The 111,154-nt window shown below is 71.0% G+C and carries 114 protein-coding genes (2 of these 114 cut by a window edge); 53 read left to right on the plus strand and 61 right to left on the minus strand.

The window, feature by feature from the left end; genetic code table 11:
• The 4 genes in view from EIY87_RS16365 to EIY87_RS16380 are tightly spaced (at most 1 nt apart) and all read right to left on the minus strand, a layout consistent with a single transcriptional unit that may run on beyond the window.
• Window positions 1–644, minus strand: the start of a protein-coding gene (locus EIY87_RS16365; protein WP_225439899.1) for an alpha-galactosidase. It extends 1,366 nt beyond the left edge of the window; 644 of the gene's 2,010 nt are visible here — the first part of the coding sequence; it begins with the start codon at window positions 642–644; its stop codon lies off the left edge, out of view.
• Entirely contained in the window at window positions 641–1,459 is an 819-nt protein-coding gene (locus tag EIY87_RS16370) for a carbohydrate ABC transporter permease (RefSeq protein WP_125308815.1), read from the minus strand. Before EIY87_RS16370 ends, EIY87_RS16365 begins: the two co-directional genes overlap by 4 nt.
• A complete protein-coding gene (locus EIY87_RS16375) occupies window positions 1,456–2,373 on the minus strand; it encodes a carbohydrate ABC transporter permease (protein WP_125308818.1) in 918 nt (305 codons plus the stop codon). The genes EIY87_RS16370 and EIY87_RS16375 overlap by 4 nt, the downstream gene beginning before the upstream one ends.
• A 1-nt stretch (window position 2,374) precedes the next feature.
• Entirely contained in the window at window positions 2,375–3,673 is a 1,299-nt protein-coding gene (locus tag EIY87_RS16380; RefSeq protein WP_125308819.1) for an ABC transporter substrate-binding protein, read from the minus strand.
• Window positions 3,674–3,819: 146 nt separating this feature from the next.
• Here EIY87_RS16380 and EIY87_RS16385 point away from each other — a divergent pair, with 146 nt between their 5' ends.
• Complete coding sequence (locus EIY87_RS16385; RefSeq protein WP_125308822.1) at window positions 3,820–4,521, plus strand: FadR/GntR family transcriptional regulator; 702 nt, start codon at window positions 3,820–3,822, stop codon at window positions 4,519–4,521.
• A 4-nt stretch (window positions 4,522–4,525) separates the two neighbouring features.
• On the opposite strand, the gene EIY87_RS16390 is transcribed toward EIY87_RS16385, so the two are convergent.
• Genes EIY87_RS16390 through EIY87_RS16400 form a run of 3 tightly spaced genes read right to left on the minus strand, consistent with a single transcriptional unit; the run spans window position 4,526 to window position 6,369 of the window.
• Window positions 4,526–5,116 (minus strand): TetR/AcrR family transcriptional regulator, encoded by a 591-nt coding sequence (locus EIY87_RS16390; RefSeq protein WP_125308824.1) that lies wholly within the window; start codon window positions 5,114–5,116, stop codon window positions 4,526–4,528.
• Window positions 5,117–5,150: 34 nt separating this feature from the next.
• Window positions 5,151–5,867, minus strand: coding sequence for a hypothetical protein (locus EIY87_RS16395; protein ID WP_125308826.1), 717 nt, complete (start codon window positions 5,865–5,867; stop codon window positions 5,151–5,153).
• The gene (locus tag EIY87_RS16400; protein WP_125308828.1) at window positions 5,860–6,369 is read right to left on the minus strand and encodes a SigE family RNA polymerase sigma factor; all 510 of its coding nucleotides are present in this window, start codon (window positions 6,367–6,369) and stop codon (window positions 5,860–5,862) included. The genes EIY87_RS16395 and EIY87_RS16400 overlap by 8 nt, the downstream gene beginning before the upstream one ends.
• Window positions 6,370–6,506: 137 nt before the next feature.
• Between EIY87_RS16400 and EIY87_RS16405 the strand changes: the two genes are divergently transcribed.
• The 3 genes from EIY87_RS16405 (at window position 6,507) to EIY87_RS16415 (ending at window position 9,033) form a co-directional block, all read left to right on the plus strand.
• Window positions 6,507–7,529 (plus strand): threonine aldolase family protein, encoded by a 1,023-nt coding sequence (locus tag EIY87_RS16405; protein ID WP_125308830.1) that lies wholly within the window; start codon window positions 6,507–6,509, stop codon window positions 7,527–7,529.
• A 15-nt stretch (window positions 7,530–7,544) separates the two neighbouring features.
• Window positions 7,545–8,123 (plus strand): HAD family hydrolase, encoded by a 579-nt coding sequence (locus tag EIY87_RS16410; RefSeq protein ID WP_125308832.1) that lies wholly within the window; start codon window positions 7,545–7,547, stop codon window positions 8,121–8,123.
• A 94-nt stretch (window positions 8,124–8,217) separates the two neighbouring features.
• Complete coding sequence (locus tag EIY87_RS16415) at window positions 8,218–9,033, plus strand: SAM-dependent methyltransferase (RefSeq protein ID WP_125308834.1); 816 nt, start codon at window positions 8,218–8,220, stop codon at window positions 9,031–9,033.
• A gap of 99 nt (window positions 9,034–9,132) precedes the next feature.
• Here the strand turns inward: EIY87_RS16415 and EIY87_RS16420 are convergent, their stop codons facing one another.
• The 9 genes from EIY87_RS16420 to purD all read right to left on the minus strand — a co-directional run bounded on the left by EIY87_RS16420 (window position 9,133) and on the right by purD (window position 16,923).
• The gene (locus EIY87_RS16420) at window positions 9,133–9,321 is read right to left on the minus strand and encodes a hypothetical protein (RefSeq protein WP_086856441.1); all 189 of its coding nucleotides are present in this window, start codon (window positions 9,319–9,321) and stop codon (window positions 9,133–9,135) included.
• 101 nt (window positions 9,322–9,422) lie between these two features.
• Window positions 9,423–10,601 carry a pyridoxal phosphate-dependent aminotransferase gene (locus tag EIY87_RS16425; protein WP_125308836.1) on the minus strand — a complete coding sequence of 393 codons (1,179 nt, stop codon included), beginning with the start codon at window positions 10,599–10,601 and terminating at the stop codon, window positions 9,423–9,425.
• A 15-nt stretch (window positions 10,602–10,616) separates the two neighbouring features.
• Entirely contained in the window at window positions 10,617–11,747 is a 1,131-nt protein-coding gene (locus tag EIY87_RS16430) for a transglycosylase SLT domain-containing protein (RefSeq protein ID WP_125308838.1), read from the minus strand.
• A gap of 20 nt (window positions 11,748–11,767) precedes the next feature.
• Complete coding sequence (locus EIY87_RS16435) at window positions 11,768–12,079, minus strand: hypothetical protein (RefSeq protein ID WP_125308840.1); 312 nt, start codon at window positions 12,077–12,079, stop codon at window positions 11,768–11,770.
• A gap of 134 nt (window positions 12,080–12,213) precedes the next feature.
• On the minus strand, window positions 12,214–12,972 hold the full coding sequence (locus EIY87_RS16440; protein ID WP_125308842.1) for an ESX secretion-associated protein EspG: 759 nt from the start codon (window positions 12,970–12,972) through the stop codon (window positions 12,214–12,216).
• A 2-nt stretch (window positions 12,973–12,974) separates the two neighbouring features.
• Entirely contained in the window at window positions 12,975–14,549 is a 1,575-nt protein-coding gene (locus EIY87_RS16445; protein ID WP_125308844.1) for a hypothetical protein, read from the minus strand.
• A gap of 9 nt (window positions 14,550–14,558) precedes the next feature.
• Window positions 14,559–15,176, minus strand: coding sequence for a DUF3558 domain-containing protein (locus EIY87_RS16450; protein ID WP_225439900.1), 618 nt, complete (start codon window positions 15,174–15,176; stop codon window positions 14,559–14,561).
• Complete coding sequence (locus EIY87_RS16455; protein WP_191984121.1) at window positions 15,151–15,531, minus strand: hypothetical protein; 381 nt, start codon at window positions 15,529–15,531, stop codon at window positions 15,151–15,153. The genes EIY87_RS16450 and EIY87_RS16455 overlap by 26 nt, the downstream gene beginning before the upstream one ends.
• 117 nt (window positions 15,532–15,648) lie before the next feature.
• Entirely contained in the window at window positions 15,649–16,923 is a 1,275-nt protein-coding gene (gene purD, locus EIY87_RS16460; protein ID WP_125308846.1) for a phosphoribosylamine--glycine ligase, read from the minus strand.
• 397 nt (window positions 16,924–17,320) lie between these two features.
• Between purD and EIY87_RS16465 the strand changes: the two genes are divergently transcribed.
• The 3 genes from EIY87_RS16465 (at window position 17,321) to EIY87_RS16475 (ending at window position 21,027) form a co-directional block, all read left to right on the plus strand.
• Complete coding sequence (locus EIY87_RS16465; RefSeq protein ID WP_125308848.1) at window positions 17,321–18,457, plus strand: glycerophosphodiester phosphodiesterase; 1,137 nt, start codon at window positions 17,321–17,323, stop codon at window positions 18,455–18,457.
• 40 nt (window positions 18,458–18,497) lie between these two features.
• A complete protein-coding gene (locus tag EIY87_RS16470) occupies window positions 18,498–19,412 on the plus strand; it encodes a serine hydrolase domain-containing protein (RefSeq protein ID WP_125308850.1) in 915 nt (304 codons plus the stop codon).
• Between the two features lie 70 nt (window positions 19,413–19,482).
• Window positions 19,483–21,027 (plus strand): amino acid permease, encoded by a 1,545-nt coding sequence (locus EIY87_RS16475; protein WP_125308852.1) that lies wholly within the window; start codon window positions 19,483–19,485, stop codon window positions 21,025–21,027.
• 60 nt (window positions 21,028–21,087) lie between these two features.
• Here EIY87_RS16475 and EIY87_RS16480 read toward each other — a convergent pair whose 3' ends face one another.
• Window positions 21,088–22,335, minus strand: coding sequence for an MFS transporter (locus tag EIY87_RS16480; protein WP_125308854.1), 1,248 nt, complete (start codon window positions 22,333–22,335; stop codon window positions 21,088–21,090).
• Between the two features lie 149 nt (window positions 22,336–22,484).
• On the opposite strand from EIY87_RS16480, the gene EIY87_RS16485 reads away from it, so the two are divergent.
• Window positions 22,485–24,119 (plus strand): Na+/H+ antiporter, encoded by a 1,635-nt coding sequence (locus tag EIY87_RS16485; protein ID WP_125308856.1) that lies wholly within the window; start codon window positions 22,485–22,487, stop codon window positions 24,117–24,119.
• Here EIY87_RS16485 and EIY87_RS16490 read toward each other — a convergent pair.
• The gene (locus EIY87_RS16490) at window positions 24,100–25,002 is read right to left on the minus strand and encodes a TIGR03564 family F420-dependent LLM class oxidoreductase (RefSeq protein WP_125308858.1); all 903 of its coding nucleotides are present in this window, start codon (window positions 25,000–25,002) and stop codon (window positions 24,100–24,102) included. The two genes, EIY87_RS16485 and EIY87_RS16490, sit on opposite strands and share 20 nt — an antisense overlap.
• A gap of 119 nt (window positions 25,003–25,121) precedes the next feature.
• Between EIY87_RS16490 and EIY87_RS16495 the strand changes: the two genes are divergently transcribed.
• Window positions 25,122–25,619, plus strand: coding sequence for an OsmC family protein (locus tag EIY87_RS16495; RefSeq protein ID WP_125308860.1), 498 nt, complete (start codon window positions 25,122–25,124; stop codon window positions 25,617–25,619).
• Here the strand turns inward: EIY87_RS16495 and EIY87_RS16500 are convergent.
• Window positions 25,616–26,902, minus strand: coding sequence for an adenylosuccinate synthase (locus EIY87_RS16500; protein WP_086860266.1), 1,287 nt, complete (start codon window positions 26,900–26,902; stop codon window positions 25,616–25,618). The genes EIY87_RS16495 and EIY87_RS16500 overlap by 4 nt on opposite strands.
• A gap of 76 nt (window positions 26,903–26,978) precedes the next feature.
• Here EIY87_RS16500 and EIY87_RS16505 point away from each other — a divergent pair, with 76 nt between their 5' ends.
• The 6 genes from EIY87_RS16505 (at window position 26,979) to EIY87_RS16530 (ending at window position 33,501) form a co-directional block, all read left to right on the plus strand.
• Window positions 26,979–27,659, plus strand: coding sequence for a hypothetical protein (locus tag EIY87_RS16505; RefSeq protein WP_404800046.1), 681 nt, complete (start codon window positions 26,979–26,981; stop codon window positions 27,657–27,659).
• Between the two features lie 140 nt (window positions 27,660–27,799).
• Entirely contained in the window at window positions 27,800–28,438 is a 639-nt protein-coding gene (locus EIY87_RS16510) for an HNH endonuclease family protein (protein WP_191984122.1), read from the plus strand.
• A 126-nt stretch (window positions 28,439–28,564) separates the two neighbouring features.
• Window positions 28,565–30,172, plus strand: a complete 1,608-nt coding sequence (locus tag EIY87_RS16515) for an ABC transporter substrate-binding protein (RefSeq protein ID WP_125308862.1) — start codon at window positions 28,565–28,567, stop codon at window positions 30,170–30,172.
• Complete coding sequence (locus EIY87_RS16520; protein WP_125309862.1) at window positions 30,169–31,122, plus strand: ABC transporter permease; 954 nt, start codon at window positions 30,169–30,171, stop codon at window positions 31,120–31,122. Before EIY87_RS16515 ends, EIY87_RS16520 begins: the two co-directional genes overlap by 4 nt.
• A complete protein-coding gene (locus EIY87_RS16525) occupies window positions 31,115–31,954 on the plus strand; it encodes an ABC transporter permease (RefSeq protein ID WP_225439901.1) in 840 nt (279 codons plus the stop codon). Before EIY87_RS16520 ends, EIY87_RS16525 begins: the two co-directional genes overlap by 8 nt.
• Window positions 31,951–33,501 (plus strand): dipeptide ABC transporter ATP-binding protein, encoded by a 1,551-nt coding sequence (locus tag EIY87_RS16530; protein WP_125308864.1) that lies wholly within the window; start codon window positions 31,951–31,953, stop codon window positions 33,499–33,501. The genes EIY87_RS16525 and EIY87_RS16530 overlap by 4 nt, the downstream gene beginning before the upstream one ends.
• 32 nt (window positions 33,502–33,533) lie before the next feature.
• Here EIY87_RS16530 and EIY87_RS16535 read toward each other — a convergent pair whose 3' ends face one another.
• Entirely contained in the window at window positions 33,534–35,414 is a 1,881-nt protein-coding gene (locus EIY87_RS16535; protein ID WP_125308866.1) for an FAD/NAD(P)-binding protein, read from the minus strand.
• Between the two features lie 169 nt (window positions 35,415–35,583).
• Between EIY87_RS16535 and EIY87_RS16540 the strand changes: the two genes are divergently transcribed.
• The 4 genes from EIY87_RS16540 (at window position 35,584) to EIY87_RS16555 (ending at window position 40,162) form a co-directional block, all read left to right on the plus strand.
• Entirely contained in the window at window positions 35,584–35,865 is a 282-nt protein-coding gene (locus EIY87_RS16540; RefSeq protein ID WP_125308868.1) for a hypothetical protein, read from the plus strand.
• 84 nt (window positions 35,866–35,949) lie between these two features.
• Window positions 35,950–37,095 carry an LLM class flavin-dependent oxidoreductase gene (locus tag EIY87_RS16545; protein WP_125308870.1) on the plus strand — a complete coding sequence of 382 codons (1,146 nt, stop codon included), beginning with the start codon at window positions 35,950–35,952 and terminating at the stop codon, window positions 37,093–37,095.
• Window positions 37,096–37,414: 319 nt separating this feature from the next.
• Window positions 37,415–38,674 (plus strand): MFS transporter, encoded by a 1,260-nt coding sequence (locus EIY87_RS16550; RefSeq protein ID WP_125308872.1) that lies wholly within the window; start codon window positions 37,415–37,417, stop codon window positions 38,672–38,674.
• A gap of 318 nt (window positions 38,675–38,992) precedes the next feature.
• Window positions 38,993–40,162, plus strand: a complete 1,170-nt coding sequence (locus EIY87_RS16555) for a GGDEF domain-containing protein (RefSeq protein ID WP_404800047.1) — start codon at window positions 38,993–38,995, stop codon at window positions 40,160–40,162.
• A 12-nt stretch (window positions 40,163–40,174) separates the two neighbouring features.
• Here the strand turns inward: EIY87_RS16555 and EIY87_RS16560 are convergent, their stop codons facing one another.
• On the minus strand, window positions 40,175–40,819 hold the full coding sequence (locus EIY87_RS16560; RefSeq protein WP_125308874.1) for a TetR/AcrR family transcriptional regulator: 645 nt from the start codon (window positions 40,817–40,819) through the stop codon (window positions 40,175–40,177).
• An 88-nt stretch (window positions 40,820–40,907) separates the two neighbouring features.
• Between EIY87_RS16560 and EIY87_RS16565 the strand changes: the two genes are divergently transcribed.
• Window positions 40,908–42,122, plus strand: coding sequence for an alpha/beta fold hydrolase (locus EIY87_RS16565; protein ID WP_125308877.1), 1,215 nt, complete (start codon window positions 40,908–40,910; stop codon window positions 42,120–42,122).
• Window positions 42,123–42,184: 62 nt separating this feature from the next.
• Here EIY87_RS16565 and EIY87_RS16570 read toward each other — a convergent pair whose 3' ends face one another.
• Window positions 42,185–42,595 (minus strand): DUF3151 domain-containing protein, encoded by a 411-nt coding sequence (locus EIY87_RS16570; RefSeq protein WP_125308879.1) that lies wholly within the window; start codon window positions 42,593–42,595, stop codon window positions 42,185–42,187.
• Between the two features lie 220 nt (window positions 42,596–42,815).
• On the opposite strand from EIY87_RS16570, the gene EIY87_RS16575 reads away from it, so the two are divergent.
• From EIY87_RS16575 to EIY87_RS16585, 3 genes are read left to right on the plus strand one after another with little or no spacing between them, the layout of a single operon-like run.
• Window positions 42,816–43,988 (plus strand): hypothetical protein, encoded by a 1,173-nt coding sequence (locus EIY87_RS16575; protein ID WP_191984123.1) that lies wholly within the window; start codon window positions 42,816–42,818, stop codon window positions 43,986–43,988.
• 22 nt (window positions 43,989–44,010) lie between these two features.
• Entirely contained in the window at window positions 44,011–44,286 is a 276-nt protein-coding gene (locus EIY87_RS16580) for a type II toxin-antitoxin system Phd/YefM family antitoxin (protein WP_125308883.1), read from the plus strand.
• Window positions 44,279–44,683, plus strand: a complete 405-nt coding sequence (locus EIY87_RS16585) for a type II toxin-antitoxin system VapC family toxin (RefSeq protein WP_191984124.1) — start codon at window positions 44,279–44,281, stop codon at window positions 44,681–44,683. Before EIY87_RS16580 ends, EIY87_RS16585 begins: the two co-directional genes overlap by 8 nt.
• 57 nt (window positions 44,684–44,740) lie before the next feature.
• On the opposite strand, the gene fbaA is transcribed toward EIY87_RS16585, so the two are convergent.
• Together fbaA and EIY87_RS16595 are read right to left on the minus strand one after the other, a co-directional pair.
• Window positions 44,741–45,772, minus strand: a complete 1,032-nt coding sequence (gene fbaA / locus EIY87_RS16590; RefSeq protein WP_125308885.1) for a class II fructose-bisphosphate aldolase — start codon at window positions 45,770–45,772, stop codon at window positions 44,741–44,743.
• 154 nt (window positions 45,773–45,926) lie between these two features.
• Window positions 45,927–46,748 (minus strand): LLM class F420-dependent oxidoreductase, encoded by an 822-nt coding sequence (locus EIY87_RS16595; protein ID WP_125308887.1) that lies wholly within the window; start codon window positions 46,746–46,748, stop codon window positions 45,927–45,929.
• Window positions 46,749–46,810: 62 nt separating this feature from the next.
• Between EIY87_RS16595 and EIY87_RS16600 the strand changes: the two genes are divergently transcribed.
• The 6 genes from EIY87_RS16600 (at window position 46,811) to EIY87_RS16625 (ending at window position 52,690) form a co-directional block, all read left to right on the plus strand.
• On the plus strand, window positions 46,811–47,716 hold the full coding sequence (locus tag EIY87_RS16600; RefSeq protein WP_125308889.1) for an aldo/keto reductase: 906 nt from the start codon (window positions 46,811–46,813) through the stop codon (window positions 47,714–47,716).
• 120 nt (window positions 47,717–47,836) lie between these two features.
• Complete coding sequence (locus EIY87_RS16605; RefSeq protein WP_125308891.1) at window positions 47,837–48,748, plus strand: SDR family oxidoreductase; 912 nt, start codon at window positions 47,837–47,839, stop codon at window positions 48,746–48,748.
• A 2-nt stretch (window positions 48,749–48,750) separates the two neighbouring features.
• A complete protein-coding gene (locus EIY87_RS16610; RefSeq protein ID WP_125308893.1) occupies window positions 48,751–49,224 on the plus strand; it encodes a pyridoxamine 5'-phosphate oxidase family protein in 474 nt (157 codons plus the stop codon).
• An 81-nt stretch (window positions 49,225–49,305) separates the two neighbouring features.
• Window positions 49,306–50,778, plus strand: a complete 1,473-nt coding sequence (locus EIY87_RS16615; RefSeq protein WP_125308895.1) for a flavin-containing monooxygenase — start codon at window positions 49,306–49,308, stop codon at window positions 50,776–50,778.
• Window positions 50,775–51,632 carry a metal-dependent hydrolase gene (locus EIY87_RS16620; protein ID WP_125308897.1) on the plus strand — a complete coding sequence of 286 codons (858 nt, stop codon included), beginning with the start codon at window positions 50,775–50,777 and terminating at the stop codon, window positions 51,630–51,632. The genes EIY87_RS16615 and EIY87_RS16620 overlap by 4 nt, the downstream gene beginning before the upstream one ends.
• On the plus strand, window positions 51,629–52,690 hold the full coding sequence (locus EIY87_RS16625; RefSeq protein ID WP_404800048.1) for a PDR/VanB family oxidoreductase: 1,062 nt from the start codon (window positions 51,629–51,631) through the stop codon (window positions 52,688–52,690). Before EIY87_RS16620 ends, EIY87_RS16625 begins: the two co-directional genes overlap by 4 nt.
• Here the strand turns inward: EIY87_RS16625 and EIY87_RS16630 are convergent.
• The gene (locus EIY87_RS16630) at window positions 52,685–52,969 is read right to left on the minus strand and encodes a YciI family protein (RefSeq protein WP_125309874.1); all 285 of its coding nucleotides are present in this window, start codon (window positions 52,967–52,969) and stop codon (window positions 52,685–52,687) included. The two genes, EIY87_RS16625 and EIY87_RS16630, sit on opposite strands and share 6 nt — an antisense overlap.
• Before the next feature lie 201 nt (window positions 52,970–53,170).
• Between EIY87_RS16630 and EIY87_RS16635 the strand changes: the two genes are divergently transcribed.
• From EIY87_RS16635 to EIY87_RS16650, 4 genes are all read left to right on the plus strand, one after another.
• Window positions 53,171–53,743, plus strand: coding sequence for an RNA polymerase sigma factor (locus tag EIY87_RS16635; RefSeq protein WP_163046624.1), 573 nt, complete (start codon window positions 53,171–53,173; stop codon window positions 53,741–53,743).
• 91 nt (window positions 53,744–53,834) lie between these two features.
• Window positions 53,835–54,986: an N-acetylglucosamine-6-phosphate deacetylase gene (gene nagA, locus EIY87_RS16640; protein ID WP_125309876.1), complete on the plus strand. Its 1,152-nt coding sequence runs from the start codon at window positions 53,835–53,837 to the stop codon at window positions 54,984–54,986.
• Between the two features lie 26 nt (window positions 54,987–55,012).
• Window positions 55,013–55,363 (plus strand): hypothetical protein, encoded by a 351-nt coding sequence (locus EIY87_RS16645; RefSeq protein ID WP_125308901.1) that lies wholly within the window; start codon window positions 55,013–55,015, stop codon window positions 55,361–55,363.
• Between the two features lie 44 nt (window positions 55,364–55,407).
• Window positions 55,408–56,112: a DedA family protein gene (locus EIY87_RS16650; protein ID WP_086862411.1), complete on the plus strand. Its 705-nt coding sequence runs from the start codon at window positions 55,408–55,410 to the stop codon at window positions 56,110–56,112.
• A 75-nt stretch (window positions 56,113–56,187) separates the two neighbouring features.
• On the opposite strand, the gene EIY87_RS16655 is transcribed toward EIY87_RS16650, so the two are convergent.
• Window positions 56,188–57,579: an FAD-binding oxidoreductase gene (locus tag EIY87_RS16655; RefSeq protein ID WP_191984125.1), complete on the minus strand. Its 1,392-nt coding sequence runs from the start codon at window positions 57,577–57,579 to the stop codon at window positions 56,188–56,190.
• Between the two features lie 71 nt (window positions 57,580–57,650).
• On the minus strand, window positions 57,651–58,076 hold the full coding sequence (locus EIY87_RS16660; protein WP_125308905.1) for a PPOX class F420-dependent oxidoreductase: 426 nt from the start codon (window positions 58,074–58,076) through the stop codon (window positions 57,651–57,653).
• Between the two features lie 188 nt (window positions 58,077–58,264).
• Between EIY87_RS16660 and EIY87_RS16665 the strand changes: the two genes are divergently transcribed.
• The 4 genes from EIY87_RS16665 (at window position 58,265) to EIY87_RS16680 (ending at window position 63,036) form a co-directional block, all read left to right on the plus strand.
• Complete coding sequence (locus EIY87_RS16665; RefSeq protein ID WP_125308907.1) at window positions 58,265–58,795, plus strand: MarR family winged helix-turn-helix transcriptional regulator; 531 nt, start codon at window positions 58,265–58,267, stop codon at window positions 58,793–58,795.
• A complete protein-coding gene (locus EIY87_RS16670) occupies window positions 58,792–61,383 on the plus strand; it encodes an MFS transporter (RefSeq protein ID WP_125308909.1) in 2,592 nt (863 codons plus the stop codon). Before EIY87_RS16665 ends, EIY87_RS16670 begins: the two co-directional genes overlap by 4 nt.
• Window positions 61,380–62,201 (plus strand): YceI family protein, encoded by an 822-nt coding sequence (locus tag EIY87_RS16675; protein ID WP_125308911.1) that lies wholly within the window; start codon window positions 61,380–61,382, stop codon window positions 62,199–62,201. Before EIY87_RS16670 ends, EIY87_RS16675 begins: the two co-directional genes overlap by 4 nt.
• A 166-nt stretch (window positions 62,202–62,367) precedes the next feature.
• A complete protein-coding gene (locus tag EIY87_RS16680) occupies window positions 62,368–63,036 on the plus strand; it encodes a DedA family protein (protein ID WP_125308912.1) in 669 nt (222 codons plus the stop codon).
• Window positions 63,037–63,142: 106 nt separating this feature from the next.
• Here EIY87_RS16680 and EIY87_RS16685 read toward each other — a convergent pair whose 3' ends face one another.
• The 7 genes from EIY87_RS16685 to EIY87_RS16715 form a co-directional block, all read right to left on the minus strand.
• Entirely contained in the window at window positions 63,143–63,556 is a 414-nt protein-coding gene (locus EIY87_RS16685) for a VOC family protein (RefSeq protein ID WP_125308915.1), read from the minus strand.
• Window positions 63,557–63,731: 175 nt separating this feature from the next.
• The gene (locus EIY87_RS16690; RefSeq protein ID WP_125308917.1) at window positions 63,732–64,472 is read right to left on the minus strand and encodes an SDR family oxidoreductase; all 741 of its coding nucleotides are present in this window, start codon (window positions 64,470–64,472) and stop codon (window positions 63,732–63,734) included.
• Entirely contained in the window at window positions 64,469–65,104 is a 636-nt protein-coding gene (locus EIY87_RS16695; RefSeq protein WP_125308919.1) for a nucleoside/nucleotide kinase family protein, read from the minus strand. Before EIY87_RS16695 ends, EIY87_RS16690 begins: the two co-directional genes overlap by 4 nt.
• A complete protein-coding gene (locus EIY87_RS16700) occupies window positions 65,101–65,946 on the minus strand; it encodes a PfkB family carbohydrate kinase (RefSeq protein WP_125309878.1) in 846 nt (281 codons plus the stop codon). Before EIY87_RS16700 ends, EIY87_RS16695 begins: the two co-directional genes overlap by 4 nt.
• Before the next feature lie 2 nt (window positions 65,947–65,948).
• On the minus strand, window positions 65,949–66,758 hold the full coding sequence (locus EIY87_RS16705; RefSeq protein ID WP_125308922.1) for an ATP-binding cassette domain-containing protein: 810 nt from the start codon (window positions 66,756–66,758) through the stop codon (window positions 65,949–65,951).
• Window positions 66,755–67,750 carry an ABC transporter permease gene (locus EIY87_RS16710; RefSeq protein ID WP_125308924.1) on the minus strand — a complete coding sequence of 332 codons (996 nt, stop codon included), beginning with the start codon at window positions 67,748–67,750 and terminating at the stop codon, window positions 66,755–66,757. Before EIY87_RS16710 ends, EIY87_RS16705 begins: the two co-directional genes overlap by 4 nt.
• Complete coding sequence (locus tag EIY87_RS16715) at window positions 67,747–68,763, minus strand: substrate-binding domain-containing protein (protein ID WP_125308926.1); 1,017 nt, start codon at window positions 68,761–68,763, stop codon at window positions 67,747–67,749. Before EIY87_RS16715 ends, EIY87_RS16710 begins: the two co-directional genes overlap by 4 nt.
• A gap of 109 nt (window positions 68,764–68,872) precedes the next feature.
• On the opposite strand from EIY87_RS16715, the gene EIY87_RS16720 reads away from it, so the two are divergent.
• Together EIY87_RS16720 and EIY87_RS16725 are read left to right on the plus strand one after the other, a co-directional pair.
• Window positions 68,873–69,910, plus strand: coding sequence for a LacI family DNA-binding transcriptional regulator (locus EIY87_RS16720; protein ID WP_125308928.1), 1,038 nt, complete (start codon window positions 68,873–68,875; stop codon window positions 69,908–69,910).
• A gap of 69 nt (window positions 69,911–69,979) precedes the next feature.
• The gene (locus tag EIY87_RS16725) at window positions 69,980–70,846 is read left to right on the plus strand and encodes a LacI family DNA-binding transcriptional regulator (RefSeq protein WP_125308931.1); all 867 of its coding nucleotides are present in this window, start codon (window positions 69,980–69,982) and stop codon (window positions 70,844–70,846) included.
• A gap of 6 nt (window positions 70,847–70,852) precedes the next feature.
• Here EIY87_RS16725 and EIY87_RS16730 read toward each other — a convergent pair whose 3' ends face one another.
• Complete coding sequence (locus tag EIY87_RS16730; protein WP_125308933.1) at window positions 70,853–71,839, minus strand: glycoside hydrolase family 76 protein; 987 nt, start codon at window positions 71,837–71,839, stop codon at window positions 70,853–70,855.
• Between the two features lie 51 nt (window positions 71,840–71,890).
• Here EIY87_RS16730 and EIY87_RS16735 point away from each other — a divergent pair, with 51 nt between their 5' ends.
• Complete coding sequence (locus EIY87_RS16735; protein ID WP_191984126.1) at window positions 71,891–74,029, plus strand: molybdopterin-dependent oxidoreductase; 2,139 nt, start codon at window positions 71,891–71,893, stop codon at window positions 74,027–74,029.
• 68 nt (window positions 74,030–74,097) lie between these two features.
• On the plus strand, window positions 74,098–75,066 hold the full coding sequence (locus tag EIY87_RS16740) for a cellulase family glycosylhydrolase (RefSeq protein WP_125308937.1): 969 nt from the start codon (window positions 74,098–74,100) through the stop codon (window positions 75,064–75,066).
• Here EIY87_RS16740 and EIY87_RS16745 read toward each other — a convergent pair whose 3' ends face one another.
• From EIY87_RS16745 to EIY87_RS16795, 11 genes are all read right to left on the minus strand, one after another.
• On the minus strand, window positions 75,067–75,723 hold the full coding sequence (locus tag EIY87_RS16745; RefSeq protein WP_125308940.1) for a TrmH family RNA methyltransferase: 657 nt from the start codon (window positions 75,721–75,723) through the stop codon (window positions 75,067–75,069).
• A gap of 14 nt (window positions 75,724–75,737) precedes the next feature.
• On the minus strand, window positions 75,738–76,130 hold the full coding sequence (locus EIY87_RS16750) for a DUF2784 domain-containing protein (RefSeq protein ID WP_125308942.1): 393 nt from the start codon (window positions 76,128–76,130) through the stop codon (window positions 75,738–75,740).
• Window positions 76,131–76,406: 276 nt separating this feature from the next.
• Complete coding sequence (locus EIY87_RS16755; protein ID WP_125308944.1) at window positions 76,407–76,964, minus strand: alkaline shock response membrane anchor protein AmaP; 558 nt, start codon at window positions 76,962–76,964, stop codon at window positions 76,407–76,409.
• A gap of 142 nt (window positions 76,965–77,106) precedes the next feature.
• On the minus strand, window positions 77,107–77,601 hold the full coding sequence (locus EIY87_RS16760; protein WP_225439903.1) for a DUF6286 domain-containing protein: 495 nt from the start codon (window positions 77,599–77,601) through the stop codon (window positions 77,107–77,109).
• Between the two features lie 26 nt (window positions 77,602–77,627).
• Window positions 77,628–77,927, minus strand: coding sequence for an Asp23/Gls24 family envelope stress response protein (locus tag EIY87_RS16765; protein WP_225439904.1), 300 nt, complete (start codon window positions 77,925–77,927; stop codon window positions 77,628–77,630).
• A gap of 2 nt (window positions 77,928–77,929) precedes the next feature.
• Window positions 77,930–78,112 carry a hypothetical protein gene (locus tag EIY87_RS16770; RefSeq protein ID WP_086856482.1) on the minus strand — a complete coding sequence of 61 codons (183 nt, stop codon included), beginning with the start codon at window positions 78,110–78,112 and terminating at the stop codon, window positions 77,930–77,932.
• 2 nt (window positions 78,113–78,114) lie between these two features.
• Window positions 78,115–78,558 (minus strand): Asp23/Gls24 family envelope stress response protein, encoded by a 444-nt coding sequence (locus EIY87_RS16775; protein WP_125308948.1) that lies wholly within the window; start codon window positions 78,556–78,558, stop codon window positions 78,115–78,117.
• An 80-nt stretch (window positions 78,559–78,638) separates the two neighbouring features.
• Window positions 78,639–78,959 (minus strand): hypothetical protein, encoded by a 321-nt coding sequence (locus tag EIY87_RS16780; protein WP_125308950.1) that lies wholly within the window; start codon window positions 78,957–78,959, stop codon window positions 78,639–78,641.
• Complete coding sequence (locus EIY87_RS16785) at window positions 78,956–79,318, minus strand: Asp23/Gls24 family envelope stress response protein (RefSeq protein WP_125308952.1); 363 nt, start codon at window positions 79,316–79,318, stop codon at window positions 78,956–78,958. Before EIY87_RS16785 ends, EIY87_RS16780 begins: the two co-directional genes overlap by 4 nt.
• Window positions 79,315–79,887, minus strand: a complete 573-nt coding sequence (locus EIY87_RS16790; protein WP_125308954.1) for an Asp23/Gls24 family envelope stress response protein — start codon at window positions 79,885–79,887, stop codon at window positions 79,315–79,317. Before EIY87_RS16790 ends, EIY87_RS16785 begins: the two co-directional genes overlap by 4 nt.
• Window positions 79,878–80,432 (minus strand): RNA polymerase sigma factor, encoded by a 555-nt coding sequence (locus EIY87_RS16795; protein WP_125308956.1) that lies wholly within the window; start codon window positions 80,430–80,432, stop codon window positions 79,878–79,880. The genes EIY87_RS16790 and EIY87_RS16795 overlap by 10 nt, the downstream gene beginning before the upstream one ends.
• A 161-nt stretch (window positions 80,433–80,593) precedes the next feature.
• Here EIY87_RS16795 and EIY87_RS16800 point away from each other — a divergent pair, with 161 nt between their 5' ends.
• Window positions 80,594–80,779 (plus strand): CsbD family protein, encoded by a 186-nt coding sequence (locus tag EIY87_RS16800; protein ID WP_125308958.1) that lies wholly within the window; start codon window positions 80,594–80,596, stop codon window positions 80,777–80,779.
• A 37-nt stretch (window positions 80,780–80,816) separates the two neighbouring features.
• Here the strand turns inward: EIY87_RS16800 and pyrE are convergent, their stop codons facing one another.
• From pyrE to EIY87_RS16820, 4 genes are all read right to left on the minus strand, one after another.
• Complete coding sequence (gene pyrE, locus EIY87_RS16805) at window positions 80,817–81,380, minus strand: orotate phosphoribosyltransferase (RefSeq protein WP_086856475.1); 564 nt, start codon at window positions 81,378–81,380, stop codon at window positions 80,817–80,819.
• Window positions 81,381–81,407: 27 nt separating this feature from the next.
• Complete coding sequence (locus EIY87_RS16810; RefSeq protein ID WP_125309884.1) at window positions 81,408–83,855, minus strand: FtsX-like permease family protein; 2,448 nt, start codon at window positions 83,853–83,855, stop codon at window positions 81,408–81,410.
• Window positions 83,855–84,589: an ABC transporter ATP-binding protein gene (locus EIY87_RS16815; protein WP_191984127.1), complete on the minus strand. Its 735-nt coding sequence runs from the start codon at window positions 84,587–84,589 to the stop codon at window positions 83,855–83,857. The genes EIY87_RS16810 and EIY87_RS16815 overlap by 1 nt, the downstream gene beginning before the upstream one ends.
• Before the next feature lie 100 nt (window positions 84,590–84,689).
• Entirely contained in the window at window positions 84,690–85,448 is a 759-nt protein-coding gene (locus EIY87_RS16820; protein WP_125308960.1) for an SDR family NAD(P)-dependent oxidoreductase, read from the minus strand.
• 70 nt (window positions 85,449–85,518) lie between these two features.
• Here EIY87_RS16820 and EIY87_RS16825 point away from each other — a divergent pair, with 70 nt between their 5' ends.
• A complete protein-coding gene (locus EIY87_RS16825; protein WP_125308963.1) occupies window positions 85,519–86,346 on the plus strand; it encodes a hypothetical protein in 828 nt (275 codons plus the stop codon).
• Here the strand turns inward: EIY87_RS16825 and EIY87_RS16830 are convergent.
• The 4 genes from EIY87_RS16830 to EIY87_RS16845 form a co-directional block, all read right to left on the minus strand.
• On the minus strand, window positions 86,343–87,101 hold the full coding sequence (locus tag EIY87_RS16830; protein WP_125308965.1) for a type III secretion system chaperone family protein: 759 nt from the start codon (window positions 87,099–87,101) through the stop codon (window positions 86,343–86,345). The two genes, EIY87_RS16825 and EIY87_RS16830, sit on opposite strands and share 4 nt — an antisense overlap.
• Window positions 87,102–87,278: 177 nt before the next feature.
• Window positions 87,279–89,873, minus strand: a complete 2,595-nt coding sequence (gene clpB / locus EIY87_RS16835) for an ATP-dependent chaperone ClpB (protein WP_125308967.1) — start codon at window positions 89,871–89,873, stop codon at window positions 87,279–87,281.
• A gap of 96 nt (window positions 89,874–89,969) precedes the next feature.
• Window positions 89,970–91,157, minus strand: coding sequence for an MFS transporter (locus EIY87_RS16840; protein WP_125308969.1), 1,188 nt, complete (start codon window positions 91,155–91,157; stop codon window positions 89,970–89,972).
• 100 nt (window positions 91,158–91,257) lie between these two features.
• Complete coding sequence (locus EIY87_RS16845) at window positions 91,258–91,743, minus strand: MarR family winged helix-turn-helix transcriptional regulator (protein WP_125308971.1); 486 nt, start codon at window positions 91,741–91,743, stop codon at window positions 91,258–91,260.
• A 254-nt stretch (window positions 91,744–91,997) separates the two neighbouring features.
• Here EIY87_RS16845 and EIY87_RS16850 point away from each other — a divergent pair, with 254 nt between their 5' ends.
• The 6 genes from EIY87_RS16850 (at window position 91,998) to EIY87_RS16875 (ending at window position 98,527) form a co-directional block, all read left to right on the plus strand.
• A complete protein-coding gene (locus EIY87_RS16850) occupies window positions 91,998–93,173 on the plus strand; it encodes a globin domain-containing protein (protein ID WP_191984128.1) in 1,176 nt (391 codons plus the stop codon).
• Window positions 93,174–93,365: 192 nt separating this feature from the next.
• The gene (locus EIY87_RS16855) at window positions 93,366–94,541 is read left to right on the plus strand and encodes a globin domain-containing protein (protein ID WP_225439905.1); all 1,176 of its coding nucleotides are present in this window, start codon (window positions 93,366–93,368) and stop codon (window positions 94,539–94,541) included.
• Window positions 94,542–94,560: 19 nt separating this feature from the next.
• Window positions 94,561–95,277, plus strand: a complete 717-nt coding sequence (locus tag EIY87_RS16860; RefSeq protein ID WP_125308976.1) for a dienelactone hydrolase family protein — start codon at window positions 94,561–94,563, stop codon at window positions 95,275–95,277.
• 145 nt (window positions 95,278–95,422) lie between these two features.
• Complete coding sequence (locus EIY87_RS16865) at window positions 95,423–96,181, plus strand: lytic polysaccharide monooxygenase (RefSeq protein ID WP_125308978.1); 759 nt, start codon at window positions 95,423–95,425, stop codon at window positions 96,179–96,181.
• The gene (locus EIY87_RS16870; RefSeq protein ID WP_225439906.1) at window positions 96,178–96,717 is read left to right on the plus strand and encodes a DUF305 domain-containing protein; all 540 of its coding nucleotides are present in this window, start codon (window positions 96,178–96,180) and stop codon (window positions 96,715–96,717) included. Before EIY87_RS16865 ends, EIY87_RS16870 begins: the two co-directional genes overlap by 4 nt.
• A 235-nt stretch (window positions 96,718–96,952) precedes the next feature.
• A complete protein-coding gene (locus EIY87_RS16875; protein ID WP_125308980.1) occupies window positions 96,953–98,527 on the plus strand; it encodes an ABC-F family ATP-binding cassette domain-containing protein in 1,575 nt (524 codons plus the stop codon).
• A 42-nt stretch (window positions 98,528–98,569) separates the two neighbouring features.
• Here EIY87_RS16875 and EIY87_RS16880 read toward each other — a convergent pair whose 3' ends face one another.
• From EIY87_RS16880 to EIY87_RS16910, 7 genes are all read right to left on the minus strand, one after another.
• Window positions 98,570–98,995: a heat shock protein transcriptional repressor HspR gene (locus tag EIY87_RS16880; RefSeq protein WP_125308982.1), complete on the minus strand. Its 426-nt coding sequence runs from the start codon at window positions 98,993–98,995 to the stop codon at window positions 98,570–98,572.
• Window positions 98,996–99,000: 5 nt separating this feature from the next.
• Window positions 99,001–100,173: a molecular chaperone DnaJ gene (gene dnaJ, locus EIY87_RS16885; protein WP_125308984.1), complete on the minus strand. Its 1,173-nt coding sequence runs from the start codon at window positions 100,171–100,173 to the stop codon at window positions 99,001–99,003.
• 30 nt (window positions 100,174–100,203) lie between these two features.
• The gene (gene grpE / locus EIY87_RS16890) at window positions 100,204–100,911 is read right to left on the minus strand and encodes a nucleotide exchange factor GrpE (protein ID WP_125308986.1); all 708 of its coding nucleotides are present in this window, start codon (window positions 100,909–100,911) and stop codon (window positions 100,204–100,206) included.
• The gene (dnaK, locus tag EIY87_RS16895) at window positions 100,908–102,773 is read right to left on the minus strand and encodes a molecular chaperone DnaK (RefSeq protein ID WP_125308988.1); all 1,866 of its coding nucleotides are present in this window, start codon (window positions 102,771–102,773) and stop codon (window positions 100,908–100,910) included. Before dnaK ends, grpE begins: the two co-directional genes overlap by 4 nt.
• A gap of 179 nt (window positions 102,774–102,952) precedes the next feature.
• On the minus strand, window positions 102,953–104,392 hold the full coding sequence (locus EIY87_RS16900; protein WP_125308991.1) for an alpha/beta hydrolase: 1,440 nt from the start codon (window positions 104,390–104,392) through the stop codon (window positions 102,953–102,955).
• Window positions 104,393–104,460: 68 nt separating this feature from the next.
• Entirely contained in the window at window positions 104,461–104,694 is a 234-nt protein-coding gene (locus EIY87_RS16905; RefSeq protein ID WP_125308994.1) for a hypothetical protein, read from the minus strand.
• A 29-nt stretch (window positions 104,695–104,723) separates the two neighbouring features.
• Window positions 104,724–105,494: a DUF4097 family beta strand repeat-containing protein gene (locus EIY87_RS16910; protein ID WP_125308996.1), complete on the minus strand. Its 771-nt coding sequence runs from the start codon at window positions 105,492–105,494 to the stop codon at window positions 104,724–104,726.
• Between the two features lie 173 nt (window positions 105,495–105,667).
• On the opposite strand from EIY87_RS16910, the gene EIY87_RS16915 reads away from it, so the two are divergent.
• From EIY87_RS16915 to EIY87_RS16930, 4 genes are all read left to right on the plus strand, one after another.
• Window positions 105,668–106,201: a YbhB/YbcL family Raf kinase inhibitor-like protein gene (locus EIY87_RS16915; RefSeq protein WP_125308998.1), complete on the plus strand. Its 534-nt coding sequence runs from the start codon at window positions 105,668–105,670 to the stop codon at window positions 106,199–106,201.
• A gap of 153 nt (window positions 106,202–106,354) precedes the next feature.
• Entirely contained in the window at window positions 106,355–106,957 is a 603-nt protein-coding gene (locus EIY87_RS16920) for a hypothetical protein (RefSeq protein ID WP_125309000.1), read from the plus strand.
• 6 nt (window positions 106,958–106,963) lie between these two features.
• Window positions 106,964–108,973 carry a flotillin family protein gene (locus EIY87_RS16925; RefSeq protein WP_125309002.1) on the plus strand — a complete coding sequence of 670 codons (2,010 nt, stop codon included), beginning with the start codon at window positions 106,964–106,966 and terminating at the stop codon, window positions 108,971–108,973.
• On the plus strand, window positions 108,970–111,154 hold the start of the coding sequence (locus EIY87_RS16930) for a DNA repair ATPase (protein WP_125309004.1). The gene runs 2,690 nt beyond the window's last position; only the first 2,185 of its 4,875 coding nucleotides appear in the window; it begins with the start codon at window positions 108,970–108,972; the stop codon falls past the right edge of the window. The genes EIY87_RS16925 and EIY87_RS16930 overlap by 4 nt, the downstream gene beginning before the upstream one ends.

The raw sequence follows: 111,154 nt of genomic DNA on the forward strand, positions 1-111,154 counted from the left end.
TCGATGGACCACGAACCCGGCCACTCCAGGGAGACGCCGTAAGCAGCGCCACCGGAAGCGTCCTGCACCGCCAGCCACGGCACGTGCGCGTGCCCGGGGACGCCGAAACGGCTCTCCATCCGGAAGCCGCCCGCGGGCAGGTCCAGCGACCGGCGGGTGAACTCCTGCGACCACTGGCCGGTCAGGTACGTCAACCGGGCGCCGGACACCGTCGGCACGCAGACGCCCGCCGAGCCGAGCCGGTCGAACTCCACAGTGGACGATCCGGTGTTCTCGAACTCGACCCAGCGCTTCAGGACATCGGTCTCCGGAACCGAGCGGTAGCAGAGCACCGCACGCAGTCCGGAAACGTCGTCCACAAAGGTCAAGCGCAGGTCAGCACCCGAGGACGCCGAATCGAACCGCCACCAGGAACCCCCGCGCACGGCGACGTCCGCGCCGGAGAACGGGCGCAGGCCCAGCGGGGCGTATTCGACCGGGGCCGCGTCGGCTTCGGTCATGAAGTGGACGTCGCCGCGGTTGGCGAACACCGACGGCCCGTCCTCGACGCCCGAAGGCCCCCACGCGACGAGTTCGGCCCATCGCGAAGAAGGATCGAGCGCCACGGTGTAGGAGGTCGACGCCATCGGCACGGTCCACGTCACTTGATCGCCCCGATCGCGAGCCCGGAAATGAAGTGCTTCTGGAACCGCAGGAACACGGCCACGGTCGGGACGGCCGCGAGGACCGACCCCGCCGCGATCACGTTCCAGTTGGACACGTACTGCCCCTGCAGGCCGAGCAGCGCCGGCGTCACCGGCATCACCGAACCGGTGCGCAGCACGGTGATCGACCACAGCAGGTCGTTGAACGTCCAGGTGAACGCCAGCGCGCCGAGCGCCGCCAGCGCCGGGCGGGTCATCGGCAGGATGATCCGCCAGAAGATCTGGCCGACGCCGGCGCCGTCGATCAGCGCGGCCTGCTGGACCTCGTCCGGGATGGACCGCATGAAGCCCTGCAGCACGAACGTGTAGAACCCCAGCCCGAAGCCGACCTGGACGACGATCAGCGCGGTCAGCGTGTCGTAGATGCCGAGCAGTTCGGCCAGCTTCGCCACCGGTACCAGCAGGATCTGCGGTGGCAGCAGGTTGCCGGACAGCATCACCAGGATCAGCGTGCGGCGGAACGGGATCGCGTACCGGCTCAGCGCGAACGCCGCCGCCGAGCTGAGAAGCAACGCCAGGAACACGGTCGGGACGGTGACCAGCAGGCTGTTCAGCATCGCGTGCCCGCCGCCACCCTCGCCCCACGCCTGCCCGAAGCCGTCCAAGGTGAACGACGCGGGCAGCGCGCCGAGGCCGTTCGCCGCGATGTCCGGAAAGGACCGGACGCTCGTGGTCAGCACGAGCAGGATCGGCAGCAGCCACAGCACCGCGAGCCCGCCCGCGACCAGGTGGAACCCGATGGTCCGCGGCTTCACGAGTCCTCCCGGAACGCGCGCACGAGGTAGGTCACGATGACGCCGAACGCCAGCAGGAAGATCACCACGGCCAGCGCGGACGCGTAGCCGAGCCGCAGCGACTGGAACGCCGTCGCGTACATGTACGTGCTGAGCAGCTCCGACGAGTGGTACGGCCCGCCCTTCGTCATCGACCACACGACGTCGAAGGAGCGCAGCGAGTCGATGATGATCACCGACAGGACCACCGAGTTGACGCTGCGCAGCTGCGGCCAGGTGACGTTGCGGAACTGCTGCCACGCGGTGGCACCGTCCAGTTTGGCCGCCTCGTACAGCGCGGGGTCGATGCCCTTGAGCCCGGCCAGGTACAGCACCATCACGTACCCGACCTGGCGCCACAGCGCCGGGACGAGCACCGCGTACAGCGCGGTTTTCGGGTCGGCCAGCCAGGAATGCTGCCAGGACTCCAGCCCGAGCGCGCCGAGCACCTGGTTGAAGACGCCGTCCGGCTGGTAGATCACCTGCCAGATCAGCGAGGTCGCGACCAGCGAGAACACCACCGGCGTGAACAGCGCGGCCCGGTAGAACCCGACGCCGCGGCGTTCCCGCTGCAGCAACGTCGCCAGCGCGAGACCGCCGGCCGCCGAAAGCCCGCCGAAGAGCACCAGCCAGATCACCGTGTCGAGCGCGGCGGTCCGGAAGATGTCGTCGGAGAGCATCTCGGCGAAGTTCCCTAAGCCGACGAACGTCGGCGCCGAGACGCCGTCCCAGTTCGTCAGCGCCAGGTAGAAGCCCTGCAAGGCGGGCCAGAACACCCAGAACCCCTCGACGAGCAGGGGCACCAGGACGAACGCCAGCAATACGGGCGAGATTCGGCGGCGGCGTTTCACATCCCGCGCCGCGGTCTTCGGCCGTTCGGCGATCAGCACCGCCATGTCAGGACTGCCAGACCTTCTGCGCGGCGATCTGCCAGTCGGCCAGGATCGAGTCCAGCTCGTTGGGCTTCTGGATGAACCGGATCAGCGCGGCGTCGGCGGTCGGCTGCAGCGCGTCGGAGGAGTCGCGGTTGAAGAACTGCGTGATCTCCTTGGCGTCCGCGAGCATCTTCCGTCCCTTTTGGACCAGCGGCGTGCCGGTGTCCTTCGCCGACGGGTTGGTCGGCAGCACGGTGCCGGAGGAGTTCTTGATGTAGAGCTCCTGGGCTTCGGCCGTGGCGACGTACTTGAACCACTCCTTGACCTCGGCGACGTGCGGTGTGCGCGCGCTGGCGAAGAGGCCGTCGGTCGGGCCCTCTTCGGCGACCGGCACCGCGGGGTCGAGGATCGGGAACTGGAAGAAGTCGAGGTCGCCGAGCGCGTCCTTCGGGGCGGCGTCGGCGAAGAACGTGCCGGTCAGCACCATGCCGGTGCGGCCCTGCAGCAGCACGGTGGTGGCATCCTGGAACGCGATCGCGGTGCCGTTCGGGTCGAAGTACGGCAGGGCCTGGCGCCACGGGTCGAAGATCTTCTTGACGCGCGGGTCGTCGAAGCGCTGCTTGCCGGATAGGAGTTCGCGGTGGAAGGGGGCGCCGTTGATCCGGATGTTCAGGTAGTCGAACCAGGCGGACGCGGTCCACGGTGTGTTGCCGCCCGCGCCGAGCCCGATCGGCGCGATCCCCTTGCCCTTCAGGGTTTCGCACAGCGCGAGGAACTCGGTCCAGTTGGTGGGCGGCTGGACGCCCCACTTGGCGAAGTTCGACTTCCGGTAGAAGAAGCCCCACCAGTAGTAGGACGTCGGGACGAAGACCTGGTGGCCGGCGCCGTCGCCGGAGAGCGCACGGAAGGCGGCGCTGTAGTCGCCCATGGTCTGCCAGACGTCGCCGACGTCGAGGAGCAGGCCCTTGCGGGCGTAGCCGGACAGCAGCGAGCCCGGGTACCACGTGTAGGTGTCGGGCGGGTTGGCCGCGGTGAGGTAGCTGGGCAGCTGGGTGCGGAAGGTCTCCGACGCCACCGTGTTCACGGTCGCCGTCGCCCCGCCCTTCTCGCCGAACGCCTTGGCCAGCGCCTCGATCGCCTTCTTCGCCTCGGGCGAGGACAGGTTCGACTGGACGGTGACCGCGCCGGCGGCCTGCTTGACCGGGCCGCTGGAGGCGGAAGTGGCGCAGGCGGCCAGGAAGCTGCCCGAACCGACGGCCCCCAGCCCGGCGAGGCTCGCGGTGCGCAGGAAACGACGGCGGGACAGGCCGGCACTCGTCATGTCGTGACCCCTTTGTCTTGGCGCGTGACTGCTGCCAAAGAGTGCAACCGGGCGTCCCCGCTGTCAAGATGTATTCATAATTTATGACGACTTCGCGGGCAGCGTAGGATGTCCTTCCGCCAGTCCGCGAGCTGAGAGGCCCTCCATTGACCGAACACCGGCCACGCGGGTTGCACGGCCAGACCGTGGAGGCACTGGCCAGCCGGATCCTCTCCGACGAGTGGGGCGAGGGCACCGTCCTCGATCTGCCGGCACTGCGCGAAGAGCTCGACATCAGCCTGACCGCCCTGCGCGAGGCGCTCAAAGTGCTGGCCGCGAAGGGCATGATCGACGCCCGGCAGAAGCGCGGCACGTTCGTCCAGCCGCGCGAGAAGTGGAACATGCTCGACGCCGACGTCATGCGCTGGCAGACCGCGGCCGCCGACGACCCGGGCCTGCTCGACGAGCTCACCGAAGTCCGTGCGGTCGTCGAACCGGCCGCGGCGCGCATCGCGGCCGGGCGCGCGTCGGCTGAGGACATCGAGGGGCTGCGGGAAGCGCTCGCCGACATGGCCGCGGCGGCCGGCGACGCGGAGGCGAGCGTCCAGGCCGACCTCGCCTTCCACCGGCGGCTGATGGCCGCCACCCACAACAACTTCCTGATGCGGATGGAACGGGTGATCGCGATCGGGCTGGCCGAGCGCGACAAACTGGTGCACGGGGCGTCGTCGGCGGAGGACCCGGTGCCGAGCCACCGCAAGGTGTTCGACGCGATCGTTTCCGGCGACCCCGCGGCCGCCGAACAGGCGATGCTGGCCCTGGTCACCAAGTCCCGCGACGACCTGGAGCGGGCTCAGCGCGAGTCGTGAGCCCTCAGGCCAGCGCGGCCTGGAGCATCCGGGCCGCGGCCGCGCGGGGTTCGGGGTCGATCTCGATCAGCGCGTTGACGACGGCGCCGTCGACCAGCGCGATCAGGCGCTCGAGCTCGACGGCGGAGACCGGCGTGCCGGAGCGGGCGAAGATCTCCGCCAGCAGCTCGTTGAGCTGGGCCGACAGCGTCCGCATCAACGGCCGCAGGTACGGGCGGCGGCCGGTCGCGACCAGGCGCTCGTAGCGCAGGAGGACCGCTTCGGCGTCGGCCTCCGGGTCACCGCTCTCCGGACCGAGCAGCATCTCCAGCACCAGCTCGACCGTCGCCTGCACGCCGCGGTTGCGGGTGGCGAGCTCCTCGAGCCGACGCCGTCCGGTCTCCAGCTCGGCGTTCGAGTGGTGCTCGACGGCCGCCGTGACCAGGTCTTCGAGCGAGTCGAAGTAGTACGTCGTCGACGCGAGCGGCAGGCCGGCCCGTTCGGCGACCGCCCGGTGCCGGACGGCGTCGAACCCGCCCTCGACGAGCAGCTTCGCGGCGGCCTCGACGAGCGCGGCGCGGCGTCGCTCCCCCTTCGGGGTGGTCGCTCCGGTCATGGCCGGTCATTCTGCCAACCGGGCGAACCCGGGCTCAGAAGCGGGGCGCGAGTGCGTGCGCGAACTGGTCAAGCTGCCCCGCGTACGGCGCCGTCGCCCCGCTCGCGGGCACGCTGATCAGCAGCAACGAGCCACCGGACGCCGTCGTGACCCGGGCCGTGGCCGTGCCGGCGGGCTGGGACTTGAAGACCACCGGGATGCCCTTCGGGTACGCCGCCGCGGCCACTTCACCACCCGGCACCCGGAACCCGGCGGAACGCGACGCCGTCGAACAGGCGCCGCCCGGGGACGCCTCGGAAACGGCGACGGGGACAGGGAGCTCGCCAGCGAGGGCGATGGCGAGCTCCCTGTCCACCTGTTCGCACCCGGAGGCGCCTTCGGCCAGGTGGCCGGTCTTCCCGTCCCCGTCACCCCCCTGCTGAGGTGGCTGGGCCGGGAAGTTCGGTGACTCCCCACCGACTTGAGGACGCATCGAGCCGTCCCCGGGTTGCGCCGAGCCGGCTTCCGATTGCGCCGAAACGGCGTTGTCCTTGGCCGCGGTCAACAACCCGGGGGTACCCCCGGAGAGCAGTCCGTACGCACCGAATCCGACGACGACCAGCGCGGCGGCGCTCACGCCCGCGGTGATCCGGTTGCGGCGGCGCACGGTCTGGCGGCGGGATTCGCGGACGACGTCGTCCTGGGAGAACGTGGGTTCGGGGGCCTCCGGCGGCGCGGCGGAGAACAACGCGCGCAGCTCCTGCTCATCCATTGGTCTCCACCTCCCGTTCCAGCACCTGCTTGAGGTTCGCCAGCCCGCGCGCGGTCTGGCTCTTCACGTTGCCTTCGCTGCAGCCCAGCGCCTTCGCCGCACTGGTCACGTCGAGCCCCTCGAAGTACCGCATGACCAGCACCGCCCGCTGCCTGGGCGGCACTTCCTTCAGCGCCGCGAGCAGGTCTTCCCTGGTCGCGACCAGGTCGTCGAGACCGGGCGAGTCGTCGGCGGGCTCGGGCAGCGTCTCGGTCTGCCACTCACGCCGCCACGGACGCCGCGATTCGTCGATCGACGCCCGGACGAGCGTCGTGCGGACGTACGCGTCCGTCGCCGCGCGATCCCTGATCTTCTTCCACCTCCGGTGCAGTGCGACGAACGCCGTCTGCGCGAGGTCGTCCGCCCGGTGCCAGTCACCGCAGAGCATGTACGCGGTCCGGCGCACGGCGTCCCGCCTGGCGGCGAAGTACTCCGCGAACTCCTCCTCGTCGCGCTGGTCCACGCGCAGTCGTGCTCCGCTCTGGTTGTCGTTCGCCCATGAGGACGGAATCAGGGGCGTCCACGGTTGCACGGACCGAGTGGGTTCGACCACTCAAGGGCTGATTGATCCTCACGAGGCGGGTGTGATGTGATCGGTCTGTGACCTTCACGCTGCCGCCGCTGGACTTCCGCTCCGACACCGTCACCCGTCCGGATGAAACGATGCGCGCGGCGATGGCGTCGGCCGAGGTCGGTGACAACGTCCTCGAGCACGACCCGACGGTCGCCGCCCTGGAGGAACGCGCCGCGCACGTCCTGGGCATGGCGGCCGCGCTCTGGGTGCCGAGCGGGACGATGGCCAACCTGATCGCGCTGAGCCTGCACCTGCAGCGCGGCGACCGGTTCCTGGCCACCCGCGGCGCGCACGTGCTGGCCAACGAGCTGGGCTCGGCCGCGTGGCTGGCCGGCGGCATGCCGGACATCCTCGAGCACGATGGCGGCCCGGGCCGCCCGTCTCCCGACGCCCTCGCGGCCGCGATCGGACAACCCGGGCCGTACTTCACATTACGGACATCGCTGCTCTGCCTGGAGAACACCCACAACGCGGCCGGCGGCGCCGTGACCCCGCCCGACGAGCACGCCCAGCTGCTGTCGGTCGCGAAGGAAGCCGGCCTGACCGTGCACCTCGACGGCGCCCGGCTCTGGCAAGCCGCGGTGGCGCTGCAGGTCCCGCCCGCCGCGCTGACCGTCGGCGTCGACACCGTCTCGGCCTGCTTCAGCAAGGGCCTCGGCGCGCCGGTCGGGTCGGTCGTCGCGGGCAGCAGGACGTTCGTCGAGCGCGCCCGCCGGATGCGCCAGATGCTCGGCGGCGGCGTCCGCCAGGGCGGCGTGCTGGCCGCGGCCTGCCTGGTCGCCCTGGACCGCGTCCCGGACCTGGCCGACTCGCACGAGAACGCCGCGCGCCTCGCCGACGGTCTGCGCGAGTACGGCTGGCCGACGAACGTGCCGGACACCAACATCGTGCTCGCCGAGGTGCCCGACATCCCGACCGCGCTGAGCTGGCTCGACTCGCTCGGGATCCGCGCGGTGCCGATGGCGGGCAAGGTCCGGTTCGTCACCCACCGGGACCTCAGCGCGACCGACGTCGAAGAAGCCCTGCGCCGGATCAAGACCGGCGCCTGACGCACTGGGGGACCCGTGAACTGGATCGTGTTCGACTACGGCGACGTGCTGAGCAAGCCGAGCGCCGCCCGCCCCGACCTGGCCGCGGCCATGGGCGCCCCGCTGCCGGAGTTCGAAAAGGCGTACTGGGACCTGCGGCTCCCGTACGACGCCGGCAGCACGCCGCTGGAGTACTGGCAGGCCGTGGGCCAGGCGCTCGGCGTACCGGTCGACGAGGCGCTGTCGGCCGAGCTGACCCGCATTGACATCGAGGGCTGGGGCTACCTCGAGCCGTCGTCGGAAGCCCTGCTCGAGACGCTCGCCGAAGCCGGCGCGCCGCTCGCGCTGCTGTCGAACGCGCCCGCGGTGTTCGGCGAATGGGCCCGCGCGCAGGACTGGGCGCGGCACTTCCGCGTGACGCTGTTCTCGGGCGACGTCCGGTGCGTCAAACCGGACGCGAAGATCTTCCGCCTGCTGCTCGACGAGCTCGGCGCGGAGCCGTCGGACTGCCTGTTCTTCGACGACCGGCAGTCCAATGTGGACGGCGCGCGGGCGGCCGGGCTGAAGGCCGAGCTGTGGAACGGCGCCGACGCGGCCCGCGCCTGGCTGGACTGAACGACTCACCCACCCCGCACGGCCGCCTACCCGCCGTGATCCGCGTGTCCTAGGCTGGGCACGTCCCCCCGCCGACTTCCCCGGTAGGTAGCCCATGGCGACGAGCGAACGACCGTCGGCCCGCGTCGACTTCGACCGGCCGAGCTTCGCTCGCGTCTCGGACGCGTTGCTGGGCGGCCAGAACAACTACGAGGCCGACCGCGCCGTGCTGCGGCAGATCCTGGACATCGCGCCGGAAGCCCCGGCGATGGCGCGGGAGATGCGGCAATGGCTCGTCCGGGCCGTCCGCTACCTGACCGAGCGGCTCGGCGTCGACCAGTTCGTCGACCTCGGCTCGGGCTTCCCGACGGTGGAGAACACCCACCAGGTGGCGCAGAAGTACAACCCGGAGGCGCACGTCGTCTACGTCGACGACGACCCGGTGGTGGAAGCGCACGGCCGGGCCCTGCTCGTCGACAACGACTTCACGCACATCTGCGGCACCGACCCGCTGAACCCCGGCGAGACCCTCACCGGGGTGGCGCGGTACATCGACCTCGACCGCCCGGCCGGGCTCGTGCTGTGCGGGGTCGTCGACCACATCGCCGACCTCCAGCAGGCGCAGCAGGTGGTCAAGTCCTACGCGGGCGCGCTGGCCCCGGGCTCGTACCTGCTCCTGCTGCACCGCCACAACCCGCTCGACGCCACCGAGGCGGCGACCGTCGCGGCAGCGCTCGAGGACCGGTTCGGCCGCACCGGGCTCGAGACGCGCTACCGCGCGGAGGCCGAGATCGCGTCCTTCTTCGACGGCCTCGACCTGCTCGAACCCGGGCTGGTCGCGCCCCACCTGTGGTGGCCGGACGGGCCGCGCCTGGCGCCGCTGACGCCGGTCAACCGGACGGCGCTGGGCGGCGTGGCGCGAATCCCGTAAAAGCTGGAGAGGCTTGTTCAGCCGTCGGCCGCCACACGACTTTCGCGGGTGACCGGCGGCATCCGCGTGGGCCGTGGCGGCCTAACCAGAACAAGCCTCTCAGTACCGGTTGATGCGCTTCGGGTCCTTGTTGCCGGTGATCGCCTTGTAGCCGGCCGCGCCGAGGAAGGCGATGCCGCCGATGATGGCGATCCACAGGACGGCCTTGAACACGAACCCGATCACGGCGCCCAGCACCATGAACGCCACCCAGGCGACGATCAGGCCGCCGACGATCTTCCAGAACATGGTTCCTCCGCTGTGTCCCCGTGGCCCCACCGGCCCGGTGACTCCAATGTGCCACCTCCGGCGGGGAAACTCCCCTTTGAGAGCCAACGTTCGGGGTTAAATCAGGGTTCCCCCTGGCCGAGCCAGGCACCGAGGCGCCGAACGCCTTCGTCGATGTCCTCGGCGCTGCCGGCGAAGGAGAACCGCACGTACTTCCCGCCGTCGACCGGGTCGAAGTCGACGCCGGGGGTGATGGCGAGCCCGGTGTCGGCGAGCAGCCGCTGGCACCAGCTGAGGCTGTCTTCGGTGTACTCGCTGACGTCGGCGTAGGCGTAGAAGGCGCCGTCCGCGGGCGCGAGCTTGTCGAGACCGATGCGCTTCAGTCCTTCGAAGAGCCGGTCGCGGTTGGCGCGGTACCGCTCGACGTGCGCGTCGGCTTCCGCGTACGCCTCGGGCGTGAAGGCGGCGAGCGCCGCGTACTGCGAGACCGCCGGCGGGCAGATGGTGAAGTTGCCGGTCAGCACGTCGATCGCGCGGTGCAGGCGCTGCGGCGCGAGCATCCAGCCGAGCCGCCAGCCGGTCATCGCGAAGTACTTCGAGAAGCTGCCGAGCACGATCGGCTCCCGGCCGTACTGCCACGCGCAGTCGAGCTCGGCGCCGTAGGAGATGCCGTGGTAGATCTCGTCGCTGATCAGCTGCACCCCGTGCGACGCGCACCAGCCGGTGATGGCGGCGAGTTCGCCGGGCGGCAGCACGGTCCCGGTCGGGTTGCTCGGGCTGGCGACGATCAGGCCGTCGATCGGGCCGAGCCGGTCGAGGAGCTTCACGGTGGGCTGGAAGTTCGTCTCGGCGGTGGTGGCGAACTCGACGACCTCGCAGCCCAGCACGGAGAGCAGGTTGCGGTAGGCCGGGTAGCCCGGCCGCGCCATGGCGACCTTCGCGCCGGGGTCGAAGGCGCTGAGGAAGGCGAGCAGGAACCCCCCGGAGGACCCGGTGGTCAGGACGACGTCGTGCGCCTGGACGTCGACGTCGTACCGCCGCCGGTAGTGCCCGGCGACGGCCTCGCGCAGCTCCGGGATGCCGAGCTGTTCGGTGTAGCCGAGCGTGCTGTCCTGCAGCGCCTTCGCCGCGGCCTCGAGCACGGGCCGCGGCGCGGGCGCGGAGGGCTGCCCGGCCGCGAGCGACACGAGGTCACCGTGGCTGCGCTGCCGCGCGCCGGCCGCGGAGAGGACGTCCATGACGTGGAAGGGCGGTACGCCGGCCCGCAGCGCGGGACCGGCGAAGGCTCCGAGGTCGACCATGCGGCCAGGCTAGTTCTAGTAGCCCCGGTAAGCACCGCCGTGGGCCATGGCCTTGATGCCCGGCACGTTGTCGAGGCTGCCGTAGCGGTCGAAGGAGTACCGGACACCCGCGATGATGTTGTCGACCGGGTTGTAGATGTTGTCGTGCCCGGGCAGCTTGTGCGCGTTGAAGGTCGAGTCGATGCACTGCATGAGCCCCTTGGACGGGTGCCCGGCGGCGGCATTGGAATCCCAATTGTTTATAGCGTTTGGATTCCCGCCCGACTCGTGCTGGATGATCGCCCAGATCTTCGGGATGTCGGCGTCGGTCACCGGGATGCCCGCGGCCTGCAGGGCCTTCATGGCTTCCTGGATCCACTGCTGGACGTTGCCCGGGGGCGGGGAGGAGGGCGGGCCGCCGCTGGGGCCGAGGCCGCCGCCCCCGCCACCACCACCGCCGCCTCCGCCACCGCCGCCGTGGGAGGAGCCGTTGCTGTGGATGCCGCCGGTGCTCTTGGGGGCCGCGGCGGAGCTGGCAGGCAGCGGGACCTGGTCGTAACCGCCCTCGATCTGCTGGGACATCAGCTTCTGCGACGCCTTGATCGCGGTGTCGGCCTGGGCCTGGAGGCCGGCCACGTCGCCGTCGAACCCGGCGGTGATGTTGTGGATGTCGGTCTTCGCCGTGGCCAGGATCTGGTCGGCGGACGGGTTCGGCCCCGGCTTGCCCTCTTCGTGCGCCGTCTTCGCGTCGGCGATCGCCTTCTTGATCTGGGTCTCAGCCGTCGCGTTGCGCTCGTTGACCGCCTTCTCCGCGGCGAGCTGCTTGTCCCCGACGTTCTTCTTGACCTGCTCGAGGGTCGACGCGAGGTCGTCGAGGTCCTTGGCGACGTCCTCGAGGTGGGTCTGCACCTTGGTGCCGGCGTCGCGGACCTGGCGGACGTACTTGAAGAATTCGTCGGCCGCCGGGCCGGCCCACACGCCGCCGTTGAGCGCGTCCGTCGAATTCTTCAGCGACGCCGTGTGGTCGCCGGCGTTCTTGCCCGCCTCGCGGAACTGCGCGGCCGCCGCGGTGATTTTTCCCAAATCGACCTTTTCGACCTGGTCGACCTTCTTCATGAAGGCTTCCCAGTTGTCCGGCGTTCCGGCGCCGCCCGGGTTCAATCCCACTCTGGTGCCCCCTGCTCAGATCACTTGTCGACGTGCAGCTTGAGGTCGCTCGCCCCGACCTGGTCGGTCTCGGCGACCAGCCCCGCGGCCTTGCGCATGGCGAACCCCAGTGCCTCCATGTGCTTGCCCGCCGCGTCGAACTGGCTGTGCACGCCGTCCTTGAACTTGCCGACGGCGCCGTGCGCATCGCCCTTGTCGTCCATCCCGCCGAAGGGGCTTTCCTTCTCGTGGTCCAAGCCGGTGACCTTCTGCTTGGACTTTTCGAACTCGTCCTTGAGCTTCTCCACCTGGCCGGCCGCGATGGCCATCGAGTCGGCGTCGTAGACAGGCACGGTTCGTCATCCCCTTCGGAAAACTTGTGTCCGCCCGATCGGACGTCGTCATGACCAGGACGGTTCCCGCGTTCACTTTATGACTTCCCGAGGGGTGCGCGTGCGGTTCCCGGCCAACTTCCACCCGGCGGGGCTCACGCCTCCGCCATCAGTTCCCGGATCCTCGTCGCGAGCAGCGCGTTGTCCGCCGGGGTCACGGTCGCCCACTCGCGGCCTTCCCGGTCGGTTTCCACCTGGAACAGGTAGCGCCCGGAGTCGGTGTCGAAGAACGCCACCACCCGGTTCGCGCGGTGGACGACGCCGTCTCGGCCGACGCGCTCCGCGCCGAACTGGCCGCGGGCTTCCTGGCCGAGCAGCATCCCGGACAGCTCCTGGGCGTGGAACAGCGCCACGCCGCGGTCCTCCAGCGCCGTCACCAGTGCCTTCGGGTCGCCCTTCGCCGCCGCGTCGGCCGACTTCAGGGTCTCGTACGGGATGCTCACCGTCTGGCCGATGCCCGGGGCCAGGTCGCCCGCCACCGAGACCGCCGCCTCCGCGAGGGCGTCCTCCGTCGCCGGGATCAGCCACACCTCCGCGTTGTCCACCACCGCCAGCACCGCCTGGCCGCGGTGGCTGACCGCGCGGCCGCGGATCTCCCGTTCCGCCCAGACCCAGACGTCGACGCCGAACTGGGGGCGGGCGAGCAGGTGGAGCAGGTCGGTCAGCTCGCCGGAGGGGCGGCGGTTGCGGGCCAGGCGCCGCTCGCCGAGCGACGCCCACGCCGATGCCACCAGCTCCGACCGCTCGGTGCGGGTGGTTCCTTCACTCGGCACGTCGATCGCGACGTGCCGGCGCGGCAGTTCGAACGACTCCCAGAGCACGTCGAACTCCGACGCCGACAGCACCAAGGACACGGTCAGCGACCGTCCGAACCGTGGTCGCCGATCACGTCGGGGGAAACCATCCGCTGGTCGGCGAACAGGTCCTGGTCGTCGACGCCGAAGCGGCGGATGTGCTCGGCGTCCTCCTCCTGCGGGGCCGCCTCCGACAGGAACCTCGTCTCGCCGCGCTGCTGCTTCGGGCTGATCTGCTCGGACTTCCGCAGCGCGACGGCTTCCTCCTCGGGCAGCTCGCCGACCGGCAGCGGTCGCACCGGTCCCTTCGGCTGGCCCTTCTCCCGCCGCTGGCGTTCCTTGTCGCCGCTGAGCGCGCCACCGGCGGCGCCCGCGCCGACCGCCGCCGCGCCCGCGCCGATTTCGCCCGGGGTGACGCCGGGCTTCGCCGTGAAGCCGCGCTCGGCCGTGTACTGGCCCGGCTGGAGCGGGGGCTGCGGCATCGCGCCGACCGTGCGGCCCTTGGCCAGCAGCCCGTCGGGGCCGCGGCTGAGCGAGCTGTCGACGCCGCCCGTGCCGCCGGACGTGCCACCGCCGCCGCCGAGCGACTTGATCGGCGCGGTCACCGGGTTCGAGCCGGGCGGCAGGGAGCCGGGGGCACCCGGCGGGACGAACTGCTCGCCACCGCCGCCGACGGCCAGGCCCGGGGTGAACCTGGTGGTGTCGCCGCCGCCCGTGCCGCGGCCGGGGGCGTTGACCCAGCCGGGGCCGGGCGAGGTCGACGTCGGCGGCTTCACGCCGGACGGCGTCGTCGAGGACGAAGGCGTCGTGTGCTGCCCGGCGGGCGCGGTCACCGAGCCGGTCTGCCGCGTCGGCGGCGCGGGCCGGGACGGCTGCTGCGCCGCGACGCCGTAGACCGGGGTCGGCGGGTCGGCGTGCACCTGGTGCGCAACCGGCTGCACGACGGGCGGGTCGACGTGCACCGACCGGACCTTGTCCGAAGCGGGCCGCACGCCGCCGTCCGGCGTCACCGCGACCGCCGCGCCGGCGACGTCCAGCACGCCCGGCGTGACACCGGGCGCGGCCAGCTTCAGCGACTCGGGGTCGGACAGCGACTGCGTCGAGAGCAGGTTCGTGCCGCTCTCCTGCGCGTACTCGTTCAGTGCCTGCTGCGCCTGCGCCTTGGCGTTGTTCGCCGCCTCGACCTGCCGGGCGTGGTCGGTCTCGAAGCCGATCAGGGACAGCAGGAGCCCGTCGGTCAGCGTGTAGCCGCCCGCGCCCTTCCGGACCGTTTCGGCGTCCGGCAGCTTGTACTTGGTGCGGTTGAAGGACTCGCCCTGCTCGAAGACCATTTCCGCGGCGTGCGCGACCTTCGAGGTGGCGTCCTGGGAGAACCCGGCCTGCTCGGTCAGCACCTGGCCGGCCGCGCCCCCGGCCTGGCTCTGCCACTCGACGCCGAGCTTCAGCAGCTGCGCGCGCAGCGTCTGGTCGGTGTGGGCGAGCGCGGCCGCGACGGCCTTCAGCGCGTCGACGGCGGTGCCGATGCTGCCGGTGCCGTCGCCGTTGACGATCCGCGTGATCTGGTCGGCGATCGCGGTGTTGGTCCAGCCGTCGAACCGGTGGTTCTGGATCCCGGCCGCGAGCTCGGAGAATTCCACGCGCCCTCCCTAGTTGCGTGCTTTCAAGGTCTGCAGCGCCAGGTCGGCGGCGTGCGCCGACATGTCGCACAGCTGCGGCTGGGTGAGCTTGCCGCGGGTGATGGGGAACGTCCGGATGGTCAGCGTCCGGCCCTTCGCGACGCCGACGAGCGTGGTGCAGTCGGCCGGGTCGGCGGCCGCGCGGTAGCTCGTCAGCGCCGGGTAGCCGTCGATGGCCTTCGGTTCGGTGGTCATGCTGTTCTTGCGCCGGGCCCCGGTGATCCACTCGTCGAGGTCGGCGGTCACCGCGCCCACCTGGTAGCCGTGGAAGGGCTCTTCGCGGTCGGCGTCGAGCACGCAGACGGGTCCGTCCGCGCTGTCGGCCTGGCGGGGCGTGCTGCTGATCTTCATCGCGTCGAGCTGCACCTGCGGGAACAGGTCGCAGAGGTCGACGCCCTGCAGCGGCAGGTCGGCCGGGCGCTGGGGCAGCTGGGCGGCCTTCGCGCTCTGCGACGCCGCGGTGGCGGCTGTCTCGACGGGGTAGGGGGTGCCGTCCTTGTCCGCCGAGCAGCCGGCGAGCGCCGCCGTCGCGAGCACGCCGCCGGTGAGCAGCACCGCGCTGCTACGCACCGTGCTTGCCGCGGTCACCGAACACCGCCGCCTTTTCTTCGTCGCTGACCTTGTAGTCCTTCGCGGCGTCGCGCAGCTGCGACACCAGCCGCTTGAGGCCCGCGACGTACTCGCGGACCTGGCCGGCGTAGGACCGGTCGCCGTCGGCGATCAGGGAGTTCCACGCTTCGATCGACTGCGTGCTGATCACGTCCGCCGACGGCGCGTCGACCCGCAGCTGGTCCAGGCGGGTGATCAGCTGGTCCTCGAGGGCGTTGGCCTGCTCTTCGACGATCCGGGCGACGTCGAGCAGCTTGTCCGGGCGGACCAGGACGTCCGCCACGGCCGGCGCCACCGGGACGGCTGGGCTCAGGTCGTACGAGGGTCCTGACATGCTCTCCCCTGACGTCATACGGACAGTGACCGGCCGGCTTCTCGTCGAGGCTACCAACGCGGGCGCGGCAGCAGCCTGGGTTTGGACGAAGATCGTGCCCGGCCGGTTCCCGTGAAATCAGGCGCGCTGCTTCGCGGCCGGGGCGCCGACCTCTCCGTTCGCCGCCTTCAGCGCGATGTCCGTGCGGTGGTGCGAGCCCGCGAGGTGCACCTTCTCCACGGTTTCGTACGCGTGCTTGCGCGCCGACTTGAGCGTCTTGCCGGTGCCGACGACCGACAGCACGCGGCCGCCGGCGGAGACGACGGCGCCGTCGTCGCGGCGGCGCGTGCCGGCGTGCAGCACGCCTTCCAGCTCGGCCCCGGTGATGACGTCGCCGGTGCGCGGCTTGCCCGGGTAGCCGTCGGCGGCGATCACGACGGTGACCGCGGCACCGCCCGCCCACTCCAGCGGCGGGTGCTCGGCGAGCTTGCCGGTGGCGGTGGCGTGCATCAGCCCGGCGATCGGCGTGCGCAGCAGGGCCAGCACGACCTGGGTCTCCGGGTCGCCGAAGCGGCAGTTGAACTCGATGACCTGGGGGCCTTCGGAGGTCAGCGCGAGCCCGGCGTAGAGCAGGCCGGAGAACGGCGCGCCGCGGTTGACCAGCTCGTCCGCGACCGGCTGGACGACCTTCTCGACCAGGTCGTCGACCAGGTTTTCGGGCGCCCACGGCAGCGGCGCGTACGCACCCATGCCGCCGGTGTTCGGGCCCGCGTCACCGTCGCCGACGCGCTTGAAGTCCTGCGCGGGCAGCAGCGGCACGACGGTGCCGCCGTCGACGAAGCAGAACAGCGACGCCTCCGGACCGTCCAAAAAGGACTCCAGGAGCACCGGGTGGCCGCCGTCGAGCAGCATGATCGCGTGCTTGCGCGCGACGTCGTAGTCGGTGGTGACGACGACGCCCTTGCCGGCGGCGAGCCCGTCGTCCTTGACCACCCAGGTCGGCCCGAAGCGCGCGAGCGCGGCGTCGAGGCGAGCCGGGTTGTCGACCACCTCGCTGCGCGCGGTCGGCACACCCGCCGCGGCCATGACGTCCTTCGCGAACGCCTTCGAGCCTTCGATCCGGGCCGCCGCGGCCGAGGGGCCGAAGCAGGCGATGCCCGCCTTGCGCACGGCGTCGGCGACGCCGGCGACGAGCGGGACCTCCGGCCCGACCACGACGAGATCGGCCTGCCAGCTCTTCGCGAGCGCGGCGACCGCCTCCGGGTCGGCCGCGTCGACACCGAGTTGCTCGGCCACCGAGGCGGTCCCGGCGTTGCCGGGGGCGCAGGCCAGCGCCGTGACGGCGGGATCGCCGGAAGCCGCGAGGACGAGGGCGTGCTCACGAGCGCCGGAGCCGATTACCAGTACGCGCACGCAGCACAGCGTATCCGGCCGGGTTCCGGCCGGACATTTCGCCGCCCCAGGCACGGCGGGTGAGGGTCGCCGCGCGGTCCGTGACGAGCTGGCTCGGGTGGCGCCGTCGGGGCCGGAGGTCATGAACGACCCTTTCATCTCGTCCGGCGAGGTGAACGACCCTTTCATGACATCGCGGGCCACCGCGCCCCGTGAGCAGGAGTCCACGCGGCTGGCGGCACCAGGGTCCTGGCGAAGCGCAGCAGACCTCGCCGCCGTGCCGCGGGACACAGCCCGGCGAGCAGGAGTCCACGTGTCGTTCACCGTCCTGTTCGTCCGGATACCCCCGCGAGACGCTTGCGGCATCGAAGGTGACGCGGGTAGTCAGGGCACACCCTGTGTGAAAAGAGGTCACCAGATGAAGCGCAAACGTGTCGGTGTACTGGCATTGGCCGGGTTGGCGTTGCTGAGCGTCACCGGGCTGGCCGTCGGGTCGGCGGGCGCGTCCGAAACCGGGTCCGCCGATGCGGCCGCGCACGGGCGGGGCCACGATGACCCCGTGATCATCGGACACCGCGGCGCGCCCGGGTACCGGCCGGAGCACACCCTCGCCTCCTACGAGCTCGCGTACCGGATGGGCGTCGACTGGGTCGACGTCGACCTCGTGCCCACCAAGGACGGCCAGCTCGTCGCCCGGCACGAGCCGGAGATCGGCGGCACCACCGACGTCGCGAGCCACCCGGAGTTCGCGAACCGGAAGAAGACCGTCGTGCTCGACGGTGTCAGCACCACCGGCTGGTTCACCCAGGACTTCACCCTGGCCGAGCTGAAGACGCTGCGCGCGGTCGAGCGGATCCCGGCGAACCGCCCGCACAACACGCTCTACAACGGCCGCTACCAGATCGCCTCCTACCAGGAGGTGCTCGACCTGACCAAGCGGCTCGGCCGGGAGCTGCACCGGACGCTGGGCACCTACCCCGAGGTCAAGCACTCGACGTTCTTCTCCTCGATCGGCAACCCGACCGAGCCGAAGCTGGTGGCGCTGCTCAAGCGCAACGGCCTCGACCGGCCGGACGCGCCCGCGATCATCCAGTCGTTCGAGGTGTCGAACCTCATCGAGCTGCACAAGCAGGTCCGGACGCCGCTGCTGCAGCTGACTTCGGCCAAGGGCGCGCCGGCGGACTTCGTCGCGAAGGGCGACAAGCGGACGTACGCCGACCTCGTGACCCCGCAGGGCCTGCGCGACGTCGCGAAGTACGCGAAGTACCTCGGCCCGGAGAAGGGGCAGATCATCCCGCTGGACGCCGCCGGGAACCTGACCACGCCGACCGCGCTCGTCGCGGACGCGCACAAGGCGGGCCTGAAGGTGCAGCCGTACACGTTCCGGAACGAGAACCCGTTCCTGCCGGCGAACCTGCGTTCCTCGGCCGAGCCGGACGCCTACGGTGACGTCTTCACCGAGGAAGCCGCGTTCTTCAAGGCCGGCGTCGACGGCTTCTTCGCCGACCAGCCGGACACCGCGCTCGAGTCGCTGCACGCGTTCCTGGGCCGGTAATCCTTTTGCCGCGACGGGCGCTTCCGTGGACGCTGAATCCATGGAAGCGCCCTTTTCCGGTGTCGTGCTGGTCACCCGCGGCGAGGAGACGCTCGTCGAGGAGGCCCACGGGTACGCGCACATCGCCCACGGCGTAGCGAACACGATCGACACCCGGTTCGCGATCGCCAGCGGTACCAAGGGTTTCACGGCGCTGGTCGTCGTCGGCCTGATCGCCGAGGCACGCCTCGAACTCACGACGAAAGCCCGCGAAGTCCTGGGCGGCGACCTCCCGCTGATCGACGACCGCGTGACCGTCGAACACCTGCTGACGCACACCTCCGGCATCGGCGACTACTGCGACGAAGACGAAGACCCGCCGCCCACGCCCCTGCTCGCCACGTCGGCGGACTACCTCGCCGCGCTCGACGGCTACCCGCAGCGGTTCCCGCCCGGCGAACGGTTCCACTACAACAACGGCGCCTTCGCCGTCCTGAGCCTGATCGCCGAACGGATCGCGGGCATACCTTTCGCCGAGCTCGTCCGGACCCGCGTGACCGAACCCGCGGGGATGACCGACACGGCGTTCCTCCGCTCGGACGCGCTGCCCGCCCGGACCGCCACCGGCTACCTGGAAGACGGCCGCACCAACGTGTTCAGCCTGCCCGTCGTCGGCTTCGGCGACGGCGGGATCTACAGCTCGGCGCCGGATTTCCGCAAGTTCTGGCCCGCGTTCCTCGACGGCCGGATCGTGCCCCGCGGGTGGGTCGGGCGGATGCTGCGCGGCGGGCGCTACGGCCTCGGTTTCTGGCTGCCGCGCCCCGGCGTCGTCCGGTTGGAGGGTGGCGACCACGGCGTCACGTTCCGGAGCACGCACCAGCCGTCGTCCGGCGTCACCGCGACGCTGATCTCGAACGACCACCGAGGTGGCGGGCCCCTGCTGGGGCAGCTGGACGAGTTCTTGACGAAGGCTTGACACCCCTCGGGACCAGGGCTACCTTCGGCGAATTCAATGGTCTGGCCGCATACCTTTCAAGAGGTGCCCGATGGACGTTTCCGACCAGCAGACCACTCCCGAGCACGCTGACGAAGACAGCGCCCGCCTGCACCAGCTGGGGTACGCGCAGGAACTCAAACGGACGATGTCGGCGTTCTCGAACTTCGCCGTCTCCTTCACGATCATTTCGATCCTCTCCGGCTGCCTGACGCTCTACGGCTTCGGCATGAAGACCGGCGGCCCGGCCGCGATGATCTGGGGCTGGCCGCTGGTCGGGGTGTTCGTCATCCTGGTCGGCCTCGGCATGGCGGAGGTCTGCTCCAGCTACCCGACCGCGGGCGGCCTCTACTACTGGGCGGCGAAGCTGGCGCCGGACAAGTCCGGGCCCGTGTGGTCGTGGTTCACCGGCTGGTTCAACCTCATCGGGCAGATCGCCGTCACCGCGGGCATCGACTTCGGGGCGGCGCTGTTCCTCAACGCCTTCCTCGACCTGCAGTGGGGCTACGCCGCGACGCCGGGGCACACGATCCTGCTGCTCGCGATCATCCTCGTGGTGCACGGCCTGCTGAACACCTTCGGCGTCCGGATCGTGGCGATCCTCAACAACGTCAGCGTGTGGTGGCACCTCATCGGCGTGCTGGTGATCGTCGGCGTGCTCGTCTTCGTGCCGGCCAAGCACCAGGACGCGTCCTTCGTCTTCGGCAGCTTCGTGAACCAGACGGGCTGGGGCTCGACGTTCTACGTGTTCGCGCTCGGCCTGCTGGTCGCGCAGTACACGCTGACCGGGTACGACGCCTCGGCGCACATGACCGAGGAGACGAAGAGCGCGGCGACGGCCGGGCCGCGCGGCATCGTGATGTCGATCGTCGTGTCGCTCGTCGCGGGCTGGATCCTGCTGATCGGCCTGACGTTCGCGATCCAGGACTACGACGGCGCGGTCGGCTCGGCCACCGGCGTCCCGCCCGCGCAGATCTTCATCGACGCGACCGGCGCGGTCACCGGCAAGTTCCTGCTGCTGATCTGCATCGGCGCGCAGCTGTTCTGCGGCATGGCGTCGGTGACGGCGAACTCGCGGATGATCTACGCCTTCGCCCGCGACGGCGCGATCCCCGGGTCCGGCTTCTGGCACAAGATCAACAAGCGCACGCAGACGCCGACCAACGCCGTGTGGCTCGCCGCGGGTGGCGCGCTGGTCCTGGCCCTGCCCTACCTCTGGAGCGCGACGGCCTACGCGGCGGTGACGTCGATCGCCGTGGTCGGCCTGTACGTGGCGTACGTGATCCCGGTGTTCCTGCGCGTGCGGCGCGGGGACTCGTTCGAGCCGGGGCCGTGGACGCTCGGCAAGTGGGGCAAGCCGGTCGGGATCGTCGCGACGATCTGGGTCGTGCTGATCTTCTTCCTGTTCATGCTGCCGCAGGTGTCGCCGGTGACGGTGGATTCCTTCAACTACACGCCGATCGCGTTCCTGGTCGTGCTCGGCGGCGCGGCCCTGTGGTGGGTGCTCTCGGCCCGCAAGTGGTTCAAGGGCCCGAAGGTCCAGGGGTCCGAAGCCGAACTCGCCGCCGTGGAACAGGAACTCAAGGACCTGGCCTGACGCTCGCTCGAAAGTCCGTGAAGGCCTCCTTACCGGCATTTATGACCGGTAAGGAGGCCTTCACGGACTTTCACGTGTGGCGGGGCGGGACTCCGAGGCGGGGGCGGGGGTGGCGGCCGGGGAGTTGCGGCCGGGGCGGACCAGCGTGACCGCGGCCGCGCCCAGGGCGCCGACGCCGGCGAACGCGTAGAAGCCCCACGGGTACGCGATGCCCGCCGTCAGCAGCGCGCCGCCCAGGAGCGGGCCCGAGATCGCGCCGAGGCGGCCGATGCCCGCGGACCAGCCGAGGCCGGTCGCGCGGATCGCGTCCGGGTAGATGCGGCCGATGTAGGCGTACACCAGCACCTGGGCGCTGAACACGAAGCAGCCGGTCAGGAACACCGCCGCGTACAGCCCGACCGCCGGCAGCTTCACGCTCAGCAGCGCCAGGAACACCGCGCCCGCGACGAACCAGATCCGGGCGGACGGGCGGATACCGACGCGGTCGGCGACCCGGCCCGCGACGAGCAGCCCGGCGATGCCGCCGACGTTCAGCGTCAGCAGCAGGCTCAGCGCGGCGCCTAGCGGGTAGCCGGCCTGGCGCATGATCTCCGGCAGCCAGGTGTTCAGCCCGTACACCAGCAGCAGACCCATGAACGACGTCACCCAGAAGGCGATCGTCGCGCGCAGCAGCCCGCCGCGGAACAGGCCGGCGACGGCGTGCCCGGCCGACCGCTCGGTCTCGCGGACCCGCTGGAACGACTCGGACTCCGGCAGGAACTTCAGCATCAGCGGGATCAGCACGACGGCCGGGATCGCCCCGGCGACGAACATCGCGCGCCAGCCCAGTGGCGAGATCAGCACGATGCCCAGCAGCGCCGTCAGCACCGCGCCGACGTGGTAGCCGGTCATCACCGTGGTCGTCGCGCTGCCGGACCTGCCGCGGCGCGCGTACTCGGTGACCAGCGTGATCGCCGTCGGCAGGCAGCCGCCGAGGCCGAGCCCGGCGACGAACCGCAGCAGGCCGAAGACGAACGTCGACGGCGCGAACGCGCACAGCAGCGTGCAGAGGGAGAACAGCGCCACGGAGATGATCAGGGACTTCCGGCGCCCGATGACGTCGGTGATCGTGCCGATCGCCAGGCCGCCCAGCATCATCCCGGCCAGCCCGACCGTCGACACGACCGACGCCGTGGCGGGGGTCAGGCCCCAGACGTGGTCGCGGAGCAGCACGGGCAGCACGGTGCCGAGCACGACCAGGTCGAACCCGTCGAGCAGGACGGCGGTCCAGGCCAGGGGCACGACCCAGGAGCGGGTGCCAGGGGACATGGGGAACCTCCGGATGTGCGTCGGTGCACGTGATCCGCACAGGTGTGCGTATCGCGCACAAGTATGCACAGGGGGTACGACGTAATCCAGCTCACTTCCACTGAGCGGAAGCCGAGCGCAGGGCTTCTACCTGCGGGAAGATCACGCGCGTGGAGATCCTGACGCTGATGGGCGTGCTCGCCGGCTCGCTCGCGCTGACCGCACTGGCCCGGCGCTACAACCTGTCCGCGCCGCTGCTGGTGGTCCTCGTCGCGCTCGGGGTCGCGCTGATCCCCGGCGTGCCGCGGTTCGAGCTGGAGCCCGAGCTGGTGCTCACCGTCGTGCTGCCGCCGCTGCTCTACTCGACGTCGCTGGAAAGCTCGCTGACGCACTTCAAGCGGGCGCTGCGGCCGATCGTCGCGCTCGGCGTGGTGCTGGTGGCGGTGACCGCCGTGGTCGTCGCCGTCGTCGTGCACCTGCTGCTGCCGGACGTGCCCTTCGCCTCCGCGCTGGTCCTCGGCGCGGTCGTGGCGCCGCCGGACGCGGTGACGGCGGTGGCGATCGGCCGCAAGCTCGGCCTGCCGCGGCGGGTGATGACCGTGCTGACCGGCGAGAGCCTGGTGAACGACGCCGCCGCGCTGACGCTGTACAAGGTCGCGCTCGCCGCCGTCGCGGGCACCGCGGGCTCGGCCGGGCACGGGTTCGCGGTGTTCGGCGTGGCGACCGTGCTCGGCATCGCGGTCGGCCTGGCGATCGGCGCGCTCGTCGTGCTGATCCGCCGCCGGCTCGACGACCCGCTGATGGAGTCGGCGTTCGGGATCATCGTGCCGTTCGCCGCGTACGTCGCCGCCGAGCACCTGCACCCCTTCAGCGACGACTTCAGCGGCTCCGGCGTGCTCGCCGTCGTCGCGGCGGGCCTGCTGCTGGGGCACCGCGCGCTGTACGCGTCCCCCGCGACCCGCATGCAGGACAGATCCGTCTGGGCGTCGATCGACGTCCTGCTGGAAGCGCTGGTGTTCGCGCTGATGGGGCTGCAGCTGCCGTTCGTCCTCGAAGGCGCGCAGCACGCGGCCCGGGACAACGGGACGCTCGCGCTGGTCGCGGTGGCCGTGCTGCTGGTGACGATGCTGGTGCGGATCCCGGCGGTGTTCGTCTCGGCGTACCTGCCGCAGACCGTGCGGCTGTTCGGCCGCGACCGCGCGACGCCGTCGTGGCGGACGCTGGCGGTGGTGTCGTGGACCGGCATGCGCGGCGTGGTCACGCTCGCCGCCGCGGCCGGCGTCCCGGCGGGGACCCCGGGTCGCGAGGAGATCCAGCTGTTCGCGTTCACCGTGGCGATCGGGACGGTGCTGATCCAGGGGCTGACGCTGCCGCCGCTGATCCGCGCGCTCAAGGTGCAGGACCCGGCGGAGGCGTCGCGGGACGAGGCCGAGGAGCTCGCCGCGCGCGAGGTCGCGAAAAAGGCGGCGCAGGAACGGCTGCGCGAGATCAGCCACGAACGGCTGGCTTCGCTGGACCTGCCCGAGGAGAAGGTCGACCGGCTCAAGGAACGGCTCCAGCGGCTGATCGACACGCGCTACCGCTTCGCCAAGGCCGCGATCACGTTGTCCGGCGAAGACCGGTCCGGCAGCCCGCAGGCCCAGTTCGCGAAGGCCCGGCGGGAACTCCTGATCACGCAACGCAAGGCGATGATCGAGGAGAACCGCGCCGGGCGGCTCGACGACGAGGTCCTCCGGAAGGTGCTGCGGGAACTGGACCTGGAGGAGATGTCGGTGACGGCGACCCTCACGAACCGAATGAGCTGACGACCTCCCACGTCCGCAGCCGCTCCTCGGCGGAGCGGATGCCGGTCTGCGAAACGAGGACGTCCGTTGCGCCGGCGTCGTAGTAGCGCTGGAGTCCGTTCAGAACGGTCTTCTCGTCGCCGATGAGCGCCAGTTCGGCCGCGTGCTCGACGCCTTCCGCGGCCAGGATCCGCTGGTACGACGGGATCTGGTGGTAGAAGGCCATCTGTTCGAAGGCCAGCGCGCGCACGGCGTCGGGTTCGTCGGTGACGATCGCGGGCACGGCCGCGAGGATCCGCTTGCCCGCGGGCAGGTGGGGGACGATCTGTTCGGAAAGCGCTCTCGGCCCGGCGAGGAACGGCAGCGTGCCGTCGGCGAGCTCGCCGGTGACCCGCAGCGCCTGCGGCCCCATCGCGGCCACGATCACCTGCACGTCACCGCCCACAGTGGACGGTCCGGGCGGGTGCGCTTCGAGCGTTTCGCCGCGGAAGTCCACGGTTTCGCCGTCGAAGACCTGCCGCAGCACGGTCAGGTACTCGCGCAGGTGCCGGATCGGCGGCGGGTACTCGACGCCGTAGACGGGCCCGAGGAACCCCTTCGACCCGAGCCCGATCCCGAGCGTGAACCGCCCACCGGTGGCGGCCTGCGCGGTCTGCGCGGCGCTCGCGACCAGCAGCGGGTGCCGCGGGTAGGCGGGCACGACGGACGTCCCGACCTCGATCCCGGGCACGGCCCGCCCGGCGAGCGCGGCGACGGTGATGGCGTCCTGGCTCAGCGGAAGCTGCGAGAACCAGACGGACTTCAGCCCGGCGTCGGCGGCCTGCCGGGTCTGGGCGATGAGCTCGTCGACGAGGTTCGGCGCGGCCCCGGTGTCGCCGGCCGGCAGCGTGACTCCGATGGTCATGGTCCCAAGCTAGCGAGCGGCGCGACCGATTTCCGGGTTCCCAGGAATTGAGAACCCGAGCGCGCTCGGCGGGATTCGCCCACCCTGTGGCACATCCCTCACGATCTTCAGGAGAGCCCATGTCGCTGACCGAAGTCATCGAAGGCACCCGCAAGGCCGTCGACGCCGATCCGCACAACGCCGCCGTTTCCTTCAGCGTGGACCACACCCTCAAGCCCGGCACCCGGACCGAGGTCGAGGTCAAGGTGCGGGACCACGGCTTCACCGTCGACGAGCCACCCGCGCTCGGCGGGACGGACCAGGCCGCCAACCCCGTCGAGTACGCGCTCGCCGCGCTCGGGTCGTGCCAGGTGATCACGTACCAGTTCTGGGCGGCGAAGCGCGGGATCCCGATCGACTCGATCAAGGTCACCGTCGACGGCGACCTCGACCTGCACGGCTTCTTCGGGTTCGCCTTCAACACCCGCCCCGGGTTCGGGGACGTGCGGGTGTCCGTCGAACTCGAAGGCCCGGCGAGCCGGGAGCGCTACGAAGACCTCAAGCGCGAGGTCGACGAGCACTGCCCGGTGCTCGACCTGTTCCGCAACGAGACGCCGGTGACGACGAAGCTGACCTAGACGAACTGGTGCCGGACGATCGTCTGGTCGCGGCCCGGACCGACGCCGATCGCCGAGATCCGCGCGCCGGAAAGCTCTTCCAGGCGCTCGACGTACGCGCGCGCGTTCGCCGGGAGCTCCTCGAACGTGCGGCAGCCCGAGATGTCCTCGAACCAGCCCGGCAGCTCTTCGTAGATCGGGATCGCGTGGTGCACGTCGGTCTGCGTCATCGGCATGTCCTGCGTGCGGAAGCCGTCGACCTCGTAGCCGACGCACACCGGCACCTTCTCCAGGCCGGACAGCACGTCCAGCTTCGTGAGGAAGTAGTCGGTGATGCCGTTGACGCGAACCGCGTACCGCGCGATCACCGCGTCGAACCAGCCGGTGCGCCGCGACCGGCCGGTCGTGACGCCGAACTCGCCGCCCTGCTTGCGCAGGTACTCACCGGACTCGTCGTGCAGCTCGGTCGGGAACGGGCCGGAGCCGACGCGGGTGGTGTAGGCCTTGAGGATGCCGAGCACCGTGGTGATCCGGCCCGGGCCGATGCCCGAACCCGCGCTCGCGCCGCCGGACGTCGGGTTCGACGACGTCACGAACGGGTAGGTGCCGTGGTCGACGTCGAGCAGCGTGCCCTGCGACCCCTCCAGCAGCACGGTTTCGCCACGCTCGAGGGCCTGGTTGAGCTGCAGCCGGGTGTCGGCGATGCGGTGCGAGAACTTCTCGCCCGCCGCGAGCACCTCGTCGGCGACCTGGTCGGCGTCGAGCGCCTTGCGGTTGTAGACCTTCACCAGCACCTGGTTCTTGAACTCCAGCGCCGCCTCGACCTTCTGGCGGAAGATCTTCTCGTCGAGCAGGTCCTGCACGCGGACGCCGACGCGGGCGATCTTGTCCTGGTAGCACGGGCCGATGCCGCGGCCGGTGGTGCCGATCTTGCGGCTGCCCAGGTACCGCTCGGTGACTTTGTCGATGGCCACGTGGTACGGCATGATCAGGTGCGCGTCGGCCGAGATCAGCAGCTTGGACGTGTCGACGTCCCGCGCTTCGAGGCCGGAGAGCTCGTCGAGCAGCACACCGGGGTCGACCACCACGCCGTTGCCGATGACGTTGGTCACGCCCGGCGTCAGGATGCCGGACGGGATGAGGTGGAGGGCGAAGTTCTCGCCGTTCGGCAGGACGACCGTGTGACCGGCGTTGTTGCCACCCTGGTAGCGGACGACCCACTGGACGCGGTCACCCATCAGGTCGGTGGCCTTGCCCTTGCCTTCGTCTCCCCATTGGGCACCGATGAGCACGATGGCCGGCATGTGACACTCCAGTTGTTCGACGACTGAGGTTAAGTGTCCCGGACGGACACCGGTGGCGCTGACGAAATGCCGGTGCATGACTGTAACGGAGGACCTGCGGGTGCGCGGAATCGTGGTGGCCTGTGGCGACGGCGCGGCCGGCTTCGAAGAGGTCGACGACGTCGAGTCGATCCGCGTCCCGAGCCTCCCCGGCAAGGCGGAAATCGACCCCTTGCTGGGCGAACACGATCACCTGGTGGTGTCGGGCACGGACGCGGACCTCGCGGCGGTCGTGCTGCGGCTGCTCCGGAAGGACGCGCTCTCCGGCGTGTCGGTCGGCTTCGTGCCGTCGGCGCCGGACTCGTCGGTCGCCGCGCTGTGGGGGCTGCCGAAGACGCCGCTGCAGGCCCTCGCGCTGGCCCTGCGCGGCGAGGTCGACCCGGTGCCGCTGATCCGCGACGACGTCGGCGGCGTGCTGGTCGGGCGCGGGCTGCTGCGGCTGGTCCGCGGGGTGGCCTACGCCGACGAGCAGGTGGCGCTGCGCGGGCCGGCCGCGTCGATCGAGGTGACGCCGGACCCGGGCGGGCCCGGGCTGGCCATCCGGGTGGTGAAGGGCACGATCTTCAAGCGGCCGACGACGCTGTACTCGCGGGCCTTCCAGATCGGCTGCATCCCGACCCGGCCGGTGCGCGACGACGTCGTCTACGAGCGCGCGGTGAACAAGTGGACCTGGTACCGGCACACGGAAGACCTTCGGCTGGTCCGCGGAGCCGTCTGACCTGCTATTTTCACGGTCGGGTGAGCTGCTGGCCACGGCGTGTTCACCGACGGACAGCAACATGTCACCTATACGTGTTGCACACGCCACTCCCGTGTATCAGGGTTAGCTGTCCCCACACCTGACACGGAGGCAGCAAAATGCCAACCAGGCGTGCTGTTCGTCATTCGTTCACCATCCTCGCGGCCACCGTCGTGCTCTCCGGGACGCTGGTCAGCGTCGCCGAGGCCACCCCGCCGGGCATCCCGTCGGCGACGACGGCGAAGACCGAGCTCGCGGCACTGACCGTCAAGGCCGACGGGTCGCAGACCGGCTACAGCCGCGACAAGTTCCCGCACTGGATCGACCAGGGCGGCGGCTGCAACACCCGCGAGGTGGTGCTCAAGCGCGACGGCACGAACGTGGTCACCGACTCCAGCTGCGCCGCGACGTCCGGCAGCTGGAAGAGCCCGTACGACGGCGCGACCTGGACCGCGGCGTCCGATGTGGACATCGACCACGTCGTGCCGCTGGCCGACGCGTGGCGCACCGGCGCGTCCTCCTGGACGACCGCGCAGCGCCAGGCGTACGCGAACGACCTCTCCGACCCGCAGCTGATCGCCGTGACGGACAACGTCAACCAGGAGAAGGGCGACAAGTCGCCCGACCAGTGGAAGCCGCCGCTGACGTCGTACTGGTGCACCTACGCGAAGATGTGGGTCGCGGTGAAGTACAAGTTCAAGCTGACGATCAACTCCGCGGAGAAGACCGCGCTGACGGACATGCTGGGCCGCTGCTGACCCCTGTCAAGGCCGAATCCGCGCGGTGCCAGGGAATGGGACCGCGGTTCGCCTGCTGGGACGGCCTTCAGCGCGAGATTAGCGTCGGCGGTTGAAGACGCAACCACTCCCGCTGGAGGCCGTCCGGTGTCCCTGCTTCCCCGCGCCCGCAACGCCGCGGCCCTGCTCACCCTGCCCGTTCTGCTGACCGCCTGCGCCGCCGCGGGCACCGAACAAGCCGCTTCCGGGCCGCCGAAATCCGGTGGCGTGCTCCGGCTCGGCATCTCGTCCGCGCCCGACTGCGTCGACGCGCAGCAGGTCGCCACGAACGCGTCCGTCAACGTCGCGCGTCAGCTCGTCGACTCGCTCACCGACCAGGATCCGAAGACCGGCGAGATCAAGCCGTGGCTCGCCGAGAAGTGGGAGAGCAACGCCGATTCGACGGCGTTCACCTTCCACCTGCGGTCCGGCGCGACGTTTTCCGACGGCACCCCGGTCGACGCCGCCGCGGTGAAGACCAGCTTCGACGGCATCAAGGCCCTCGGCACCAAGGCCCAGCTCGGTTACGGCTACCTCGCCGCGTACAAGGGCTCCAGCGTGGTCGACCCGCAGACCGTCCGCCTCGAGTTCTCCGCGCCCAGCGCCCAGTTCCTGCAGGCCAGCTCGACCGTGTCGCTCGGCGTTCTCGCGCCGGCGGCGTTCAAGAAGACGCCGGAACAGCGTTGCCAGGGCGACGGCCTGATCGCCTCCGGCCCCTTCGTCTTCGAGAGCTTCAAGCAGAACCAGGAGATCGTCCTGGCCAAGCGCAAGGGGTACGCCTGGGGCTCGTCGCTGTTCAAGCACCAGGGCGAGGCGTACCTGGACAAGATCGACTACAAGATCGTGCCGGAGCCCGGCGTCCGCACCGGCAGCCTCGCGTCCGGCCAGCTCGACGCGATCACCGACGTGCAGCCGGTCGACGAGCCGCAGTTCACCGGCAACGGCTTCAGCGAGAACGTCCGGCCGAACCCCGGCGTCGTGTTCAACCTGCACGCCAACACCACCCGCGGGGTGCTCACCGACGAGAAGGTGCGCCAGGCCGTGCTCAAGGGCGTCGACCGCGCCGAGGTGGTGAACACCGTGCTGACGCCGAACTACAAGGCCGCCACCAGCATCCTCGGCTCGGCGACGCCGCTGGTCAGCGACCTGTCCGCGCAGCTCGCACACGACCCGAAGGGCGCTGCGGCACTCCTGGACGGCGACGGCTGGGTGCCGGGCGCCGACGGGATCCGCGTCAAGAACGGGCAGCGGCTGAGCGCGGCCGTCGTGTTCTCGCCGGTGTTCAACCAGAACCGCAGCGTGCTGGAGCTGATCCAGCAGCAGCTGCGCAAGATCGGCTTCGACCTGAAGATCGAGCAGCACACCACGGCGGAAACCACGCAGATCCAGCTGTCCGGGAACTACGACTTCCTCTGGTACAACGTCACGCGCGCCGACCCGGACATCCTGCGCGGCCAGTTCTCCACCAAGGCCGGCAACCGCAGCAGGCTGACCCCGGGCAACCCCCTCGACGTGGCGCTGGACGCCCAGTCGTCCACAGTGGACAGTGCCAAGCGCAAGCCGTCGGCCGAGGAGGCCCAGAAGCTGATCATCGAGCACGCCTACGCGGTCCCGGTGTTCGAGCTGACCCAGGTCGTCGCGCTGAGCTCGAAGGCGCACGCCGTCGACTTCGAGGCGTCGTCGCGGCTGCAGCTGTTCGACGCGTGGCTCTCGTGAGGCGCTACCTCCTCCGCCGCGCCGGGCAGGCGGTGTTCGTGCTGTGGGCGGCGTTCACGCTGTCGTTCCTGATCCTCTACCTGCTGCCGGGCGACGCCGTTTCGGCGAAGCTCGCCGGCGGCGAGGCCGGGGCGTCGACGACGCCGGAGCAGGTCGCAGCGGCCCGCGCGGAGTACGGCCTCGACTCGCCGCTGCCGGTGCAGTACCTGAAACGGCTGGTCTCGGCGCTGCACGGCGACTTCGGGCGCAGCGTCGCGACCGGCGACGACGCCACGCACATGGTGGTGACGGCGTTGCCGCCGACGCTCGCGGTGACCGGGCTGGCGCTGGTGTTCGCGGTGCTGTTCGGCGGCGGCTCGGCGTTCCTCGGCACGTTCACGCGGTTCCGCTGGCTACGGCAGGCGCTGCTGTCCCTGCCGTCGCTGGCGATCTCGCTGCCACCGTTCTGGGTCGGGCTGCTGCTGATCCAGTTCTTCTCGTTCCGCCTGCGGCTGCTGCCCGCGCTCGGCACGCAGGGCTTCGCGGCGCTGCTCCTGCCGGCCCTCACCCTCGCCCTGCCGACCGGCGCGATCATCGGGCAGGTGCTGGCCAAGAGCCTGGCGACGCAGCAGGAACAGCCGTACGCGGAGATCGCGGCGGCGAAGGGCGCGAGCCGCTGGCGCGTCCACTTCGGACACCTGCTGCGCAACGCGGCCGTGCCGACGCTGACCGTCGCCGGGGTCGTCGCGGGCAACCTCGTGGCGGGTTCGGTGATCACCGAGACGGTGTTCTCGCGCGACGGCGTCGGCCGGGTCACCGCGTCCGCCGTCACAGCGCAGGACGTCCCGGTGGTACAGGCGGTGATCGTGCTGGCCGCGCTGGTGTTCGTGGTGCTCAACCTGGTCGTCGACCTGCTCTACCCGCTGCTCGACCCGCGCATCGCCCCCACCCCGGAGGTGGCCCGTGGCTGACCTCGCCCTGACCCCGAAGCCGCACTTTCACGTGAAAGTGCGGCTCCCGCCCGGGCTGGTGCTCGCGGTGGCGGTGCTCGCGGTCGTGCTGCTCGCGGCCTTCGTGCCGGGGCTGCTGACCGGGCACGACCCGATCACCGGCGTTCCCGCCGAACGGCTGCAGGGACCGTCGCTGCGGCACCTGTTCGGCACCGACGAGACCGGCCGCGACGTCTACGCGCGGGTGATCCACGGCGCGTCGCTCTCGTTGCGGGCCACCGCGATCGCCGTGCTCGTGGCGCTGGTGGCCGGTTCGGCACTCGGCCTGCTGGCCGGGTTCCGCGGCGGCTGGGCGGACACCGTGATCATGCGGGTGGTCGACGTCTTCCTGGCCATCCCGCCGATCCTGCTGTCGCTGGCGCTGGTCACGGCGCTGGGCTTCGGCACGACGAACGTCGCGATCGCCGTCGGCATCGCGAACCTGGCCTCCTTCGCGCGGGTCATGCGCGCGGAGGTGCTGCGCGTGCGCACCGGCGTGTTCGTCGAAGCCGCGCGGGCGTCCGGCGTGCGCTGGTCGGGGGTGCTGCTGCGGCACGTCCTGCCGAACGCGGCGGGCCCGGTGCTCGCGCTGGCGACGTTGACGCTGGGCACCGCGGTGCTCGAGGTGTCGGCGCTGAGCTTCCTCGGCTTCGGCGCGACCCCGCCGACCCCGGAGTGGGGCTCGCTGGTCGCGGGCGGCCGCAGTTTCCTGGCCACGGCCTGGTGGATGACGACGTTCCCGGGACTGACGGTCGCGGCGGTGGTCCTCGCCGCGAACCGGCTGTCCCGCGCGCTGGACGGAGGAGACCGATGACCCTGCTGCGGATTTCGGACCTGGCCGTGTCGTACCGAGGGGTGCCCGCCGTGCGCGACGTCGGCTTCGACGTCGGCGCGGGCGAAGTGGTGGCCGTCGTCGGCGAGTCGGGCTCGGGCAAGTCGACCACGGCGCACGCGGCGATCGGCCTGCTGCCCCGCGGCGGCCGCGTCGACGGCGGCTCGATCACGTTCGACGGCCGGGACCTGCTTTCGCTGTCGTCCCGCCAGTGGCGCTCGGTGCGCGGGCGCGAGATCGCGCTGGTGCCGCAGGACCCGGCGGTGTCGCTGAACCCGGTGCACCGCATCGGCGACCAGGTCGCGGAGGTGCTGAAGATCCACGGCCTCGCGGACCGGCGATCGGCTCCGCTGCAGGCCATCGAGCTGCTGGAGCGGGCGGGCGTGCCGTCGCCGTCCGTGCGAGCGCGCCAGTACCCGCACCAGCTGTCGGGCGGCTTGCGGCAGCGGGTCCTGATCGCGGCGGCGCTGGCCGGGCGGCCGAAGCTGATCATCGCGGACGAGCCGACGTCGGCGCTGGACGTGACGGTGCAGCGCCACATCCTCGACCACCTGACAGCGCTGGCGGCGGAGTCCGGGACGGCGATCCTGCTCATCACGCACGACCTCGGCGTCGCGGCCGACCGCGCGTCGCGGCTGGTGGTGCTGTCGGAGGGCTCGGTCGTGGAAGAGGGCCCGTCGGTCGTCAGCGCGCCGACGCACCCGTACACGCGGCAGCTGATCGCGGCCGCACCGAGCCTGTCCAGCCCTTCCCGCCCACCCGCACCCGCGGCCGAGGCCCTGGTCTCGGTACGCGACCTCGCGAAGACGTTCGACGGCGGCATCCGCGCGGTCGACGGCGTTTCGTTCGACATCCCCCGCGGCCAGACCCTGGCCCTGGTCGGCGAATCCGGCTCCGGCAAGTCGACGACGGCGCGCATGGTCCTGCGCCTGGAAACCCCGTCGGCGGGCTCGATCTCGTTCGACGGCCAGGACATCACCGCGCTGAGCGGCCCCGAGCTGCGCCGGCTGCGGCGGCGGATGCAGATCGTGTACCAGAACCCGTACGCGTCGCTGAACCCGAAGTTTTCGATCGAGGACGTCGTCGCGGAGCCGCTGCGGGCGTTCGGGCTCCCGCGCACTTCGGTGCCGTCGCTGCTCGACCAGGTGGCGTTGCCGTCGTCGGTGGCGCGCCGGAAACCGTCGGAGCTGTCCGGTGGTCAGCGCCAGCGGGTGGCGATCGCGCGGGCGCTGGCGCTGCGCCCGGACCTGGTGGTGTGCGACGAACCGGTGTCGGCGCTGGACGTGTCGGTGCAGGCCCAGATCCTGGCGTTGCTGGCGGAGCTGCAGTCGTCGCTGGGGTTGTCGTACTTGTTCATCTCGCACGACCTGGCGGTGGTCCGGCAGCTGGCGGACCAGGTGGGCGTGATGCGGGAGGGAGTGCTGGTGGAGCTGGGGGCGGCGGCGCGGGTGCTGGCGGAGCCGGAGGCGGAGTACACGAAGGAGCTGCTGGCCGCGATTCCCGGGCGCTCGGTGCAGGAGGTGGGCTGAGGTTCAGTGGGTGCGGCAGATCGCCCCGGTGGTCAGGGGTTGACCAGCGCCAGGATCTCGCGCGCGACCGCGTCGTTCTGCCGGAACGACAAGGCGTTCGTCCGCGGCCGCGTGAAGGCCGCCGCCGAGCGGGCGCTCGTGTGGGGGCCGACGGCGAAGCGGTGCGGGTGCGGCCGGCCGGTGCCGTCGAGCAGGCGGGAATCCGAGACGCGCGTGTGGATGCGGCCGGACGGCAGGCGCGCGCCCGTGACCGGGTCCGCCACCGTCTCTTCGGCCAGCTCGCCCGCGTCGCGCAGCTGGCGGAGCAGGCCGTCGGCCGCGCGGGTCACGCTCGGGCCCGGCAGCCGCGCCTCGACGAGCGTCCGGGCCTCGACCGTTCCCGGGAAACTGGCGCTGGAGGCGGCAAAAGTGCCGCGCTCGGCCGACACCGCCATCTCCGCGCCCGCGAAGGACACGATCCCCGCGTCGTGCAGCGCCAGCAGCTCCTCCAGCCGACGCGGTGGCGGACCGCTGGCGTAGTAGGAGAAGAAGCCGTGGAACCAGCCGTCCATATCGGACACCTGGGACGCCGCGTCCAGACGTCCTTTGTGGACCAGTGTGGGCAGCTGGCTGTACACCGAAAGCAACGCCGCGAACGCGCCCAGGTCGGCGCTGAACTCCTGATCGGCGCGGCGGGCCAGGTCGCCCTCGATGTATTCGCGCAGCTCCTTGCCGAACTCCTCGGCCGTGCCGAACACGCGGCCCGCCATCGGGCGGTCGACGCGGTCGAGGTCGAGGCGGTCCGCTTCGGCGGGCACCGCCCGCTCGACGAGGTCGCGCATGCCCGGCGAATCCCAGGCCAGGTCGGCGAACGCGTCGGCGAACACCGCGAAGTCCAGGCGCACGCGGTCCGGGTGGCCGGTGAACAGCTCCGTGTAGTAGCCCCAAGCAAGTTCCTTCGCGATCAACGGCCAGACGTCGGTGCGGAAGTCGAGCGCGCCGGGTGCGCCGGCCAGCTCGTCGATGGCGTAGGCGTCGAAGAACCTGGGCAGCCGCGCCGGTTTCCCGCGTAGCCGGTAGCCGATCTTCGCGTGGTACGGGACCCCGCGCCGCGAGCCGACGTGCAGGACCGGCTCGGCGCCGCTCGGGTGGTAGCGGAGGCCGCCGCAGGCCAGCTCCTCGAAGCGGCCGCCGCGGCCCTCGGTGAGCAGCAGCATCAGGTCGACGAACGCCAGCCCGAACCCCCGCACCAGCACCGTTTCGCCGGGCGCGATGGCGGAGTAGTCGACGTCGGCGGTGTAGCCGGCCGGGTAGTAGGCCAGCCCGTGCCGCGCGGCGAAGGACACCAGTTCGCGCTCGCGGTCGTCCGGTTCCGCGTCGAGGTGCCCGACGGTGAACACCACGGCGTCCGCCCGCACGGCCGTCCCGTCGGACAGGCTGACGGTGTACCCGTCCACCCCGACCGCCCGCGCGGCGTGCTCGACGACGTCGACGCCGTCGGGGAGGTCCTCGACGATCTTCCGGTAGACCCAGGTCAGGTAGGCGCTCTGCAGGCGCCGGGTGGGGAAGTCGAACGGGTCGAGCGCGGTCAGCTCGGCGGCGACATCGGGCGGGACCTCGGCGTCGAGGCCGCCGTCGCGGACCTTGCGGGCCCAGTCGAGCAGCGTCGGGCCCGGGCGCACCGGGCCGGTCATCTGCACCGATTCGTCGGTGAACATCGTGACGTCCTCCGGCATGGAGTTCATGCGCAGGAGCGGCGACTGGTCGTAGCGCCACACGCGGCCGGGGCCGGGCGGGAAGGGGTCGATCAGGTGCACCTCGAGCCGGCGGCCGCCGAGCAGTTCCGCCGCGTTCGCGCCGAGCCGTTCGAGGACGCCGACCCCACGGGGTCCGGCGCCCACGACGGCAAGGGTGAACGGCGGGGAATCGGCCACGAACCCGAAGCTACGCCGGGGTTGTGGCGGGAAACGGCCTTCCCACAGAGCGGAACCAATCACCCGGGCCACCGGCTCCGAATCCCCGGCACGCCGACGGAAGGAGCCGAGTTGTCCCTCGTCCACCCAGGCGCCCGGGCCTCAGCCGCACCGCCCCGCCGTCGAAGACGTGGCCGCTGAGATCGGTCCACCGCACCGCGTCCACACCGCGCAGGACGTGGTCGACACCCTCCGCCGGGGGAACTGGGCGATCCTCGCCCACGAATGGGCCGGCGAAATCGACCCCGAGCACTGGCAGGACGTCGTCGAGGCCGCCGCGGAGGCGGCCGGGGTCGACGTCGAGTTCGTCGTGATCCCGCGCCGGTCCCTGACCGTCGTGTTCAACCGGGCGGCCCCGCCGACGTTCGAGCAGGTCCGCGCGTCGATCGACGTCATCGAGCGGCACCGGTGAGGCGTTCCACCCTGCGGACGTCGTTGCCACCCCCGTGCGCCCGGCGTAGCCCTGGAAAAGGGGGCGCGAGGGTTGGAGGACGGTATGCCGGTCGAATTCCTGGGCATCGGGGGCACGCACGACGGGTCCGAAACGCACGCCCGCACGGGCGGGGTGTTCGACAAGGAGTACACGTTGCGCCTGGCCCGCGCGCACGAGGACTTCGGCTGGGACCGGGTGCTGTTCGCCTACGGTTCCGGCTCGCCGGACCCCGCGCAGGCGGCCGCGTACGTCGCCACGAAGCTCGACAAGCTGCAGATCCTGCTCGCCCACCGCCCCAACGTCTCGTACCCGACGTTCGCCGCGAAGACGTTCGCCACGCTCGACCAGATCTCCGACGGCCGCCTCACGGTCCACTTCATCACCGGCGGCAACGACCACGAGCAGCAGCGCGAAGGCGACTACCTCAGCAAGGACGAGCGTTACGGGCGCACCCGCGAAGCCATCCAGATCATCAAGAAGGCGTGGACGTCCGACGAGCCCTTCAGCTTCGAAGGCCAGTACTACCGCTTCGCGGACTACGTCAGCGACGTCAAGCCGGTCCAGCAGCCCCGGCCCGGCGTGTCCTTCGGCGGGTCGTCGCCGGCCGCGTACGCCGCCGGTGGCGCCGAAGCGGACATCTACTGCCTCTGGGGCGAGCCGCTGGACCGGACCGCGGAGCAGATCGCGTCGGTCAAGGCCGCGGCGCTGGCCGCCGGCCGCACCGACGTGCCGCGGATCCAGGTCGCGTTCCGGCCGATCATCGCGCCGACCGAGGAGCTGGCCTGGGAAAAGGCGCACGCGACGGTGGGCGCGATCAAGGACCGCACCAAGGGCGGCCGGCCGCTGACGCGGCGGCACAAGCTCACCGAGCCCGAGAACACCGGATCGCAGCGGCTGCTGGAGATCGCGGCGAACGGCGAGCGCTTCGACCGCGCGCTCTGGACCCCGACGGCGGCCGCGACCGGCGGCGCGGGCAACTCGAACGCGCTGGTCGGGACCCCGGAGACGGTCGCGCAGGCGCTGCTCGACTACTACGACCTCGGCGTGGAGATCCTCTCCGCCCGCGGCTACGACATGCTCGGCGACACGATCGACTTCGGGCGCTACGTCATCCCGATCGTCCGCGAGGAGGTCGCCAAGCGCGACGTCGCCCGCGCCGCGATCGCGGCCCGCGGACCACGGGACGACGCCCTCACCATCGACGGCTGACCGCCGCCTGCGCCCCAGGTAGCCACCTCGCGAACGCGAGGTGGCTACTTTTGCCTCTGGTCCTCCGGCCATCGGGTGCGGAATGATCCATTGGTGACTCCTGAGCCACCGGTCAGACACTGCGGGCTATCGTCTGATCCGTTCGGGAAAGCTCCGTGACACCTTGGATACCAGCGAAAGAACCTAGAGATTCACCAACAGTCACGGGACACTGGCTGGGGTAACTCACGTACCGTGACTGCCCCATGACCGGCTGGTCGTCTCGTCACCAGCAGTCATGGGACTGACGCGGTCTGCACAAGAGGTCGGGAGAAAACGCATGGCAGCACCGCCGGATCGGGTCACGTTCCGCGAGGTGTTCGGGATCGCCGAGTTCCGGGCGCTGTGGTTCGGCGAGCTGCTGTCGATCGCCGGTGACCAGCTGGCCAGGGTCGCGCTGTCCATCCTCGTCTTCACCGGCACCAACTCGGCGACCCTGACCGGCCTGACGTACGCCCTGACCTACGCCCCGTCGCTGCTCGGCGGCATCTTCCTGACCGGCTTCGCCGACCGCTTCCCCCGCCGCACCGTGATGGTGCTCGTCGACCTCCTGCGCGCCGCGCTGATCCTGCTCGTCGCGCTGCCCGGCATGCCGTTCTGGCTGATGTGCGTGCTCGTCGGCGGCGTGTCCCTGGTCAACCCGCCGTTCAAGGCGTCCCAGCTGGCGCTGCTGCCGCAGGTGCTCGAAGGCGACCGGTTCGTCGTCGGGATGGGCATCCGCAGCATGACCGTGCAGAGCGCCCAGCTGCTCGGGTTCGCCGGCGGCGGCGCGCTGCTGATCGCCCTCGACCCGCACGTCGCGCTCGCCATCGACGCCGCCACCTTCCTGCTCTCGGCCGCGTTCGTCCGCTTCGGCCTGCGCGCCCGGCCGGCCGCGGCGAGCGGGGAGCAGCGCAAGTCGTTCTTCGCGACGCTGGGCGGCGGCGGCCGGACCGCGTTCGCCAGCTCTCCACTGCGGACGCTCGTGCTGTTCACCTGGCTGATGGGGCTGCTGCCGGTCTACGAGGGCATCGCCGCGCCGTACGTCGCGGCGGCGGGCGGCGGGCCCGAAGCGATCGGCCTGCTGCTGGCGGCCGACCCGATCGGCAGCGTCATCGCGACCTTCGCCTACACGCGCTGGGTGCCCGCGCACCTGCGGCCGAAGCTGATCGGCCCGCTGGCGGCGCTGTGCGCGGTGCCGCTGGTGCTCTGCTTCCTCAACCCCGGCCCGGTGTTCTCGATCGTCCTGTTCATCGTATCCGGCGGGTTCGGCACGGTCTGCCTGCTGCAGGCGACCGCGTCGCTGACCCTGGCCGTGCCCGACGAGCAGCGCGCGCAGGTGATGGGCCTGTCCAACACCGGGCTGACCACGATGATGGGCATCAGCCCGCTCATCGGCGGCGTGCTCGCGGATCAGCTGACCCCGCACGGCACGGTCGGCATCTTCGGCATCGTGGGAGTGGTGCTCACCCTGCCGCTGGCGGCGCTGTGGGCCCGATCGTTATCGGCGGAACCCGGCCGGTGGCACGACAAAGAAGCCGCACGCGCCGAACATGCTTGACATGCCCCGCGCGTGGGCCCGACCTGCGCGACCTTGCGGTGCGCTGTGCGGTCACTGATCTTTGCCGCGCATCGCTGGCCACCTCTCGTTCCGGTGTCAACCAAAAAGTACACACCGAAAGCCCTTGTGGACAGCTGGCAAACGGTCTGAAACTGTCCGTGAGTAGATTGTCACTGATCACCTGCGCAAGGGGCTGGGGGAAAAATGGTCACATCGGGGGAACGGTCTGGACAAGCCTCGGTTCGTGGTGTTGCCGACTGGGCACTGTGGTCGCGGCCACGGGCCTGGGTCGCCGTCACGCTCACCGCGATCGCCGTCATGCTGGCCTGGACCACCGCGGCCACGCTCACGATTCCGGTCACGCTCGCGAACTTGGGGACGTTCGCGCTGCTCACCGCCCTGGCGGTGACCCAGACCGAGGTCAGCAGGCGCATCGAGCGCCAGCGCCGGATCCTGAGCAACGGGCCGCACATCAACATGACTTCGGTCTGGCTGCTGCCCGCCGGACTGCTCGTGCCGCCGCAACTGGTGGCCGTCCTCGGCACGGTGCTGTACGTCTACCTCGCGTTCCGTAGCTGGTCCGGCTTCCGACCGGGTGAATTTCACCGCGTCGCGGCCAACGCGACCACGATGATCCTCTCCGGGTTCGCCGCGAACTTCGTCGCGCAGGCGCTGCACGGGCACGGGATGACCGCCGTGGCGCTCGCCGCCATCGCCTTCTTCGCCACCAACACCGCGCTCACCGGGCTCGGGCTGTACCTGGCCGCGCCGGAGAAGGCGACCGCCGAAGGCTGCCTCGGCAACATGGACGACAACCTGCTGGAGCTGGCCACGCTGTGCGTCGGCGGCCTGCTGGTGATGGTCTTGACCACCGAGCCGCTGCTGTCGGTGCTGGTGATCCTGCCGCTCTACGTGCTGCAGCGGTCCGTGCTGATCAAGCGGCTCGAGGAGCTCGCCACGACCGACCAGAAGACGCAGCTGCTCAACGCCACCACCTGGCAGGACGGCGCGCAGCGCGAGATTTCGCGCGCGGAGCGGGAAAACGGCAGCTTCGGCGCCATGATGATCGACCTCGACCACTTCAAGCGGATCAACGACACCTACGGGCACCTCGCGGGGGACGACGTGCTCAAGGCGGTCGCGGCCGTGGTCAAGCAGGAGACCAGGGCGCACGACCTGGTCGGGCGGTTCGGCGGTGAGGAGTTCGTCGCGCTGCTGCCCGCGACGTCCAAGGAGGACGCGATCGTCACCGCCGAGCGGATCCGGCAACGGGTCAGCGAGCTGGTGATCAGCACGAAGACCAACGAAGGCACGGCGGTCGACATCGAACGCCAGACGGCGTCCATCGGCGTCGCCGCGTACCCGCTCGACGGGTCGTCGATCGAGGAAGTGATGTCCTCCGCCGACGCCGCCGTCTACGCGGCCAAGCACGGCGGGCGGAACCGGGTGGTCGGCTCCGTCGCGCTCCCGGAGATGGCCGTCGCTTAGCTGCCGTCGGAGTCAGCGCAGCCGGTCGATGACGTCGCTCGCCTTGGTCTGGAGGCGGGCGACGCCGCCGACGGTGAACTCGGTCAGCAAGTCGATCAAGGCGTCCTGGTCCGGCGGTTCGCCGTCCCAGGTGGCCTGGACCAGTGACTCGGTCATCGCGAAGAAGAGCGTGACGAGCGCGCGGTCCGCGCGGCCGGAGTCGATGCCGTGCGCGGCCCACCGCTTGCGGCTGGCTTCGGCGTAGACGACGGCCAGCCTCTCCCTCAACCGGGTGAGGGCAGGGTCGCCCGCGCGCTCGGCCGCGCGGAGCACGCCGTAGCCCTCGGGGTGGTCGGCGACGAAGGTGACCATGTTGGCGTAGTTGGCCCGCGCCCAGGCCCGCAGCCCGGGCTGCTCGTCGGCCACCGAAGGGCCCGCGATGGCGGCGAAGGCGCTTTCCTCGGTGGCCGCCACGACCTCTGCGAACAGCGTCGCCCGGTCGCCGAACTGCTCGTAGACGGCCTGCCGCGAGACGCCGGCTTCGCGCGCGATCTGCTCGATCGTGGCGCCCTGCATCCCGTGCTGCGCGACGACCCGCGCCGTGGCGCCCAGCACGCGGGCGCGCTGCTCCCCGACCGGGAGCTTGCGCGGCCGCCCACGCGGAGCGGGGCTTGACATGGTGGTCCACCTCACGTGATTCTTTTTCCGACACCTCTGTCTAAAAAGGTGTTCCCCGCGCACTCGTCCTGCTCAACGAGGAGCAAGCATGCGTATCTTCCCCCGCCGCGCCCTGGCCGCGGCCGTCGCCACGGTTTCCGTGCTGGCACTGCTGGCACCCGGCGCCTCCGCCGCGTCCTTCTACGATCCCCCTTCACCGCTTCCGGCGGGCAGCAACGGCGACGTCATCCGCCACGAAGCGTCGACGTTCTACATCGACCCGATCAAGCTGATCAAGGCCGACGCGGACGTGCAGCGGATCATGTACCGCAGCACCGACACGCACGGCTCGCCGATCGCCGTCACCGGCACGGTGCTGACGCCGCGGTCGGCGTGGCACGGCGCCGGCGCGCGCCCGATCGTCTCCTACGCCGTCGGCACGCAGGGCGAGGGCGACGACTGCGCGCCGTCGAAAGCGCTTGCCGCCGGCTTCGAGTACGAAGGCCCGTTCATCGCCGGGCTCCTGACGCGGGGCTACGGCGTCGTCGTCACCGACTACGAAGGACTCGGGACACCGGGCGACCACACGTACGTCAACCGCGCGGCGGAGGCGCACGCGGTGCTCGACGCGGTCCGCGCGGCGCAGCGGCTGCCGGAAGCCGGGCTGCCGGACGACGGCCCGGTCGCGATCGCGGGCTACTCCCAGGGCGGCGGCGCGTCGGCCGCGGCGGCGGAACTCCAGCCGAGCTACGCGCCGGAGCTGAAGCTGAAGGGCGCGTACGCGGGCGCGGTGCCGGCGGACCTGGCTTCGGTGGCCAAGAACCTCGACGGGCACTACGCGGTCGGCTTCCTCGGCTTCGCGCTGGTGAGCATGAACTACGCGTATCCGGAGCTGAACATCCCGGCGCTGCTCAACGCGCGCGGCAAGCAGCTGTTCGAGCAGGTCCGGACCGAGTGCACGGTGGAGGCGGTCGCGGCGCACGCGTTCACGCAGTCTTCGACGCTGACCAACGACGGCCGCTCGCTGACTGCGTACCTCGGCGAGGAGCCGTACGCGTCGCGGGTGGCGGAGCAGAAGATCGGGGCGCTCAAGCCGGCGGTGCCGGTGCTGATCGTCCACAGCGCGCTCGACGACATCGTGCCCTACGCCCAGGATCGCGACCTGGGCCGGACGTGGTGCGGCAAGGGCGTGAAGGTGCAGTTCAGCACGTCACTGGTGCCGACGCACGTGCTCGCGGCGGTGCGGGCGTTCCCGGAGGCGTTCGCGTGGCTCGAAGGCCGCTTCGCCGGCCTCCCGGCCCTCTCCAACTGCGGCCTGTTCTGACGTTCGTGAAGGCCACCTTGAGGAACTCTACGTTCCTCAAGGTGGCCTTCACGAAGTTGGCGTCACTTGAGGCCGGTGGCTTCCGCGGCAGCGGGGTCGGAGTCGGCGAGGAACGTCCGGCAGCGGTCGTACTCCTCGGTCTCGCCGATCTTGCCGGCGGCCTTGCCCAGCACGGCGAGGGAGCGCAGGAAGCCCTGGTTGGGGCGGTGCGCCCACGGCACCGGGCCGAAGCCCTTCCAGCCCGCGCGGCGCAGCTGGTCGAGCCCGCGGTGGTAGCCGGTGCGGGCGTACGCGTAGGCGGCGATGGTCTCGCCCGCCTCGAAGGCCTTCTCGGCCAGCGACGCCCACGCCTCGCTGTAGTAGGGGTGTTCGGCCGCGACGGTGGCCGGGTCGCTCCCGGCGTCGAGCGCGGCCTGGGCGGCGGTGTGCTCGGGCAGCAGCGTCGGCTCGGGGCCGAGCAGGTTGTGCGTCATGCCGCCCATTCTGCCCTCAGAAGAGCAGGGCTCCGAGCACCCCGCCACCGGCCAGCACCAGGGCGCCGATCAGGACGGCGGCCACGACTCGTTTCGGCATCATGGCGGCACACCATGCCAACTTCCGCACGCCGGAAGCAAATCGGCCACCCCTACGGGTGAACCCCGGTTTTCGGCGGTCTTAGCCCGCTCGTGACCATGACCGGCCATGATGTCCGGCATGGCCAAGGCAGTCGACGTCCCGGTGGACGTGATCCCGCGCAGCCCCATCGGCAAGACGCGGCTGTTCTTCACGCGGCACTGGCACCGCGGTGCCCCCGGGCAGCCGACGCCGGACTGGGTGCTCCGGTTCTGCTACGGGATGTGGCTGGCGGCGTTCGCGTTCAAGCTGCTCGGCTCGTCGTGGGACATGTCGTGGCACTTCATGTGGCTGCGCGACGACCTGGCCCCGCCACACCTGATCAACACCGTCGGCACGGTGATCATCGTGGTGCTGGTGGCGATCCACAGCTACACGGGCCTGGGCTGCGACAAGCGGTCCCTGCGGCTGATGCAGATCGGCCTGCTGGTGTTCCTGGTCGCGGCGCCGCTGGACGTCATCAACCACCGCGTCAACGGCCTCGACCTGACGGCGTGGAGCCCGTCGCACATGATGCTGTACCTGGGCACGGGCATCATGCAGGCCGGCGTGCTGCTGGGCTGGCTGCGCTACGCGCCCCCGGGCCGCTTCCGCACCGGCGTGCTGCTCGCGCTGTGGGCGTTCTTCCTGGAGAACACGTTCTTCCCGAACGGCCAGCAGGAGTACGGCATCCTCGGCCTGCGCGCGTGGGAGCGCGGCGAGCCGGAGGCGGAGAAGTCCCTGCTCGACTTCGCGGCCAACCAGATCGGCCACCCGGTCGACCGGACGGCGGTGCTGCACTTCACGATGCCGATCCCATCGTGGGTGTACCCGTTGTGGGGCATCGGCGTGATGGCGTTGATCCTGGTCCTGGCGCGTCGCACCCTGGGCTTCCGCTGGGCGGCGACCTCGGTGGCGCTGGCGTACGTGGCGTACCGGTCGGTGATGTGGCCGCTGCTGCTGGGCCTGGGTTTCCCGGTGTCGACGGTGCCGTTCTACCTGCTGTTCGTGGGCCTGGCGGTGGACCTGGCGTTCGCTCTCGGCTCAGGTGCGGTACGGGCCGGCGCGGGCGCGCTGCTGGTGACGGCGTTCGGGTTCGGGGCGCTGTGGGTGCAGTCGCAGTTCCGGCCGTGGGTACTGGGCGACGCGCACACGGAGTCGGCGCCGCCGGTGGCGTACTGGACGGCTTTGGCGGTGCTGGTCGGGGTGTTCGTCTTGTGGGCGGCGGCCGGCCCGGCTTCCCGGCGGTGGACCGCGAGCCGGGTAACCGCGTAGCACCAGGTGCTACACTTGCTTCATGAAGATCATCAGCCAGCGGGAGCTTCGCAACGGCTCCGCCGCGATCATGGACGCGGTCGAAGCCGGCGAGACCTTCCACGTCACGCGCAACGGCGTGGAGATCGCCGAACTTCGCCCCCTGGCCCCGCGGCGTCGGCTCACCACCGAGGAGCTGGTCGCCAAGCACCGCCGTATGCCCCGGGTCGACGCGACGGAGATGCGCAGGGACATCGACGAGTTCTTCGGCGATGATCGGCTGAGCGACGACGACCCCTGGGACCGGTCGCGTGGCTGACCAGCGCGATGCGGGCGTGCTCGACACCTGCGTGTACATAGACTTGAACTTGTTGGAACCGGCACAGCTGCCGAAGGTCACCGAGCTCACCGCGATCTCGATGGCCGAGTTGCACCAAGGCGTCGTGGTGGCCAAGGACTCCGCGCTGCGTGCCTCGCGAACCGAAAAGCTCGGCGCGGCGATCACCGATTTCAGCCCGCTCCCCTTCGACGGCGACGCGGCCACCCGGTACGGCACGTTCGTCGCGATGGTGCTCGCCACCGGACGCGACCCGCGACCACGCAAAATGGACCTGATGATCGCCGCGATCGCCTCGGTGCGCGGCCTGCCGCTGTACACCCGGAACGCGAAGGACTTCCGCGGCCTCGAGAGCCTGCTGGAAGTCGTCGAGGTCTGAACACGACGAAGGGGCCGCACTTTCACGTGAAAGTGCGGCCCCTTCGCGCGAAGAGACCTACTTGAGCTTCGTGCCCGCCGAGCCCAGGGCCTGGCAGGCCTCCACGACGCGCTGAGCCATCCCGGCCTCGGCCGCCTTCAGGTACGAACGCGGGTCGTAGACCTTCTTGTTGCCGACCTCGCCGTCGATCTTCAGGACGCCGTCGTAGTTCTTGAAGAAGTGGTCCACGATCGGGCGGGTGAAGGCGTACTGGGTGTCGGTGTCGACGTTCATCTTCACCACGCCGTAGGACACCGCCTCGCGGATCTCCTCCGGCAGCGAACCCGAACCGCCGTGGAAGACCAGCTCGAACGGCTTCGACCCGGCGTCCAGGCCGAGCTTCTTGGCCGCGGCTTCCTGGCCGCCCTTGAGGACGTCCGGGCGGAGCTTGACGTTGCCCGGCTTGTACACGCCGTGGACGTTGCCGAAGGTCGCCGCGAGCAGGTAGCGGCCCTTCTCGCCGGCGCCGAGGGCGTCGATGGTCTTGAGGAAGTCGCCTTCGGCGGTGTAGAGCTTCTCGTTGATCTCCGCCTCGACGCCGTCTTCTTCGCCGCCGACGACGCCGATCTCGACCTCGAGGATGATGTTCGCCGCGGCGGTCTTGGCCAGCAGCTCCTGCGCGATTTCGAGGTTTTCGTCGAGGTCGATCGCCGAGCCGTCCCACATGTGGGACTGGAAGAGCGGGTTCTGGCCGTTCTTGACCCGCTCGGCGGAGATCTCGATCAGCGGGCGGACGAAGCCGTCGAGCTTGTCCTTGGGGCAGTGGTCGGTGTGCAGCGCGACGTTGACGTCGTACTTCGCGGCGACGACCTGGGCGAACTCGGCCAGGGCGGTGGCGCCGGTGACCATGTCCTTGACCTTCTGGCCGGACGCGAACTCGGCACCGCCGGTGGAGAACTGGATGATGCCGTCGCTCTCCGCCTCGGCGAAGCCGCGGATGGCGGCGTTCACGGTCTCGGACGAGGTCACGTTGATGGCCGGGTAGGCGAACTCGTTCGCCTTGGCCCGGTCGAGCATCTCCGCGTAGACCTCGGGGGTGGCGATGGGCATCGTTACTCCTCCTTGGCACGGGGTGGGTCCCGACCGCATCGTACGAGGTGTACCGCCGTCGCACACCGGTCCCCGCGCAGAAACTTCCCCGCACGTCGAATCGGTTCAGAAGGAGGGCGTCCAGCCGCCGGGGGAACCGGCGGCCGGACGGAGATCACAGCAGCTCGGCGGCCAGCGCGCGGTACGCCGGCCACGGGTCCTCGTTGAGCACCTGGATGTTGACGTGGTCGGCACCCGCCTCGAGGTGGGCCGACACGCCGCGAGCCACGGTCGGGGCGTCGCCCTGGAGGACCAGCGCGTCGACCAGGCGGTCGCTGCCCTCGCCCTCGAGGTCCTCGTCGGTGAAGCCGAGTTTCCGCAGGTTGGCGACGTAGTTCGAGAGGCCGAGGTAGAACTTGACGGTCTTGCGACCGATCGCCCGGGTCTCGGCGGCGTCGGTGCCGAGGACCACCTTGTGCTCCGGGGCCAGCAGCTTGCCCTCGCCCAGGATCTCCCGCGTCTCGCGCGTGTGCTCCGGCGTCGTTAGGTACGGGTGCGCGCCCGCCGTGCGGTCGCCGGCGAGCTTGACGACCTTCGGGCCGAGCGCCGCCAGCGCGCGGCCTTCGACGGGCACGCCGGCCGCGTCCAGGCCGTCCAGGTAGTCGACCAGCGCCGTGTACGGCTTCTTGTACTCCTTCGTCGCTTCGCGGTGACCCGCGCCGACGCCGAGCAGGAAGCGGTCCGGGTACTTGCCCGCGATCCGCTCGTACACGCGGGCGATGTCCGCGGGCTCGTCCTGCCAGATGTTCACGATGCCGGTCGCGATGACCAGCGAGTCCGTCGCCGCGAGGAGGTCGTCGACGTAGGACAGGTCGCCGCTCGGGGACGCCCCCAGCCAGATCGCGCCGTAGCCGAGTTTCTCCGCCTCCGCCGCGAACTGCGCGTCGACGCCCGAGTAGTGCCGCCAGATACCGAGCTTGCCGAGTTCGATTGCCATGGAACACTCCAACGCGTGGGACGGCGATTTTCCTCCCGGATCCGCGAACTACCGTCGAAGGCATGACCAAGCTGGGAAACACCGACCTCGACGTGTACGGGCTCAACCTCGGCGGCAACGTCTTCGGCTGGACGGCCGACGAGCCCCAGTCCTTCGCCGTCCTGGACGCCTACGCCGCCGCCGGCGGCAACTTCGTGGACTCCGCCGACCTCTACGGCGGGGGCGGCGGCTCCGAGGAGATCCTCGGCGACTGGCTCGCCGCGCGCGGCAACCGGGACGACGTCGTCGTCGCGACCAAGGTCGGCATGTGGGAGGGCCGCCCGGGCCTGTCCGCGAAGAACATCCAGGCCGCGGCCGAGGACTCGCTGCGCCGCCTCCAGACCGACCACATCGACCTCTACTACGCCCACGTCGACGACCCGGACACCCCGCTGGAGGAGACGCTGAGCGCGTTCGACGCCCTGGTCCGCGCGGGCAAGGTCCGCTACCTCGGCGCGTCCAACTACAGCGCCGAGCGGCTCGGCGAAGCACTGTCCATTTCGGACCGAAACGGCTTCGCGCGGTACGCCGTGCTGCAGCCGCACTACAACCTCGTCGAGCGGGACTACGAGCGCGAACTGGCCCCGCTCGTCGAGCGCGAAGGCCTGGCCACGCTGCCGTACTTCTCCCTCGCGAAGGGCTTCCTGACCGGCAAGTACCGCACGAAGGGCGCCGTGACCGGCAGCCCGCGGGCCGCCCGCGCCGAGTCCTATTTGGACAACGGCGGCGAGCGCGTCCTGGCCGAGCTCGACGAGGTCGCGCAGGCGCACGGCGTCTCGGTCGCCACGGTCGCGCTCGCCTGGCTGCGGCAGCAGCCGACGGTCGCCGCGCCGATCGCCAGCGCCCGCACGCCGGAGCAGCTCACCGACCTGATCGCGTCGGTCACCCTCGACCTGACTCCAGACGAAGTAGCGTCACTTTCCCTATGAAAGATGCGTACCGAGGCCCTGACGACGCAACTTTCTCACCGAAAGTGGCGCCTACTCTTGGGTAGCTTACTGCGGGTAAGGTGAGGTACGGTGCCCTCACGTGACATCTAGGAGGGCACCGTGGCCAACCCGTTTTCGCTGCTGAGCGGTACCAAGAAGGTCGACGGGAAGGTCGTGCTGATCACCGGCGCGGCCCGCGGCATCGGCGCCGGGCTGGCCGAGCGCCTGGCCGCCCGCGGCGCGAAGGTGGCCCTCGTCGGCCTCGAAGCCGAAGAGCAGCAGAAGGTCGCCGACCGGATCGGCCCGAACGCGCACGCCTGGGAAGCCGACGTCACCAGCTGGGACGCCCTCGAGCAGGCGACCAAGGGCGTCGTCGAGCACTTCGGCGGCATCGACGTCGTCATCGCCAACGCCGGCATCGCGACCGCGGGCTTCGTCCGCTCGGTCGACCGCGCCGCGTTCGAGAAGGTCATCGAGGTCGACCTCCTCGGCGTCTGGCGGACGTTCCGCGTCACGCTCCCGCACGTCATCGAGCGCAAGGGCTACCTGCTCGCCATCTCCAGCCTCGCCGCGATCACGCACGCGCCGGGCATGGCCAACTACGCCGCCGCGAAGGCCGGCGTCGAAGCCTTCTCCAACAGCCTCCGCGCCGAGGTCGCCCACCTGGGCGTGAAGGTCGGCGTCGCGCACCCGACGTGGATCCGCACCGACCTGGTCGAGAGCGCCGACGCGCACCCCGTGTTCGGCAAGCTCCGCGCGTCGATGCCCGGCCTGATCGGCAAGACCTACCCGCTCGACACCGCGCTGGACGACCTCGAGGCGGGCATCCTCAAGCGCGCCCGGACCATCCACGTGCCGCGCTGGGTCGGCGGGCTGAAGCTGCTCCGCGCGTTCCTGCCGCCGATCATCGAAATCGGCTCCTGCAGCCGGGTACCTTCGGCGGACAAGGCCGCGCTCGCCGACATCGAGGCCCGCGGCGCGTTCGAGTCGGCGGTCACCGGCCACGGCGGCCGGGCCGCCACCAAGGGGTGAAGATGTCCCGTCGTGACCAGATCCGGATGACCGAGGACGAGGTCCGCGAGTACCTCGCCGAGCAGAAGGTCATCAACGTCGCCAGCGTCGGCCCGAACGGGCGGCCGCACCTCGCGCCGCTCTGGTACTTCCCGCACGAGGACGGCGTCGCGACCTGGACGTACGGCACGTCCCAGAAGGCCAAGAACCTGCGCCGGCTCGCGCAAGCGACCGTGCTCGTCGAGGACGGCGACACCTACGAGAAGCTCCGCGGCGTCTCCTTCGAGGCCGACGTCGAGATCGTCGAGGACACCGCCGAAGTCACCCGGATGGGGATCGAGCTCATGCAGCGGTACGCGGGCGCCAAGCCGGGCGACCCGGTGCCCGACGAGCTGCGTGCCTTCATCGCAGGTCAGGCCCCCAAGCGCATCGGGCTGATCTTCCGGCCGACCAAGGTCGCCAGCTGGAACCACGGCAAGCTCGGCGGGACGTACTGATCGGTAGGGAGTACTTCCAAGTAACTGTTACTTGAGGTAACGTCATCTGGGCAGCATCCTCGAAGCAGCGGAGGCCGACAGATGACCGAGCGGTTCAAGGTCGTGATCGTGGGCACCGGGTTTTCCGGGCTCGGCCAGGCGATCCAGCTCGAAAAGGCCGGCATCCGGGACTACGTGATCCTGGAGAAGGCCACCGAGGTGGGTGGCACCTGGCGCGACAACTCCTACCCCGGGTGCGCGTGCGACGTGCAGTCGCACATGTACTCGTTCTCGTACGAGCAGAACCCGGACTGGTCGCGGTCGTTCTCGCCGCAGCCGGAGATCTTCGAGTACCTCAAGGGCGTCGCGGACAAGTACCGGCTGCGCGAGAAGATCCGGTTCGGCGTCGAGCTCACCGGCGCGCACTGGGACGAGCGCGAGCGCCGCTGGACGGCGACGACCAAGGACGGCCGCGAGTTCGTCGCGCAGTTCCTCGTCTCCGGCGTCGGCGGCCTGCACATCCCGCAGGTCCCCGAGCTGCCGGGGATCGCGAAGTTCAAGGGCCAGACCTGGCACTCCGCGCAGTGGAACCACGAGTACGACATGCGCGGCAAGCGGGTCGCCGTGGTCGGGACCGGCGCCAGCGCCGTCCAGTTCGTCCCGAAGATCGCCCCGGACGTCGCCGAGCTGACGCTCTTCCAGCGCACGCCGCCGTGGATCATGCCGAAGCCCGACCACGCGATGCCGTCGTGGGCGCAGACGCTGTTCAAGCGCGTCCCCGGCACCCAGCGGGCCTACCGCAACGCGCTGTACTGGCTGCTCGAAGCCCGCGCCATCGGCTTCAACGGCCACCCGGCGATCATGAAGGCCGGCGAGCTGATCGCGAAGCGCAACATCGCGAAGGGCATCAAGGACCCCGCGCTGCGCAAGAAGGTCACGCCGGACTACACCATGGGCTGCAAGCGCGTCCTGATCTCCAACGACTACTACCCGGCGCTGAACCGGCCGAACGTCGACGTGAACACGTCCGGGATTAAGGAGGTCAAGGCGCACTCGATCGTCGACGCCGCCGGGGTCGAGCACGAGGTCGACGCGATCATCTACGGCACCGGGTTCAAGGTCACCGACGCGCTGGAGTACCTCGACATCACCGGTGTCGACGGCCGCGACCTGGCCAAGGAGTGGGCGGCCGAGGGGATGCGGACGCACAAGGGCATCACCGTGTCCGGCTTCCCGAACCTGTTCTTCCTGCTCGGGCCGAACACCGCGCTGGGCCACAACTCCGTCGTGTTCATGATCGAGTCGCAGTCGAAGTACGTCGTCGACGCCATCAAGCTCGCCGACTCCCGCGACGCCGCCGCGCTCGACGTGCGGCCGAGCGTGCAGGACAAGTTCCAGCGGGAGATCCAGGACAAGCTGGTCAAGGGCGTCTGGACGCAGGGCGGCTGCAAGAGCTGGTACCTCGACGCCAAGGGCGTGAACCGGACGATCTGGCCGGGCTTCACCTGGCGCTACTGGCTGGAGACGCGCAAGGTCGACCCGGCGGACTACGAGCTGTCCGGCCGCGCGTCATGACCTCGCCGGACGAACAGCTCGTGCTGCACGCCCGGGACGTGAAGTTCGACTGGGCGGCGCTGCCGATGCACTGGGTCCCCGGCGAACCGCAGGTCACGCACACCATCAACGTCCTGCACCTCGCGCTGCCCGAAGGCGAGCGGTGGTTCGTCGAGGTGTTCAAGCAGGCGGTCCCGCTGATCCGCGACGAGCGGCTCAAGGCCGACGTCCTCGGCTTCATCGGCCAGGAGGCGGTGCACGCGGAGGCCCACGACGGCGCCGCGGCGCACCTCGAGGCCGCCGGCGTGCCGGTGCGGCCGTTCATCGCCCAGATGGAGTGGCTGTTCCGGAAGCTGCTCGGCGACCGCGACCTGACCGGCGCGAAGGCCGAGGAGTGGCTGGTCGAACGGCTGGGGATCGTCGCCGCGATCGAGCACTACACCGCGTTCCTCGGCCAGTGGGTGCTCGACGCGCCCCTCGAAGAGGCGGGCGCCGACCCGGTGATGCTGGACCTGCTGCGCTGGCACGGCGCCGAAGAGGTCGAGCACCGGTCGGTCGCGTTCGACCTGTTCATGCACCTCGACGGCCGGTACACGCGCCGGGTGCGCAGCATGGCGGCGGTGACGCCGGTGCTGGCGTGGGTCTTCTCGCGCGGCACCCGGTACCTGATGCGCCACGACCCGACCCGCCCCGGCCGCGCGACCCTGCGGGCCTACCGCCGGGCCGCTCGCCGAGGTCTGCTGCCGACCGGACGTCAGCTCCTGCGAGAAATCCGGCCGTACTTCCGGAAGTCGTACCACCCGACGGAGACGGGGAACACCGACCAAGCGGTGGCGTACCTCGCCAGCTCCCCGGCCGCCCAGGCAGCGGGGTGACCAAGCCGGACCCCGCACTTTCACGTGAAAGTGCCCACCTGGGCCCCGCACTTTCACGTGAAAGTGCGGGGCTTGGGCGGCCGGTCCGGCTGGACGGCAGCGGGCGGACCGACCTCCTGCTGTCCACTTTGGTCGGCGTGGTGGGTGTTTACCGGCGGATGTCGGGCTGGAGCGGGAAGCGGCGGCCGCCGGTGCGCGCGGTCGACCGGGACCTGCCGCTGGTCGTCGAGAGCGTCCGCACCGAAGCCGAGGACGTCGTCAGCCTGCGGCTCGCGAACGGCTCCCCGCTGCCGCGCTGGCGGCCGGGCGCGCACGTCGATCTCGTGCTGCCGTCCGGGCTGGTGCGGCAGTACTCGCTGTGCGGCGACCCGGCCGAAACCGGCCACTACCGCATCGCCGTGCGGAAGATCGGCGCCGCGTCCGGCGAGGTCCACGCGCTCGAGCCGGGCACGCGGGTGACCGTCCGGGGTCCCCGGACCGCGTTCCCCTTCGTCGGCGCCGGGCCGTTCCTGTTCATCGCGGGCGGCATCGGGATCACGCCGATCCTGCCGATGGTCCGCGCGGCGGCGGCGAGCGGCGCCGACTGGCGGCTGGTCTACACCGGCCGCAGCCGCGCATCGATGCCGTTCCTCGACGAGCTGCCGGACGGCGAGCGCGTGCGGATCCGCCCGGACACCGAATACGGCATCCCGGCGTCGGGCGCGGAACTGCTGGAAGACCTGCCCGAAGGGGCGGCGGTGTACTGCTGCGGTCCGGTGCCGATGATCACCGGCGTGCGCGTGGACCTGACCCTGACCAGCGCGAAAGCCGTGCACTTCGAGCGGTTCGCGCCGCCGCCGATCGTCTCCGGGGCGCCGTTCCGGCTGACGCTGCGCCGGTCGCGGCAGGTGCTCGACGTCCCGGGCGACCGCAGCGCGCTGGACGTCCTCCTGGCCGCCCGGCCGGGGACGCCGTACTCCTGCCGCCAGGGTTTCTGCGGGACCTGCGCGGTGCCGACGGCCGACGGCGGATCGATGCGGATCTGCGTCGACCGCGGCCCCGCGGTGCTCGACCTATGACCCTTCGGGCAGCCAGGCGCCGATCACCGGCTTGAACTCGCGGACGCTGCGCTCGGCGACGACGCCCTCCAGGAAGTACGGGTCCTGGTCGATCGTCTCCTTGAGGTGCGCCTCGTCGTCGGCCTGGTAGAGCGTGAGGCCGCCGGTGCCGTCGCCCAGCGGGCCGGCGACCGCGACGCGGCCCTGCTCGGCCAGCTTGCCCAGGAACTCGCGGTGCCGCGGCCGCACCTCCTGGAGCTTCTCCTGGACGTAGGTGATTTCGACGAGGTACCAGGCCATGTGGATCTCCGGTGGCAGGCGCGGGCGGGACGCCACCGACGCTACCCGTGTCACAGTCGTGTCCCAGCATCCGACCTGTGGCGACGGAGGGCCAACCCGATAGGCTGGGCGTGCGTCAGTACCTGTGTGAGCGCTGTGAATACCGTGAACCTGCTGACGCGACGCACCGTGCAAACCGGGGTCGGAGACAGGCAGGGGTTCATGCTCGAGGGCAATGCGGAACGCAGTGTCGAGGCGACCCTCGGCCACCTGCGGGTCATGGACGGTCCGGCCCCGGCGCAGACAGCCGCGCCGCTGACCCTCGAAGACCTCTACCGCCAGCACCGGATGCGGCTGGTCCGGCTGGCGATCCTGCTGGTGGACGAGCCCGCGACCGCGGAAGACGTCGTCCAGGAGGCGTTCACCGGCCTGCACCGCAACTGGGGGCGCCTGCGGGACGCCGCGGCGGCCGTCGGCTACCTGCGCACCGCCGTGGTCAACGGGTCGCGCAGCGTGCTGCGCCGGCGCAAGACCGCCCGCGAGTACGTGCCGCCGCACGCCGTGAACGCCCGGTCCGCCGAGAGCCTCGCGATGCTCTCCAGCGAGCACCAGGCCGTCGTGTCCGCCTTGTCCAAGTTGCCGCCCCGCCAGCGTGAAGTGCTGGTGCTCCGGTACTACGGAGGGCTGAGCGAAGCCGAAATCTCTGAGGCGGCAGGCATTTCCAAGGGTACCGTTAAATCGACCGCCAGCCGGGCGCTCGAGGCGCTCCAGAAGGCCATGCAAGCCCCACAGTGACCCGGGTGGACCATTCCGATCACTGAGTCGTATCACCATGCTTGGTCCAGACCAATATATGCTGGGGTGCGTGAGAGGCGCCGGAGATTTCGTGATCATGGGCGGCCGGGTCGCCGCCCCGGACCGTGTACTCGACGACGGCTGGGTAGCCGTCTCCGACGGGCGGATCGCCGGCGTGGGTTCCGGGACCCCGCCGTCCGGCGAGCACGTGGACGTCGGAGGGGCGCTGGTCGTCCCCGGGTTCATCGACACCCACTGCCACGGCGGGGGAGGTGCTTCGTTCACCTCCCTCGATCCGGAGGAACTCCTGACGGCGGTGCGGGCGCACCGCCGTCACGGCACCACGACCATGCTGGCCAGCCTGGTCTCCGACCCGGTCGACATCCTGCGTGAGCAGGTCGCCGCGCTGCGCGAGCTCGTCCAGGACGGCGAGGTCGCGGGCATCCACCTGGAAGGGCCGTTCATCTCGAAGGCCCGCTGCGGCGCCCACGACCCGGAGACGCTCCTCGAGCCGGACACCGGCACGGTCGAGAAGCTCCTGCGCGCGGGCCAGGGCGCGATCCGGATGGTCACCATCGCCCCCGAGCTGCACGGCGGCGTGAAGGCCGTCCGGCAGCTGGCCGAGTCCGGCGTCATCGCCGCCATCGGCCACACCGACGGCGTCGAGGAGCAGCTGCTGCCCGCCATCGACGCGGGCGCGACGGTCGCGACCCACCTGTTCAACGGCATGCGCCCGCTCCACCACCGCGAACCCGGCCCGATCGGGGCACTGCTCGATGACGAGCGCATCACGATCGAGCTCATCTGCGACCTGGTCCACCTGCACCCGACGGTGGTCCGGCTGGCCGCGAAGCACGCGGGCCGCGACCGCACGGTCCTCATCACCGACGCGATGTCGGCCACCGACGCGGCCGACGGCCGCTACACGCTGGGCCGCCTCGAGGTCGACGTCCACGACGGCGTCGCGACCCTCGCCGACAACGGCTCGCTGGCCGGCAGCACCCTGACGATGGACACCGCCTTCCGTAACCTGGTCCAGGGTGCGAAACTCGGCATCCTCGACGCGGTGCACGCGACGTCGCAACGGCCCGCGGAGCTGCTCGGCATCGCCGACCGCACCGGCATGCTGTGCACCGGCCACGAGGCCGACATCGTGGTCCTCGACCAGGACCTGCGGCCGTCGAAGGTGCTGCGCCGGGGTGAATGGGTCGCCGAAGTGGGTACGGCTACCTTGAGCACCTGAGGTTTCCCGAACGAGGACGGGCGGAGATGAGCGAGCCGAAGGACCCCGAGCAGCTGCTGGCGGACGCCCTTCGCGCGCAAGCCGTCTTCGCCCCTTCGGCGTCACCCGCCCGCGACCCGGAACCGGCGACCGACGCCGTCCCGACCAGCGCGATCAACGAGCTGCCCTCGGCGTACGGCCTGCTCTCGGGCGCGAGCGCGGACTCACTGGAGCGCGAGCGCGCGGCGCTGGACCCGGTCGCCGAAGCGCCGACCGCATACACCCCGCCGCCGCCCCCGCGTTCGTCGGCGCAGCTGCCCGCGTACTGGATCTTGCTGCTGGCGGTGCTGCTGGGCCTCGCGGCGGGGTCCGTGGTGGGCCTGCTCACGCTGGTCTGACGGGTCTCAGTAACGACTCAGGGTGACCCTGTACCGTTTTCGAGGTGATTCTCGCCCAGAGCACGGTCAACACGATGTCGCTGCTGCCGTCATGGCTGGACCCGCAGCACCTGCTGAGCGGCCTGACGACGCCGGTCATCGCGGTGCTGTGCCTGATCATCTTCATCGAGAGCAGCATCTTCCCGGTGCTGCCCGGTGACTCCCTGCTGTTCACGGCCGGCCTGTTCATCGCGAACGGAACCCTCGACGCGCCGTTGTGGCTGGTCTGCGTCCTGGTGACGGTCGCGGCCCTGCTCGGCAACGTGGTCGGGTACTACATCGGCTACTTCGTCGGGCCCAAGCTGTTCAACCGGCCGGACTCCAAGTTCTTCAAGAAGGAGTACGTCGACAAGACGCACGAGTTCCTGGAGAAGCACGGCCCCAAGGCGGTGGTGCTGGCCCGGTTCGTGCCGTTCGTCCGGACGTTCATCACGTGGATCGCGGGCATCGGCCGCATGGACCCGAAGCGCTACTTCACGTACACGGTCATCGGCGGCATCCTGTGGGCCGCGGGCATCACGGTGCTGGGCTCGCTGCTGGGCGGGGTGTCGTTCATCGCGAACAACGTCGACGCGATCTTCGTGCTGATCGTGCTGGTGTCGGTGGTCCCGATCGTGCTGGAGTACCTGAAGGCGCGGCGTGAGAAGAAGGCGGCGCTGTCTTCGGCGGACCCGGAGGTCACGCAGCGGATCCCGCGGATCAAGGACTGAGGTTCTTCAGCGGAGTTTCGGGGCCCCACCGGTCGGCGGTGGGGCCCTTTTCCGTCCCGGCGGCGCGCCCGCGGCTCAGGTCATCGAGAACATCGATCCCGGGTTGAACAGGTTCTCCGGGTCCAGCGCCTGCTTGATCTGCCGGTGCACCCGCAGCCCCACCGGGCCGATCTCCCGCGCCAGCCACTCGCGCTTGATCTTCCCGACCCCGTGCTCCCCCGTCACCGTCCCGCCGAGGGACAGCCCGACCTCGAGGATCTCGTCGAACGCCCGCTGGGCCCGCGCGAACTCGTCCGGGTCGTCCGGCTGGTACACGATCGTCGGGTGCATGTTGCCGTCGCCGGCGTGCCCGACCACCGCGATCCGCAGGCCGACCTCGGCGCTGATCTTCTCGCAGCCGCGGATCAGCTCGGCGATGCGCGTGCGCGGCACGCAGACGTCGTCGGTGAGCCACAGCCCGTACGTCTCCAGCGCGGTCAGGACCACCCGGCGGGCCTGCAGCAGCATCCGCCCCTCTTCGAGGTCCTCCGTCGTGTACGCCAGGTCGGCGCCGCAGTCGACGCAGATCTGCTCCAGCGCCGCCAGCTCGCGGCGGGCGACCTCGCCGCCCGCGTCGGACTGGCCCAGCAGCAGCGCCTGGCAGTCCGAGCCCGCGCCCAGGTCCGTCTTCAGGTACGTCTCGGACGCCTTGATCGACGACGCGTCCATGATCTCCAGCAACGACGGCACGAGCCCTTCGCGCACCACCCGCGCCACGGCCTCGCCGGCCGCCTCGGTCGTCGAGAAGCCCGCGACGAGCGTGGCCGGGGCCTGGGGCAGTGGCTTGAGCTGGACCGTCGCCTGCGTGATGACGCCGAGCGTGCCCTCGCTGCCGACGAACAGGCGGGCCAGGTCGTAGCCCGCCACGCCCTTGACCGTCCGGCGGCCCGTCTTCAGCAGCGACCCGTCCGCCAGGACGACTTCGAGGCCGAGCACCGAGTCGGTCGTGACGCCGTACTTCACGCAGCAGAGGCCGCCCGCGTTGGTCGACAGGTTGCCGCCGATCGTGCACCAGTCGTAGCTGGACGGGTCCGGCGGGTAGAACAGCCCGTGCTTCTCCACGGCGGTGCGGAAGTCCAGGTTGACGACGCCGGGCTGCACCACGGCCAGCCGGTTGCCCGGGTCGATCTCGACGATCTCGTTCAGCTTGGTGAGCGACAGCGTCACGCAGCCGTCGATCGCGTTCGCGGCGCCGGACAGGCCGCTGCCCGCGCCGCGCGGCACGATCGGCACGCCGGCTTCGGCACACGCCTTGACCACCGCCTGGACCTGCTCGGTGTTCGCCGGCAGCACCACCGCCAAGGGCTTGCCGGACGGCGCCAGCGGCATCATGTCGCGCGCGTACGACGCCGTGACGTCGGTGTCGGTGAGCACGGCGCTCTTGCCGAGCAGGTCGCGGAGCTTGGTGACCAGGGCTTCGTTGCTCATGGCCTCATCGTAAGCCCGAAGAGTCCGCACTGCGGAAGTAAAGTTTCAAAACCAGCCGCGCGGAGCAGCCGTCACCGGACCAGGCCGAGCAGCTTCTCGATGTGGATCGTGAGCAGTACCCGCTGGTCGGCGACCATCGCCGCGCGGTACTCGGCCCAGTCCGGGTGCTCGCCCGCCGCCCGGCGGTAGTAGTCGACCAGCGCCTCGACCGTCGCGTCGTCCGGCGCGGCCGCCGGTGCCGTGAGCGACGCGCGGCCCTCCGCGACGACGTAGCTCCAGCCGTCCTCGCTGCCGACGTGGAACGTCACCCGCGGGTCGCGGCGCATGTTCTTCGTCTTCGCCCTGGTCTCGGTGATCGACGCGATTATCGTGGCCGATTCCCGGTCATACAGGTGCGTGATGGTGGACAGCTGGGGCCGCCCGTCACGCCGGATGGTGGCGAGGACGCCGTGGCGGTGGGCGGCAAGGAAGTCCTTCAGCGCTGTGTCGTCGGTCATACCTTCTCCAACCGGCGAGCGCCGACGTTGTTCCGACCGCAGCCCGGAGGAAATCTGCTTGCATACGGCAACTAAAGTGTGTTCGGACACACCGAGCGCCCGTCCGCTTGCATAACCGGTGGTACAGGCACATCCTTGCCTGAGGCAACTAGTTGCAGCCGCCAACCAACGCCGTTGAAGGATCCCTCATGGCACCGAACAGCTCCGCCACCCGGCCCACCGCCGAACTCGACCTCGCCGACCAGCTCGGCCACGAGCTCGTGCGCCTGGTCCGCCTGATCAACAAGGCGAAGTCGCAGGTCTCCAAGCAGGGCCCGGACGGCATCGAGCGGGCGGCGTACGCGATCCTCTTCACCCTCATCCACGAGGGCCCGCAGCGCACCAGCCGGCTCGCGGAATCGCTCCACTCCGAGATCTCCACGATCAGCAGGCAGTCGAGCTCCCTCGTGCAGCACGGCCTGGTCGAACGCCAGGCCGACCCCGAAGACGGCCGGGCGTGCCTGCTCGCGCCCACCGCCGAGGGCATGCGGGTGTTCGAAGAGAACCGCAAGCAGCGCAACCAGTGGCTGGCCGAAGTGCTCGGGGACTGGACGGAAGGGGAAATCCAGACCCTGAACCGCCTCTTCGGCCGGCTCAACACAGGTATCGAGAACCACTCTCCACAGCTGGCCGACGCGCACGCGTCCGCCGGTGCTCCGGCCAAGGGGGCCAACGCATGAGTTCGACCACCGAAGCAGTCGCCAAGCCCGAGGTGGGGCAACCACCCCGGCTGACCCACCGCCAGATCGTCACGATCCTGAGCGGCTTGATGTGCGGCATGTTCCTCGCCGCGCTGGACCAGACGATCGTCGGTACGTCGATCGTCAAGATCGCCAACGACCTGCACGGCTTCGACCTGCAGGCGTGGGCGACCACGGCGTACCTGATCACCTCGACGATCGTCACGCCGATCTACGGCAAGCTCTCCGACATCTACGGCCGCAAGCCGTTCTACCTGGCCGCGATCGGCATCTTCGTCGCCGGCTCGCTGGCCTCGACGTTCGCGACGTCGATGTACCAGCTCGCCGCGTTCCGCGCGGTCCAGGGCCTCGGCGCCGGCGGTCTGATGTCGCTGGCCATGACCATCCTCGGCGACATCGTCCCGCCGCGTGAGCGGGCGAAGTACCAGGGTTACATCCTGGCCGTGTTCGGCCTGTCCACCGTGCTCGGCCCGGTGCTCGGCGGGTTCTTCGCCGGCATCGACACCCTGGCCGGCCTGCACGGCTGGCGCTGGGTCTTCCTGATCAACGTCCCGATCGGCGTCATCGCGCTGTTCGTCGTGGCCAAGGTCCTGAACGTGCCGCACGAGCGCCACGAGCACAAGATCGACTGGTGGGGCGCGCTGACGATGGTCGTCGCGGTCGTGCCGTTCCTGATCGTCGCGGAGCAGGGCCAGAAGTGGGGCTGGGGCGACCAGAAGGCCATCCTCTGCTACGTCGTCGGCGGCGTCGGCGTCATCGCCTTCATCGTGGTCGAGAAGCTGATGAAGGACGCCGCGCTCATCCCGCTGCGCCTGTTCAAGAACTCGACGTTCACCGTGGCGATCATCGGCGGCGTCATCGTCGGTGTCGCGATGTTCGGCGCGATCACGATGATCCCGCAGTTCATGCAGGTCGTGCAGGGCTACACGCCGACCGAGTCCGGTCTGCTGATGCTGCCGCTGATGGCGGGCATCATGACCAGCTCGATCGTGTCCGGCCGGCTCACCGGGAAGACCGGGCGCTACAAGATCTTCCCGATCGTCGGCACCATCCTGATCGCCGGCGGCGCCTTCTTCTTCGCGCAGGTCAAGTACGACTCGCCGCTGTGGCACCCGCTCGTCGCGGCCGCCATCATCGGTCTCGGCCTCGGCCAGTGCATGCAGACGCTGATCATCGCGGTGCAGAACGCCGGCCCGCGCAGCGACATGGGCGTCTCGACCGCGTCGGCGACGTTCTTCCGCCAGATCGGTGGTACCGCCGGTGTCGCGATCTTCCTGACGGTCCTGTTCAACACGCTGCTGCCGAACATCACCAAGGCGTTCGGCGGGCAGCTCCCGGCCGGCGCCGGGGCGGGCATCGGCAACCTGTCGGAGAACACCAGCGGCATCCAGAACCTGCCCGAGGCGATCCGGACCCCGGTGCTGATCGGCTTCACCGAGTCGATCACCACGGTGTTCTACATCGCGGGTGGCGTGGCGCTGCTGGCCACGATCGTGCTGCTGTTCATGAAGGAGATCCCGCTGACCAACGCGGCCCCGGCCGCGGCGGCCATGGAGGGCGGCGAGGCGCTGCTCGAGGCGGACCAGCACGACTTCGCCGACGAGCCCACCGAGATCGTCGAGCCGGTCAAGCCGGCCGACCGCGAGCCGGCACTGGTCGGCGGCGGGAAGCACGCGCTGAACACCAACGGCCACGGCGACTACCAGGCCGTGTCGGGCGCGCTGCCGATGCCGATCACCAACTCCGTCGCGGACTCCGAGGTCGACACCCCGGTCGGCGCGGGTGGCGTGCCGGTGATCGGGCACGTGCGGCGGCAGGACGGCAGCCACGTCCCGGGTGCCGCGCTGACGCTGATCGACCAGCGCGGCCGCCAGGTCGCGCGGGCCACCGGCGCCGCGGACGGCAGCTACTCGGTGCCCAGCCAGGGCCCGGGCGCGTACGTCCTCATCGTGTCGGCCCACGGCCACCAGCCGCAGGCCTCCAGCGTCGTGATCAGCAACGGGCCGGCGACGGTCGACGTCACGCTCACCGGGTCCGGCGAGCTGACCGGCACCGTGCGGGCGGCCTCGACCGGCCAGCCGCTGGCGAACGTGACGGTGACGCTGACCGACGGGCGCGGCGAGGTGAACGGCGCGTTCATCACGACCGCGGACGGCACCTACGCCTTCGTCGGGGTCGGCGCCGGGGCGTACACCCTGGTCGCCAGCGGCGCGGGCTACCGGCCCGTCGCGCTCACGCTGACCGTGCCGGACAGCGGCGTGCTGCGCCACGACGTCGAGTTGTCCAGCTCGGTGCAGCTCACCGGCACCGCGCGGACCGAGGGCGACCGGATCGTGCCGGACGCGCGGATCACCGTGCTCGACGCCGAGGGCAACGTGGCGGCGGTCGCGCGGACCGACGGCGAAGGCCGGTACGTGGTCAGCGACCTGCCCGCGGGCGCGTACACCGTGGTCGCGAGCGGCTACCCGCCGGCGACCAGCCAGGTGGAGCTGACCGGCGGCGAAGCCGACCACGACGTCCGCCTGGGCTACGACCAGGCCCTCGACGAGCTGGTCGACCGGTCATGACCGGCCTGCGCGCGACCTTCCGGACGGCCGAGGGCTGGGCGGTGGAGCACGCGGTGCTCACCGTCACGGACCCGGCCGGCCGCCAGGTCGCCCGGCAGGCGGCCGACGTCCGCGGGGAGGTCGTCACCGACGGCCTCCCGGCGGGGGTGTACACCGCGGTCGTCACGGCGGCCGGGTACACCCCGGTCGCCCGGACGGCGCAGATCGCGTCGGACGGCTCCGGCTCGCTCGGCGACGTCGTGCTGGCGCCGGTCGCCGAGGCGATCGACCTGCCGCCGGCCGGCCCGTGGGTGATCGACCCGATGCACTCGTCGGTCATGGCGACGGCGCGGCACCTGGGCATCGCGAGCATCAAGGCGCGGTTCCCGGACGTGTCCGGCCGGATCGAGATCGGCCGCCCGGCCGAGCGGTCGTCGGTGCACGCCGAGATCAAGGCGGCGAGCATCGAAACCGGCATCAAGATGCGCGACGACCACCTGCGGTCGCCGGACTTCCTCGACGTCGACGTGCACCCCGTGATCACGTTCACGAGCACCGGGCTGCGCCAGCGCGGCGTCGACTCGTGGACGCTGCTGGGCGAGCTGACGCTGCACGGCGAGCGCCGTGAGATCGAGCTCGAGCTGACCTACGGCGGCTGGGGCCCGGACCCGTGGGGCGGCGTGCGCGCGGCGTTCCACGCGGAGACGACGCTGCACCGGAACGACTTCGCGATCAACTACAGCGCGATGGTCCGGGCCGGGGTCGCGGCGGTCGGCACGACGGTGAAGATCGAGCTGGACATCGAAGCGGTGCAGGGCGAGTCGCTGCCGCAGTTCTGAAGTTCCGTGAAGGCCTCCTTCCCGGCTTTTATGACCGGGAAGGAGGCCTTCACGGTTTCTACAGCCGGTAAGGGGGCCTTCACGGCATGTCGAACCTGAATATCCCGGCGCGCTCGATTCGACCGTTCGCCGTGGGGTGTTCACCTGGGCCACGTAGGCTCCCGGTGTGAACGTCGTGAGCATCGAGGCCGCGGGCGTCGGCGTGAGCTGGCTGGACACCGCCGGGCCGCTGCTCGTCTGGGTGATCGTGCTGAGCTTCGTGCTGGTCGAATGCGCGCTGATCATCGGGCTGTTCCTGCCCGGCGACTCGCTGCTGTTCGGGGCCGGCGTGGTGCTGGCGCAGCACGGGTCGGACGCGAACGCGTGGTTCCTGTCGGGGGCCGCGCTGATCGTCGCCTTGCTCGGCAACCAGATCGGCTACTACATCGGCCGCGGCAGCGGCACCAAGCTCATCGCGCGCCGCGACGGCAAGGTGCTCAACCGCCACAACCTGGAGCGCGCGCAGCGGTTCCTGGACCGCAAGGGGTTCTTCGCGATCGTGGCGGCCCGGTGGATCCCGTGGATCCGCACGCTGGCCCCGCTGATCGCCGGCGCCGCCCGGATGGACCCCCGCCGCTTCATGGCGGCGACGGCACTGGGCGGCCTGCTGTGGGTGCCGACGCTGGTCCTGCTCGGCTACTACGGCGCGGGCCTGCTGGACGCCCTGCCGTGGGTCAAGACGGCGGCCCTGTGGGTCAGCATCGCGTTCTTCGTGGTCGGCACGGGGTACGGCGTCCTGCGCTACCGCCAGGAGATGCGGCGCCCGGTCGACGAGCGCGACGACGCCCGCGCCTGAGGCGTTGCGGCGGCTCGCTCGGCGGCGGCCTCATCGATGTCTTGAATGAGTCATTCAGGTCTTCGGAGGTCTTGAATGAGTCATTCAAGACCTCCCGCGCCGGGCGTCAGAGTTCCGGGTCGGCCCAGATCTCGAGCTGGATGCCGTCCGGATCGCGGAACACGACCACCTTCGAGCCCTCGAACGTGCGCGACGGCGCCGTCGGCAGGTAGGAGACGCCGAACTCCGCCAGTCGCTCTTCCCACTCGGCCAGTTCGGCCGTCGAGCTGACGCGGAACGCCACGTGTTCGAGGCCGGCGCGGTGTTCGTCGAAGCCGCGTCTGCCGGTGTCCGCGTGCTGCACCAGCACCACGGAGAACTCGTCCCCGGCGGAGCGGAGCACGACCTTCCGCAGCCCCGTGTCCGGCTCTTCGCGCCGGAGGACCTCCTCGAGGTCGAGGACGCGGGCGTACCACGGCACGCTGCGGTCCACGTCGGTCACGGTGAGCGCGAGGTGGTGCACGGACATGAGTTTGGCCATGGCTTCCGAAGCCGTCCTTTCGCGTGGCGGCTTCCCAGAGTTGCACAGCGTTCGCCCGCCGAAACCGAGGTGACCAAGTCCGCGTCCGATCGTGATCTCGCCGTCTCCGGGCGTCCCAGCAGGCGGACGCCGGTGACCGAAGGTCATTCGTGTTTGCCGGAGAGTACTCGCTCGGTCACCGGCCGCCACCGACCTCCAGTACGGCTCCCGTGGTGAACGACGACGCCGGCGACAGCAGGAACAGCACCGCTTCGGCGATCTCCGCCGGCTCGCCCGGCCGTCCCATCGGGATCTGCGGCGCGAGCCGGTCGAGGCGGTCCGGGAGGCCGGCCGCGTCGTGCAAGCCGGTCCGGATCATGCCCGGACGCACGGAATTGACCCGGATCCCTTCGCCGGCGACCTCCTGGGCCAGCCCGAACGTCAGCGTGTCCACGGCGGCCTTCGACGCCGCGTAGTGCACCCACTCGCCGGCCGAGCCGGTGCGCGCCGCCGTCGAGGAGATGGTGACGATCGCGCCGCCGTGGCCGCCGTGGCGCGTCGACATGCGGCGGACCGCCTCGCGGCAGCACAGGAACACCCCCGTCACGTTGACGTCGAGGGTGCGCCGGACGACGTCCACCTCGTAGGAATCGAGCCGGCCGGGGGTGTTGCCGGTGATCGCCGCGTTGTTGACCAGCCCGGTCACCGGCCCCAGCTCGGCCGCCGCGTCGAACAGCGCGACGACGTCGTCCTCGACGGACACGTCCGCGCGCACCGGCAGCGCCTGGCGGCCCGAAGCACGGACCTCGTCGGCCACGGCGAGCGCGGGCGCGGGATCGCCCGAGTAGTTGACCACGACGTCGTGGCCGCGCCGGGCCGCGAGCACGCAGATGGCGGCGCCGATCCCGCGGCTGCCGCCCGTGACGACGAGGGTCAAATCGCGAAGTTCGCCAGCGGCAGGTTCTCCAGCACCAGGTCGGCCCGGTCCCGGGTTTGCGAGATCAGGTCGGCGTTGCGCTGGTCCGAGCCGAGCGCGCGGCGCCGGGCCTCGACCAGCGAACGGCCGTAGCGGCGGTGGCGCGAGACCAGCCGTTCGATCCGCTCGGGCTCGTCCGGCGCGAGGAACCAGGCCTCGGTGAGCAGCGGCCGGATGGCACTCCACGGGTCGTCCGGCAGCAACAGGTAGTTGCCCTCGGTGATGACGAGCTGGACCTCCGGCGGCACGGCGACCGCGCCGGCGATCGGCTCCTCGATCTCGCGGCGGAACTCCGGCGCGTACACCGTCTCGCGGCCTTCGGCGAGGCGGCGGATCAGGTGGTAGTAGCCGGCCGCGTCGAACGTGTCCGGGGCGCCCTTGCGCTCGGTGCGCTCCAGCCGGCGCAGCTCGACCTGCGCGAGGTGGAAGCCGTCCATGCCGACCACCGCGGCGCGCGAGCCGAGCGCGTTGGCCAGCGCCCACGCGAGCGTGGTCTTGCCCGACGCGGGCGCGCCGATGATGCCCAGCACGTTGCGCTGCCCGCGCACGGTCAGGCCCTCGGCCCTGGCCAGCAAGTCGTCGAACGCCGTCATGTCCTGTTCCTTCCTGCGATCGCGGTCGTCCACGACCGCGGTCCCACCTGCCGCACCCGTTCGGCGGCCACCTCGTTGGCGAAGCGGATCCGGTCCGGCACCGTCCGTTCACGGGCCACGGCCACGGCGAGCGCGCCGTGCCAGACGTCGCCCGCCCCTAGTGTGTCCCGCGCTTCCACCGCGGGAACAGGCACCTCACCCGAGCCGCCGTCCGCTGTGGACCACCGCACCGGGCCGGGCCCGGCGGTGGTGATGACGGTGGGGACGCCGCGCGCGTGCAGCCCCGGCTCTGGCGCCTTGAAGTGCGCGGAGCACGCGGCGACGTCGACCAGCGGCAGCAGCTCGTCGAGCACCGGCTTCCAGCTCCCGGCGTCCAGCACGACCGGCGCCTTCGTTCCCCGCGCGACGGCCAGCGCCAGCTCCGGATAATGCCCGTCGAGCAGCACCACATCCGCCCCACGCACCTCATCAGCCCCAAAAAACGGCACTTTCTCTAGGAAAGTGCGGTCTTGGGCGTTGCGGGAGACGACGGTGCGCTCGCCGTCGTGGTCGCGGACGGCGACGGCGCTGACCGGGGGCGGGTCAGGTAGGGAGGGGGCCAGGTCGATCAGGTGGACGCCGTGGGACTCCAGGTCGGCGCGGGCGAGGGCCGCCAGCGGGTGTGCGCCGAGGACGGTCAGCAGGGTCGCCTCGGCGCCGAGCGCGGCGGCCGTCACCGCGGCGTTCGTCGCCGGCCCCCCGGCCGCGACGTCCACCCGCAGCGACTGGACCTTCTCGCCCGGCGCCGGGAGCTCGTCGACCCGCTGGACGACGTCCACGGTGCACAGACCCGCCAGCAGCAACTTCACTTCAGGCCGGCCACGTGGGTAGCGGCGGCGGCTTCCTCGACCTCGCCGTTTTCGTTGAGCCGCAACGCACCCGTGAGCAGGCCGACGACCTGGTTCATCGTGTGCGTCTTCGGCGAGACGACCGCGACGCGCTTGCCGAGGCGGTGCACGTGGATGCGGTCGGCGATGTCGAACACGTGCGGCATGTTGTGGCTGATCAGCACCACCGGCAGGCCGCGGTCGCGGATCCGGCCGATCAGGTCGAGCACCTTGCCGGACTCGGCGACACCCAGTGCGGCGGTCGGCTCGTCCATGATCACGGCCTTGGTGCCGAACGCGGCCGCGCGCGCCACGGCGACACCTTGGCGCTGGCCACCGGAAAGCGTCTCGACGGGCTGCGTGATCGACTTGATGTTGATGCCCAGCTCGTCGAGGATCCGCTGCGCCTCGGACCGCATCGTGCCGGTGTCGAGCTTGCGGAACAGCCCGAACGGTCCCTTGAGCCGCTTTTCCCGGCCCAGGAACATGTTCGACGCGATGTCGAGCGCGGGCGCGACGGCGAGGTCCTGGTACACCGTCTCGATCCCGTAGTGCCGAGCGTCCAAAGGGGACTTGAAGTGGACGGTCTGTCCGTCCACTTTGATCTCGCCTTCGTCGGGGATCACCGCGCCGGACAGGGCTTTGATCAGCGACGACTTCCCGGCGCCGTTGTCGCCGACCACGGCGAGCACTTCGCCGGGCAGCAGGTCGAAGTCGGCGCCGTCGATGGCGGTCACCCGGCCGTAGCGCTTGACCAGTCCGCGAGCCTGGAGGATGGGTTCACTCATGACTGCTGCTGCCTCCTCGCGATCCGGTCCACCACGACGGCGGCGATGAGCAGGGCCCCGGTGGCGAGGTCCTGGTAGTTGCCGTCGACGTTCATCTGCGTCAGGCCCGACCGCAGCACCGCCACGACCAGCGCGCCCATCAGCGTCCCGAGCACCGAACCGCGGCCGCCGAAGAGGCTCGTGCCGCCGAGGACGACGGCGGTGATCGAGTCGAGGTTGCCGAGCTGGAACTGGTTCGGGTCGGCGTTCGGCGTCCGGCCGAGCGCCTGCCAGGCCGCGATGCCGAACGTCAGCCCGGCGACGATGTACACCGACAGCACCGTGCGGTTGACCTTGATGCCGGACAGCCGCGCGGACTCCGGCGCGTTGCCGACCGCGTAGACGTGCTTGCCCCACGCGGTTTTCGTCAGCGCGTACCAGACGCCGAGGTACATCAGCAGCGCCAGCGTCATGCCGTAGGTGATCGGGATGCCGCCGAAGAGGTAGCGCTTGGTGCCGAGCCACTGCAGCAGCCCGTCGGTCACCGGCACGGCCTGGCCGCCGGCGATCAGCTTCGACACCGCGGTCAGCATCGTGAACGTGCCGAGCGTGATGATGAACGCCGGCAGCTTGATCCGCGTCGCGAGCCCGCCGATGAACATGCCGACGATGATCGTCAGCACCACGCCGGCGAGCAGCGCGACGAAGCCGTTGGTCCCGGCCGCGGCGAGCTTCGCCATGATCAGCGTCGCGACGACCATCGACGCCGCGTTGGACAGGTCGATCCCCGAGATGAGGATGACGAGCGTCTGCCCGAGCGCGAGCGTGCCGACGACCAGCGACTGCTGGACCACCGTGGACAGGTTGTCGAGGTCGAAGAACGTGTCCGTGGCCAGCGAGAACACGACGATGGCGACGACCAGCGCCAGCGCCGGGCCGACCGCGGGAGCGCGGAGGAGGAATTCGCCGAGGGACTCACGGTCCCTCGCCGGAGCGGCGGTCGCCGTGGTCATTTGTTTCCTCCCCAGCAGTTCTGCAAGCCCCAGGCCGAGTCGTGGCTCTCGATGCCGGGCAGCGGCTTGTCGGTGATCACGGCGGACCCGGTGTTCACGAAGCCGGACGGCTTCTTCCCGGTCTTGGCGTATTCGACGGCGGCGAGCACACCCTGCTCGGCCATCTTCTTCGGGAACTGCATGACGGTGGCGGCGAACTGCCCGTTCTTGACGTTCTGGACGCCTTCGCAGCCGCCGTCGATCGAACCCATCACGATCTGCCCGGTGAGTCCGCGGGCGTTCAGCGCCGCGTACGCGCCGCGGCCCATCGGCTCGTTCATCGAGTAGACGGCGTTGATGTCGGTGCTGCGCTGGAGCAGGTTCTCCATGCCCTGCTGGGCGAGGCTCTGGTCGCCGTTGGCCGCGGTGTGGCCCTTGATCTCCGGCGAGCCGTCGGTCAGCCCGATGCCCTTGAGGAAGCCGCCGTGGCGCTGGGTGTCGACCGTGCTGCCGGCCGTGCCGTCGACCATCAGGAGCTTCGGCGGGACACCCTTGAGCGCGGCCTTGACGTAGGCGCCCTGCTGCTCGCCCGCGGCGAAGTTGTCGGTGGCGAAGGTGGCGTCGACGGCGTCGGCCGGTTCGGTGGCGGTGTCGAGGGCGATCACCAGGATGCCCGCGTCACGCGCGTCCTTGATCGCCTTGAGCACGCCGGTCGACGAGCTGGGCGTGATCAGGATGGTGTTCGCGCCCTGCTGCACCAGGTTCTCGATCGCGCGGACCTGGCCGTCGTTGTCGCCGTCGAACTGGCCGGCGAGCGCGCTGAAGTCGGCGCCGTTGGCCTGGGCGGCCGCTCTCGCGGCGTTGCGCAGTTCCACGAAGTAGGGGTTGGTGTCGGTCTTGGTGACCAGGCCGACCTTGGCCTTGCCGCTCCCGCCGGTGTTGGTGTTGCCGCCCCAGTGCCGTTCGACCGTGCACCCGGTCGTCGCGGCGAGGACGGCGGCCAGCACCACCGCGGTGAGACTCCGCTGTCTCATGGGTTCCTGCCCCTTTGTCTGGGTTCGAGGCTTGCCGATGGACGGGAAGGTAGACAGACTGCTCCGTGGACGCAAGCGTTTGCGCAAACGCTTGCCGGAAAGGATTGGCATGCCCCAGCCGAGGTCGTCGCGGCCGACCCAGCGCGACATCGCCGAGCTCGCCGGCGTTTCGATCACCACCGTCTCGCACGTGGTGAACGGGACGCGGGCGGTCGCCGAGGACACCAAAGCGGCCGTGCTGCGGGCGATCGAGACGACCGGCTACACCGGTGACGCGATCGCTCGTTCCCTGGTCACCGGCGGTACGCGGTCGATCGGGATGGCGATCTCGCTGGTCGCCAACCCGTACTTCGCGATGCTGATGCAGGCGATCGAGCGGGAGGCGTCGCTGCACGGGTACACCGTCCTGCTGGCCGACACGCACGACGCGGCGGACACCGAGCGTGACACGGTACGCGCGCTGCGCTCCCGGCGCGTCGACGGCCTGCTCATCACCCCGGCGCCCGGTGACGGGCCGGTGATCGGCGAGCTCGTGTCGCTGGACGTGCCGACGGTGCTCATCGACCGGCTGGCCACCCGCACCGACGTCGACCAGGTGGGCTCGGAGAACATCCAGGCGACGTCGGCGCTGACCGCGCACCTGGCGACGCTCGGGCACCGGCGGGTCGGGATGATCAGCGGCGCGCCCGGGCTGTCGACCAGCGAGGAGCGGGTGCTGGGCTACCGGCTGGGGCTGGGCCGGTCCGGGCTGACCTGGTCCTCCGACCTCGTGGCCTGCGGGAACTCGTCGCGCGAAGGCGGCGCGCTGGCGTTGAGCACGCTGCTGGCGCTGCCCGAGCCGCCGACCGCGCTGGTCGTCGGGAACGACAGCATGATGGTCGGGGTGCTGCACGAGGCGCGGCGGCGCGGGCTGCGGATCGGGCGCGACCTGCCGGTCGTGGTCTACGACGACGTCGAGTGGGCGGACCTGGTCGACCCGCCGCTCACGACGATGGCGCAGCCGATCGAGGAGATCGGCCGCCAGGCGGTCCGGCTCCTGCTGGCCCGCATCAACGACCCGGCGCGCAAGGCCGAGACGGTCCGGCTGGCACCCACCCTGCGTCACCGTGAGTCGTGCGGCTGCCCGCCGGTTCACTCACATCAGTGATTCTGGAGTTTTGCCGTCATCTCGCGGGCGGTCAGCGGATACCTTTCGGCTGAGCGTCTGCGAGGGCATATGACGGCACTTTCGCCGGAGCTCCGGTTGTGGGACCCCCCGGTCACCTACCGGATCGGCGTCGCGATGGGTGTGCACGCGAACCCCTACTCGGGTGAGCTGCTGCGCGCCATCAGGGCGACCGCTGATCACGCGGGCTGCGACGTCGTGCTGGCGGACACCGAAGACGCGGTCGGCGAAGAAGCGGAGCTCGTCCGCGCGCTGCGGGCCGACCTGGTGGACGGCGTGCTGCTGGTCCCCTCGGCGGGCGACGAAGCGGTGATCAACGGGCTGGTCCGGATGGGCGTGCCGACGGTGCTGGTGGACCGGGTGGCCGCGCGCAACGACGTCGACCAGGTGGGCACGGAGAACGTGCACGCGGTGGCGTCGCTGGTCCGCCACCTGACGGCGGGACGGCACCGCAAGATCGGCCTGATCTCGGGCGACGACGGCCAGGAAGTCAGCCGCGAGCGCGTCCGCGGCTACCGCCTCGGCCTCGAGCAGTCGGGCCTGCGTTTCAACCGCGAGCTGGTCGAAAGCGGCTTGTCGTCTTCGGGCGGCGCGGCCCGCGCGACGGCGAAGCTCCTGGACGGCTGGCCCTCCCCGACGGCGCTGGTGGTGGCGGACGAGTCGATGCTGGTCGGCGTCCAGTACGAGGCCCACCGCCGCGGCATCCGCATCGGCTCGGAACTGGCGGTGGTGGGTTACGGCGACATGGACTGGGCCCGCCGGGTGAGCCCGGCGGTGACGACACTGGCCCAGCCGGTGGCCGAAATGGGGCGGCGGGCGGTGCAGCTGCTGATGTCGAGGATGGCGGACCCGGACCGGCCCCCGGAGTCGGTGTGGCTGACCCCGAAGTTCCTGCACGGCGCGTCCTGCGGGTGCTGACGCCGGTCAGAGCGTCGCCGCCGCCTCCAGGAGCATCCAGCCGCCCACCTGGACCGACAGGTCCCGCTCCGGCGCGTCGGCCGGCAACGGCCACGGCGCCGCGCGGTCCCAGTACGCGCTGAACACCGGCCCCGGCGCCGCGCCCGACCAGCAGGCCTCCGCCGACGTCAGCACCAGCGACCGCGCCGTCGAGGCCTCCGGGCCCGGCAACGACCGGGCCGCCAACGCCAGGTACCGCGCCAGGATCGCCGCGAACAACCCGCCGTCGCCGCCGCCCTGGCCGCGGATCACGCCGTCCGGAGCGCAATGCTCGGCAACCGCTCGCACCGTCCGGGCCGCTGCGTCCATTGAGGACAGTTCCAGGCAAGCGCCGAGGTAAACCCCTTGGCAGTAGGTGAAAATGTGCTTCACCAGCTCACCCGTGTCCGCACGGATCCCGTCCCACACCAATCCGGACTCAGGATCGACCAAAGTGGACGAAAGCCAGTCGAGCATCGCCTGCGCGCGAGCGACGTTCCCCGACCGGGCGTGGAAGATCGCCGCGGGACCGTTCGCCGGGGCGTTCTTGAAGTCGTCCCCCTTGCGCCACCAGATCCCACCCCCGGCCGCCGGTGTCCAGGCCGACAGCAGCTCGGTGTCGATCGCCGCCAGCGCGGGGCCGGTGTCGATGCCCAGCGCGGAAACCCGTTGCAGGGCCAGGCCGAGCCACGCCATGTCGTCGTAGTAGTCGTTCGTCCAGCGGCCGAAGTTGCGCAGCCGCACCGAACGCGCGAACGAGCGGATCACGGACAGCCGCGCCGGCGTTGGCGCGCGCAGCTGGGCGTCCACCAGCGTGTCCAGCAGGTGCGCCTGCCACCAGTAGTTCCAGTGCCAGTGCAGCCGCTGGCCGGGCGACGGGGGCCAGCCGCTGCGGCCGAGCGCCGTCGCGGGCAGGGCCCACACGCGGCGCAGGTGGCGGGAGGTCACCGCGCGTTCGGCGGCCGAGACGTCCATGGCGCAATCGTGCCTTGCCCCTCGACATACCGCTCGGTATGTTCAGTGGTCATGACGACCGCTCACGTCACCTGCCCGCTGTGCGAAGCCACCTGCGGCCTCGAGGTCACCCTGGACGAGAACCAGCAGGTCACCCGCGTGCAGGGGGATGACCAGGACGTCTTCTCGAAGGGGTACATCTGCCCGAAGGGCGCCTCGCTCGGCGCGCTGCACCACGACCCCGACCGGCTGACCGCGCCGCTGCTCAAGCGCGACGGCGAGTTCGTCGAGGTCAGCTGGCAGGAGGCCTACGACGAGATCGCGCGCCGCCTCCCGCCGATCATCGAGGAGCACGGCCGGGACGCCGTCGCCGTGTACGCGGGCAACCCCGGCGTGCACAACATCGCGCTGACGCTCTACGGCCGCGTGCTCTACAAAGCCTTGGGCACCAAGAACTTCTACAGCGCGACCTCCGTCGACCAGATGCCGAAGCACTACTCGTCCGGCACCATGTTCGGCGACCCGCTCGCCATCCCCGTGCCCGACCTCGACCGCACCCAGCACCTGCTCGTGCTGGGCGCCAACCCGCTCGTCTCCAACGGCAGCCTGATGACCGCGCCGGACATCCGCGGGCGGCTGCGCGGGATCCGGGACCGCGGCGGCAAGATCGTCGTCGTCGACCCGCGGCGCACGCGCACCGCCGCGTTCGCCGACGAGCACCACCCGATCCGCCCCGGCACCGACGCCTTCCTGCTGTTCGCGCTGGTCAACGTCCTGTTCGAGGAGGACCGCGTCACCCCGGGACGCCTCGCCGAGCACCTCGACGGCCTCGACGACGTCCGCGAGCTGGCCCGGTCGTTCACCCCCGAAGCCGTCGCGCCGCGCACCGGCATCGCCGCCGGCGAGATCCGCCGCATGGCGCGGGAGCTGGCCGACGCCGAAAACGCCGTGGTCTACGGCCGGATCGGCACCACGACCCAGGCGTTCGGGACCATCGCGAGCTGGCTGGTCGACGTCCTCAACGTCCTCACCGGCAACCTCGACGAGCCGGGCGGCGCGATGTTCCCGCTGGCCGCCTGCCAGCCGACCGGGAACCGGCGGCCGTTCAAGGTCGGGCGCTGGCACAGCCGCGTGCGCGGGTACCCCGAGGTCGTCGGGGAACTGCCGGTCGCGACCCTCGCCGACGAGATCGAAAGCCCCGGCGAAGGCCAGGTCCGCGCGCTGATCACGGTCAGCGGCAACCCGTGCCTGAGCACGCCGAACGCGGGGCGCCTGACCCAGGCGCTGGGCAACCTCGACTTCATGATCTCGGTCGACGTCTACCTCAACGAGACCTCGCGCCAGGCCGACGTCGTCCTGCCCGGGCCGTCGCCGCTCGAACGCCCGCACTTCGACCTGGCCTTCTACCAGCTGTCGGTGCGCAACGTCGCCAACTGGACGCCCGCGACCTTGCCGTCGGCGCTGCCCCAGGAGTGGGAGACGATGCTGCGCCTCACCGGCATAGTCGCCGGCCAGGGCCCCGAGGCGGACGTCGCCGCGCTCGATGACTTCGTCGCCGCCGATGTCGCCCGCCGCGCCGGGCTGGAAGTCACCCACGACCGCACCGGGCCCGCCCGGCTGGTCGACCTGATGCTGCGCGCGGGTCCGTACGACGTCACACTGGCCGACCTCGAAGCGGCGCCGCACGGGATGGACTTCGGGCCGCTGAAGCCGCGGATCCCCGAGGTGCTCTGCACCGCGTCCGGCCGGATCGAGCTGGCGCCGGAACCCGTCGTCAAGGACGTCCCGCGCCTGCGCGACGAGCTGGCGAAGCCGGTGGACGACGGCCTCGTGCTGATCGGGCGGCGGCACCTGAGCTCCAACAACTCGTGGATGCACAACCTGGCGCCACTGGTCCGCGGCGGCAACCGCTGCACGGTGCAGGTCCACCCCGCCGACGCGGCCCGCCTGGGCCTCACCGACGGCGGCCTCGCGGCGGTGACGTCCCGAGCCGGCAAGCTCGAGGCGCCGGTGGAGATCACCGACGAGATCCGCCAGGGCGTGATCAGCATCCCCCACGGCTGGGGCCACGACGTCGACGGCGCGCGGACGCGGGTGGCGCGCGCGAACCCCGGCGTCAACTCGAACCTGGTCGCCGACGAAACGCTCCTCGACGTGCCGTCGGGGACGTCGGTGCTCAACGGCATCCCGGTGGAGGTCGCGCCGGCCTGACGCTTGACAGCGGTGCGGAGCCGAGTGCATCCTCAGCGTCGCATGTTTACGTGAACATCGGAGTTCGCATGACCCGTTGTCTGCACGCCGCCATGATCGCCGTCCTCGCGCTGGCCCTCCTCGCCGTCCCGCAGGCTTCCGCCGCCACGAACGCCTTCCGCGGCGTGAACTGGGCCGACGCCCGCGACAACTACGTCGACGGCTGGGTCATCCCGACCGGCCTCACCGCCGGGGACAGCTACGACACCGTCCGCACGAAGGCGGACGGCATCCTCACCGGCTTCCAGCAGCAGCTCGGCGCGAACACCGTGCGCCTGCCGATCAACCCGCAGAGCGTGAACTCGGACTGGTGGGCCCGGTACAAGGGCGCCGCCGACTCCGCGCTGGCGCACGGCATGAAGGTCGTTTTCGGCTACTGGGAAGCGAACAAGGACGGCTTCGTCGACGACGTGACCGCGTGGAACACCATGTGGGACCGGGTCACCGCGGACTACGGCGGCAATTCCGGTGTCTACTTCGAGCCGATGAACGAGCCGTTCGGCTACAGCCTGAGCGCCTGGGTTTTCCTGTGCTCGACCTGGCTGTCCCGGCATTCGGCCATCCCGCGCGGCCGGGTCCTGATCAGCGGGACCGGCTACAACGACAACGTCACCGGGGTCGGCGCGGCGAGCGCGTTGAACGGAACGCTGCTGTCGCTGCACTTCTACGGCTTCTGGGCGTCGGACACGACCCGCGCGGCGTGGACGGCCAACCTCAGCAACCGGCTCGGCGCGTACTCGTCCCGGACCGTCATCGACGAAGCTGGCGCGCCGATGACGACCGGGCTCGACTACTCGGCGGGCCACCAGGACGGCAACAACTTCACCGCCTACTTCGCCGCCACGACGGATCTGGCGCGGTCGCGGCAGATGGGCGTCGTCTACTGGCCCGGCCTGCGTTCGGGCGACCCGTACTCGATCACCCGGCAGAGCGGCAGCGGCCTGGCGACGAACAACGCGTCGGGCGTGGTGCAGCTGCGCTGGGGCTGGGGGCTGTAGCTACCAGGCCGTCGACAGGTCGGCGTGCTGCCGGATCCAGGCGTGCATGACGATCCCGGCCGCGACCCCCGCGTTGATCGACCGGGTGGTGCCGAACTGGGCGATCGACACGACCAGTGACGCGGCTTCCTGCGCCGGCTCGCTCAGCCCGGGGCCTTCCTGGCCGAAGAGGAGCACGCACTCGCGCGGGAGGTCGGCCGTCTCGACCGGCTGCGAACCGGGCGTGTTGTCGACCGCGACGACGGCGAGCCCGCGCTCGGCGGCGTAGGTCACGAGCCCGGAGACGTCGTCGTGGTGGCGCAGGTGCTGGTAGCGGTCGGTCACCATGGCGCCGCGCCGGTTCCAGCGGCGGCGGCCGACGATGTGCACCTCGGCCGCGGCGAACGCGTTGGCCGTGCGCACCACGGTGCCGATGTTGTGGTCGTGCTGGAAGTTCTCGATGGCGACGTGGAACGGGTGCCGCCGCCGGTCCACATCGGACACGATGGCCTCGCGGCGCCAGTACCGGTAGGCGTCGACGACGTTTCGGCGGTCGCCTTCACGCAGCAGTTCCGGGTCGTACTGCTCGCCGGTGGGCCAGTCGCCGGGCCACGGGCCGACGCCGACCTCTTCGCGGCTCACCCACTCGGTGGGTCCGGCGTCGGGGGAGGTGGTCACCCCCCGATTGTCGCTCAGACGGGGTGGACCGGGCGCGCGTGGGTTTCTTCGCCGTCGTGGCGGTGGCGGTGGCGCTGGTACACGCCGACGTACGACAGCACCAGCAGGGTCAGCGCGAAGGCGGCGATCACCGGGAGGAACGAGCGCGGGAAGAGCGTGTCGTAGAAGTAGTAGGCGTTGAAGCCGCCGGGCAGGTCACCGAGACCCTGCTGGTGGCGGAAGTAGTTCTCGAGCGCGGTCAGCGGGCACGGGATCGGGGTGACGTTGACCAGCACGCCCCAGATGGCGAAGAAGACGTGGACGAAGACGACCTTCGGCCAGCGCCACGCCAGGAAGCCGCCGAGGCCGATGAAGACCAGGGCCAGGATGTGCACCAGCACCGTCGCGTCGGCCAGGAACCTCGCCATCACCCGCCCCCTTCCCCGAACCCCCTACCAGCGACTTTACTCCGCTGATCGGGTCCGGCCGCCCTGAAGAGTGCCCCGGTGTGTGATGTTTAACCCACCGGAGCAACCCGTTCACCTGGGCGGTGACGGCGGCGTTACACCCGGTGGGAATTCCGGCGGGCGCTTCGCGGGGTACTGCGTCGGCTCCTCGTGCGGGTACTGCTCCGGCTTCTCCCGGTCGGGCTTCGTCCAGTCCGGCTGCGGCTCCTCCTCCATGGACCCGACGGTACGCCGGGGTCAGCGCGCCCGGACCCCGGATTTCGCCGTCAGCCGAATTTCCAGCCGCACGGGCAGGTCCTCGACTTCGAGGGCCTGCTTCAACCGCGGCACGGCGTGGCCGGTGATGCTCTCCCGGATCGCGGTGGCATCGGCGTCGCGGTCGGTGGTGACGACGAGGAAGAGTTCCGGCGCGTCCCGCGGCCCGGACAGCCAGGCCGACGCGGCCCGGACGCCGTCGTAACCCTCGACGTCGGCGGCCACGGGCGCGGCGGCCGCGCTCGAGTCGAGGACGGTGACGCCGGTGTCCCGCTCGTCCCGCCAGGCGACGCTCTTCGGCCGCCGGAACGCCTGCGCGGCCAGCCACCGCAGGCAGAGCAGGCCGAGGAGCGTCGCGACGGCGATCGCGACCCAGAACACCCAGGTCGGCGGCGCGGCGGCGCCGGGCACGAGCGGCGCGGCCGGGTCGAGCAGGCGGAGCCGCCCGAAGTGCGTGGCGACGGCGAACCCGCCACCGGCGAGGAGCAGCAGCCCGACGAGGGCGAGAAGGCTGCGGTTGAGCCCAGCAGGCCGGTTCATCGCGCACCCCCTCGCTCGCGACCTCGCACCGCCGCGCCCGCTCCCGAGCGCCCCAATGTGGCGTTCGGTGCGTCAGACGCACCCAATGTGGCGTTCGGTGCGCTGGACGCAACCAACGCCACATTGGGGCGTTTGGGGCCGTTCATCGCGTGCCTCCTCGTACCCGGACCCGCACCTTCGGCGGCTCCGCCAGTCCCACCTGCTCCAGCCGTCGCGCGACCGCCGTCTCCACCGCGGTCGCGAGGCCTTCCGTGTTCGTCCGGTTCGTGCGCACCCGCACCTTCACCTTCCGCGGCCGCAGCTTGACCGCGGCCGTCGCCACCCCGTCGACGCCGGCCGCCGTCGAGCGCACCGAGGTGCGCAGGCCGTGGCGGGTCGTGCCCGCCTCGATGCCCGCCGCCGGTGCCAGCGCCAGTACCACCGGGCGGCCCCGCAGGAGTGCCGCCGCCAGGAGCACGAGACCCGCCAGAACCGCTGCCCCGCCCCCGACGAGCACGGGCAGTTCGTTCCACGTCGTCTCGTGCACCCGGGCGGCGACCGCCTCGAACGACAGCAGCGGCCGCTCGCCGAGCAGGCGCTGCACCAGCGCCGTCACGACCAGCGCGCACGCCGCGAGCACGACCAGCGCCGTCAGCACCGCCGGCACGCTCCGCCGGGGGCGCCTCACCGGACCCGCCGCTTCGGCTGTTCGGGCCGCGACAACGCGACCGTGATGTCCACGCGCCGCGCGCTCAGCCCGGTCAGCTCCGTCGTGCGGCCGAGCAGGTGCGCCCGGACCCGTTCGACCGTCGCCGCGATCGGGGCCGGGTAGGCCACCGGCAGCCGGATGTCCAAAGTGGTCGATGCACCGTCCACAGTGGCCTCGGCGCCGACCTCCCCGCCGACGCCGTCGACCTCGCGGGCGGCGTGCGCGGCGATGCGCCGCACCGCCCGCGGGGCCACCGTCGTCACTCCGCGTTCCACGGCTACCTCCGATCGCGTGCGGCGCCCACGAGGGCGGACAGGTCGAGCTTCCCGTCGAGCCAGCGCCCGGCCAGCAGGCCGAGCCCGCCCAGCACGAACACCGCCACGAACGCGCCGAACCCGCCGAACGCGGCCGCGAAACCCAGTGCCAGTCCGTACAAGAGGCCGAGCAGCGTCGCGTTCATCGTCACCGCACCCGGTCCGAAGCGGTGGTCTCGTCGTCGTCACCGGGGAGGTGGACGTCGTTGACGTTGATGTTCACCTCGACGACCTCCAGCCCGGTCATCTGCTCGATCGCGGTGATCACGTTGCGGCGCACCGCCCGCGCGAGGTCGGCGATGGCGACGCCGTACTCGACCAGGATCTGCAGGTCGACCGCCGCCTGCTTCTCGCCGACCTCGACCGAGACGCCCTGGCCGACGCTGGCGGACGCGCCCGGGATGCGGTCGCGGATGGCGCTCAGCGCGCGGGCCGCGCCGCCGCCGAGGTCGTGGACGCCGGTGACCTCGCGGGCGGCGAGCCCGGCGATCTTCTGGACCACGGTGTCGGCGATGGTGGTGGTGCCCTGCTTGGTGACGAGGGCGCTCTCGGTCGTGGTGGCCACGGTGTTCTTCTCGGCCGTCGCGGTCATGGGTCCTCCCTGGATGTCCGTTGCCCCAAGGCTTTTCGCCTGGTTCGTAGTTAAGGACCCAGCGGAGGGGAGATCGTCACTTACCCGTTCGTGTGACGTGGGTCTCCGGCGAACGCGGCGCCGTCGAGGTCGGTGACGACCAGCCGCAGACGCGCCTTTTCCCATTCCGTACCCGCCAGCAGCGGACGCACGAGTTCCGCCGCGCGCTCGAGCAACGGGGGAATCGGCAGCCGGGTCGCGATCAGGCGGATCTGGACGACTTCGGCCGAGAGGTCGACGGCCATGCCCGCCCAGTCCACCGGCAACCACGTCGTCTCCGGCGAAACCGGCGTCGCCGGGCGGAGGCCGTCGATCTCCTCGAGGGCGCCGACGATCCGCTCGACGGCTTCGGCGGCGGTCACCGGGCCGCCGGCTCGATGTCCATGATGGACACCGAGACCTCGTCGACGACCAGCCCGGTCTGCTCGGTGACGAACCGGGTCACCGCGCGCTGGACCGCCCGGCCGACCGCCGCCGCCTGGTCGGCCGTCGCCGTCACCAGGTCGACGTGCACGGTCACGCGGCCGTCCGCGGTGCGCACCCGGACGCCGTCCGCCGGCGCCGGGTCGAGGCCCTTCCAGCGCTGGCGGGCCGCGCGCGTCCACGCCGTGACCAGGCCGCGCAGGCCCGGTTCCAGGCGCACCACCCCCGGTGTGGCGATCGCCGCCCGTGCCGCCACGCTGGCGATCACCGGGTCGGCGACCACGTAGTCAACGCTCATTCCCCTGGCTCCCCGGCAGTGTCTTCGGCATAGATGTCGGCCACGAGCAGGTCGAGCTTCGCCAGCGTCAGGCCCACCCGGGCCGCGGCCGCCGCGGTCACCCGCTCCCGCACCTTCGCCAACGCTTCACCGCCCGTGGCGTTCCGCACGCTCACCGCGAGGGTGAGTTCGACTTCGACGACCCCGTCCGCGCCGGTGCGCACGCGGCAGCGCCGCGCCCGGACGCCGTCGACCGTGTCGGCCGCGTACCGCAGCACCGCCGCCACCGCCTGTTCGCTGATCTCGACGAACCCGGGCTCCGGGGTCGGCAGCCGCACCATCCGGTCGCGCCGCACCTCGGCCCGCACGGCCGACATGATCCGGCCGAACAGGTCCGGCGACGGCGCGTCGTCCTCGGCCACCAGCTCCTCGGTGGCCTCGCGCAGCGCCAGCAGGCTTTCGCGCGCGGCCCGGCAGTGCGGGCAGGTCAGTTCGTGTTCGTCGGCCAGCCCGGCGCCGACCGCGTCGAGCCGCTCCCACACCTGCTCGACATCGCGTTCGCAGGGCAGCTCGTACTCCGTCATCGCCATGGCTTCATCACCTCCGCCAGCTGTGCCCTGGCGCGCGCGATCCGGCCGCGGACCGCGGTCGCGTTCGCGCCGACGACTTCGCCGATCTCTTCGTAGGACCGGCCGTGCACCTCACGCAGCAGCCAGCACGCCCGCTGCTCGGGCGTCAGTTCCGCCAGCGCCGCGTTCAACGCCGCGAGCTGCCCGCTCACCTGGGCGGCCCGTTCCGGCTGCAGATCGGCCCGCGGCGACTCGGCGGCGTCCAGGTCGACGTCGGCCCGCGGCCGGCGCGCGCGGATGGCGTTGAGGCAGCGGTTCGTGGTGGCCCGGTAGAGCCAGCCGACGAACGCGGCGTCCTCGCCGAGCTGGCCGAGCTTGCGCCAGGCGTTGAGGAACACCTCCTGGACGACGTCTTCGGCGTCGCCGCGGTTCGCGAGCATCTTCACGGCGAGCCGGAACATCGGGCCCTGGTAGCGCAGCACGAGCTGCTCGTACGCCCGGACGTCGCCGTCCCGGGCGCGGCCGACGAGGGTCGCGTCGTCAAGCGGTGTGGCGGCGGTCGTCACGGCACCTCCTCTCGGGAGGAGGACACCGGTGAGCGGAAAACGTCACGCACCGATTGTGGGTGACGGTGCTCACCGGGGCGAGTCCGTGACGATCACGCGCCCCGGTGGTCTTCCCGGCACCAGGCGCCCCGCCGGGGTGCCACCGCAGAAGGAGGTGTCCGATGTCGTTGGGCGACAAGATCGGCAACAAGGCCGAGGAACTGGGCGGCAAGGCCAAGGAAGCGGCCGGCAACGCCACCGGGGACGAGCAGCTGCGCGCCGAGGGTCAGGCCGACCAGGCGAAGGCCGGGCTCAAGGGCGCCGTCGAGAACGTGAAGGACGCCGCGAAGGACCTGTTCAAGAAGTGAGCCGGGACCGGGGCCCGCCGCGGCGGGCCCCGGCCGGTCAGTTCAGGCCGAGGTCGTCCAGCCCGAGGATGTAACGGTACTCGAGGCCTTCCTTCTCGATGGCCTCGCGCGCGCCGGTGTCGCGGTCGACCACCGTCACCACGCCGATCACGGTCGCGCCCGCCTCACGCAGGGCCGCGACGGCTTCGAGCACGCTGCCGCCGGTCGTGGAGGTGTCCTCGACCGCCAGCACGCGCTGGCCGCGGACCTCCATGCCCTCGATGCGGCGCTGCATGCCGTGTTCCTTGACCGACTTCCGGACCACGAACGCGTCCAGCACGACGCCGTCGGTGGCCGCCGAGTGCAACATCGCCAGCGCGACCGGGTCGGCGCCGAGGGTCAGGCCGCCGGCCGCCACGTAGTCCCAGTCCGCCGTCAGCTGGCGCAGGAGCTTGCCGATCAGCGGCGCGGCCGCGTGGTGCAGCGTCGCCCGCCGGAGATCGATGTAGTAGTCGGCTTCCTTGCCGGACGCCAGGGTCACTTTTCCGTGTACCACGGAAAGATCGGTGACCAGCCTGGCCAGTTCGAGTTTCGCCGCTTGATCCAACCCGGGGTTCGCCACGGCCGAGAGTCTTACACACGGCCGTCCTCACTCACCGATGGATGTGGCGTCGACCGCACGCCCGCGCGTCGCCGCCCAGGCCGGGACCAGGATCGCGACGAGCGCGAGCACCACGGCGATCGCGAGCACCACCAGGTAGACCGCGAGCGGGCCGGTCGGCAGCACCGAGCCGCTCACCACGAGGCAGAACGGCACGATCGCGCCGGCCGCGGTCGCCGTCCCCAGCAGCACGGCGATGGTGGCGATCAGCCCGCCTTCGATACCGGCCATGCGCAGCACCTGGCCGCGGGTGAACCCGCTCAGCCGCTGCAGCCCGAACTCGCGCCGCCGCTTGGCCGTGGCCATCACCAGCGTGTTCACCACCGAAATCACCGTGTACGCGATGATCATGCCGACGAGCAGGTAGTTGACCCAGGCGCCGATCTCGTTGCCCTTCGCGTGCGCCGCGATCAGCGTGTCCCGGTCGCCGACGAACACCGGCGAACCGGCGGTCGCCTCGCGAAGACGTGCGGTCAACGTCGCCGAATCGACGCCGTCGGCGGCGCGGACCAGCAGCTGGGGCGCGAGCCCGAGCGTCGTGTGCGGGGCCAGCAGCCCGGCGGGCAGCACGAGCTTCTCGAACCCGGCGCGCTGGCTCACCACCGCGGTCACCCGCACGTCCACCGGCGCGCCGTCGCCGAGCCGCAGCGACAGCGTGTCGCCGACCTGGCGCCCGAGCGTCGTGGGCACCTCGACGGCGTTCCCGGTCAGCTCGCTGACGCCGAGCGCGGGCCAGCCGTCCTTGTCCTGGTTCGAGTCGAAGGGCTGCTCGATGAACACCGTGCTCGTCACGTACTCCGACGCGCTCGCGACCCCCGGCGTCGCGCGCACCCGTCCCAGCACCGACGGGTCGAGCCCGCTCGGGCCGCCGACGACCGCGTCCGCGCGCAGGTCCTCGGTGTACGCCTGGTTCGAGACGGCTTCCTGGGTGGTCTGCAGGTAGATGTTGGCGGTCGCGATGCCGACCGCGAGCATGATCGGGGTGACCGCGCCCGCCGCGCGCACCGCGCCGACGCGGGTGTTGAGCAGCGCGATCCGGCCGTTGACGCCGGTGATCGCCTGCACCGGCCAGCGCAGCAGCGTCGCCACCAGCTTCGTCACGCCCGGGCTGATCGCCGCCAGGCCGAACGCCCACAGCATCACCGCCGGGCCCGCCGTGCTGGCCGCGACCGGGCCGGTCATCACGGCGACCGTGACGATGGCCAGCGCCGTCCCGCCTGCGAAGCAGAGGAGCGCGGTGACCAGCCGGATCGGCGTCAGCCACCGCCGCTCGACGGCGGCTTCGGCGAGCGCTTCGGTCGGGCGGACCTTCGACGCCCGCCGTCCGGCCACGAAGGACGCGGCCACGACGGCCAGCAGCGACGCGCCCGCGGCGACCGTCGCCGGCAGCCAGCCCTGCTCGAACCGCAGCACGTCCGGCACGACGTGGTTGGCCGCGAGCTGGTCGAACAGCCACTGGCCGAGCACCGGGCCGAGCGCGACGGCCGCGGCCACCGCGAGCAGGCCGACGACGAGCGCCTCGCCGAGCACCATCCGCCGCAGCTGGCGCGGGGTCGCGCCGATCGCGCGCAGCAGCGCGAGTTCGCGCTGGCGCTGCTGGGTGGACAGCGTGAGCGTGCCCGCCACGACGAACACCATGACCATCGCGGACAGCCCGCCGGACACCGCGGCCAGCACGATCAGGTCCTCGCCGCTCTTGTTCACCTCGGGGAACTCCAGCGCGCCGCGGTCGGCGCCGGTCGTCACGACCCCGGCGTCCCCGACCACCGACGCCACCGCGGCGACGTCACCGCCGAAGACGCCGATGGTGTCGAAGCGCCCCGGGTGGCCGGAGAGCCGGTCGGCGTCCGAAGGCGCGAAGAACACAGCGGAGTCGCGCATGGCCTGCGGTGCGTGGGCGATCCCGGAGACGCGGTACTGGCCGGCGACTCCGTGCGCCGCGACCGGGAGCGTGTCCCCGACGGCGAGCCCGAGCCCGGCGTCGACGACGACTTCACCGGGGTTCGGGGCCCGGCCGGCGAGCGTGTACGGCGTCAACACGGCGGAGTCCCAGGCGTGCCCGAACGCGCTCGCGCTGCCGATCTGCGCCGGGAAGCTGACCTCGCCGACGACGTCCGTGACGCCGGGGACCGCGCGCAGGCGGACGGCCATGGAGGCGTCGAGGCGGACGCGCTCGGGCAGGGTCGCGTTGTCGAACTTGTGCTTGTCCTCGGGGTCGAGGGTCGCCGGGTCGTCCTCCGGCAGCTTGAGCGTCTGCTGCCCGCCGACGACGATCGGCGCCGCGGCCAGCCGCTGCACCGGCGTCTCGGACCGGATGCCCGACTCCATCAGGCCACCGCACGCCGAAACGATCAGCGCACCGAAGAACACGGCGACGAACGTCGCCAGGAAGCCGCCCTTGCGCAGGCGCAGCGTCCGCAGCGCGAGTCCGAACATCACGCCGCCACCCGGCCCCACGCGCCGAGGTGGGTCATCCGCTCGGCGACGGCTTCCGCGGTCGGCCGCGCGAGGCGGCCGGCGACCCGGCCGTCGGCCAGGAACACGACCTCGTCGGCGTAGGACGCGGCGACCGGGTCGTGCGTCACCATGATCACCGTCTGGCCGCCGGCCCGGACGGACTCGCGCAGCAGGCCGAGCACGTCGGCGGCGGTGCGGGTGTCGAGCGCGCCGGTCGGCTCGTCGGCGAACAGCACGGCCGGGTCGGCGACCAGGGCCCGCGCGATCGCGACGCGCTGCTGCTGCCCGCCGGAGAGCTGCCCTGGCAGGTGCTTGCGGCGCCCGTCGAGGCCGACGTGCGCGAGGATCCGGGCGACGAGCCGCTTGTCCGGGCGCTTCCCGGCCAGCTGCAGCGGCAGCACGACGTTCTGCTCGACGGTCAGCGCCGGCAGCAGGTTGAACGCCTGGAAGACGAACCCGACGCGGTCGCGCCGCAGCTTCGTCAGGTAGGTCTCGCTCTTGCCGTCGAGGTCCTGGCCGTCGAGCACGACCCGGCCCGACGTCGGCCGGTCGAGGCCGGCCGCGCAGTGCAGGAACGTGCTCTTGCCCGACCCGGACGGGCCCATCACCGCCGTGAAACCGCCGCGCGGGAAGGAGATCGAGACCCCGTCCAGCGCGACCACGCCGCCGTACTCCTTGCGCACGGCCTCGAGCCGAACCGCCTCAGTCGTCATGGGGAAACGCTAGTGAGGCAACCCCCGATCCACCCTGGTGCGCGCGTGCGTCTTCGAGGTGGGGACAGCCCTACCGCGCACTTTCACGTGAAAGTGCGGGTCAGGTGCGGCCGCGGCCGCCGCTGATCCGGCGCAGCACCGCGCGGGGCAGCAGGCCGCCGATCGCGACGACGGCCTTGTACTGCAGGCTCGGCACCGAGATCACCTTGCCGCGCCGCAGGTCCGCGAGCGCTTCGCCGACCACCTGTTCGACACCCAGCCAGGCGATTTTCGGGCCGGGTTTGCCGATGCCGGCCCGCTCGTGGAACTCGGTCGCGGTGAACCCGGGGCAGAGCGCCATCATCCGGATGCCCTTGGGCAGCGAAGCGGCGATGCCTTCGGTGAACGACGTGACCCAGTTCTTGCTGGCCGTGTACGTCGAACCGCGGCCGCTGAAGAACCCGGCCACGCTGCTGACCTGGATGACGTCGCCGTGGCCGCGCTCGATCATGCCGGGCAGCACCGCCCGCGTCAGCCGCAGCACGGCGGTGACGTTGACGTCGAGCTGGCGCTGCAGCGCGTCCGGCGGGATGGTCCAGAAGTCGCCGTTGAGCCCGAACCCGGCGTTGTTCACCAGCAGGTCGACCGGCCCGGCGGCCAGCCGCTCCTCGACCGCGGTCCGTCCCTCCACTTCGGACAGATCGGCGGGGAGCACCTCGACGGCGACCCCGTGTTGTTCCCGCAGCTCGGCGGCATACGCTTCCAGCCGCGCGGCATCGCGGGCGACGAGCACCAGGTCGTACTTCTCGGCGGCGAGCGTGCGCGCGAACTGCGCGCCGATGCCCGCGGTGGCTCCGGTGATCACGGCGGTGGTGGTCATGTGGGTGAACCATACCCCCAGGTCACGGGCAGACATGCGTTCGAGCCGACGGCGAAGTATGGTCCGCCGCATGGGTAAGCACAGCAGGCGGAAAAGCGGCTACCTGCCCAAGGTCGCCGCCGGTGCGGCGCCCGTCGCGCTGTTCTTCGCGACCCCGGCCGCCGCGCTGGCGAGCCCCACCGACATCACGCTGCCGCTGAACGGCATCGCCCTGCCCGTCGACCACCAGCACGCCGGCACGCTCGACGGCGACGGCCTCACCGCGGGCCGCCGCGACGCCGTCACCAAGCGGATCGGCGAGGCCCAGTTCCTCGCCGACGTCGGGGAGGCCGCCGGCGCCGGGACGTCCGGGGCCTTCGCGACCCGGACCGGCCGCCAGGACGTGCGGGTCGGCCAGGTCGCCGCGGCCGCCGGCGACGAGCAGCGCCTGGCCGGCTCGGCCGCGCCCGCCCGCCTCGGCACCAGCGACAGCGCGCACCACGGCGTCTGGCTGGGCAACGGCGTCGACGTGCTGAGCGAGCACGCCGAGCAGGTCGACAGCGGCCTGAGCCACTCGGGGCGGTTCGCCGGCGACCTCACCGGCGGGCTCGCCGTGCGCCGCTCCTCCGGGCAGGCCGTCGACCTCGGCCGGTTCGGCGCCGTCGGCACGTCGTCGGAGCAGCACGCGAGCGGGCAGTTCGCCGGCGACCTCGACCTCGGCCAGAAGCACGAACTGGGCGGGCAGCTCGGCCCCGCCGAGGGGCTGGTGAAGGTGTCCCACGACCTGTCGTCCGGCTCGATCAGCGGCGACCTCGGCGTCGACCACGTCGTCGCGGTGCAGGGCGGGGCGGCCACGGTGCGCGGCACCCTCACCCCGTCGTTCTCGGGCAGCCTGTTCGACCACCCGCTGAACCCCTAGTCCTGCTGCGGCGGGTCCGCGGGCGGCTGCTGGACCGGCGTCCCAGCGGCAGGGGTGGGCGGGGTCGAACCCGGCGTCGGGATGGGCGCGCTCGCCTGGTGGCGGCCGGCGTCGTAGTCCTCGTCGAACGGGTCGACGATGTCCGCGATCTCGCCGAGGTCGCGCAGCAGCCGCTCGAGCCGCGAGGGCCCGGCGGTCGGGACGACGCTGGCGAGCACCCACTCGTTCTCCAGCCAGGCCACGCCGACGTCGCCGCCGAGCTGGTCCGCGGCGTCGACGAGCTCCTGGGTGATCACGACGCGGGCGCCGTCGGCGTCGTCCGCGAAGGCGTAGCGCGAGCCGATCGGGCCGAGCATCTCGGGCATGTCGGCGCGCTGGAAGGGCACGCTGGACAGCCACATCTCGATCGGGATCCGGTGCTTCTTGTTGCAGCGCACGGCGACGACGACCGCGGGAATCTGCCCCTCGGACTCGATGTCGAAGATGAACACCGGGCGGCGGCCGTCGGAGGTGAAGGTCGAGCCCGCGACGACGTTGACGGCGGCGTCCGCGCCGAAGTAGCCGATCGCCCCACCGGACCACTGCTGCGGCAGCCGTTCGTCCTCCTCGACGAACTGCCAGCCGCGCAACTGCGCCCAGCGCATGCGCTCGCGGTTGCGCGAGCCCTCCTTCGCCCGGTCGGCCGCGAGCAGCCCGAGGCCCGCCACCAGGGCGACGGCCGCGATGACGAACCAGATCCACGCCGGAATACCCACGACGTGCAGGGTATCGCCTGCTAGGCCGAAGAGCTGAGGGCCGGTACCCGTGTCGCCGAGCCCGTTCGGACCAATTCCCCCTCCGCAAGTCGACAAGTCTCTACTGTGGACGTCCGCGAAACGCCGTGAAGGCCTCCTTCCCGGGCAAAAAAGCCGGTAAGGAGGCCTTCACGGATTTCAGGCGCGGGTGACGGTCAGCGAGTCACCGGCTTCCAGCTCCGGGCTGTCGACGCGCACCGTGTCGCCGTCGCGGATCTCGCCGGACAGCAGCTCCTTCGCCAGCTTGTCGCCGATCGCCGACTGGACCAGCCGCCGGAGCGGGCGGGCGCCGTAGATCGGGTCGAAGCCGTTGAGCGCGAGCCACTCGCGGGCGCCGTCGGTGACCTCCAGGTGCAGCCGCCGCTGGGCCAGCCGCGCGGCCAGCCGGGCGACCTGGATGTCCACAATGGACGTCAGCTGCTCGGTGCCGAGCGAGTGGAACACGACGATGTCGTCGAGCCGGTTGAGGAACTCCGGCTTGAACTGCCGCTGCACCACCGAGAGCACCGCGTCGTTGCGCTGCCGCTCGTCGAGCGACGGGTCGGCGATGGCCTGCGAGCCGAGGTTCGACGTCAGGATCAGGATGGTGTTCCGGAAGTCCACCGTCCGGCCCTGCCCGTCGGTCAGCCGCCCGTCGTCGAGGACCTGCAGCAGCACGTCGAAGACGTCCGGGTGGGCCTTCTCGACCTCGTCCAGCAGCACCACCGAGTACGGCCGGCGCCGGACGGCCTCGGTCAGCTGGCCGCCCTGGTCGTACCCGACGTAGCCCGGCGGGGCACCGACCAGGCGCGCCACCGAGTGCTTCTCGGCGTACTCGCTCATGTCGATGCGCTGCATCGCGCGCTCGTCGTCGAACAGGAACTCCGCCAGCGCCTTCGCCAGCTCGGTCTTGCCGACGCCGGTCGGGCCGAGGAACAGGAACGACCCGGTCGGGCGGTCGGGGTCGGCGACGCCGGCCCGGCTGCGGCGCACCGCGTCCGAGACGACCTGCACGGCCTCCTTCTGCCCGATGACCCGCCTGCCCAGCTCGTCCTCCATCCGGAGCAGCTTGCCGGTCTCGCCCTCCAGCAGCCGTCCCGCCGGGATGCCGGTCCACGCGCTGACCACGTCCGCGACGTCGTCCGCGCCGACCTCTTCCTTGAGCATGACGTTCTGCTGGCTGGCCTCGTTCGCCGCGGTGGCCGCTTCGAACTCCTTCTCCAGCGCCGGGATCCGGCCGTAGCGCAGCTCGGCGGCCTTGCCGAGGTCGCCGTCGCGCTCGGCGCGTTCGGACTCGCCGCGCAGCTGTTCGAGCTGCTCCTGGAGCTCGCGGACGCGCTCGATGGAGCCCTTCTCGTTCTGCCAGCGCGCGGTCAGCGCCGTCAGCGTCTCGCGCTTCTCGGCCAGTTCGGCGCGCAGCGCGGCGAGGCGCTCCTTGGACGCGGAGTCCTCCTCCTTGGCGAGCGCCATCTCCTCGATCTCCATGCGGCGCACGGCGCGCTCGACCTCGTCGATCTCCACCGGCCGCGAGTCGATCTCCATGCGCAGCTTGGACGCGGCTTCGTCGACCAGGTCGATCGCCTTGTCCGGCAGGAAGCGCGCGGTGATGTAGCGGTCGGACAGCGTCGCGGCGGCGACCAGCGCGGCGTCGGTGATCCGGACACCGTGGTGCACCTCGTAGCGCTCCTTCAGCCCGCGCAGGATCGCGATGGTGTCCTCCGGCGACGGCTCGCCGACGAGCACCTGCTGGAAGCGCCGCTCCAGGGCGGCGTCCTTCTCGATGTGCTGGCGGTACTCGTCGAGCGTGGTCGCGCCGACCATCCGCAGCTCACCGCGGGCGAGCATCGGCTTGATCATGTTGCCCGCGTCCATCGCGCCCTCGCCGGTGGCACCGGCGCCGACGATGGTGTGCAGCTCGTCGATGAAGGTGACGACCTCGCCCGCCGAGTCGGTGATCTCCTTGAGCACGGCCTTCAGCCGCTCCTCGAACTCGCCGCGGAACTTCGCGCCGGCCACCATCGACCCGAGGTCGAGGGCGACGACGCGCTTGCCGCGCAGCGATTCCGGCACGTCGCCGGCGACGATGCGCTGGGCCAGCCCTTCGACGATGGCAGTCTTGCCGACGCCCGGCTCGCCGATCAGCACCGGGTTGTTCTTGGTGCGCCGCGACAGCACCTGCACCACGCGGCGGATCTCGGTGTCCCGGCCGATGACCGGGTCGAGCTCGCCGTTGCGGGCGCGCGCGGTCAGGTCGACGCCGTACTTCTCCAGCGCCTTGAACGTGCTCTCCGGGTCTTCGCTGGTGATCCGGGCGGAGCCGCGGACCTTGACGAACGCCTCCTGCAGCGCGTCCGGCGTGGCGCCGTGGCGCCTGAGCAGGTCGGCGACCTGGCCGCCCTCGGTCGCGAGCCCGACGAGCAGGTGCTCGGTCGAGACGTACTCGTCGCCCAGCTCGGTGGCGAGCTTCTGGGCGCGCGTCAGCGACTTGACGGCGTTGGTGTCGAACTGCGGGCTCGACACGGTCGCGCCGGTCGCCGACGGCAGCGCCGCGATGAGCGGCTCCAGCTCCTTGTGCACCACCTCCGGGTCGGCCCCGACCGCGGTCAGCAGCGGTGCGGTGAGCCCCTCACCCTGCGCCAGCAGGGCGCCCAGCAGGTGCGCGGCCGACACGTGCGGGTTGCCCGCCATCGTGGCCGCCTGCGCCGCCGACGAGATCGCCTGCTGGGTCTTCGTGGTCGGGTTGAAAGCGTCCATCCCTCACCTCATGCTCGGTAACTCAAAAGTACTGGTGGCAGGCCTGACCACGACCTGACACCATCTTCAACGCACGAAAACTTGAGTCTGTTCCGCTCAACTCTGACCAGGTGCGACGGCGCTCGCCGGCAGCCGTGAGCCCAGTGTCCCGAGCCCGGCCACGGCTAGCCCGGCGCACGCCCCGACCAGCACCCAGGGTAACCAGTCGGCCACCGAAAACAACGCGACCACGACCGGCGCGATCACCTGCGCCACGGTGAACGCGTACTGGTAGGCAGCCAGATAACGGCCGCGGGCCACCGGAGGTGCCGCGGCTTCGGCCAGCGCACCCGAACGCGGCCCGAAGACCAGGTCGCCGGCGGCGAACACCAGCGTCGACGCCAGCAGGTAGACCACCTGCCAGCCGGCGGGCACCAGCAGCACGCCCAGGCTGACCAGGCACCACACGGCGAACAACGCCGAGCCCGCGCGCATCGCCGCGATCCGCGTCAGCCGCGCGGTGAGGCGCAGCGCGAGCGTGCCCCCGACGCTGGTCAGCACGGTCAGCAGGGCGAGGATCGCGCCGGGCAGCCAGGCCGGGCCGTGCAGCCGGTCGAGCACGAACACCGGCATGCCGATCAGGAAGAAGTCGAGCGAGAGCCCGAAGAGCCCGCTGAAGAGGATCAGCGCGAGGTACGGCCGGTTCCGGAGCACCCGGACCGGCCGCTCGGCGTGCGCCCTGGCCGGGCGCGCCAGCCGGACGAAGAAGAGCAGGATCAAGGCCGCCACGCAGAACGTCAGCGCGTCGAGGGCGACCGCGACGCGGTACCCGGCCGGGCCGGCCCACGTCAGCAGCGCGCCCGCCGTGAGCCCACCGAGGCCGAAGCAGCCGGCCCGCACCATCCCCGCTTCGGCGAACGGCCGATCCTTCGGGACGTCGCCCGCGACGTCGGCGATGAGCACGAACAGGGAGCTGTAGAACAACTGCTGCCCGGTCGCGAGCAGGACCGCCGCGACCACCACCGGGCCCGGGCCGCCGGCGACGAGGTACGCGCCCGCCCCCGCCGCCTGGAGCAGCTGGGCGCCGATCACCACCGTGCGCGGCCCGACGCGGTCGACGAGCCGACCGGCGAGCGGCGGTACGACGAGGCCGCCGACGGTGCCGAGCGTGACCGCCGTGCCCGCCATCGCGAGCGGCACGCCGACCACCTGGGTCACGTAGACCAGGGCCAGCGGGAGGAACAGACCCGAGCCGAAGTTGTCGATCCCCAGCGCGCACAGCAGTGCGACCCGGCTATGCGTCACCCACCGAAGGTAACCCCGGAAAACGCCGACCGGTCAGGACCGAACGGAGACTTTCCCGCGTGCGAAAGCCAACTGCGAGTGGTACTCCGGCGGCACTGCGTCACTTGACCGGGGCGGCCTGGCATTCGGCGCTGCCGAGGGCACGGCGGAGGTCCGCGTTCATCCCCGCGAGCCGCTCGGTGAGGTCGGTGACGCGTTCGTCGTCCCAGCCGCCGAGCGCCTTTTCCATGAATTCGAGGTAGTTGGCGCGCCAGCGGGCGAGTTCGGCCCGGCCCTTTTCCGACACGCTCACCAGCGACGCCCGGCCGTCTTCGGGCGCGGGACGGCGGTCGACCAGCCCGGCGGCGGAAAGCTGGGCGATCTGCCTGCTCACCACGGACAGGTCGACGAACCGGCGCTTGGCCAGTTCGGACGGCCTGGCCTCACCGTTCTTGGACAGGTCCGAGAGCAGCATCGCGGCCGCCGGATGCAGCCCCGGCTCGCTCTGCCAAGCTTGCATGATCCAGGCGTGCTGGAGCTGGGAAGCGGTCTTCAGCTCGCGCATGAGCTCGACCCGGACGTCGTCGTCGATGTCGTCGAAGCCCATCGGCACCTCCCTTAGTTGTGCAATACAAGTTTATTGCCGGACGCTTGCTCTGGGCAACCATCCGATCGGTGAGGTCGCCCACGCGTGGCCGGGGGAAATACACCCGGTCGGAGCAACAATGCGGGCAAAAGGCCGCCCGGCGGCTACCCTGCGGACGGGCCGTGCGCGCGGCGCGTTCAGGTGACGTTGAGTGACGAGGTGGCAGCAGTGGCGATGGACCCGGGAGGCGGTCCCCGACCCGTGAACACCCCCGCATGACAGCCGACTCCGTCAGCCCGCTCCCGCGGTCGCCGGCCTCGCGCGAAGCCCCCGCCGCGGTCGCTGCGATGGTCAAGCTCATCCGGGACAGCTGGGCGAAGTCCGAGCCGTACATCGCGGACATCTCGCAGTTCTTCTACGGGATGCTGTTCACCCTCGCCCCGACCACGCGCGACTTCTTCCCGATCAACATGGAGATCCAGCGCGGCAGGCTGGTGCGCGCGCTGGTGCACATCGTGCAGATGGTGGACCGCCCCGACGACCTGGCGCCGTTCCTGCGCCAGCTCGGCCGCGACCACCGCAAGTTCGGCGTGGTGCCGCGGCACTACGAAGCGGTCGGGACGGCGCTGCTGGCGTCGCTCAAGAACCACCTCGGCCGGGAGTGGACGCCCGAGGTCGAACGGGCGTGGGCCGAAGCCTTCACGATCGCCGCGCGCGCCATGCAGGACGCGGCCGCGGCCGACCAGAACCCGCCGTCGTGGCAGGCCACCGTGGTCGAGCACCGGCGGCTGACCTGGGACCTCGCCCTCGTCCGGCTGCTGCCCGAGCAGCCGGTGCCCTACCACCCCGGCCAGTACATCAGCGTCGAAGTGCCGCAGCGGCCGCGGCTGTGGCGCTACCTCTCCCCGGCGAACGCGCCGCGTGAGGACGGCGGCATCGAGTTCCACGTCCGCGCGGTCGACGGCGGCTGGGTCTCGCGCGCCATCGTCAGCCACACCCAGCCCGGCGACGTCTGGCGGCTCGGCCCGCCACTCGGCAGGCTGACGGTCGACCGCGAAGCGTCACGGGGCGTGCTGATGGTCGCCGGCGGGACCGGCATCGCGCCGCTGCGCGCGATCCTCGACCACCTCGCGCTGTGGGGCGAGAACCCCAAGACGCACCTCTTCTACGGCGGCCCGGCCCGCGAGGACCTCTACGACCTCGAAGAGCTGCGCGCGCTCGCGGCCACCAACCCGTGGCTCACCGTCACGCCGGTGGTGGAGCGCGGCGGCGACGTCCCCGGGTTCGAGCAGGGGACGCTGGCCGAGGCCGTCACGCGCTACGGCGCCTGGCCCGGCCACGACATCCTGGTGTCCGGCTCGCCGTCGATGATCCGCGCGACGGTGTCGCGCATGCTCGTGGCGGGCAGCGCACTGGACCAGATCCAATACGACCCGTTCACGATCGACTGATTGTTTTCACGCACCGCCAGATCGGGTTGACCGGTTGTGGCCAAATTGGTCCGTTCGAGCGGGACCGCGCGGAATCACGCGCATCTGCACGGGAATACGCCTAGAGTCGGGAACCCTCGGGGGCGGTACCGCGACAGCGACGCCGCATGGACGGCGCTTTTACCTGTGCACGACTGGAGATTACCGTTCCCGATGAATGCTGAATCCGTGAAGATCTCCACGGTGCCCGAGACAGTTCCCGTTTCGGCCGTGGAAAGTCGCGAACTCGCTCGATTGATTCGTGAAAGCTTTGCGGCCGTCGAGCCGAGAGCCGACGAACTGGCGCAGTACTTCTACGGCGCGTTGTTCGTGATCGCGCCCGATTGCCGCGAGCTGTTCCCGGTGACGATGACGACCCAGCGGAGCAGGCTGCTGCGCGCGCTCGTGTACGTCGTGCAGATGGTCGACCGCCCCGACGAGCTGGTCACCTTCCTCGGGCAGCTGGGCCGCGACCACCGCAAGTTCGCCGTCGTGTCCCGCCACTACGGCGCCGTCGGGCTCGCGTTGATCGCGGCGCTCAAGCGGTTCCTCAAGGAGAAGTGGACGCCCGACGTCGAAGCGGCGTGGACCGCGGCGTACGGGCTCATCGCCAAGACCATGCGCGAGGCGGCCCAGGCGGAGACCGGGCCGGCGGCGTGGTCGGCGACCGTGCTGGAGCACCGGAAACTCGCCCGCGACGTCGCGCTGGTGAAGGTGCGTACCGAGGGTCTCCTGCCGTACCGCGCCGGCGGGTACGTCAGCGTGGAAGTGCCGCAGCGGCCGCGGTTCTGGCGGTACCTGTCCCCGGCGAACGCGCCCCGCGGCGACGGCCGGCTCACGTTCCACGTGCGCGCGGTGCCCGGCGGCTGGGTCAGCGGCAGCATCGTCAACCACACGAAACCGGGCGACGTCTGGCGCCTCGGCCCGTCGATGGGCGCGCTCGACGTGCGGCCGACCACCACCAAGCGGCGGCTGCTGCTGATCGGCGGCGGCACCGGGATCACGCCGTTGCTGGCGATCCTCGACGACCTTTCCCGGTGGAAGCGGAACCCGCCGGTGCACCTGTTCTTCGGCGGCCGAAGACCGGAGGATTTGTACGCTTTGGACGATCTGCGCCGGCTGGCCTCGACGTCCAAATGGCTGACGGTCACCCCGGTCACCGAAGAAGGCGCGGTGCTCGGCGGCGACCGCGGCACGCTCGCGCACGCGGTGACCCAGCGGGGCTCGTGGAAGAACCACGACGTCCTCGTTTCCGGCTCGCCACCGATGATCCAGTCCACCATCGCCCAGCTGCTCGCCAAGGGCATCGACCTGGAGCGGATTTCGTACGACCCCTTCACCTTGGATTGAACGCGCTATCGTCGCCGATATGGAGACGACGATTCCGGTTTCGGACGGCACCATCGGCGGCTACCTGGCGGAGCCCGCCGGCGACGGGCCGCACCCCGGCGTGGTGCTCATCCACGACGCGTTCGGGCTGAGCCAGGACACGAAGAACATCACCGACCGCTTCGCCGCCGAGGGGTACTTGGCGCTCAGCCCGGACATGTACTCGCGCGGGGGCATGCGCCGCTGCGTGCGCCGGGTGTTTTCGGACATGTTCGCCAACCAGGGGCGCAGCTTCGACGACATCGAGGCGTCCCGCGCGCTGCTCGCGGCCCGCCCGGACTGCACGGGCCGGATCGGCATCGCCGGCTTCTGCATGGGCGGCGGCTTCGCCCTCGTCGCGGCGTCCCGCGGGTTCGAGGCGTCGGCGCCCTACTACGGCCAGCTCCCGAAGAACCTGTCGGTGCTCGACGACGCCTGCCCGGTCGTCGCCAGCTTCGGCAAGAAGGACTTCGGGTTGCGCGGCGCGGCGGCGAAGCTCGAGACGGCGCTGACCGAGCGCGAGATCCCGCACGACGTCAAGGAGTACCCCGGCGCGAGCCACGGGTTCGCGAACAAGATCGACGTCGCGCTACCGCTGAACCTGCTGCTCAAGGTCGTCGGGTTCACCTACCACCACGAAGCGTCGGAGGACGCGTGGCGCCGAGTGACGTCTTTCTTCGGCGAACACCTGCAGCAGCCGTCCCGACCTTCGCACTGAGCCGAGCGGAGCAGCGAAATCGTCGAACGGCGGTAGTTCGTTGACCGTTGTGCCCGAATCGCCTTATGGTCTAGACCACATCTTCCCCGGATGTGCTCGTTCGTCCTCCCTCCGGAACAGAGCTGTTCCCCCTCGAGGAGCCGAAATGACCTGGAAACGCAAGCTCTTCGCGGCCGCGGCCGGTGCACTGCTCGCACCGGTGCTGGTCGTGGTCCTCCCCGCCGCCACCGCGAGCGCGCACGGTTACGTGTCCGACCCGCCCAGCCGCCAGGCCAACTGCGCGGCCGGGAAGGTCCCGAACTGCGGCAGCATCATCTACGAACCGCAGAGCGTCGAAGGCCCGAAGGGGCTGCGCAGCTGCAACGGCGGGCTGTCCCAGTTCGCCGAGCTGAACGACGAATCGAAGCCGTGGCCCGCGAAGTCCGTCGGCAGCACGGTGACGTTCAACTGGGTGTTCACCGCCCGCCACTCGACGACGAACTACGAGTACTACGTCGGCAACACGCGCGTCGCGGTCTTCAGCGGCAACAACCAGCAGCCGCCGCCGACGCTGTCGCACACGGTGAACCTGGCGGGGTACTCGGGCCGGATCAAGGTGCTGGCCATCTGGAACATCGCGGACACGGCCAACGCGTTCTACAGCTGCGTCGACCTGCAGGTCGGCGGCGGGGGCACCACGCCGCCGCCCACCACCACGCCGCCCCCGACCACGACCCCGCCGCCCACCACGACCCCGCCCCCGACGACGACCCCGCCGTCGACCGGCACCTGGTCGGCGGGCACGGCGTACAAAGCGGGCGACGTCGTGACGTACAACGGCGTCAGCTACCGCTGCCTCCAGCCGCACACGGCGATCGCGGGCTGGGAGCCGCCGAACACCCCGGCCCTCTGGCAACGCCAGTGAGACTGGTCCTGGCCGTCGTCGCGCTGCTGCTGACCGGATGCGGCAGCGGCGCGACGCCGGCCACCCCTTCGCACAACGCGGCCGACGTGATGTTCCTGCAGATGCTGATCCCCCAGAACGAGCAGGGCATCGAGATCGTCCGCCTGGCCGCGGACCGGCCGGTACCGGCGTCGCTGAAGGAGCTCTCGGCGGCGATCGAGGTGACGCAGCGCACCGAGGTCGACCAGATGAAGGGCTGGCTCCGGGCCTGGAACGAGCCCGCGTCGATGGATGCGAACCCCCAGGCCCACGCCGGCCACGGCGGCATGAAGATGACGGCCCCGGACTTGGTGGGCGCGCTGAAGTCGGCGCCGGACCCGGAGTTCACCCGCAAGTTCCTGGACGTCCTGACCGGCCAGCAGCAAGGCGCGGTCGAGCTGGCCCAGACGGAGAACGGAACGAACGGCGGCGTGCACCCCGAGGTCCGCGACCTCGCCCGCCGGGTGATCGAGTCGCGGACGGCCGAGGTGAAGCAGCTGCTGAACTTCAAGACCTGACCCGCGGCGCGGAACCGCGGGCAGCCGGGAGGGGCTGCTCGCGGTTGCGCCGTTATTCACTTGGCCCCGCCCGGCCGCGCGGTTAGCCTCGTGATCATGTGCTCCAGTCCCGTCTTCATGAGGTTGCGGACCCGCCGCTGACGGCGGCGCACCCCCCTTTCTGCCCGCCGTTCCGGTCCTCGCCGGGCGGCCGCTTCCGTGCTGCCCGGCTCCCTCCTGAGCCGCGGAGCCACCTTTGTCTTCCCCTGCTTTTCCTTCGCCTGCCCACCTTCGCGCGGAAAACGTCGGCGTCACCCTGGGTGCACGCCGGGTGCTGCACGACGTCAGCGTCACCGTTTCCGCCCGGTCGCGGCTGGCGATCGTCGGCGAGAACGGGCGTGGCAAGACCACGCTGCTGCACGTCCTCGCCGGTCTTCGCGCGCCCGACCACGGCGTCGTCCACCGGGCCGGCACCGTCGGGGTCGCCCGGCAGGCGCTGCCGTTCCGGTCCGGTGAGACCGTCGGGACGCTGACCACCGAGGCATTGCGGGACGTCCACGCCGCCCTGCGCGCGCTCGACGTCGCCGCCGAAGACCTCGCGCGGTCGGCCGAAGGCGCCGAAGATCGCTACGCCGTCGCACTGGACGCGGCCACGCGCCTCGACGCGTGGGACGCCGAGCGCCGCGTCAACGTCGCGCTCGAAGCACTCGACGCCTGCGCGGATCGCGGCCGCGAGCTGAGCACGCTCTCGGTGGGTCAGCGCTACCGCGTGCGGCTGGCCTGCCTGCTCGGGGCGCGGTACGACTTCCTGCTGCTCGACGAGCCCGGCAACCACCTCGACGCCGCCGGCCTGGCGTTCCTCACCACCCGCCTGCGCGGGCACGACGGCGGGGTCGCGCTGGTCAGCCACGACCGGGCGCTGCTGGCGGACGTCGCGACCGAGTTCCTCGACCTCGACCCCAGCCAGGACGGCCGCCCGCGCCGGTACGCCGGCGGCTACGACGCCTGGCAGGACGGGCGCCGCCGCGACCGCGAGCGGTGGGTGCAGGAGCACGAGGAACAGCAGGACGCGCGCCGTCAGCTGACCGCCGCGGTGGCGCAGGCCCGTGACCGGCTCAGCACCGGCTGGCGCCCGGACAAGGGCACCGGACGGCACCAGCGCCAGACCCGCGCGCCCGGCGTCGTCCAGGCGCTGAACCGGGAACGGGCCGCGCTGGAAGCCCACCGCGTCACCGTGCCCGAACCGCCGTTGTCGTTGCGCTGGCCCGATCTCGGCGCTCCCACCGGCGCGGCCCTGATCCGGGTGACGGACGTCAGTGTCGACGGCCGCCTCGACGGCCCGGTCACGCTGACCCTCGACCACGGCGACCGGCTGCTGGTCACCGGCGGCAACGGCGCCGGGAAGTCGACGCTGCTGTCGGCCATCGCCGGCGAGCTGACGCCGACCACCGGCTCGGTGCGGCACCTGGCCGGCGCGCGCGTGGCGTTGATCGGCCAGGAAGTCCCGGCCTGGCCGGAAGACCTGACGGCTCGCCGGCTCTACGAACGCGCCGGCGTCCCGTTTTCGGCGATGGGTCTCCTGGACGCCGAGGCACTGCGCACCCCGGTCGGGCGGATGTCGCAGGGGCAGCAACGCCGGCTGGACCTCGCGCTGCGGCTGGCCGGACGGCCGGACGTGCTCGTCTTCGACGAGCCGACCAACCACCTGTCGGCGGTGCTCGTCGAGGAGCTGACCGAGGCCCTGCTGGCCACCCCGGCCGCGGTGGTCGTCGCGACGCACGACCGCCGGATGCTGGCGGACCTGGCGGCCTGGCCCCGGCTCGAGCTCTGACGCGAGAAGGCCTCCCCGGTCACCCGGGGAGGCCTTCTCGGTTCACCTGCGCTTGGGCCGCCAGACCACCATCGCGGTCTGCTGGTTGAGCGGCACCAGATCCCGGCGGTAGGACGCGTGCGCCGCCGCCGCGGCCTGTTCACCCGCGACGTACGCCGCGGCCAGTTCTTCGGTCAGCTCGGTGATCCGGGCCCGCAGCGCGTCGACCTGGTTCTCCAGCTCGATGATGCGCTTGATGCCCGCCAGGTTGACGCCGTCCTCCTGCGACAGGCGCTGGACTTCGCGCAGCAGCGCGATGTCCCGCATCGAGTAGCGCCGCCCGCCACCGGACGTGCGGCCCGGCGACACCAGGCCCTGCCGGTCGTAGGTGCGCAATGTCTGCGCGTGCATCCCGGCGAGCTGTGCCGCCACCGAGATGACGAACACCGGGGTCTCTTCGTCGCCTTCCTGGGGGATCCCGCCGAACATCCCACTCACCTGCCTTCGAGCAGCTCAGTGATCTCGGGCCGGGGGTCGTGCCCGGCCATCGCCTCGGCGTACGCCTGCAGAGCTTCGCGCGCCTTGTCGTCCAGTTTGGCGGGAATCGCCGCCTGGAGGGTGACGAGCAGATCACCTTGCGAACCGTCCCGCTTGGCGATGCCCTTGCCGCGCACGCGCAGCACCCGCCCGCTCGCCGTGCCCGGCGGCACCTTGAGCGAGACCTTGCCTTCGAGCGTCGGCACCGTGATCGTGGTGCCCAGCGCCAGTTCCGTGAAGTCCACCGGCACGGTGATCGTCAGGTCGAGCCCCTTGCGCCCGAACAGCGCGTGCGGTGCCACGTGCACCCGGACGTACAGGTCGCCCGCCTGCGCGCCACCCCGGCCCGGCTCACCCTGGCCGGCCAGCCGGATCCGCTGGTCGTCGTCGACGCCCGGCGGGATCCGGACGGTCAGCGTGCGGGTGCGCGTGCTGACGCCTTCGCCGCCGCACTCGGGGCACGGGTCGTCGATGATCGTCCCGCGGCCACGGCAGTCGCGGCACGGCTCCGAGAACGCGAAGGCACCCTGGCTGCGGCTGACCAGCCCCGACCCGGAACAGGTCGGGCAGGTCCGCGGCGACGTGCCCGGCTTCGCGCCGTTGCCGCCGCACGTCGAGCAGGTCGCCGGGCTCGACAGCCGCAGCGGCAGGGTCGCGCCCTTGACCGCCTCGGTGAAGTCGATCCGGACGTCCGTCTCGACGTCGGCCCCGCGCTGCGGCCGGTTCGCCGTCGCGCCCGCCGAGGCGCGGCCCCGGCCGAACAGCCCGCCGAGGATGTCCCCGAGCCCGCCGAAGCCGCCCTGCTGGCCGGCCCCGGCCTGGCCGAAGATGTCGCCGACGTCGAAGCTGCCGGTGCCACTTCCACTTCCAGGGAAGTTGAACCCGCCCCCGCCGCCGAAGAGCCGCCGCGCTTCGTCGTACTCCTTGCGCTTGCTCGCGTCGGAGAGCACGCCGTAGGCCTCGGAGACCGCCTTGAACTTCTGCTCCGCGTCCGCGTTGCCGGCGTTCGCGTCGGGGTGGTTCTCCTTGGCCAGCTTCCGGTAGGCCTTCTTGATCTCGTCCGCGGTGGCGTCGGAGGAGACGCCCAGCTCACGGTAGAAGTCCTTACCGATCCATTCCCGTGCGCTCATCGGGCGTCTCCTCCTCCCACTGGGTTTCTCCTACTGCTGCTGGTCATCTGGTCCGCCGTCGAGTGGCAGCTCGCCACCGACGGACGGGTCCACCGGGGCCGCGCCGGGCTCGTGGTCGGTCACGCCGACCAGCGCCGCCCGCAGAACGCGGTCCCCGAAGCGGTAGCCGCGGCGCATGACCACGGTGACCGTCGGGCCCGCCACGTCCGGCGAGGTGTTGTGCTGCACGGCCTCGTGCACGCTCGGGTCGAAGGCCTCGCCCTCGGCGCCGAACGACTCGAGCCCCGCGCGCTGCAGGCCGCTGATGAGCTTGTCGCCCACGGCCTTGAACGCGCCGGTGAGGTCACCGTGCTGCTCGGCCCGCTCGAGGTCGTCGAGCAGCGGCAGCAGGTCGTTCACCACGGTCGCCTTCGCGCCGAGGACGACCGCCTCGCGGTCGCGCTCGACCCGCTTGCGGTAGTTGGCGTACTCCGCCTGCAGGCGCTGGAGGTCGGCGGTGCGCTCGGCCAGCTCCTTCTCCACGTCGGAGACCACCGACACCGACTCGTCCACAATGGACTCGCCGAGCGAGGGGCCCGCGTGCTCCACGGGCTCCTCCGCCGGCTCCGGCGCGGCGTGGGCCGGACCGGGCGGGCGGACCTGCCCGGTCTGGGGGTCCACCCGCCGCCGATCCCGCACGACCACCGGCTCCTCGGGGCCTCGGCCCTGGTTCTCGGATTCGTCGTAGCTATGGGTCACTTCTTCTCGTCCTCTTCGACGATCTCGGCGTCCACCACGTCATCGGCCTTGGCCTGGCCGCCGGCCGCACCGGCGTCCCCGGCCGCCCCCGCGGCACCTTCGGCGCCCGGCGCACCGGCGTTCGCGTTGGCGTACAGCGCGGTGCCCAGCTCCTGCGAAGCGGTGTTCAGCTTCTCGATCGCCTCGCGGATCTTGGCCGAGTCCGTGCCCTTCAGCGCTTCGTTGGCCTCGTCGATGGCGGACTTGACCTTGCCCTTGAGCTCCTCGGGCAGCTTGTCGTCGTTGTCCTTGAGGAACTTCTCGGTCTGGTAGACCAGCGTCTCGGCCTGGTTGCGGGTCTCGGCCTCTTCGCGGCGGGCCTTGTCCTCCTCGGCGTGCGCCTCGGCGTCCTTGACCATGCGCTCGATGTCGTCCTTCGGCAGCGCGGAGCCACCGGTGATCGTCATCGACTGCTCCTTGTTCGTGCCCAGGTCCTTCGCGGTCACGTGCACGATGCCGTTGGCGTCGATGTCGAAGGTGACCTCGATCTGCGGCACGCCGCGCGGGGCCGGCGGGAGACCGGTCAGCTCGAACATGCCGAGCTTCTTGTTGTGCGCCGCGATCTCGCGCTCACCCTGGAACACCTGGATCTGCACCGACGGCTGGTTGTCGTCCGCGGTGGAGAAGATCTCCGAGCGCTTGGTCGGGATCGTGGTGTTGCGCTCGATGAGCTTGGTGAACACGCCACCCTTGGTCTCGATGCCCAGCGACAGCGGGGTCACGTCCAGCAGCAGGACGTCCTTGACCTCACCCTTCAGGACGCCGGCCTGCAGCGCGGCGCCGACGGCGACGACCTCGTCCGGGTTCACGCCCTTGTTCGGCTCGCGGCCGCCGGTCAGCTCCTTGACCAGCTCGGCGACGGCCGGCATGCGGGTGGAACCACCGACGAGCACGACGTGGTCGATGTCGCCGACGGAGATGCCCGCGTCCCGGATGACGTTGTTGAACGGCGCCTTGGTGCGGTCGAGCAGGTCCGAGGTGATCTTCTGGAACTCGGCGCGCGACAGCGTCTCGTCGAGGAACAGCGGGTTCTTGTCCGCGTCCACGGTGATGTACGGCAGGTTGATGCTGGCCGAGTTCGAGCTGGACAGCTCGATCTTCGCCTTCTCCGCCGCCTCGCGGATGCGCTGCAGCGCCATCTTGTCCTTGGTCAGGTCGATGCCGTTCGTGGCCTTGAACTTGTCGACCAGCCACTTGACGATGCGCTCGTCCCAGTCGTCACCACCGAGGTGGTTGTCACCGGAGGTCGCGCGGACCTCGACGACGCCCTCGCCGATCTCCAGCAGCGAGACGTCGAACGTGCCGCCACCGAGGTCGAAGACCAGGATGGTCTGTTCCTTCTCGCCCTTGTCCAGGCCGTACGCCAGCGCGGCGGCGGTCGGCTCGTTGACGATGCGGAGCACGTTCAGGCCGGCGATCTGCCCGGCCTCCTTGGTGGCCTGCCGCTGCGCGTCCTCGAAGTACGCCGGGACGGTGATCACCGCGTCGGTGATGGTCTCGCCCAGGTACGCCTCGGCGTCGCGCTTGAGCTTCATCAGCACCCGGGCGCTGATCTCCTGCGACGTGTAGTTCTTCCCGTCGATCTCGGTCTTCCAGTCGGTGCCGATGTGCCGCTTCACGGACCGGATCGTCCGGTCGACGTTCGTCACGGCCTGGTTCTTCGCCGGCTGACCGGTCAGCACTTCGCCGTTCTTGGCGAAGGCGACGATCGAGGGGGTGGTCCGGGAGCCTTCCGAGTTGGCGATGACCGTCGGCTCGCCGCCCTCAAGGACGGCGACGACCGAGTTGGTCGTGCCGAGGTCGATGCCGACCGCTCGCGCCATGGTGCTTTCCTCCTGTGTAAGCCTGCTATGTTCGTGACCTGCACGTTCGTCCCCGCCTTGAGCGGGTCCCTGGCAAGTTTAGTCAGGTCTTCGCGGGCCTCGTCAAGCCGGACTTGAGTCGACTGCGCTCAACCTTCGTACTCAGCCTAACGAGGCTGCCCCGGTTCTTGTTCCCGGGTTCAGCGGCAGAGCCGGCGAGAACCGGGTGTGAGCCCGCTCACCAGGTACTCCACCTCGGCCGCGCGGGCGCAGGCCGAGTTGAGCAGGCCCGTGTGGCCGTCGTCGAGGCGGGTGAGCAGGGCCGACCCGTCGATGCTCGCCGCCAGGCCGCGGGCCCAGGACAGCGGGGTCGCCGGGTCGTGGGCGCCGCCGACCACCAGGATCGGCGGGGCGCCGTGGACCGGGTCGGGCCGCGGCGGGTTCTTCGCCGGGATCGGCCAGCCGGTGCAGCCGCTCGTGAAGTCCCAGTACTCGGAGTACCGCCAGCTGTGCGGCGCCACCGCGCGGAGCAGCCCGGCCAGCGCGCCCATGTCCGCCGGCCCGGTGAACGGCGACGGGAAGTCGTGGCAGCCGATCGCCCGGTAGGCGCCGTAGCTCGGCGACCCGAACTGGTTCCGCTCGGTCAGCCCGCGGGCGTCCGGGAACTCGCCGCCGGCCGCGGCCAGCGCCTTGCCCAGCGCGGGCCACTCGTCCCGGAGGTAGAGGTGGTTGTAGACCCCCGCCGAGACCTCGTCGGCCGTCGCGTGGCGCCCCAGGTTGCTCGACCAGATCGCGCCGCGCGCCGCCCGCCCCACGACGTCGTCGTAGAACCGGAGGACGTCCTGGCCGTGCAACGCGCACTCGGCCGAGCCACGGCACCAGTCCGCGAACCGGACCAGCGCGTCCTCGGTCGCCGCGGCCTCCTCGAGGATCGCCTGCCGCACCGGCCGGGCGTGGTCGACCGCGCCGTCCAAAACCATCGTGCGCACCCGGCCGGGGTGCGCCGATGCGTAGACCGCGCCCAGCTCAGTGCCGTACGACAGGCCCAGCCACGAGATCTTCGGCTCGCCCAGCGCGACGCGGATCGCCTCGATGTCTTCGGCCGCGCTCCGCGTGTCCGCGTTCGCCAGCAGCGGCCCGGTGCGGGCCAGGCAGTCCTCGCCCGCCTCGCGGTTGTGCGCCACCAGCGCCTCGAACTCCGGCCGGGACGCCGGGAACCGGTTCAGCGCCGGATCCCACAACGACGGACCGCAGGTGATGCGCGGCGTGCTGAACCAGTCCCCGCGCGGGTCGAAGCCCACGACGTCGAACCGCTGCCGCAGCCGGGCGAGGTCCGGCGAGGCCAGCCCGCCGAACCGCACGAACCCGACCCCCGAGCCGCCCGGCCCGCCCGGGTTCACCAGCAGCGAGCCGATCCGGTGCGCCCGGTCGAGCGCGGGCAGCCGGGTCAGCGCCAGCCGCGCCGACCCCGGTTCCGGTTTCGCGCGGTCGATCGGTACGTCGACCGACGCGCATTCCGCCGTCGGCTCCTGCCGCGTGGCACAAGGTCTCCACGACAGCGAAGAAGCCTCGGCGACGGCCGGCACCGCCGCCACGAGCACGGCCACCGCGACGGCCGCCGCGATCCGGCGCAGATCCATGATGCGTTCCCTCCCCCTGCACGCCGTCCTTCGGCGCACCCCATTCCTAACAGCGACCCCCGACAGGATCAGGAGCGCCGGGTGGTCCAGGAGGAGAGGAAGAAATCGGAGTTCCCTTGCCGCACAACGACTTCCGCGGGCGTACCCACCCACGAAGTCACTCGATAGTGGGAATCCACGGCGACCGGCACCCCCTGCGCCGGAGCCGCCGCGGACCCAACCCGCGCGAAGCCGACGACGCCGAACATCGCGATCGCGCCCAGCAGCGCGGCAGCCAGCACGCGCCGTTCGATCTTGCCCATCGGAAAAATCCCCCGTAGTAAGGAAAAAGTCAGGCCGCGCGGACCGTGACGCTGCCGCTTTCGGTCGTGAGGTCGAGCGTGTGCGCCGCGGACCCGTCGGTCGGCACGTCGATGTCGCGGTGCCCGCTGTCGCTGCCGCCGACAACGCGGTACGGCCCGCCCGGCACGGTGACGTCGACGCTCCCGCTGTCGGCCTTCACCTTCACGTTGTTGGCCTGCTCCAGCGCGAATTCGACGCTGCCGCTCTCGGACGTCACGTCGACCGGGCCGCGCACGCCCTTGCCCTCGATGCTGCCGGAACTGGCGTGCACCTGGACCTCGCCGACGTTCTCCAGGTCGATGCCGCCGCTTTCCAGCCGCAGCTTCACCAGGCCCGGCACGTCTTCGACCTTGGCGTGCCCGGAGTCGGCCTGAACGTCCACACTGGCCACCCCGCGGACGTCCAGCCCGCCGGAGTCCAGCCTGCCGCTGACCGGCACGCCTTCCGGCACGACGACCTCGAAGTCGACCGAGCAGTTGCTCCCGCAGTCGGTGAGCACGAGCTGGTCGCCGTCGACGCGGTAGAACGTGTCGCCCGGCTTGCTCCGCCAGTGGTAGTTCACCGACTGGTGCACGGTCGACGGCCCCGAGCCGGTGCGGATCTTCACCGAGCCCGAGTCGCCTTCCAGCTTCACGCTGCGAATCGTCTCCGCCAGCGTCTTGCTGTTCTCGAAGTCCGATCCCCAGCCCCAGCCGAACGCGGTCGCCAGCCCGACGCCGATCAGGACGATGCCACCCAGAGCCAATAGCGGGCGCGCCATGGTCGTGGTCCCCTCAGTGTTGTTTCCTCTGCATCGAGAACGTTATGGCCGGGGTGGGACCGCGTACATGGGGGTAACCCCCCGAAGAACCCTGAGATCCGTCCCTGACACGCGGGGGCGGTGCCGGGGGCCTAACCTGGCGCAAGGCTCCAGTTCCGTGATCAGGAGGATCCATGCCGCAAGCACCCGGTCCGTACGATTCCCTGCCCGACGTGCCGTCGTTCACCCTCCGCAGCAGCGACGTCGCCGACGGCGAAACCCTGGCCACGCCCCACTTGTCCGGCATCTTCGGCGCCGGCGGCGAGGACCGGTCGCCGCAGCTGTCGTGGGAGGGCTTCCCGGCGGAGACGAAGAGCTTCGCGATCACCTGCTACGACCCCGACGCCCCGACCGGCAGCGGCTTCTGGCACTGGGCCGTGTTCAACGTCCCGGCGTCGGTGACGGAGCTGGCGTCCGGCGCGGGCGACGGCTCGGGCCTCCCCGAAGGCGCGGTGACGCTGAAGGGCGACGGCGGGGTCAAGCGGTTCCTCGGCGCCGCGCCCCCGCCCGGGCACGGCCCGCACCGGTACTTCTTCGCGGTGCACGCGCTGGACGTCGACAAGCTCGAGGTCCCGGAGGACGCGACGCCGGCGTTCCTCGGCTTCAACATGTTCGGCCACACCCTCGCCCGCGCCGTGATCACACCGGTGTACGAGAACAAGGGCTGACCCGCCGCACGGCCCGGCACCGGCGCGAACCGGTGCCGGGCCTTTTTCTGCCACCGTGACCCATTCGTAGTCGAAAGCCCTGTTCAGCCGGGTTACAGTCCTGCTCCGAGGCTCGCGGCGCCGGAGCCTCTCGGGGGGAAGGATTCGACGTCGATGAGCGGGTTCGTCGCCGCGGCCACGGGTTTTCCGGCCGTGCTCTTCAGCTTCCTGCTGATCGTCGTGATCGGCTACTGGCTGCTGGCCCTGCTCGGCGCCATCGACCTCGACCACGGCCACGTCTTCGACGACGGGGTGTTCGCCGGGTTCGGCGGCGTACCGCTGGCCATCTCCCTCTCGCTGCTCACCGCGTTCAGCTGGTTCCTCAGCCTCGCCGGCACGGTGGTTCTCCAGGCCGTCCGCCCGGCCACGCCGGTGCGGGTGCTCCTCGGGGTCGTCGTCCTGCTGGTCGCCCTGGTCCTCGGCGCGCTCGCCACCCGGGTGCTCGTGGTGCCGTTGCGCCGGCTCTTCTCCGGTGCGGCCGAGCCGACGCGGGCGGACTTCGTCGGACGGCCCTGCGTCGTCCGCACATCGACCGTGACGCACGACTTCGGGCAGGCCGAAGTCACCGCCGCCGACGGCTCGTCGGCCATCGTCCAGGTCCGGTTGGCCGGCGAAGGCAACCTCCACGCGGGCAGCCGCGTGGTCATCCACGAATACGACTCCGAGGGCGAGTTCTTCTGGGTCAGCCCGCTGGAACTCGAAGCAGAAAAGGACTGAGCTGGAATGGATGCCATCGGCCTGGGGGCCGGCGTGGTGATCGCCGTCGTCGTTCTGATCGTTCTGGTGCTGTTGTTCGTCGTGAGCCGGCTGTTCCGCAAGGTGCCGCAGGGCAAGGCGCTGATCATCTCCAAGGTGCGCAAGGTCGACGTCACCTTCACCGGGGCCATCGTGCTGCCCGTGCTGCACAAGGCCGAGGTCATGGACATCTCGGTGAAGACGATCGACATCGCCCGCACCGGCCAGGAAGGCCTGATCTGCCGCGACAACATCCGCGCCGACATCCGGATTTCGTTCTTCGTGCGTGTCAACAAGACCGTCGAGGACGTCGTGAAGGTCGCGCAGGCGATCGGCACCGAGCGCGCGAGCGACCAGGGAACCCTGCAGGAGCTGTTCAACGCCAAGTTCTCCGAGGCGCTGAAGACCGTCGGCAAGCAGCTCGACTTCGTCGACCTCTACACCCAGCGCAACGAGTTCCGCGACCAGATCATCCGCGTCATCGGCACCGACCTGAACGGCTACAGCCTCGAAGACGCCGCGATCGACTACCTCGAGCAGACCCCGATGGCGTCGCTCGACGCGGCGAACATCCTCGACGCGCAGGGCATCCGCAAGATCACCGAGCTGACGGCGATCGAGCACGTGCGCACCAACGAGTTCCGCCGCAACGAGGAGAAGGAGATCACCCGCCAGGACGTGGACGCCCGCGAGGCGATCCTCGAACTGGAGCGGCGCCAGTCCGACGCGGAGATCAAGCAGCGCCGCGAGGTCGAGACCACGCGGGCGCGCGAAGAGGCCGAGATCGCCAAGGTGCAGGCCGAGGAGCGGCTCAAGGCGCAGGCCGCGCAGCTGCGCACGGACGAGCAGCTCGGCATCCAGCAGCAGAACCAGCAGCGCGAGATCGAGGTCGCGGGCAAGAACCGCGAGCGCGTCATCGCCATCGAGTCCGAGCGGATCGAGAAGGACCGCCTGCTCGAGGTGATCGGCCGCGAGCGCGAGACCGAGCTGTCCCGGATCGCGAAGGACAAGGAGCTCGAAGGCGAGAAGCGGTCGATCGCCGAGGTGATCCGCGAGCGGATCGCCGTCGAGAAGACCGTGGCCGAGCAGGAAGAGAACATCAAGAAGCTGCGCGTGCTCGAAGAGGCGCAGCGCTCGCGCGAGGCGCTCGTCATCCGTGCCGAAGCCGAGGCGCAGGAGAACCTGGTCAAGGACATCAAGGCCGCCGAGGCCGCCGAGCAGGCCGCGAAGCACAAGGCGCGGGAAGAGCTGATCCTCGCCGAGGCGCGGCAGCAGGCCGCAGAGCTGGAGACGCGGGCCAAGATCCGGCTGGCGGAAGGCATCCAGGCCGAGGAGGCCGCCACGGGGCTCGCCGCCGCCCAGGTCAAGGAACGCGACGCCGTCGCGCTGGAGAAGGTCGGCCGCGCCGAGGCGATCGTCGAGCGCGAGAAGGCGACCGTGGTCGCCGAGGCCCTGCGCGACAAGCTGAAGGGCGAAGCCGAAGGCCTCACCGAGAAGGCCGCCGCGATGGCCGCGCTGGACAACGCGAGCCGGGAGCACGAGGAGTACCGGCTGCGGCTGGACGCCGAGAAGGAGATCCGGCTCGCCGCGCTCGATGTGCAGCGGGACGTCGCCGAGGCACAGGCGGTCGTGCTCAGTGCCGGGCTGGAGAAGGCGGACATCGACATCGTCGGCGGGGAGACGGCGTTCTTCGACCGGATCGTCGGCTCGATCGGCCTCGGCAAGAGCGTGGACGGCTTCGTGCAGCACTCCGACGTCGTCCAGTCGCTCGCGCGGCCCTACCTCGACGGCTCGGCCAGCTTCACCGACGACCTCGCCAAGCTGATCGGCGCGGTGAGCACCGAGGACGTGAAGAACCTGACGCTGTCGGCCTTCCTGGCCCAGCAGCTGAAGACGGGCGGCCCGGACAGCGACAAGCTGCGTGAGCTGATGGTGACGGCGCAACGGCTCGGCCTCGCCGAGACGTCGGTGGCCACCCTCGTGCCCGCGAAGCAGTGACCGCGGCCGCACCGGAGCTGGACGCGGGCACCTACGAGGTGCTCCGCGCCCGGCTGGCCGCACAGGCGGCGGAGCTGGCGAAGCGCGCGGACGAGCTCAACGCGCGGCGGCTGGAGGTCTTCGGCGGCACGCAGCTCGCGCTGGTCGGCACCGAACGCATCCGCACGGCGAACAACTGCGTGCCGCGGGACATCGTCGCGGTCGGCGGGCGGATGTTGTTCGGCTACAACGTCTTCATCGGGCTCAAGCCCGAGACGGCGGTCGACGACGTCTTCTCGCTGCAGCGCTTCAGCCACGACGAAGACGCGTTCCGGTTCGACGACGTGAGCGCCGCCGAACTGCCCGAGCTGCTGCGCGACGAGCAGTTCGGGCGGGACTTCGGCGAGCTGTACCGGTACTACCGGCAGGCGCGGCTGCTGCAGCTGCGGCGGCTCGAGGGGAAGCTGCTCGCGGTGTTCCAGATCGGCCCGCGCACCGAGGACATCCGCGTGCTGCGGTGGGCGGTCGCGGCCGACGGCGCGGTGTCCTACTTGGACAACCGCGGCGAGCGCGACCACGTCTTCCCGCCTTCGCACGATTTCGAGTGGGTCGAGACCACCCGCGAGCACCACGTCCTCGGCAGGCACCCGCACATCTCGATCGAGGACGAGGTGTTCGTCGAGACCGTCGGCGGCACGCTGACGATCAAGGTCGAGAACAACACCGAGACCGGGGAGGGCGTCTACGCCGAGCCCGTCGACGAGCCGTTGCAGAGCCTCGCGGACGCCGAAGTGTCGTACGCGCGGATCGGCCCGCTGATCCTGCTGCGCATGCTGCCGTACAAGGAGACCGAGTACCGCTACCTGGTCTTCAACACGCGCACGAAGGACGTCGCGCGGCTCGACGGCATCGGGCAGGCGTGCCAGCGGCTGCCGGAGGACCACGGCATCATCTTCCCCGGCGGCTACTACCTCGACACGGGCGCCGGCAAGACGTTCGACACCACGGTGGACGGCCTCGAGTTCGAGCGCGTGATCCGCTCGCCCAACGGCGAGGACGTGCTGTACGTCTTCCACGCGCGGGCCGAAGGACGCTCGCTCCTGCTGCCGTACAACGTGATCCGCAAGGAGGTCGCGACCCCGATCCCGTGCCACGGCTACTCGCTGTTCGACGACGGCACGATGATCCTGTTCCGCGCGCTGTCCGACGAACCGAGCCGCGTGCACCCGATGCAGGTCTGGCGAACGCCGTTCCAGTCGGACACCTACGCGGCGGCGCAGCCGGCCGGCACCGGGCCGCTGGAGCGGGTCGGCAACGCCGACCTCGTCCGCGGGATCTCCGACTGCCTCTCGATCACGCGGATGGCCGGCGAGATGGCGCCGTCGGCGGCGGTGTTCGAAGCCCTGATCACCGCCTGCGCCCGCGTGTTCGACCACTACCACTGGCTCGGCGAGGCCGAGCTGGGTGATCTGCGCACGCCGCTGACCGACGTCCGGGTGACCGCCGAGCAGGTGCTGGACGAGTTCGAGACGGTTACCTCGCTCACCGCGCAGGCGGCCGAGGCCGTCGACTCGGCGGCGGCGGACACGGCGTCCCTCGTGCGGCGGGTGCGGGGCGAGGCGCTGAACGCGGCGGACGCGTGGGTGCGCCGTCTCGCCGAGCTGCACCGGGCCCGCGGGCGCCTGGTGACCGTGCGCGAGCTGCGCTACGCCGACACCGCCCGCGTGGACGAGCTGGTCGGCGAGCTGGACACGGCGTTTTCCGAAACGGCGCAGCGGGCGGTGCGGTTCCTCCAGGGGGAGGACGCGTTCACCGGCTACCACGCCGAGGTGGCCGCGTTGATCACCGCGGCGGGCGCGATCACGACGGTCGCCGAGGCCGCGCCGGTCGCCGAGCGGCTCGACGAGCAGTCCGCCGGCCTGGCGGTCCTCACCGACGTCGTGGGCGGGCTCGACATCGCCGACGCCGTCGTGCGCACCAAGATCCTCGAGCGCGTCGGCGAGGTGACCGGCGCCCTCAACCGCGCGCGGGCCACGCTCGACGCGCGCCGCCGGGAGCTGCTCGCGGCCGAGGGCCGGGCCGAGTTCGCCGCCGAGTTCGCGCTGCTCGCCCAGGCCGTCACGGCCGGGCTCGCGGTCGCCGACACCCCGGAGCGCTGTGACGAGCAGCTCGGCAGGCTGCTGCTGCAGCTGGAGAACCTCG

The sequence above is a fragment of the Amycolatopsis eburnea genome (assembly GCF_003937945.1).
GTDB lineage: Bacteria > Actinomycetota > Actinomycetes > Mycobacteriales > Pseudonocardiaceae > Amycolatopsis > Amycolatopsis eburnea.

Excerpts from the sequence above, each read along its gene's own strand:
- EIY87_RS16375 (WP_125308818.1), bottom strand. The coding sequence starts at position 2,373 with ATGGCGGTGCTGATCGCCGAACGGCCGAAGACCGCGGCGCGGGATGTG.
- EIY87_RS16380 (WP_125308819.1), bottom strand. The coding sequence starts at position 3,673 with ATGACGAGTGCCGGCCTGTCCCGCCGTCGTTTCCTGCGCACCGCGAGC.
- EIY87_RS16390 (WP_125308824.1), bottom strand. The coding sequence starts at position 5,116 with ATGACCGGAGCGACCACCCCGAAGGGGGAGCGACGCCGCGCCGCGCTC.
- EIY87_RS16395 (WP_125308826.1), bottom strand. The coding sequence starts at position 5,867 with ATGGATGAGCAGGAGCTGCGCGCGTTGTTCTCCGCCGCGCCGCCGGAG.
- EIY87_RS16415 (WP_125308834.1), top strand. The coding sequence starts at position 8,218 with ATGGCGACGAGCGAACGACCGTCGGCCCGCGTCGACTTCGACCGGCCG.
- EIY87_RS16420 (WP_086856441.1), bottom strand. The coding sequence starts at position 9,321 with ATGTTCTGGAAGATCGTCGGCGGCCTGATCGTCGCCTGGGTGGCGTTC.
- EIY87_RS16425 (WP_125308836.1), bottom strand. The coding sequence starts at position 10,601 with ATGGTCGACCTCGGAGCCTTCGCCGGTCCCGCGCTGCGGGCCGGCGTA.
- EIY87_RS16455 (WP_191984121.1), bottom strand. The coding sequence starts at position 15,531 with ATGTCAGGACCCTCGTACGACCTGAGCCCAGCCGTCCCGGTGGCGCCG.
- EIY87_RS16465 (WP_125308848.1), top strand. The coding sequence starts at position 17,321 with ATGAAGCGCAAACGTGTCGGTGTACTGGCATTGGCCGGGTTGGCGTTG.
- EIY87_RS16470 (WP_125308850.1), top strand. The coding sequence starts at position 18,498 with ATGGAAGCGCCCTTTTCCGGTGTCGTGCTGGTCACCCGCGGCGAGGAG.
- EIY87_RS16475 (WP_125308852.1), top strand. The coding sequence starts at position 19,483 with ATGGACGTTTCCGACCAGCAGACCACTCCCGAGCACGCTGACGAAGAC.
- EIY87_RS16480 (WP_125308854.1), bottom strand. The coding sequence starts at position 22,335 with ATGTCCCCTGGCACCCGCTCCTGGGTCGTGCCCCTGGCCTGGACCGCC.
- EIY87_RS16490 (WP_125308858.1), bottom strand. The coding sequence starts at position 25,002 with ATGACCATCGGAGTCACGCTGCCGGCCGGCGACACCGGGGCCGCGCCG.
- EIY87_RS16495 (WP_125308860.1), top strand. The coding sequence starts at position 25,122 with ATGTCGCTGACCGAAGTCATCGAAGGCACCCGCAAGGCCGTCGACGCC.
- EIY87_RS16500 (WP_086860266.1), bottom strand. The coding sequence starts at position 26,902 with ATGCCGGCCATCGTGCTCATCGGTGCCCAATGGGGAGACGAAGGCAAG.
- EIY87_RS16505 (WP_404800046.1), top strand. The coding sequence starts at position 26,979 with ATGACTGTAACGGAGGACCTGCGGGTGCGCGGAATCGTGGTGGCCTGT.
- EIY87_RS16510 (WP_191984122.1), top strand. The coding sequence starts at position 27,800 with ATGCCAACCAGGCGTGCTGTTCGTCATTCGTTCACCATCCTCGCGGCC.
- EIY87_RS16530 (WP_125308864.1), top strand. The coding sequence starts at position 31,951 with ATGACCCTGCTGCGGATTTCGGACCTGGCCGTGTCGTACCGAGGGGTG.
- EIY87_RS16545 (WP_125308870.1), top strand. The coding sequence starts at position 35,950 with ATGCCGGTCGAATTCCTGGGCATCGGGGGCACGCACGACGGGTCCGAA.
- EIY87_RS16550 (WP_125308872.1), top strand. The coding sequence starts at position 37,415 with ATGGCAGCACCGCCGGATCGGGTCACGTTCCGCGAGGTGTTCGGGATC.
- EIY87_RS16555 (WP_404800047.1), top strand. The coding sequence starts at position 38,993 with ATGCTGGCCTGGACCACCGCGGCCACGCTCACGATTCCGGTCACGCTC.
- EIY87_RS16560 (WP_125308874.1), bottom strand. The coding sequence starts at position 40,819 with ATGTCAAGCCCCGCTCCGCGTGGGCGGCCGCGCAAGCTCCCGGTCGGG.
- EIY87_RS16565 (WP_125308877.1), top strand. The coding sequence starts at position 40,908 with ATGCGTATCTTCCCCCGCCGCGCCCTGGCCGCGGCCGTCGCCACGGTT.
- EIY87_RS16570 (WP_125308879.1), bottom strand. The coding sequence starts at position 42,595 with ATGACGCACAACCTGCTCGGCCCCGAGCCGACGCTGCTGCCCGAGCAC.
- EIY87_RS16575 (WP_191984123.1), top strand. The coding sequence starts at position 42,816 with ATGGCCAAGGCAGTCGACGTCCCGGTGGACGTGATCCCGCGCAGCCCC.
- EIY87_RS16580 (WP_125308883.1), top strand. The coding sequence starts at position 44,011 with ATGAAGATCATCAGCCAGCGGGAGCTTCGCAACGGCTCCGCCGCGATC.
- fbaA (WP_125308885.1), bottom strand. The coding sequence starts at position 45,772 with ATGCCCATCGCCACCCCCGAGGTCTACGCGGAGATGCTCGACCGGGCC.
- EIY87_RS16595 (WP_125308887.1), bottom strand. The coding sequence starts at position 46,748 with ATGGCAATCGAACTCGGCAAGCTCGGTATCTGGCGGCACTACTCGGGC.
- EIY87_RS16600 (WP_125308889.1), top strand. The coding sequence starts at position 46,811 with ATGACCAAGCTGGGAAACACCGACCTCGACGTGTACGGGCTCAACCTC.
- EIY87_RS16610 (WP_125308893.1), top strand. The coding sequence starts at position 48,751 with ATGTCCCGTCGTGACCAGATCCGGATGACCGAGGACGAGGTCCGCGAG.
- EIY87_RS16615 (WP_125308895.1), top strand. The coding sequence starts at position 49,306 with ATGACCGAGCGGTTCAAGGTCGTGATCGTGGGCACCGGGTTTTCCGGG.
- EIY87_RS16620 (WP_125308897.1), top strand. The coding sequence starts at position 50,775 with ATGACCTCGCCGGACGAACAGCTCGTGCTGCACGCCCGGGACGTGAAG.
- EIY87_RS16630 (WP_125309874.1), bottom strand. The coding sequence starts at position 52,969 with ATGGCCTGGTACCTCGTCGAAATCACCTACGTCCAGGAGAAGCTCCAG.
- EIY87_RS16635 (WP_163046624.1), top strand. The coding sequence starts at position 53,171 with ATGCTCGAGGGCAATGCGGAACGCAGTGTCGAGGCGACCCTCGGCCAC.
- EIY87_RS16645 (WP_125308901.1), top strand. The coding sequence starts at position 55,013 with ATGAGCGAGCCGAAGGACCCCGAGCAGCTGCTGGCGGACGCCCTTCGC.
- EIY87_RS16655 (WP_191984125.1), bottom strand. The coding sequence starts at position 57,579 with ATGAGCAACGAAGCCCTGGTCACCAAGCTCCGCGACCTGCTCGGCAAG.
- EIY87_RS16660 (WP_125308905.1), bottom strand. The coding sequence starts at position 58,076 with ATGACCGACGACACAGCGCTGAAGGACTTCCTTGCCGCCCACCGCCAC.
- EIY87_RS16665 (WP_125308907.1), top strand. The coding sequence starts at position 58,265 with ATGGCACCGAACAGCTCCGCCACCCGGCCCACCGCCGAACTCGACCTC.
- EIY87_RS16670 (WP_125308909.1), top strand. The coding sequence starts at position 58,792 with ATGAGTTCGACCACCGAAGCAGTCGCCAAGCCCGAGGTGGGGCAACCA.
- EIY87_RS16675 (WP_125308911.1), top strand. The coding sequence starts at position 61,380 with ATGACCGGCCTGCGCGCGACCTTCCGGACGGCCGAGGGCTGGGCGGTG.
- EIY87_RS16685 (WP_125308915.1), bottom strand. The coding sequence starts at position 63,556 with ATGGCCAAACTCATGTCCGTGCACCACCTCGCGCTCACCGTGACCGAC.
- EIY87_RS16695 (WP_125308919.1), bottom strand. The coding sequence starts at position 65,104 with ATGACGGCGTTCGACGACTTGCTGGCCAGGGCCGAGGGCCTGACCGTG.
- EIY87_RS16705 (WP_125308922.1), bottom strand. The coding sequence starts at position 66,758 with ATGAGTGAACCCATCCTCCAGGCTCGCGGACTGGTCAAGCGCTACGGC.
- EIY87_RS16710 (WP_125308924.1), bottom strand. The coding sequence starts at position 67,750 with ATGACCACGGCGACCGCCGCTCCGGCGAGGGACCGTGAGTCCCTCGGC.
- EIY87_RS16715 (WP_125308926.1), bottom strand. The coding sequence starts at position 68,763 with ATGAGACAGCGGAGTCTCACCGCGGTGGTGCTGGCCGCCGTCCTCGCC.
- EIY87_RS16720 (WP_125308928.1), top strand. The coding sequence starts at position 68,873 with ATGCCCCAGCCGAGGTCGTCGCGGCCGACCCAGCGCGACATCGCCGAG.
- EIY87_RS16725 (WP_125308931.1), top strand. The coding sequence starts at position 69,980 with ATGACGGCACTTTCGCCGGAGCTCCGGTTGTGGGACCCCCCGGTCACC.
- EIY87_RS16730 (WP_125308933.1), bottom strand. The coding sequence starts at position 71,839 with ATGGACGTCTCGGCCGCCGAACGCGCGGTGACCTCCCGCCACCTGCGC.
- EIY87_RS16735 (WP_191984126.1), top strand. The coding sequence starts at position 71,891 with ATGACGACCGCTCACGTCACCTGCCCGCTGTGCGAAGCCACCTGCGGC.
- EIY87_RS16740 (WP_125308937.1), top strand. The coding sequence starts at position 74,098 with ATGACCCGTTGTCTGCACGCCGCCATGATCGCCGTCCTCGCGCTGGCC.
- EIY87_RS16750 (WP_125308942.1), bottom strand. The coding sequence starts at position 76,130 with ATGGCGAGGTTCCTGGCCGACGCGACGGTGCTGGTGCACATCCTGGCC.
- EIY87_RS16755 (WP_125308944.1), bottom strand. The coding sequence starts at position 76,964 with ATGAACCGGCCTGCTGGGCTCAACCGCAGCCTTCTCGCCCTCGTCGGG.
- EIY87_RS16770 (WP_086856482.1), bottom strand. The coding sequence starts at position 78,112 with ATGAACGCGACGCTGCTCGGCCTCTTGTACGGACTGGCACTGGGTTTC.
- EIY87_RS16775 (WP_125308948.1), bottom strand. The coding sequence starts at position 78,558 with ATGACCGCGACGGCCGAGAAGAACACCGTGGCCACCACGACCGAGAGC.
- EIY87_RS16785 (WP_125308952.1), bottom strand. The coding sequence starts at position 79,318 with ATGAGCGTTGACTACGTGGTCGCCGACCCGGTGATCGCCAGCGTGGCG.
- EIY87_RS16790 (WP_125308954.1), bottom strand. The coding sequence starts at position 79,887 with ATGGCGATGACGGAGTACGAGCTGCCCTGCGAACGCGATGTCGAGCAG.
- EIY87_RS16800 (WP_125308958.1), top strand. The coding sequence starts at position 80,594 with ATGTCGTTGGGCGACAAGATCGGCAACAAGGCCGAGGAACTGGGCGGC.
- EIY87_RS16810 (WP_125309884.1), bottom strand. The coding sequence starts at position 83,855 with ATGTTCGGACTCGCGCTGCGGACGCTGCGCCTGCGCAAGGGCGGCTTC.
- EIY87_RS16815 (WP_191984127.1), bottom strand. The coding sequence starts at position 84,589 with ATGACGACTGAGGCGGTTCGGCTCGAGGCCGTGCGCAAGGAGTACGGC.
- EIY87_RS16820 (WP_125308960.1), bottom strand. The coding sequence starts at position 85,448 with ATGACCACCACCGCCGTGATCACCGGAGCCACCGCGGGCATCGGCGCG.
- EIY87_RS16825 (WP_125308963.1), top strand. The coding sequence starts at position 85,519 with ATGGGTAAGCACAGCAGGCGGAAAAGCGGCTACCTGCCCAAGGTCGCC.
- clpB (WP_125308967.1), bottom strand. The coding sequence starts at position 89,873 with ATGGACGCTTTCAACCCGACCACGAAGACCCAGCAGGCGATCTCGTCG.
- EIY87_RS16845 (WP_125308971.1), bottom strand. The coding sequence starts at position 91,743 with ATGGGCTTCGACGACATCGACGACGACGTCCGGGTCGAGCTCATGCGC.
- EIY87_RS16850 (WP_191984128.1), top strand. The coding sequence starts at position 91,998 with ATGACAGCCGACTCCGTCAGCCCGCTCCCGCGGTCGCCGGCCTCGCGC.
- EIY87_RS16855 (WP_225439905.1), top strand. The coding sequence starts at position 93,366 with ATGAATGCTGAATCCGTGAAGATCTCCACGGTGCCCGAGACAGTTCCC.
- EIY87_RS16860 (WP_125308976.1), top strand. The coding sequence starts at position 94,561 with ATGGAGACGACGATTCCGGTTTCGGACGGCACCATCGGCGGCTACCTG.
- EIY87_RS16865 (WP_125308978.1), top strand. The coding sequence starts at position 95,423 with ATGACCTGGAAACGCAAGCTCTTCGCGGCCGCGGCCGGTGCACTGCTC.
- EIY87_RS16880 (WP_125308982.1), bottom strand. The coding sequence starts at position 98,995 with ATGTTCGGCGGGATCCCCCAGGAAGGCGACGAAGAGACCCCGGTGTTC.
- dnaJ (WP_125308984.1), bottom strand. The coding sequence starts at position 100,173 with ATGAGCGCACGGGAATGGATCGGTAAGGACTTCTACCGTGAGCTGGGC.
- dnaK (WP_125308988.1), bottom strand. The coding sequence starts at position 102,773 with ATGGCGCGAGCGGTCGGCATCGACCTCGGCACGACCAACTCGGTCGTC.
- EIY87_RS16900 (WP_125308991.1), bottom strand. The coding sequence starts at position 104,392 with ATGGATCTGCGCCGGATCGCGGCGGCCGTCGCGGTGGCCGTGCTCGTG.
- EIY87_RS16905 (WP_125308994.1), bottom strand. The coding sequence starts at position 104,694 with ATGGGCAAGATCGAACGGCGCGTGCTGGCTGCCGCGCTGCTGGGCGCG.
- EIY87_RS16910 (WP_125308996.1), bottom strand. The coding sequence starts at position 105,494 with ATGGCGCGCCCGCTATTGGCTCTGGGTGGCATCGTCCTGATCGGCGTC.
- EIY87_RS16915 (WP_125308998.1), top strand. The coding sequence starts at position 105,668 with ATGCCGCAAGCACCCGGTCCGTACGATTCCCTGCCCGACGTGCCGTCG.
- EIY87_RS16920 (WP_125309000.1), top strand. The coding sequence starts at position 106,355 with ATGAGCGGGTTCGTCGCCGCGGCCACGGGTTTTCCGGCCGTGCTCTTC.
- EIY87_RS16925 (WP_125309002.1), top strand. The coding sequence starts at position 106,964 with ATGGATGCCATCGGCCTGGGGGCCGGCGTGGTGATCGCCGTCGTCGTT.